At 69.4% G+C, this 96,020-nt stretch carries 72 protein-coding genes and 1 pseudogene (1 of these 73 running past the window's edge); 23 read left to right on the top strand and 50 right to left on the bottom strand.

Annotated elements, in window-relative coordinates; translation table 11 throughout:
* Positions 1-53: 53 nt before the first annotated feature.
* The 10 genes from mmsB to VF106_RS50705 all read right to left on the bottom strand — a co-directional run bounded on the left by mmsB (position 54) and on the right by VF106_RS50705 (position 14,169).
* Positions 54-1,256: a multiple monosaccharide ABC transporter permease gene (mmsB, locus tag VF106_RS50750; protein ID WP_330847363.1), complete on the bottom strand. Its 1,203-nt coding sequence runs from the start codon at positions 1,254-1,256 to the stop codon at positions 54-56.
* Positions 1,257-1,407: 151 nt separating this feature from the next.
* Complete coding sequence (gene mmsA / locus VF106_RS50745) at positions 1,408-2,913, bottom strand: multiple monosaccharide ABC transporter ATP-binding protein (RefSeq protein WP_330847362.1); 1,506 nt, start codon at positions 2,911-2,913, stop codon at positions 1,408-1,410.
* A gap of 25 nt (positions 2,914-2,938) precedes the next feature.
* Complete coding sequence (gene chvE, locus VF106_RS50740; protein ID WP_330847353.1) at positions 2,939-4,060, bottom strand: multiple monosaccharide ABC transporter substrate-binding protein; 1,122 nt, start codon at positions 4,058-4,060, stop codon at positions 2,939-2,941.
* 16 nt (positions 4,061-4,076) lie between these two features.
* Complete coding sequence (gene araA, locus VF106_RS50735) at positions 4,077-5,585, bottom strand: L-arabinose isomerase (protein WP_330847352.1); 1,509 nt, start codon at positions 5,583-5,585, stop codon at positions 4,077-4,079.
* Positions 5,586-5,594: 9 nt separating this feature from the next.
* Positions 5,595-6,248, bottom strand: a complete 654-nt coding sequence (locus VF106_RS50730) for an L-ribulose-5-phosphate 4-epimerase (RefSeq protein WP_330847351.1) — start codon at positions 6,246-6,248, stop codon at positions 5,595-5,597.
* On the bottom strand, positions 6,245-7,918 hold the full coding sequence (gene araB / locus VF106_RS50725) for a ribulokinase (protein WP_330847350.1): 1,674 nt from the start codon (positions 7,916-7,918) through the stop codon (positions 6,245-6,247). Before araB ends, VF106_RS50730 begins: the two co-directional genes overlap by 4 nt.
* Before the next feature lie 96 nt (positions 7,919-8,014).
* Complete coding sequence (locus VF106_RS50720; protein ID WP_330847349.1) at positions 8,015-9,103, bottom strand: LacI family DNA-binding transcriptional regulator; 1,089 nt, start codon at positions 9,101-9,103, stop codon at positions 8,015-8,017.
* A gap of 46 nt (positions 9,104-9,149) precedes the next feature.
* On the bottom strand, positions 9,150-10,607 hold the full coding sequence (locus VF106_RS50715) for a family 43 glycosylhydrolase (protein WP_330847348.1): 1,458 nt from the start codon (positions 10,605-10,607) through the stop codon (positions 9,150-9,152).
* Positions 10,604-13,093, bottom strand: coding sequence for an alpha-L-arabinofuranosidase family protein (locus VF106_RS50710; RefSeq protein ID WP_330847347.1), 2,490 nt, complete (start codon positions 13,091-13,093; stop codon positions 10,604-10,606). Before VF106_RS50710 ends, VF106_RS50715 begins: the two co-directional genes overlap by 4 nt.
* 35 nt (positions 13,094-13,128) lie before the next feature.
* The gene (locus tag VF106_RS50705) at positions 13,129-14,169 is read right to left on the bottom strand and encodes a glycoside hydrolase family 43 protein (protein ID WP_330847345.1); all 1,041 of its coding nucleotides are present in this window, start codon (positions 14,167-14,169) and stop codon (positions 13,129-13,131) included.
* Positions 14,170-14,345: 176 nt separating this feature from the next.
* Here VF106_RS50705 and VF106_RS50700 point away from each other — a divergent pair, with 176 nt between their 5' ends.
* The 4 genes from VF106_RS50700 (at position 14,346) to yjfF (ending at position 19,081) form a co-directional block, all read left to right on the top strand.
* Positions 14,346-15,302 (top strand): ABC transporter substrate-binding protein, encoded by a 957-nt coding sequence (locus tag VF106_RS50700; protein WP_330847344.1) that lies wholly within the window; start codon positions 14,346-14,348, stop codon positions 15,300-15,302.
* Between the two features lie 3 nt (positions 15,303-15,305).
* Positions 15,306-16,832: a sugar ABC transporter ATP-binding protein gene (locus VF106_RS50695; protein ID WP_330847343.1), complete on the top strand. Its 1,527-nt coding sequence runs from the start codon at positions 15,306-15,308 to the stop codon at positions 16,830-16,832.
* Between the two features lie 58 nt (positions 16,833-16,890).
* Positions 16,891-17,907, top strand: a complete 1,017-nt coding sequence (locus VF106_RS50690) for an ABC transporter permease (RefSeq protein ID WP_330847342.1) — start codon at positions 16,891-16,893, stop codon at positions 17,905-17,907.
* A gap of 175 nt (positions 17,908-18,082) precedes the next feature.
* Positions 18,083-19,081: a galactofuranose ABC transporter, permease protein YjfF gene (gene yjfF / locus VF106_RS50685; protein ID WP_330847341.1), complete on the top strand. Its 999-nt coding sequence runs from the start codon at positions 18,083-18,085 to the stop codon at positions 19,079-19,081.
* Here yjfF and VF106_RS50680 read toward each other — a convergent pair.
* The 7 genes from VF106_RS50680 to ilvA form a co-directional block, all read right to left on the bottom strand.
* A complete protein-coding gene (locus VF106_RS50680; protein ID WP_330847340.1) occupies positions 19,008-20,030 on the bottom strand; it encodes a branched-chain amino acid ABC transporter permease in 1,023 nt (340 codons plus the stop codon). The two genes, yjfF and VF106_RS50680, sit on opposite strands and share 74 nt — an antisense overlap.
* Positions 20,027-20,902: a branched-chain amino acid ABC transporter permease gene (locus VF106_RS50675; RefSeq protein ID WP_330847339.1), complete on the bottom strand. Its 876-nt coding sequence runs from the start codon at positions 20,900-20,902 to the stop codon at positions 20,027-20,029. The genes VF106_RS50680 and VF106_RS50675 overlap by 4 nt, the downstream gene beginning before the upstream one ends.
* Before the next feature lie 384 nt (positions 20,903-21,286).
* A complete protein-coding gene (locus VF106_RS50670; protein WP_330847338.1) occupies positions 21,287-22,540 on the bottom strand; it encodes an ABC transporter substrate-binding protein in 1,254 nt (417 codons plus the stop codon).
* Between the two features lie 15 nt (positions 22,541-22,555).
* Positions 22,556-23,254: an ABC transporter ATP-binding protein gene (locus VF106_RS50665; RefSeq protein WP_330847337.1), complete on the bottom strand. Its 699-nt coding sequence runs from the start codon at positions 23,252-23,254 to the stop codon at positions 22,556-22,558.
* Positions 23,251-24,006, bottom strand: a complete 756-nt coding sequence (locus VF106_RS50660; RefSeq protein ID WP_330847336.1) for an ATP-binding cassette domain-containing protein — start codon at positions 24,004-24,006, stop codon at positions 23,251-23,253. The genes VF106_RS50665 and VF106_RS50660 overlap by 4 nt, the downstream gene beginning before the upstream one ends.
* A gap of 90 nt (positions 24,007-24,096) precedes the next feature.
* The gene (locus tag VF106_RS50655) at positions 24,097-24,843 is read right to left on the bottom strand and encodes a 3-hydroxybutyrate dehydrogenase (RefSeq protein WP_330847335.1); all 747 of its coding nucleotides are present in this window, start codon (positions 24,841-24,843) and stop codon (positions 24,097-24,099) included.
* Between the two features lie 93 nt (positions 24,844-24,936).
* Entirely contained in the window at positions 24,937-26,166 is a 1,230-nt protein-coding gene (gene ilvA, locus VF106_RS50650) for a threonine ammonia-lyase IlvA (RefSeq protein WP_330847334.1), read from the bottom strand.
* A gap of 72 nt (positions 26,167-26,238) precedes the next feature.
* Between ilvA and hrpB the strand changes: the two genes are divergently transcribed.
* Positions 26,239-28,638, top strand: a complete 2,400-nt coding sequence (gene hrpB / locus VF106_RS50645; protein ID WP_330847333.1) for an ATP-dependent helicase HrpB — start codon at positions 26,239-26,241, stop codon at positions 28,636-28,638.
* A gap of 2 nt (positions 28,639-28,640) precedes the next feature.
* On the opposite strand, the gene VF106_RS50640 is transcribed toward hrpB, so the two are convergent.
* From VF106_RS50640 to VF106_RS50625, 4 genes are read right to left on the bottom strand one after another with little or no spacing between them, the layout of a single operon-like run.
* Positions 28,641-29,597: an asparaginase gene (locus VF106_RS50640; RefSeq protein ID WP_330847332.1), complete on the bottom strand. Its 957-nt coding sequence runs from the start codon at positions 29,595-29,597 to the stop codon at positions 28,641-28,643.
* On the bottom strand, positions 29,590-30,384 hold the full coding sequence (locus tag VF106_RS50635; protein ID WP_330847331.1) for an amino acid ABC transporter permease: 795 nt from the start codon (positions 30,382-30,384) through the stop codon (positions 29,590-29,592). The genes VF106_RS50640 and VF106_RS50635 overlap by 8 nt, the downstream gene beginning before the upstream one ends.
* The gene (locus tag VF106_RS50630; protein WP_330847330.1) at positions 30,381-31,025 is read right to left on the bottom strand and encodes an amino acid ABC transporter permease; all 645 of its coding nucleotides are present in this window, start codon (positions 31,023-31,025) and stop codon (positions 30,381-30,383) included. Before VF106_RS50630 ends, VF106_RS50635 begins: the two co-directional genes overlap by 4 nt.
* The gene (locus VF106_RS50625; protein WP_330847329.1) at positions 31,025-31,945 is read right to left on the bottom strand and encodes a glutamate ABC transporter substrate-binding protein; all 921 of its coding nucleotides are present in this window, start codon (positions 31,943-31,945) and stop codon (positions 31,025-31,027) included. Before VF106_RS50625 ends, VF106_RS50630 begins: the two co-directional genes overlap by 1 nt.
* Before the next feature lie 96 nt (positions 31,946-32,041).
* Here VF106_RS50625 and VF106_RS50620 point away from each other — a divergent pair, with 96 nt between their 5' ends.
* Positions 32,042-33,214, top strand: coding sequence for an ROK family transcriptional regulator (locus tag VF106_RS50620; protein WP_330847328.1), 1,173 nt, complete (start codon positions 32,042-32,044; stop codon positions 33,212-33,214).
* 179 nt (positions 33,215-33,393) lie between these two features.
* Positions 33,394-35,031, top strand: coding sequence for an ABC-F family ATP-binding cassette domain-containing protein (locus tag VF106_RS50615; protein ID WP_330847327.1), 1,638 nt, complete (start codon positions 33,394-33,396; stop codon positions 35,029-35,031).
* Here VF106_RS50615 and VF106_RS50610 read toward each other — a convergent pair.
* Both VF106_RS50610 and VF106_RS50605 read right to left on the bottom strand, forming a co-directional pair.
* On the bottom strand, positions 35,028-35,360 hold the full coding sequence (locus VF106_RS50610; protein ID WP_330847326.1) for an antibiotic biosynthesis monooxygenase: 333 nt from the start codon (positions 35,358-35,360) through the stop codon (positions 35,028-35,030). The genes VF106_RS50615 and VF106_RS50610 overlap by 4 nt on opposite strands.
* A gap of 76 nt (positions 35,361-35,436) precedes the next feature.
* The gene (locus VF106_RS50605; RefSeq protein ID WP_330847325.1) at positions 35,437-35,730 is read right to left on the bottom strand and encodes a hypothetical protein; all 294 of its coding nucleotides are present in this window, start codon (positions 35,728-35,730) and stop codon (positions 35,437-35,439) included.
* 57 nt (positions 35,731-35,787) lie between these two features.
* On the opposite strand from VF106_RS50605, the gene VF106_RS50600 reads away from it, so the two are divergent.
* Complete coding sequence (locus VF106_RS50600; RefSeq protein ID WP_330847324.1) at positions 35,788-36,333, top strand: TetR/AcrR family transcriptional regulator; 546 nt, start codon at positions 35,788-35,790, stop codon at positions 36,331-36,333.
* Positions 36,333-36,656, top strand: coding sequence for a hypothetical protein (locus VF106_RS50595; protein ID WP_330847323.1), 324 nt, complete (start codon positions 36,333-36,335; stop codon positions 36,654-36,656). Before VF106_RS50600 ends, VF106_RS50595 begins: the two co-directional genes overlap by 1 nt.
* Here VF106_RS50595 and VF106_RS50590 read toward each other — a convergent pair.
* The 8 genes from VF106_RS50590 to VF106_RS50555 form a co-directional block, all read right to left on the bottom strand.
* Positions 36,631-39,147, bottom strand: a complete 2,517-nt coding sequence (locus VF106_RS50590) for a PEP-utilizing enzyme (RefSeq protein ID WP_330847322.1) — start codon at positions 39,145-39,147, stop codon at positions 36,631-36,633. The genes VF106_RS50595 and VF106_RS50590 overlap by 26 nt on opposite strands.
* Before the next feature lie 83 nt (positions 39,148-39,230).
* Complete coding sequence (locus tag VF106_RS50585; RefSeq protein WP_330847321.1) at positions 39,231-40,379, bottom strand: alkaline phosphatase PhoX; 1,149 nt, start codon at positions 40,377-40,379, stop codon at positions 39,231-39,233.
* Entirely contained in the window at positions 40,376-41,281 is a 906-nt protein-coding gene (locus VF106_RS50580; protein WP_330847320.1) for an alpha/beta fold hydrolase, read from the bottom strand. Before VF106_RS50580 ends, VF106_RS50585 begins: the two co-directional genes overlap by 4 nt.
* Before the next feature lie 137 nt (positions 41,282-41,418).
* Positions 41,419-43,029 (bottom strand): LuxR C-terminal-related transcriptional regulator, encoded by a 1,611-nt coding sequence (locus tag VF106_RS50575; protein ID WP_330847319.1) that lies wholly within the window; start codon positions 43,027-43,029, stop codon positions 41,419-41,421.
* 128 nt (positions 43,030-43,157) lie between these two features.
* Positions 43,158-45,404: a SulP family inorganic anion transporter gene (locus VF106_RS50570; protein ID WP_330847318.1), complete on the bottom strand. Its 2,247-nt coding sequence runs from the start codon at positions 45,402-45,404 to the stop codon at positions 43,158-43,160.
* Positions 45,405-45,546: 142 nt separating this feature from the next.
* Positions 45,547-46,050: a hypothetical protein gene (locus tag VF106_RS50565; RefSeq protein ID WP_330847317.1), complete on the bottom strand. Its 504-nt coding sequence runs from the start codon at positions 46,048-46,050 to the stop codon at positions 45,547-45,549.
* A 91-nt stretch (positions 46,051-46,141) separates the two neighbouring features.
* Positions 46,142-47,653 carry a S8 family peptidase gene (locus VF106_RS50560; protein ID WP_330847316.1) on the bottom strand — a complete coding sequence of 504 codons (1,512 nt, stop codon included), beginning with the start codon at positions 47,651-47,653 and terminating at the stop codon, positions 46,142-46,144.
* A gap of 118 nt (positions 47,654-47,771) precedes the next feature.
* Positions 47,772-51,407, bottom strand: coding sequence for a S8 family serine peptidase (locus VF106_RS50555; protein WP_330847315.1), 3,636 nt, complete (start codon positions 51,405-51,407; stop codon positions 47,772-47,774).
* A gap of 87 nt (positions 51,408-51,494) precedes the next feature.
* Between VF106_RS50555 and VF106_RS50550 the strand changes: the two genes are divergently transcribed.
* The gene (locus tag VF106_RS50550) at positions 51,495-52,421 is read left to right on the top strand and encodes a YihY/virulence factor BrkB family protein (protein ID WP_330847314.1); all 927 of its coding nucleotides are present in this window, start codon (positions 51,495-51,497) and stop codon (positions 52,419-52,421) included.
* On the opposite strand, the gene VF106_RS50545 is transcribed toward VF106_RS50550, so the two are convergent.
* The 10 genes and pseudogenes from VF106_RS50545 to VF106_RS50500 form a co-directional block, all read right to left on the bottom strand.
* Positions 52,418-52,642, bottom strand: coding sequence for a hypothetical protein (locus VF106_RS50545; RefSeq protein WP_330847364.1), 225 nt, complete (start codon positions 52,640-52,642; stop codon positions 52,418-52,420). The genes VF106_RS50550 and VF106_RS50545 overlap by 4 nt on opposite strands.
* A 59-nt stretch (positions 52,643-52,701) precedes the next feature.
* A pseudogene (locus tag VF106_RS50540) lies at positions 52,702-53,454 on the bottom strand (VanZ family protein); the annotation flags it as partial.
* Positions 53,455-53,619: 165 nt separating this feature from the next.
* Complete coding sequence (locus VF106_RS50535; protein ID WP_414639255.1) at positions 53,620-55,206, bottom strand: alkaline phosphatase D family protein; 1,587 nt, start codon at positions 55,204-55,206, stop codon at positions 53,620-53,622.
* A 3-nt stretch (positions 55,207-55,209) separates the two neighbouring features.
* Positions 55,210-56,037 (bottom strand): carbohydrate ABC transporter permease, encoded by an 828-nt coding sequence (locus VF106_RS50530; protein WP_330847313.1) that lies wholly within the window; start codon positions 56,035-56,037, stop codon positions 55,210-55,212.
* The gene (locus VF106_RS50525; RefSeq protein WP_330847312.1) at positions 56,034-56,921 is read right to left on the bottom strand and encodes a carbohydrate ABC transporter permease; all 888 of its coding nucleotides are present in this window, start codon (positions 56,919-56,921) and stop codon (positions 56,034-56,036) included. Before VF106_RS50525 ends, VF106_RS50530 begins: the two co-directional genes overlap by 4 nt.
* A gap of 4 nt (positions 56,922-56,925) precedes the next feature.
* The gene (locus VF106_RS50520; protein ID WP_330847311.1) at positions 56,926-58,179 is read right to left on the bottom strand and encodes an ABC transporter substrate-binding protein; all 1,254 of its coding nucleotides are present in this window, start codon (positions 58,177-58,179) and stop codon (positions 56,926-56,928) included.
* Positions 58,176-60,848 (bottom strand): alpha-L-rhamnosidase, encoded by a 2,673-nt coding sequence (locus VF106_RS50515; protein ID WP_330847310.1) that lies wholly within the window; start codon positions 60,846-60,848, stop codon positions 58,176-58,178. Before VF106_RS50515 ends, VF106_RS50520 begins: the two co-directional genes overlap by 4 nt.
* A gap of 86 nt (positions 60,849-60,934) precedes the next feature.
* The gene (locus VF106_RS50510; RefSeq protein WP_330847309.1) at positions 60,935-61,726 is read right to left on the bottom strand and encodes a DeoR/GlpR family DNA-binding transcription regulator; all 792 of its coding nucleotides are present in this window, start codon (positions 61,724-61,726) and stop codon (positions 60,935-60,937) included.
* A gap of 55 nt (positions 61,727-61,781) precedes the next feature.
* Positions 61,782-66,212 (bottom strand): glycosyl hydrolase family 2 protein, encoded by a 4,431-nt coding sequence (locus VF106_RS50505; RefSeq protein WP_330847308.1) that lies wholly within the window; start codon positions 66,210-66,212, stop codon positions 61,782-61,784.
* 96 nt (positions 66,213-66,308) lie between these two features.
* Positions 66,309-66,884 (bottom strand): CGNR zinc finger domain-containing protein, encoded by a 576-nt coding sequence (locus tag VF106_RS50500; protein ID WP_330847307.1) that lies wholly within the window; start codon positions 66,882-66,884, stop codon positions 66,309-66,311.
* 82 nt (positions 66,885-66,966) lie between these two features.
* On the opposite strand from VF106_RS50500, the gene VF106_RS50495 reads away from it, so the two are divergent.
* On the top strand, positions 66,967-68,139 hold the full coding sequence (locus VF106_RS50495) for an epoxide hydrolase family protein (protein ID WP_330847306.1): 1,173 nt from the start codon (positions 66,967-66,969) through the stop codon (positions 68,137-68,139).
* 57 nt (positions 68,140-68,196) lie between these two features.
* On the opposite strand, the gene VF106_RS50490 is transcribed toward VF106_RS50495, so the two are convergent.
* From VF106_RS50490 to VF106_RS50475, 4 genes are all read right to left on the bottom strand, one after another.
* Complete coding sequence (locus VF106_RS50490; RefSeq protein ID WP_330847305.1) at positions 68,197-69,492, bottom strand: M28 family peptidase; 1,296 nt, start codon at positions 69,490-69,492, stop codon at positions 68,197-68,199.
* 116 nt (positions 69,493-69,608) lie between these two features.
* Positions 69,609-70,538: a methyltransferase domain-containing protein gene (locus tag VF106_RS50485; RefSeq protein WP_330847304.1), complete on the bottom strand. Its 930-nt coding sequence runs from the start codon at positions 70,536-70,538 to the stop codon at positions 69,609-69,611.
* A 220-nt stretch (positions 70,539-70,758) separates the two neighbouring features.
* On the bottom strand, positions 70,759-71,514 hold the full coding sequence (locus VF106_RS50480; protein WP_330847303.1) for a class I SAM-dependent methyltransferase: 756 nt from the start codon (positions 71,512-71,514) through the stop codon (positions 70,759-70,761).
* A 7-nt stretch (positions 71,515-71,521) separates the two neighbouring features.
* Entirely contained in the window at positions 71,522-73,087 is a 1,566-nt protein-coding gene (locus VF106_RS50475; protein ID WP_330847302.1) for an ATP-binding cassette domain-containing protein, read from the bottom strand.
* A 53-nt stretch (positions 73,088-73,140) separates the two neighbouring features.
* On the opposite strand from VF106_RS50475, the gene VF106_RS50470 reads away from it, so the two are divergent.
* On the top strand, positions 73,141-73,848 hold the full coding sequence (locus VF106_RS50470; RefSeq protein ID WP_330847301.1) for a TetR/AcrR family transcriptional regulator: 708 nt from the start codon (positions 73,141-73,143) through the stop codon (positions 73,846-73,848).
* 287 nt (positions 73,849-74,135) lie between these two features.
* Positions 74,136-76,262: a hypothetical protein gene (locus VF106_RS50465; protein WP_330847300.1), complete on the top strand. Its 2,127-nt coding sequence runs from the start codon at positions 74,136-74,138 to the stop codon at positions 76,260-76,262.
* 360 nt (positions 76,263-76,622) lie between these two features.
* Here VF106_RS50465 and VF106_RS50460 read toward each other — a convergent pair whose 3' ends face one another.
* A complete protein-coding gene (locus tag VF106_RS50460) occupies positions 76,623-77,030 on the bottom strand; it encodes a PGPGW domain-containing protein (RefSeq protein WP_330847299.1) in 408 nt (135 codons plus the stop codon).
* An 87-nt stretch (positions 77,031-77,117) separates the two neighbouring features.
* Here VF106_RS50460 and VF106_RS50455 point away from each other — a divergent pair, with 87 nt between their 5' ends.
* The 3 genes from VF106_RS50455 to VF106_RS50445 are packed head-to-tail and all read left to right on the top strand — an operon-like array spanning position 77,118 to position 84,378.
* Entirely contained in the window at positions 77,118-81,074 is a 3,957-nt protein-coding gene (locus VF106_RS50455; RefSeq protein WP_330847298.1) for a DUF4132 domain-containing protein, read from the top strand.
* Positions 81,071-82,150: an ATP-binding protein gene (locus VF106_RS50450; RefSeq protein WP_330847297.1), complete on the top strand. Its 1,080-nt coding sequence runs from the start codon at positions 81,071-81,073 to the stop codon at positions 82,148-82,150. Before VF106_RS50455 ends, VF106_RS50450 begins: the two co-directional genes overlap by 4 nt.
* A complete protein-coding gene (locus tag VF106_RS50445) occupies positions 82,150-84,378 on the top strand; it encodes a DUF5682 family protein (RefSeq protein WP_330847296.1) in 2,229 nt (742 codons plus the stop codon). Before VF106_RS50450 ends, VF106_RS50445 begins: the two co-directional genes overlap by 1 nt.
* Before the next feature lie 118 nt (positions 84,379-84,496).
* Here the strand turns inward: VF106_RS50445 and VF106_RS50435 are convergent, their stop codons facing one another.
* Positions 84,497-85,354 (bottom strand): helix-turn-helix domain-containing protein, encoded by an 858-nt coding sequence (locus tag VF106_RS50435; protein ID WP_330847294.1) that lies wholly within the window; start codon positions 85,352-85,354, stop codon positions 84,497-84,499.
* A 132-nt stretch (positions 85,355-85,486) separates the two neighbouring features.
* Positions 85,487-86,557: a vanadium-dependent haloperoxidase gene (locus tag VF106_RS50430; RefSeq protein WP_330847293.1), complete on the bottom strand. Its 1,071-nt coding sequence runs from the start codon at positions 86,555-86,557 to the stop codon at positions 85,487-85,489.
* Positions 86,558-86,877: 320 nt separating this feature from the next.
* On the opposite strand from VF106_RS50430, the gene VF106_RS50425 reads away from it, so the two are divergent.
* The 4 genes from VF106_RS50425 (at position 86,878) to VF106_RS50410 (ending at position 92,529) form a co-directional block, all read left to right on the top strand.
* A complete protein-coding gene (locus tag VF106_RS50425) occupies positions 86,878-88,014 on the top strand; it encodes a VWA domain-containing protein (protein ID WP_330847292.1) in 1,137 nt (378 codons plus the stop codon).
* On the top strand, positions 88,011-89,894 hold the full coding sequence (locus VF106_RS50420) for a YehQ family protein (protein WP_330847291.1): 1,884 nt from the start codon (positions 88,011-88,013) through the stop codon (positions 89,892-89,894). The genes VF106_RS50425 and VF106_RS50420 overlap by 4 nt, the downstream gene beginning before the upstream one ends.
* Before the next feature lie 47 nt (positions 89,895-89,941).
* Entirely contained in the window at positions 89,942-92,056 is a 2,115-nt protein-coding gene (locus tag VF106_RS50415) for a glycoside hydrolase family 15 protein (protein ID WP_330847290.1), read from the top strand.
* 62 nt (positions 92,057-92,118) lie between these two features.
* Positions 92,119-92,529 carry a cupin domain-containing protein gene (locus VF106_RS50410; RefSeq protein ID WP_330847289.1) on the top strand — a complete coding sequence of 137 codons (411 nt, stop codon included), beginning with the start codon at positions 92,119-92,121 and terminating at the stop codon, positions 92,527-92,529.
* Positions 92,530-92,566: 37 nt separating this feature from the next.
* On the opposite strand, the gene VF106_RS50405 is transcribed toward VF106_RS50410, so the two are convergent.
* Positions 92,567-93,799: an alpha/beta fold hydrolase gene (locus VF106_RS50405; RefSeq protein ID WP_330847288.1), complete on the bottom strand. Its 1,233-nt coding sequence runs from the start codon at positions 93,797-93,799 to the stop codon at positions 92,567-92,569.
* Positions 93,796-94,698 (bottom strand): LysR family transcriptional regulator ArgP, encoded by a 903-nt coding sequence (locus VF106_RS50400; protein WP_330847287.1) that lies wholly within the window; start codon positions 94,696-94,698, stop codon positions 93,796-93,798. The genes VF106_RS50405 and VF106_RS50400 overlap by 4 nt, the downstream gene beginning before the upstream one ends.
* A gap of 66 nt (positions 94,699-94,764) precedes the next feature.
* Between VF106_RS50400 and VF106_RS50395 the strand changes: the two genes are divergently transcribed.
* The 3 genes from VF106_RS50395 to crcB form a co-directional block, all read left to right on the top strand.
* On the top strand, positions 94,765-95,373 hold the full coding sequence (locus VF106_RS50395) for a LysE/ArgO family amino acid transporter (RefSeq protein ID WP_330847286.1): 609 nt from the start codon (positions 94,765-94,767) through the stop codon (positions 95,371-95,373).
* A gap of 61 nt (positions 95,374-95,434) precedes the next feature.
* The gene (locus VF106_RS50390; protein ID WP_330847285.1) at positions 95,435-95,899 is read left to right on the top strand and encodes a fluoride efflux transporter FluC; all 465 of its coding nucleotides are present in this window, start codon (positions 95,435-95,437) and stop codon (positions 95,897-95,899) included.
* Positions 95,896-96,020 carry the 5' portion of a fluoride efflux transporter CrcB gene (crcB, locus tag VF106_RS50385; RefSeq protein ID WP_330847284.1) on the top strand. It continues 232 nt past the right edge of the window, so only the first 125 of its 357 coding nucleotides appear in the window; the start codon lies at positions 95,896-95,898; its stop codon lies off the right edge, out of view. The genes VF106_RS50390 and crcB overlap by 4 nt, the downstream gene beginning before the upstream one ends.

Below are 96,020 nucleotides of genomic sequence, written 5' to 3'. Positions count from 1 at the left end.
CGCCTCCGGTGTTCGACCGGAGACGGCCCCACGGCCGTTGTCGTGCTGTGTTGTCAGCGAACCGTGCCCGCGCGGCGCTTGGTCCACACGTCGTAGGCCACCGCCGCCAGAAGGACGAAGCCCTTCACGAGCATCACACGTTCTGTCGGGGCGCCGAGCAGTGACATGCCGTTGTTGATGACACCCATGATCAGACCGCCGGTGATCGCCCCGATGACCTTGCCGACGCCGCCCTGGACGGCGGCGCCGCCGATGAACGCGGCCGCGATCGCGTCCAGTTCGAACGTGTCGCCAGCGGTGGGCCCGGCCTGGTTGAGGCGGCCCGCGAAGATCACGCCTGCCAACGCGGCCAGCACGCCCATGTTCACGAACACCCAGAACGTCACCGGCTTCACCCGCACGCCGGACAGCGTCGCTGCCTGGAGGTTGCCGCCGACGGCGTAGATGTGCCGGCCGAACACCGACCGGTTCGCCATCAGCGAGTAACCCAGCACCAGCACCGCGAGCAGCACCAGCACCCAGGGCAGGTTCTTGAACCGTGCGAGTTGCACCACGACGAACATGACCACGAGCGCCGCGAGCAGGATCTTCCCGACGAACAGCGGGAACGGGTCGACGACCTGGCCGTAGCCCAGCCGGGCACGTCGGGTACGCCACTGCACGAACGCGAAGCCGACCACCACGAGGATGCCGAGCAGCAGCGACACCAGGTCCGCGCCGCCGAGCGGGCCGAGACCCACGTTGCCGAGGTAGCCGTCGGTGAACCCGTTGGACAGCGTGCGGATCTCGTCAGGGAACGGCCCGATGCCCTGGTTGCCCAGCACCGTCAGCGTCAGCGCCCGGAACACCAGCATGCCGCCGAGCGTGACGATGAACGCCGGGATACCGAAGTACGCGATCCAGTAGCCCTGCGCGGCACCGATCAGCGCACCGGCCGCCAGGGTGACGATCACCGCGACCCACCACGGCCATCCCCATTGGACGGTCAGCACCGCGCAGACGGCACCCGTCACGGCGACGACCGAGCCGACCGACAGGTCGATGTGCCCACTGATGATCACCAGGATCATGCCGATCGCGAGGATCAGCACGTACGAGTTCTGCACGACGATGTTGGAGATGTTGCCCGGTTGCAGCAACGCGCCGTCGGTGAGCACGGCGAACAGCACCACGATCAACGCGAACGCGACGTAGATACCGCTCTGCCGCAGGTTCAGCCGGAACCGTCGCTGCGGCCCGCCGTCCGGTGCTGCCACCGGAGTCGACTCGACGTCGACGATCTGCGAACTCACGACGTCACCTCGCCCGCTCCGTGGCGCCGGAACGCTCCGCAGGCTCCGCTCCACCGGCGCCCTCCGCGTTCGAGGCGCCGTCCTGAACATCGATGGTTCGCTCCGCAAGCTCCGCTCACGGCCTGACCTCCTGCGTCATGTACTCCATCAAGCGCTCCTGCGTCGCGTCCTCGCGCGCCATCTCGCCGGTGATGCGACCGGCCGACAAGGTGTAGATCCGGTCGCACAGACCGAGCAGCTCAGGCAGCTCCGAAGAGATCACCAGCACCGCCTTTCCCTGCTCCGCCAGCGAGTTCACGATCGTGTAGATCTCGTACTTCGCGCCGACGTCGACCCCGCGGGTCGGTTCGTCGAGGATCAGCACGTCCGGCTCGGTGAACATCCACTTCGCCAGCACGACCTTCTGCTGGTTGCCACCGGAGAGCGTCTGCACACCGGCCTGCACGTTGGGTGTCTTGATCCGCAGCGCGGAACGGTACTTCTCCGCGACACGGTACTCCTCGTGCTCGTTGACCCAACCGCGCCGGGACAGCAGGCCGAGGCCGGCGGCCGAGACGTTGCGCTTCACGTCCTCGACGAGGTTCAGCCCGTACCGTTTGCGGTCCTCGCTCACGTACGCGATCCCGTTGCGGATGGCAGACTCTGGCGTCCGCACGTCGATCGGGCGACCGTCCTTGATCACCCGACCGGAGATGTCCACCCCGTAGGACCGGCCGAACACGCTCATCGCAAGCTCGGTGCGACCGGCGCCCATCAACCCGGCCAAGCCCACGATCTCCCCGCGCCGCAACGAGAGGTTCGCGTGGTCGACCACCACCCGGCCGGGGTTGTTGGGACTGTGGACGGTCCAGTCCACGATCGACAGCACCTCGTCGCCGATGTGCGGTGTGCGTGGCGGGAACCGGTGCTCCAGGTCCCGCCCCACCATGCCCGCGATGATCCGATCCTCGGTCACGTCCGACGTGTCGAGCGTCTCGATGGTCCGCCCGTCGCGCAGGATCGTGATGGTGTCGGCGATCGCGGTGACCTCGCCGAGCTTGTGCGAGATCACCACACACGTGATGCCGTCGTCACGAAGACCACGCAGCAGGTCCAGCAGATGCGCGGAGTCGTCGTCGTTCAACGCCGCGGTCGGTTCGTCCAGGATCAGCAGTTTGACCTTTTTGGACAGCGCCTTCGCGATCTCCACCAGCTGCTGCTTGCCGACGCCGAGCTCACCCGCGGCGGTCGTCGGGTTCTCCCGCAACCCGACGCGACGCAGGTGCTGCTCGGCCTCGTGGTTGGTCCGGTTCCAGTCGATCATCCCGCGATGGGCGATCTCGTTACCCAGGAACAGGTTCTCGGCGATCGACAGCTGCGGCACCAGGGCGAGCTCCTGGTGGATGATGACGATGCCGCGGGCCTCGCTGTCGCGGATGCCGGAGAACGAGCAGACATGCCCGTCGAAGACGACCTCTCCGGAGTACGTCCCGTGGGGGTGTACCCCGGAGAGGATCTTCATGAGCGTCGACTTGCCCGCTCCGTTCTCGCCACAGATCGCGTGGATCTCACCTCGCCGCACCGAGAACTCCACGTCCCGCAACGCGGTCACGCCGGGGAACGACTTGGTGATGCCGTGCATCGCCAGGATCTCGTCGAACACGAACTTACCTCAACTGGTCCTCGGTGTAGTAGCCGGAGTCGATCAAGACCTTCTTGTAGTTGGACTTGTCGACGATAACCGGCTCCAGCAGGTACGACGGCACGACCTTCTCGCCGTTGTCGTAATCCTTGGTGTTGTTGACCTCCGGCTTGTTGCCCTGCAGCACGGCGTCGGCCATGTCGACCGCGACCTTCGCGAGCTCGCGGGTGTCCTTCTGGATGGTCGAGTACTGCTCACCCGCGATGATGGACTTCACCGAGGCCACCTCGGCGTCCTGTCCGGTCACGATCGGGTACGGCTGGCCTGCGGTGCCGTAGCCACCGCTCTTCAGCGCGGAGAGGATGCCGATCGACAGACCGTCGTACGGGGACAGCACACCGTCCACCTTGGATCCGTCGTTGTAGGCCGAGGTGAGCAGGTCCTCCATGCGCCGCTGGGCCGTGGCGGGGTCCCAACGCAGGATCGCGATCGTCTTGAAGTCAGTCTGGCCGCTCTTGACCTTCAGCGTGCCGTCGTCGACGTAGGGCTTCAGCACGTCCATCGCGCCGTTGAAGAAGAAGGTGGCGTTGTTGTCGTCCGGCGAGCCGGCGAACAGCTCGATGTTGAACGGACCCTTCGCGGTGCCGGGCGTCCCGTCCGCGTTGAGGATCTTGAGACCGGTCAGCAGCGAGGTCGCCTGCTGCTGGCCGACCTTGAAGTTGTCGAACGAGGCGTAATAGTCCACGTTCGGGCTGTTGCGGATGAGCCGGTCGTAGGCGATCACCGGGATCTTGTTGTCGGCGGCCGTCTGCAGCTGCGAGGTGATCGCCGTGCCGTCGATGGACGCGATGATCAGCACTCGCGCGCCCTTGGTGATCTGGTTCTCGAGCTGGTTGGCCTGCGTCGGGATGTCGTTCTCCGCGTACTGCAGGTCGACCTTGTAACCCTTGGCCTCCAAGGCCTTCTTGATGTTGTCGCCGTCGTGGATCCAGCGTTCGGACGACCGCGTCGGCATCGTCACGCCGACGAGCGCGCCGTCGGAGGACTGGGGTTGCTGGTCGACGGTCTTCTCAGCCGAACCGCAGGCGGTCATCGCCAGGGCCAAGCCTGCGGCGGTGAGTCCCGCCGCGAGCCGTGGAAACCTCATCGTTTCTCCTTCTGTGTCAGCGCAGGCCGTATGCGAGGCGGTAGTAGGCCTGGTTCCAGCGCAGCCGGTCGGCGAACGCGTCGGTCGTGGTGTCGTCGTCGATGAGCACGAGCTCCGTGTCGGCCATGCGAGCGAAGTCTCGCAGCACGCCCGAACCGACTGACTGGGTGAGCACCGTGTGATGCGGGCCACCGGCGGTGAGCCAGCACTCGGCCGAGGTCTGCAACGACGGCGCGGGCTGCCACACCGCCCGCGCGACCGGCAGCCTGGGCAGCGGCTCGTCCGGTGGGACGACGTCGATCTCGTTGGCCACCAACCGGAAGCGGTCGCCCACATCGGCCAGACCGATGACGACGGCCGGCCCGGGCGCGGTGTCGAACACCAGTCGTACGGGATCCTCCCGGTCGCCGATCCCGAGCGGGTGGATCTCGCACGACGGTGTGCCGTCCGCAATGGACGGACACACCTCAAGCATATGCGCACCGAGAATCTTCGGCGTACCGGGTCCGAAGTGGTAGGTGTAGTCCTCCATGAAGGACGTGCCGCCGGACAGGCCCCCGCCCATCGCCTTCACGGCCGCCAGCAGCGCGGAGGTCTTCCAGTCACCCTCACCGCCGAAGCCGTAACCGTCGGCCATGAGTCGCTGCACGGCGAGACCCGGCAGCTGCCGCAACCCGCCCAGGTCCTGGAAGTTCGTGGTGAACGCGCCGAAGGAGCCCTCGGTGAGGAACCGGCGCAGGCCGGCCTCGATGCGTGCCGAGTACCGCAGCGACTCGTGCCGCTCTCCCCCGCGCGCGAGCTCCGGCGCGAGCTGGTAGGCACCGGCGTACTCGGCGACCAGCTCGTCGATCTCGTCGTCGGCGACCGCGTCGACCACCGCGACCAGGTCGTTGACACCGTAGGTGTTGACAGAGACACCGAACCGCAGCTCGGCCTCCACCTTGTCGCCCTCGGTCACGGCGACGTCACGCATGTTGTCGCCGAACCGCGCGAGCCGCAACGTCCTCAGGTGGGCGAGGCCGGTGGCGGCGCGGGCCCACTCGTCGATACGGCTGGTGACGGTGGGATCGGTCGCGTGGCCGGCGACGGTCTTGCGGGCCACGCCGAGCCGGCTCTGGATGTAGCCGAACTCGCGGTCACCGTGCGCGGCCTGGTTGAGGTTCATGAAGTCCATGTCGATGGACTCCCACGGCAGCGCCTCGTTGAGCTGGGTGTGCAGGTGCAGCAACGGTTTCCGCAGGATGTCCAGACCGCTGATCCACATCTTGGCCGGCGAGAACGTGTGCATCCACGCGATCACGCCGACACACGAGGGATCGCTGTTGGCGGCCAGCAGGATGTCGCGGATCGCGGCGGAGTCGGTGAGCACCGGCTGCCAGGCGATCTCCACGCTGACGGCACCGGAGTCGGTGAGCATCTGCTGAATCCGCTGGGACTGGCTCGCCACCTGGTCCAGGGTCTCCGGGCCGTACAGGTGCTGGCTGCCGGTCAGGAACCAGACCTGCGGCTTGGCGGCAGAGGACATGAAATCTCCTTATTGCCCGTACACGTTCTGGTACCGGGCGTAGAGCCGGTCGACATCCGAGGAGTCGATGACGTCCGGCTTACCGAGCTGATGTGCGAAGTGGACAGTGCGGGCGACGTCCTCGAGCATCACGGCCGCCTTGACCGCGGCACGCGCGTCCTTCCCGATGGTGAACGGGCCGTGGCCCTTCATCAGCACGGCGGGGGATCGACTGTCCCGCAAGGTTTCCACGATGCCACGGCCGATCGAGTCGTCACCGATCAGCGCGAAGGGACCGACCGGGACGTCACCACCGAACTCGTCGGCGATCATCGTGAGCACACACGGGATCGGTTCGCCGCGCGCGGCCCACGCGGTCGCGTACGGCGAGTGCGTGTGGACGACCCCGCCGACCTCGGGCATGTGCCGGTACACGTACGCGTGCGCCGCGGTGTCCGAGGACGGCGACAGGTCTCCCTCGACGAGGTTGCCGTGCAGGTCGGTCACGACCATCGTGTCCGCGCTGAGGTCGTCGTAGGACACCCCGGACGGCTTGATGACCATCAGGTCCTCGCCCGGCACCCGCGCCGAGATGTTGCCGGCGGTCCAGATGACCAGGTTGTAGCGGGTCAGTTCCGCGTGGAGCGCCGCGACCGTTTCGCGCAGCGCGGTGAGTGTCCTCATCGATCGACCACCGCCGCGCGCCGCAGTGCCTTCAGCTTGTGCATGACGTCGTTGCCGCCCCGTCCGAAGTGGTCGTGCAGGTCCGCGTACTCCATGAACAGCTGCTCGTAGATGGCCACGTTCTCCGGGATCGGTTGGTACACACCGCTGTTCACCGAACCCATCGCGACCGCGGCCGCGCGGATGTCGGCGTACGCGCCCGCGGCGACCGCGGCGTGCATGGCCGAGCCGAGCGCGGGTCCCTGCGCGGAACCGGTGGTCGACAGCGGCAGGTTGGTCACGTCCGCGTAGATCTGCATCAGCAACGAGTTCTTGACGAGCCCGCCCGCGACGATCAGCTCCGTCACGGGCACACCGGAGTCGGTGAACGCCTCGACGATCATGCGGGTGCCGAACGCGGTGGCCTCCATGAGCGCCCGGTAGATGTCCTCCGGCCGGGTGGCGAGGGTCTGGCCGAGCACCACACCGGACAGCTCGTGGTCGACGAGCACCGAACGGTTGCCGCTGTGCCAGTCGAGGGCCAGCAGGCCGTGCTCGCCGACCCGCTGCCGTGCGGCGAGGTCGGTGAGGTACTCGTGCAACGACTTTCCTTGCGCGCGAGCGGCCTCGTGGTACGCCGGGGGCACCTGGTTCTCGGTGAACCAGCCGAAGATGTCGCCGACGCCGCTCTGCCCAGCCTCGTAACCCCACAGCCCGGGGACGATGCCGCCCTGCACGACGCCGCACATGCCCGGCACCTCGTGCAGCTCCTCACCGTTGAGCACGTGGCAGGTGGACGTGCCCATGATCGCGACGAGCCGGCCCGGCTCGACCGCCTGCGCGGCCGGGGCGGTGACGTGAGCGTCGACATTGCCGACAGCGACGGCGATTCCGGCCGGCAGCCCGGTCCAGTACGCGGCGAGCTTGCTCAGGTCGCCGGCACGGTCACCGAGCTGACCGATCGGGTGGTCGAGCTTGTCCTTCACAAAACCGGCGAAGTCCGGGTGCAGCTCGCGGAGGAACTCCTCCGACGGGTAGGCGCCGTCCTGGTAGATGCCCTTGTAACCGGCCGTGCACGCGTTGCGGACGTAGTTCCCGGTGAGCTGCCAGATGATCCAGTCGGCCGCCTCGACCCAGTGCGCCATCGCGGCGTAGACGTCCGGCGCCTCCTCCAACAGCTGCAGACCCTTGGCGAACTCCCACTCCGAGGAGATGAGCCCGCCGTAACGGGGCAACCACTTCTCGTCCCGCGCGGCGGCCAGCGCGTTGATGCGGTCGGCCTGTGGCTGGGCGGCGTGGTGCTTCCACAACTTGACGTAGGCGTGCGGGTCGTCTGCGAACTCGTCCAGCTCGCACAGCGGGGTGCCGTCGGCGGTCACCGGGATCATCGTGCAGGCGGTGAAGTCGGTGCCGATGCCGATCACGTTCGCGGCGTCCACGCCCGCGTTCCTGATCGCCTCCGGCACCGCGGTACGGAGCACGTCCACGTAGTCCTTCGGGACCTGGAGCGCCCAGTCCGGCGGCAGCGGCTTGTCGCTACCCGGCAGCGCGTGGTCGACCACGCCGTGGCGGTACTCGTGCACCGCGGTACCGAGCTCCGCACCATCACTCACCCGCACGACCACTGCTCGCCCGGAGAGGGTGCCGAAGTCGACGCCCACCACCAGCGCGTCATCGCGATCGTTGGCCATGCGAGGAGTGTTATCGCTAACATTCACCTCGTCAAGAGGCAGTCCGGTTTGCGCAGCAGATCGTTAGTGAACGTGCACAATGGACGGTGAGCCCCGTTACCCCGCCAGCGGACCCTCCCCGGGCAGCGTCTCGAGGCGGTGCATGACGCTCTCCCGCCGCACGAGCTCAGGTGCGATCGTACGGTGTGGCTCCTCGACCTCCACCTCACTCACCTGTGCAAGCAACAGGCTGAGGGTCTCGCGTGCCACGGCGTGGAAGTCGGGACGCATGGTCGTGAGCGGCGGGATGAAGTACTCGGCCTCAGGCACGTCGTCGAAGCCAACCACGCTCACGTCGTTCGGGACGCGCCGGTCACGTTCGTACATGGCCCGCAGGATCCCCAGCGCCAGGTGGTCGTTCGCCGCGAAGACGGCCGTGCACTCCGGCATCCGGGCCAGCATCTGGCCCGCCTTGTAGCCGGACGCCGCGCTCCAGTCGGCCGCCACCAGTGGCGGCTCCTCCGCGGCCGCCTCCGCGAGCGCGTGCTGCCAGCCGCGGACCCGGCCGGCGCTGTCGAACCAGTCCGGCGGCCCGGACACGTGCCACACGGTCGGGTGTCCGGCGTCGAGGAGGTGCTTCGTCGCCTCGTAGGCGCCGGCGAACTGGTCGACCGTCACCAGCGGGGTCTCCCGGGCCGGGTCACCGTCCACGGTCACCAGCGGGAGACCGGCCGGCACCTCCGCGAGCGCCTCGGCGGCCGACGCCGTCGGCGCGATCGCCACGATGCCGGCCACCCGTGTGTCCCTGTGGTGCTCGACGGCCGACGCGATGGACTCGCGGTCCAACACCTTCACCCGCCGCAGGCTCACCGTGAAGCCCGCCTCCGCCGCGGCGGTCTCGAACGCGCCGAGCAACGACGCCGGACCGTACAGCGACGAGTTCTGGGCGATCACACCGATCAGCTGCGACTTGCCGGTCACCAGCGCCCGCGCGGCCTTGTTCGGCCGGTACCCCAACTGGTCGATGGCCGCCCGCACCCGCAGCCGCGTCTGCTCGCGGACGTTGGGGTGCCCGTTCAGCACGCGTGACACGGTCTGGTGGGACACCCCGGCCAGTCGGGCCACGTCCGTCATCGCGGGATCCCGCGAGACCCTGCTACCCACTACCGGGTTGTCCACTTCGTACCTCTCCTCAACCTCACGCACACCGCCCAGTTCACCGTGGACGGTGCATGGTCCCAGTCTTCCACCTTCAGCTGATCCGGAAGGTAGAACGTTCACAATCGGCGCGTCCCCCACCCGGTCGGGCGACGACGAGCCGCCCGTTGTCATGGGCGATGTACGCTCCGGAGTCGTCCAGCAACCGCAACGACACGTCCGAACGGTTCGCGAGCCCCGGCACCCGAACGAAGCTCGTCGCCCGCCCGTAGTCGTCAGCCTCGGCGAACGGCTCGATGCGGAGCACGCCGTCGGCGGCCCGCAGGTAGTGGTTGGGGAAGTTCACCGACTGCACCGACACGGTGCCGGCCCCCAGATGTCCTGGCACGAAACGGAACCAGGAGTCGGCCACCTCGCGCACATTGCCCTCGACCCGCAGCCGGAACTCGGCGTGCCGGACCACGAGGTTCCGCGCGTCAAGCGGCGACAGGCGGATCACCGTGCCGCCCTTTCCGACTGGCACGCCGAACGACGGTGTGCCGTCCTCGTTCCAGTACAGCTTCTGCACCCTGGTGTGCCGGTTCGGGTCGAACAGCGGGTCACCGGTGATGTCGCGGTAGTCGCGGGCGTGGTAGACGAGCACGTCGCCGCCGTCCTCGCCGACCGTGAACGAGTTGTGGCCCGGCCCGAACTGCCGGGTCTCGGTGTTGGTCGTGAAGATCGGGTTCGGCAACTTGGTCCACGACCTGGCGTCGAGGAGGTTGGCGTTCTCATCCGCGTAGAGCAGGCCCATGCAGTAGCGGGCGTCGGTGGCGCTCGCCGAGAACGTCACGAAGACGCGCCCGTTGCGGATGAGCACGGCGGGGCCCTCGTTCACCCGGAACCCCTGGACCTCCCAGCTCAGGGTCGGCACCGCGATCCGCACGACCGGGGTGACGAGCTCGAGCGGCGAGACCATCTCCGCGATGTAGAGGTTGCTGTTGGTGGCGATGCCGGGCTCGCTCTGGGCCCACAGGAAGTACCGCCGCCCACGGTGTTCGAACGTGGTGGCGTCCAGTGTGAACGAGTCCCAACCGGTGACCATCCGCTTCGGCGGCAACCACCCGGCGGTCCTCGGGTCGTCGTTGATCGACTCGAGCACGTAGGTGCGGATACGGAACGGGTCGTCGGAGTCCCCGGCCGCGAAGTAGACGTACCAGCGGTCGCCGACGCGGTGCAGCTCCGGCGCCCAGATGTAGCCGCCCATCGAGCCGGACGCGGGGCGGCGCCAGATGGTTCGCTCGCGGGCGGTCGCCAGGCCGTCGAGCGTGGCGGCGCCGCGGATCACGATCCGGTCGTACTCCGGCACCGACCCGGTCATGTAGTACATGCCGTCGACGGGTGTGGTGACGAACGGGTCGGCGCGCTGCTCGACGAGCGGGTTGCGGGTGGTGAGTGCTGGCGGCCTGCCGGGGGCGGCGGCCGCGGATGTGGTGGTCAGGCTCATGGGTATCGCGGTTGCCGCGGCCACTGCACCGCCGGCACGGAACAAGGCCCTGCGGTCGAGGCTCACGAGTTGCTCCTGGTCTTGATCCGGATGAAGGTCACCGAGTATGGCGGGAAGGTGTGTGTGAACGTGCTCGCGACATCCATTCGGGACTCCCGGGGCGCGATCGGGCTCGTGTACTGGCTGTTCACGTCGTCGGGGTCGCCCGTCAGCGTGGTCACCCGCGCGCCGCGCTCGACGCTCGCACCGGGTAGCTCGACCGTCGTGCTGGCCGCGGTGGCCTGTGCGTTGACGACCTTGAGGATCAGCTCACCGGTGCGGGTGTCGCGGGTGACGACCTGGCGGAACGGCTCGACCTTCTGGCTGTCGGTGAACTCGCCCCACTTCTGCCCGTCCAGGAACAGGCTGACGGTTCGGCCGCGGACCTGGACGTGGATGTCGTACTGGCGGCCGGTCTGCACGGCCGTGCCGTCGGCGACGAGGATGGACTTGCCGCCGTTCACGGCCTTCTCCACGGCTGACTGGGTGCTGTTCCAGCCGCCGAGGTTCCACCAGTAGTAGTTGCCGGAGTCCTTGACGCCGAACCCGACGAGGAAGCCCTCGCGGCCGGAAAGCTTGGTGGCCTTGACGTTCAGGTCGTAGTTCCGCCACGCGGGGTCGCCTGCCGTGACCATGGTGTTCTCGGCGGCGGTGTCGGACTGGACGAAGGCGCCGTCGGTGACCGACCAGGAGCCGCGCCCGGCGATGTTGGTCCAGCTCGCGTCGGTGCCGGAGAAGTCGTCGGCGAACAGCGTCGCGCCGTCCGCCGTGGACACCCGGACGTCGTCGTAGGACGCGGCCGTCCCCCACGTGGACAGTCCTATCGCGCCGGTGATCGGCTGGTCCTCCTGGGACGGGGTGCCGGTGGCGGTGCTCGGCACGACATGGTTGCCCACGTTGTTCATGAACAGCCGCTGTACTTCGTAGCTGGCCGAGCCCCACGACGCCCTGTTGTTGAACCAGATCATGTCCGGCCGCCACTGCACGTAGTCCTCGTTGGACAGCAGCGGCGCGTAGGAAGCCAGCCGCACGACGTCGGCGTTGCGTTCGAGACCCGTCAGGTAGGCGGCCTCGGTGAGCGCGTTGAAGAACCGGTTGTCCTGCGAGGCGTACTCGCCGAGGAACACCTTGGGGCCGTTGCGGTCGTAGCTGTCGTAGCGCTCGTTGTTCTGCAGGAACCAGGTCGGGTTGTTGTAGTAGTGCTCGTCCACCATGTCCACATCGGACTCACGGTTGAGTTGCCACAGGCGGTTGAAGGTGGCGCCGGTGTCGTCCGGGCCGGAGTTGCCGACCACGGTGAGGTTCGGGTACCGCGCCTCGATGGCCGCCCGGAACTGGGTGAACCGCTCGAAGTACGCGTCCGGCAGGTTCTCCTCGTTGCCGACGGCGATGTGTGTGAGCCCGAACGGCGCCGGGTGCCCCATCTCCGCGCGCTTGCGGCCCCACGCCGAGTCGGCCGGGCCGTTGGCGAACTCGATCAGGTCGAGCGTGTCCTGGATATGCCGCTGCAGCAGCGCGGGGTCGTCGGTGACCCGGTTCTGCCCACAGCCGGTGACGAGTGCGGGCACGACCGGCAGCGGCATCGCGCCGATGTCCTCCGCGAACTGGAAGTACTCGTAGTAGCCGATGCCGTAGGACTGGTTGTAGCCCCAGAAGTTCGCGTTTGTGGCGCGTTGCTCGACCGGGCCGATCGTGTCCTTCCACTGGTAGGACCGCCGGCGCTCCCAGTTCGGCGCCTCGTAACCGTAGTGGCTGTTGGTGTTGACGAGACAGCCGCCCGGGAAGCGCACGAAGCGCGGGTGCAGCGCGGCGATCTTCTCGGCCAGGTCGCGTCGCATGCCGTTCGGCCGGTTCTTGTAGGTGTCCCGAGGGAACAGCGAGACCATGTCGAGCGCGGCCGTGCCCGTGCCAGCGCCGCTGACGAGCAGGCGGCCGGTGATGCTGGTGGTCCGCGCGGTGAACGTGCCGGCGTAGCGGGCCCAGCCGGCGCCGCGGACGGTGAGCGACAACGGGTCGGCCAGCCGTGTGCCCGCCGGGTCGGTGATCTCGGCGGTGAGCGCAGTCCTGGCCTGATCGGTGCGCGCCCACACCGAGAAGTCGTATCTCTTGCCCTTCTCGATGTGCATGCCGGAGTTGTAGCCGGCGTTGATGACCGCGCCCGGCAGCGCCATGCGCAGGTACCGTCGATTGCGTTCGTTCAGCCGGCCGTCGTCGTCGACCACCTGCGGGTCGCCGGTCTTCGGCGCCCACGCGGTGAGTGGGGTGTAGGCGGCGTTGTCGGCGGGGTCGTACTCGAACGAGCGGTTCTGCACCAGCTCGGCGTACAGTCCGCCGTCGGCAGCGCGGTTGATGTCCTCGAAGAAGACGCCGTACATGGTGTCCGAGATGTCCGCTCCGTGAGCGTTCACATCGACAGTGACGGTGTAGGTCTGCTCGGCCGCTTGCCCGGTGCCGGGCGCGGCGACGAGCGCGCTCGCGACGAGAACCGCCACGGGCAGTCGGGATCGGGACATGTCGCTCCTCGATAGCAGGGTGAAGCGATTCGGACTCAGCGGAAGGCGGCCCGCACCCTGGCCAGCTCGGCCGCGGTGACCGGCAGGACGGTGCCGTGGCGCGGACTCGCCGGCAGCGCGTAGTTCGCGACCGGCTGCCACCGGCCGGAGGCGAGGTCGGTGGTCTGGAAGGGGACGTAGCCCCGCCCGCCGAACTCGTCGATGAACTGGTACCAGCGGTTCTCGGTGTTGGACTTGAACACCGTCGGGCCCTCACCCCGGCTGATGGCGCCGGAGCCGATGCAGTCCGCCACGAGGTCGTAGCTGGTGTCACGGAGACGCGTCGACCGCTCCTCGGTGATGAACTTGCCGCACGGCGCGTCCGGTCCGGCGCTGCGCTCGTCCTTGGTGAACCGGTAGTACCAGCCGTTGTGCTCGACCACCGTGGAGTCGATCACCGAGTAGCCGGGATCGATCCAGACCTTCGGCGGGGAGAAGGTGCGGAAGTCGGTCGTCGTGGCGTAGAGCATCCGGTTGTAGGTGTCGCCCGTGTGGCCGGGATCGTCCGCCGCGTACAGCTTCGACGCCCAGAACACGACGTAGGCGCCGATGGCGCGGTCCCAGTAGGCCTCCGGCGCCCAGGTGTTGCCGGCGGTGTCCGGCGCCACGCGCACGTGCCGCTGCGCGGACCAGTGCACCAGGTCGGTCGACTCCCAGACCTCGATGTGCTTGCTGCCGAAGCGTTGCGCGGCGTCCCAGTCACCGTTGCCGAAGATGCGCAGATCGGTGGCGAGCAGGTAGAACCGGTCGCCCCTCGGCGAGCGGATGATGAACGGGTCCCGTACCCCGCGGTCTCCCAGCGAGGACGTGAGCACCGGCTGGCGACCGTTCAGCTCGTCCCACCGCAACGGGTCGTTACCACGACTGGCCGCGAGATAGACCTGTTCGCCGGTCGCGGTGCCCTCGCCGGTGAAGTAGAAGAAGAGGTAGCCGCCGAACGCGGGGCCCGCGACCGCGGCCGGGGTGAGAAACGCGGCCATGACGGCGAGCGCGACGAGCAGTACGGGTGTCCGGCGACGAACGAGAGGTGCCCGCATGGGGGTTCCTTCTGAGTCGACGTTGACGCGCAAAGTGAGCGTTAACATAAGCCGCGTCCGCAGGGGTGTCAACTGAGGACAAGTTGTTATTACAGGGGGTTGACGCGCGGACTGTGAACGTTCACTCTAGTGGCCCAGTGACACCGGTCACGCACGGTCCAACGGAGGATATTGCAGTGCGGAAGACGATCACGACCGCTTTGGCTGCGGTCCTGTTCACAGCCTTGACCGCGTGCGGCAGCGGGGGCGACGCTGCGGACGATGGCAAGATCACCATGGGCTTCGCCCAGGTCGGCGCCGAGAGTGGTTGGCGGACGGCGAACACGAAGTCGATCCAGGACTCCGCGAAGGAGGCCGGTATCGAGCTGAAGTTCTCCGACGCGCAGCAGAAGCAGGAGAACCAGATCAAGGCCATTCGGTCCTACATCCAGCAGAGGGTGGACATCATCGCCTTCTCGCCGGTGGTGGAGACCGGATGGGACACCGTCCTGCAGGAGGCCAAGCGCGCCAACATCCCGGTGATCCTCACCGACCGCGCGATCGACTCCGACGACACGTCGCTGTACAAGACCTTCCTCGGCTCGGACTTCATCGACGAGGGCAAGAAGGCCGGCGAGTGGCTGGCGGAGAACAGCGACGGCCCGACCAACGTCGTGGAGCTGCAGGGCACCACGGGTGCTGCGCCGGCCATCGACCGCAAGGAGGGCTTCGAGGAAGCGATCAAGTCGAAGCCCGACATCAAGATCATCGCCTCGCAGACCGGTGACTTCACGCGGTCGGGCGGCAAGCAGGTGATGGAGGCGTTCCTCAAGTCGGAGCCGGACATCGATGTTGTTTACGCTCACAACGATGACATGGGGCTCGGCGCCATCGAGGCCATCAAGGCGGCCGGCAAGCAGCCCGGTGTCGACATCAAGATCATCACCGTGGACGCGGTGAAGGACGGCATGACCGCCCTCGCCGACGGTGAGATCAACTTCATCGTCGAGTGCAACCCGTTGCTCGGACCGCAGCTGATGGACCTGACCAAGAAGGTCATCGCCGGCGAGGAAGTGCCGAACCGCGTGGTCACCGAGGAGACCACGTTCGACCAGGAGCAGGCCAAGGCAGCTCTGCCGGACCGGAAGTACTGATCCGTGACCGAGCTTGCCCCAGTCGTCGACATCCAGGGCATCACCGTCACCTTTCCCGGTGTGAAGGCGTTGCAGGACGTTGACTTCAGGTTGTTCCCCGGTGAGGTGCACGCGTTGCTCGGCGAGAACGGTGCCGGCAAGTCGACGCTCATCAAGGCCCTCACCGGGGTCCACACCCCCGACGCCGGCGAGATCCGTCTCGCCGGCGCTCCGGTGTCGTTCCACAGTCCCGCGCAGGCGCAGGACGCCGGCATCAGCACCGTGTACCAGGAGGTGAACCTGTGCACGAACCTGTCGGTCGCGGAGAACATCCTCCTCGGGCGGGAGCCGCGCAGGTTCGGCTCGATCGACGGGCGGGCCATGCGGGCACGGGCGGCGCAGCTGCTTTCCCGTATCGGGCTGCACATCGACCCCGCGTCCGCGCTCGGCAGCCACCCGATCGCGGTGCAGCAGCTGGTGGCGATCGCCCGTGCGGTCGCGGTGGACGCACGTGTGCTGATCCTCGACGAGCCGACGTCCAGTTTGGACGCTGGCGAGGTCGCGGAGCTGTTCCGGATCATGCGGGTGCTGCGTGAGGACGGCGTCGCGATCCTGTTCGTGTCGCACTTCCTCGACCAGGTGTACGAGATCTCCGACCGGATGACCGTGCTGCGCAACGGCGCTCTGGTCGGCGAGTACGCGACGGCCTCGGCGAGCCGGCTCGAGATCGTCCGCGCTATGATCGGCCGTGACCTCGGTGTGCTGGACGAGGTGGAACGACGTACCGCCGAGCACGACGTGCCGTCCACCACTCCCCTGCTGCACGCGGAGAACCTCGGCCGGACGGGTGCGATCTCCCCGTTCGACCTGGAGCTGCGCTCCGGCGAGGTCGTCGGGGTGGCCGGTCTGCTCGGCTCTGGCCGGACGGAGCTGGCGCGCCTGCTGTTCGGCGCGGACCACGCCGACTCCGGCCGCGTGCTGATCGACGGCGAGCCCGTGAAGCTTCGCAACCCGCGCTCGGCGATCGCGAAAGGGATAGCGTTCACCTCCGAGGACCGCAAGGCCGAAGGTCTGGTCGCGGACCTCACCGTGCGGGACAACCTCATCCTCGCCATGCAGGCCGCGCGTGGGTGGGCCCGCCAGGTGCCCCGCCGCACGGCGGACGAGCTGGTCGAGAAGTATGTGAACGCTCTCGACATCCGCCCGGCGAACCCCGAAGCCGTCGTCGGCACGCTGTCCGGCGGCAACCAGCAGAAGGTGTTGCTGGCGCGCTGGCTGGTCACGCGGCCGCGGCTGCTGATCCTCGACGAGCCGACCCGCGGCATCGACGTCGGCGCCAAGGCACAGATACAGAAGGTCGTCGCCGACCTCGCGGCCGAGGGAATGGCGGTGTTGTTCATCTCCGCCGAACTGGAGGAGGTGATGCGCGTGTCCGACCGTGTGGTCGTCCTGCGCGACCGGCGGAAGATCGGTGAGCTGCCCGGCGACGCCGGCGTCGACGACGTCCTCGCGCTCATCGCGGGCGAGGCCGAGAAGGTAGCCACATCATGAGCGAGCTTGCGAGCGAATCATCGACACAGCGGCCGCTCGGAGCCTGCGAGGAGCAGCCATGAAGCGTTTGTTGTGGCCACTGCTCGCACTGGTGGCCCTGCTGCTGCTGAACTTCGTGTTCACACCGTCGTTCTTCTCGCTGCGCATCCAGGACGGCCACCTGTTCGGCAGCCTCGTGGACATCCTGCGCAACGGCGCGCCGACGCTGCTCATCGCGCTCGGCATGACGCTGGTGATCGCCACCCGCGGCATCGACCTGTCGGTGGGCGCGGTGGCGGCCATCGCTGGCGCCGTGGCGTGCACCCTCATCGCCTCGGGCCAGAACGCGTTCGTCGCGATGGCCGTGGCGCTGGTGCTGTGCCTGGTGCTCGGCGTGTGGAACGGCTTTCTGGTCTCGGTGCTGGGCATCCAGCCGATCATCGCGACGCTGGTGCTGATGACCGCAGGCCGCGGCGTGGCGATGCTCATCACCGAGGGCCAGATCGTGACCGTCACCAACAGTACGTTCTCGAAGGTCGGCGCCGGCTTCGTGGTACTGCCGATCGCGATCCTGATCAGCCTGGTCATGCTGGCCGCCGTCGCGCTGCTGACCCGGCGGACGGCACTGGGCATGCTCATCGAGGCGGTGGGCGTGAACCCGGAGGCCAGCCGCCTGGCGGGCGTGCGTTCCCGGACGATCATCTGGACCGTCTACGTGTTCTGCGCGCTGTGCGCCGGCGTCGCGGGCCTGATGATCGCGTCGAACGTGAACGCGGCGGACGCCAACGCCGCCGGTCTGTGGATCGAGATGGACGCCATCCTGGCGGTGGTCATCGGTGGCACGTCGCTGGCGGGCGGTCGCTACTCGCTGACCGGCACCCTGATCGGCGCCATGGTGATCCAGACCCTGACGACCACCGTATACACGATCGGCGTGCCGCCGGAGACGACGCTGGTCTTCAAGTCGGCCGTGGTGATCGCCGTGTGCCTGCTGCAGGCGCCGCGGCTCACCGGAGGGCTGCGCCGCCCGGTCGGCCCGACGACACCGCCGGTGGCGGCCATGCCCCAGAAGCCACAGGAAGCAGGAGCCCGATGAGCGCGTCCGTCACCCACGTCACGGGAAGCGGGCACCTTGTGAGCGTGCCAGCCGGGATCCCGCCCTGCTGCCTCCCCGGCAGCACGGCGCACCCGACTCCGGCGCCGAACCGCGATGCCCGCGGGTCCCTCGCGACTCCCCAGCCACAGGCCAACACCGAAGGAGCGGGTGCTCGGTGAAACCTCTCGCCAAAGTTCCTTCCCGCTTCCTGCCGGTGATCGCGACCTTCGTCGTGTTCGTGCTCACCTTCGGCGCGGGCGCCATCCGTTACGAGGGGTTCGGGACCCCGCAGATCTTCGCGAACCTCTTCATCGACAACTCGTTCCTCATCGTCCTCGCCGTCGGCATGACCTTCGTCATCCTCACCGGGGGGATCGACCTCTCGGTCGGGTCGGTGGTGGCGCTGTCGACGATGATCGCCGCCGCCACGCTGCGTGCCGGCTGGCCCGCGTGGCTGGTCGTCATCGCCGTCCTCGCGACCGGTTCGGTGCTCGGGCTCGGGATGGGCGTGATGATCCACCGGTTCGGGGTGCAGCCGTTCATCGCGACGCTGGCCGGCATGTTCCTCGCGCGTGGGCTCTGCTTCGTGATCAGTGTGGAGTCGGTGTCCATCAAGGACAGCACGTTCCGGGACATCGCGACGTCGTCCATCGAGCTGTTCGGCGGCGTGACCATCACCTACAGCGTTGTGATCGCTCTCGTCATCGTCGCGGCGGCGGCGTACGTCCTCCACCTGACCCGCTTCGGCCGCACCGTGTACGCCGTCGGCGGCAGCGAGTCGTCCGCGACGCTCATGGGGCTGCGCACCGGCCGGGTCAAGGTCGGCGTCTACGTGATCAGCGGCTTCTGCTCCGCGCTCGGCGGGCTGTTGTTCTCGTTCTACATGCTCTCCGGCTACGGCCTGCACGCCGTTGGCATGGAGTTGGACGCGATCGCCGCGGTCGTCGTGGGTGGCACGCTGCTCGCCGGTGGGGTCGGCTACGTGGTCGGCTCGCTGATGGGTGTGCTCGTGCTCGGCACGATCCAGACCCTGATCTCGTTCGACGGCACGCTCAGCGCGTGGTGGACGAAGATCGTGATCGGCGTGCTGCTACTCGTGTTCATCGCGCTGCAGCAGCTGATCGCTCGTCGGCGGCCTCTCGGCCCGGGTGGTCTGAGTCCGGCCCTGACTTAGCCCGGCGCCGTAGCAGGCGCCGGGCCGTGCCCCAGATGCCCCGGCGGAACACCAGGACGGTGACCACGAAGATCACGCCGGTCACGACACCGACCGCGTCGATGCCGGCCGTCGCCAGGTAGTCCTCGAGCACGACGATGATGCCGGCGCCGACGACCGGGCCCCACAGGGTGCCCATGCCACCGAGGATGTTCATGACGACGACCTTGCCGGACGTCGTCCAGTACACCTCCTGCAGCGACGCGAACCCGTGTCCGATCGCGTACACCCCACCCGCGATCCCGGCAAGGAAGGCGGAAAGCACGAACACAGCCACCTTGTAGCGGTCGACCGGGTACCCGAGCGCCCTGGCACGCGCCGGGTTCTCCCGGATCGCCACCATGACCCGGCCGAACGGCGAGTGCACCACCCGCCACGCCCCGAACAGTCCTAACAGGACCAACGGGATGGCCGCGTAGTAGAAGTAGAAGGAGTCCGACAGGTCCATCCCGAACGCTTCCCGGGGAATGCCCTGCAGCCCGTTCTCGCCGCCGGTCAACGACCGCCACTGGTTCGCCACGAAGTACACCAGCTGCGCGAACGCCAACGTCACCATGGCGAAGTAGATCCCGGTCCGCCGCACGGACAGCAACGCGATCGGCACCGCGATCACCGCCGCCAGCACCGCGCCCCCGAGCACTGCCACGTAGAACGGCAGCCCGGTCTCGACGGCGATGATGCCGGTGGCGTACGCGGACGAACCCCAGAACGCCGCGTGCCCGAACGAAAGCAGGCCGGTGAACCCGAGCAGCAGGTCCAGCGCGACCGCGAACAGGGCCCACGCCGCGATGTCCAACGCGACGGGCGGGTAGATCCACCACGGCAGTCCAAACGCGACGATCAACCCGATGGCGAGCATGAGAAGCCGAACGGCGGGTGACCGTCCGGCGACCAGCCTTGAAATGATCATGCCCGCACGCCTTCCTCGCGGCCGAACAGGCCCGCGGGCCGCAGCAACAACACCAGCGCCATGAGCACGAACACCAGGCTCTGCGAGAACGCCGACACATGGAGGTTCCCGACCGCGGTCAGCATGCCGACCAGGTACCCGGCGGTCACCGAGCCGAAGACGGAGCCAAGGCCGCCGATCACCACCACCGCGAAGATCACGATGATCAGATCGGCGCCCATGCTGGAGTTCACCGCCCGCATCGGCGCGGCCAGCACCCCGGCCAACCCGGCGAGGGCGATGCCGAACCCGAACACCGGCGTCACCCACCGCCGGACGTCGATGCCCAGCGCCTGCGTGAGCTCCGGCCGCTCGGTCGAGGCCCGCACGATCACGCCGACCCTGGTGCGCGTCAGCACGAGCCACACCAGCACCGACACCACGACTGAGAACGCGAACACGAAGACCTGGTACTTGGGGTAGTCGAAGAGACCGAAGTTCACCGTGCCGTCCAGCAACGCCGGCCGCTGGTACGGCTGCGACTGAACGCCGTACCGCAGCCGCACCAGGTCCTGCAGAATCAGCGCGACGCCGAACGTGAGCAGGAAGTTGTACAACGGATCGAGCCGGACCAGCCGCGCGACGAGCACCCGCTCCATCACCATGCCCAGCACCCCGAGCACCACCGGCACGACGAGCAGCGCGAGCCACCACGACAGCCCGACCGTGTCCAGCAGCACGAAAGCACCGAAGGCGCCGAGCATGTAGAACGCGCCGTGGGCGAAGTTGACCACCCCGAGCATGCCGAAGATCACCGAGAGACCGAGCGCCAGCAACGCGTAGAAGCTGCCACTCACCAACCCGTTGAACAGCTGCTGCACCAGTTCGGACATGACACCTCCTCACCCGTGACCATGCCCCACCCGTTCCCGACGAGCTGCGCGCTCGCCCACACACGTCCGGCGCCACCACCCACGGTCGCCGCGCCTTCGGTACGGTGGCGATGTCCTGAAGGTGCCCTTGAGGACGACGAGCCTCGATCCACCGATGATCGTGTCGGGTGTCGCACCTTGCGGGGAGGTGCGGGCCTGGTCAGGCCCGCTTCGCGGGCGCCGGGCGCGCAGCGCCCAGCGGGTGTCTTGAAAGACGCGATGGGGGCGTTCAACGACATGAGCGCGTCTTTCAGGACACTGCCCGCACCGCAAGCCACCAAGGCCCTCGGTGGATCCACGATGAGCGACTCGAGGGTGCCGCCGTTCCTCCCGTAGATCACGAGATCAGCCCATGTCGCAGCCGCTGTCGGCGGCGGCGCGGAAGGCCTCGTCGGCCGGGATCTCCTCGACCAGCTCGGTGAAGTCGAAGTCCTCCTTCACGTCGGCCGGCTCCTTCACCTTCACCAGGTAGGCGTCGTGGACGACCGAGTGGTCCTCCGCGCGGATCTTCGCGTTGCGGGCGAAGAAGTCGTCGAACTCGCGGCCGTCGAGCTGCTTGCGGACCTCGTCGGCGTCGTCGGTGCCCGCCCGCTGCACCGCCTCCAGGTACTGCGTGGTGGCGGAGTAGTTCGCGGCGTGGTCGAACGTCGGCCGTGTGCCGGTGCGTTCTTTGAAGCGGTCGGCCCACTCCCGGCTCTTGTCGTCCATGTTCCAGAACCAGGCCGTCGTGTAGAGCGTGCCGGCGAGCGACTCGGCGCCGATCGACGCGATGTCGGTGTCGAACATGAGGCCCACGGCGAGCCCGACGCCCTTGCTTTCGAGGCCGAACTCGTTGTACTGCTTGACGACGTTGACGAGGTCGCCACCGGCCTGCATGACGCCGAGCACGTCCGGCTTCGGACTCAGGTTGGGCGCCTTTGTCATGAACGTGGCGAAGTTGTCGTTGGGGAACGGTGTCGGGTCGGCCGCGCCGACCGCGCCGCCAGCGGCTTCGATCGCCTCGGTGAAGCTTTTGTTCATGTCCTGGCCGAAGGCGTAGTCCGGATAGATCAGGTACCAGTTCTTGGCGCCCTGTTCGGTCAGGGTTTTGCCGGTGCCGTGCGCGAGCATGTAGGTGTCGTAGGCGTAGTGGTAGGTGTAGGCGTTGCACTGGGCGCCGGTCAGCTCGGTGGTCGCCGCGCCGATGTTGAAGTAGAGCTTCTTGTTCTGGTTCGCCACTGTGGCGATGGCGAGGGCGGCCGACGACGTGGGCACGTCGAAGATCGCGTCGACGCCGTCGCGGTCGTACATCCCCCGGGCCGCGGTGTTCGCGATCTCCGGCTTGTTCTGGTGATCGGCCTGGCTGACCTCGATGTTCTGTGTCACGGCGTCGTCGGCGTGTGCCTTCTTGAAGTCGTCGACGGCCATCTTCACCGCCTCGACGGCGTTCTTGCCGGCCAGTTCGGAGTAGACGCCGGACAGGTCGGTGATGACGCCGAGCTTGATCGCGTCGCCGCTGATCGTGCCGCCACCGCTCTGCGGACCGCCTCCGCAGCCGGCGAGCACGACGCCCACCACGGTCGCGACGGCACGGAAGGCCGTCGTGCGCCTGCCAGCCATGTCGTGCTCCTCTCCTCAGATACCGAGGTACTCCAGCAGTTCGTGCTCGCGCCGCTCGACTTCGGCGTTGTCGAGCGACTCGACGACGCGGCCCTGGCTGATGAGGTAGTGCCGGTCGGCCACGGTGGACGCGAAATGGATGTTCTGCTCGATCAGCAACACCGTGACGCCGTGTTGCTTCGCCGTTCGGAGGATTTCGCCGATCTGCTGGACCAGGATGGGTGCGAGTCCTTCGGTCGGTTCGTCGGCGAGCAGCAACCGGGCGCCCATGCGCAGCACCCGGGCGACCGACAGCATCTGCTGCTCACCGCCGGAAAGGTGGGTGCCGGGCTGCCGCCTCCGTTGCGCCAGAACCGGGAACGCGTCGTACACCTGCTCCAGCGACCACGCGTCCGGACCGCTGACCGGCGGCAGCGTGAGGTTCTCCTCGACGGTGAGCGTCGAGTAGACACCGCGGTCATCGGGGACGTAGCCGAGTCCGAGCCGGCACCGCTTGTGCGGCGGCAGCCTCGTGATGTCCCGGCCGTCGAACGTGACGCGACCCGTCATGGACCGGTGCAGGCCCATGAGGCACCGCAACAACGTGGACTTCCCGGCGCCGTTGCGGCCGACGAGCGTCACCACCTCACCGGCGGCCACGTCGAGCGAAACCCCTTGCAGAACCTGGGCTTCGCCATAACCGGCGACCACGTCCCGAACGCTGAGCAAGCTCATACGGACTCCCCCAGATAGGCGGTGATCACTCGGGGGTCGTTGCGGACGTCCTCGTACGGCCCCTCGGCGAGTACCTTGCCGAACTGGAGCACGGTGACCCGGTCGGTGAGATCGCCGACGACCTTCATGTTGTGCTCCACCAACACGACGGTCCGACCGGCACGCACCCGCCGGATCAGCTCGACGGTGCGGGCGACGTCCTCGACCCCCATCCCGGCGGTCGGTTCGTCGAGCAGCAGCAGTCGCGGCGACAGTGCGAGGGCCAGCGCCAGCTCCAACGCCCGTTTCTGTCCGTACGCCAGACTTCCGGCTTGCTTCGCGGCGTGGTCCAACAGCCCGACCTGTTGGAGCAAGCCCTCCACTTCGTCCCGGTACCGGCGAAGTTGCTTGTCCGATCGCCAGAAGCGGTAACCGCGGCCGTCCCTTCCCTGCAGAGCGAGTTCGACGTGTTCGACCAGTGTCAGCTCGTCGAACAGGCTCGTGATCTGGAACGACCGAGCCACTCCGCGCTGTGCGATCCGCTCGGGACGCAGGCCGGTGACGTCCTGTCCGTCGAGTTCGATGGCGCCCGCTGACGGGGTGAGGAAGCCGGTGAGCAGGTTGAACAGCGTGGTCTTGCCCGCGCCGTTGGGCCCGACCAGGGCGTGCACGGTGTCGGCGCCCACGTCCAGGTCGACGCCGTTGACCGCGCGGAACCCGTTGAACTCCCGCACGAGTCCCCGTGTACGCAACATCGGTGTGGCGCCGGTCACTCAAACGACACTAGGAGCACACGGCGTGGCGCGACATGGCCGACGGATCCACAAGGCCCGCGCCTGTTGTGTTCATTTCCTACATAGCGGCTATCGTGCCGTCCAGCCACCGTCGATCTTCATCGACGCACCGGTGATCGCCGAGGCCCCGTCGCCGCACAGGTAGACCACGAGTTCGGCCACCTCCTCCGGTTCGATCAGCCGCTTCACGGCCGCCGGCCCGAGCATGACCTCGTCGACGACCTCGTCCACGCCGAGACCGAGATGCTTCGCCTGGGCGGCGACCTGGTCCGTCACGAGTGGGGTGCGAACGTAGGCCGGGCTGACGCAGTTCGAGGTGACCCCGTGTTCCGCGCCTTCCAGCGCGATGACCTTCGACAGGCCCTCGACGCCGTGCTTGGCCGCCACGTAGGCGGACTTGTACGGCGACGCGACAGAGCCGTGCACGCTCGAGATGGTGACGATCCGACCCCAGCCCCGCGCGTACATGTGCGGCAGCGCCTTGCGCACGAGCCGAAACGGCGCTTCGAGCATCACCCGCAGGATGTGGGAGAAACGCTCCGGCGGAAAGTCCTGGACGGGTGCGACGTGCTGCAACCCGGCGTTGTTGACGACGATGTCGACGGCGAGGTCGAGCCGGTCGACGGCGTCCAGGTCGGCGAGGTCCACCACCACGGGCTCGACGTCGAGTTCGGCGGCCAGGTCCTTGAGGGCCGCGGCGTCCCGGTCGGCAGCGACGACGGCGGCTCCCGCAGCGGCGAGCCGCACGGCGCAGGCTCTGCCGATCCCGCTGGCGGCGCCGGTGACGAAGGCACGCCGCCCTGCCAGTTCACTCATAGTCACCGAACCTACGCGGGGCACGGGACTTGCTCCACGTAGCAGACATCCATACCCGATCGGCGAACGATGTCGGTCGACTACATAGGCGCTTCAGACGAGGAACGTGAATAGCGGGCTGTCCGGTGGGACGCGTTCGATGCGGTGTGGCGCAGCCTCCATGCGTTTGAGCATCGCGGCCAGGTTCTCGGGCGCGCCGAGTTCGATGCCGACCAGCGCGGGCCCCGTCTCGCGGTTGTTGCGCTTCACGTACTCGAACAGGGTGATGTCGTCGTCCGGGCCGAGGACATCGTCCAGAAATCGGCGCAAGGCGCCCGGTTCCTGGGGGAACTCGACCAGGAAATAGTGTTTCCGGCCCTCGAACACCAGCGCCCGCTCGACGATCTCCGCGTACCGGCTCACGTCGTTGTTGCCGCCGGACAGCACGCACACGACGGTCGAGCCGGACGGCAGGTCGAGCGAGCCGAGCGACGCCGGCGCGAGAGCGCCCGCGGGTTCGCTGATGATCCCGTCGGACTGGTACAGGTCCAGCATCTCCACACAGATCTGGCCCTCGGGCACGGCGACGAGCCGCGGTCGGTGAGCCGCCGCCAGCGCGTAGGTGTGCGTGCCGACCTGGCGCACGGCCGCGCCGTCCACGAACGGGTCCAGCTCCGGTAGGGGCGCCGGGCCGCCCGACGCCAGCGCGAACGCCATGCTCGCCGCACCGGCGGGTTCCGCGCCGATCACCCGTGCCCCCGACTCCAGCCACGCGAGCGTCCCGGCCAGCAGGCCACCGCCGCCGACCGGCACCACCAGCGCGTCCGGCTCCCGCCCGAGCTGCGACACGATCTCCTGCGCGACCGTGCCCTGGCCGGCGATCGTGCGCGGATCGTCGAACGCCGGGATGAGCGTCCGCCCGGTCGCGGCCGCGTACGTGGCCGCCGCGTGGGAGGCGTCGTCGTACGTGTCGCCCTCGACCACGATCTCCACGTGCCGGCCGCCGAGCGCCGCGACCCGGTCACGCTTCTGCCTCGGCGTCGTCCGTGGCAGGTACACCCGCGCACGCACCCCGAGCGACGCGCACGCGAAGGCCACGCCCTGCCCGTGGTTGCCGGCGCTCGCACACACCACACCACGCTCGCGGGCCACTTGCTCCAGAACGCTCACGAAGTTGAACGCGCCCCGGCCTTTGTACGACCGGACCGTGTTGAGGTCCTCCCGCTTGAGCCACACGTCGAGGTCGTGTCGCGCGGAAAGCCGCTCGTTGCGCTGCAGCGGGCTCGGCGGGATCACCCCCGCGAACCGCTCCGCCGCCGCCGCGACGTCCACCTTGGATACCACCAACGAGACCTTACCGAGCGCGCCGGCAACCCATCGGCCGGCCAGTCACGGCGTGCCGGCACACTCGGGGTCGTGCTTCCCGCCGACCTCCCCGACCTGCCGGTACGCGCGGTGCTCGACGACGTGACCACCGCGCTCGACCGGCACGGCGCCGCGGTCCTGGTCGCGCCGCCCGGCACCGGCAAGACGACGATCGTGCCGCTCGCGCTGGCCGCGGCGGAGGGCAAGGTCGTGGTCGCCGAGCCGAGGCGGCTCGCGGCACGGGCCGCCGCCATGCGGATGGCGGCGCTGCTCGGTGAGCCGGTCGGCCGGACCGTCGGGTACGCGGTGCGTGGCGACCGCCGGATGTCCAAGGACACCCGGATCGAGGTCGTGACCACGGGTTTGCTGGTTCGGCGGCTCCAGCACGACCCGACCCTGCCGGGGGTCGGCGCCGTCGTGCTGGACGAGGTCCACGAACGCCACCTCGACGCGGACCTGCTGCTGGCCCTCCTGCTCGACGCCCGCGCCGGGCTGCGACCGGAGCTGCGGCTGCTCGCCACGTCGGCCACCGTCGCCACCGACCGGATCGCCGTCCTGCTCGGCGAGGGCACCCCGGTGATCGAGGCACACGCCAGGACCTACCCCGTCACGGTGACCTACCACCCATCCGCGCGTGGCGAGCGCGTCGAGTCGCACGTCGCCCGCACAGTCCACACCGCGCTGTCCGAATCGGACGGTGATGTGCTCGTTTTCCTGCCGGGCGCCGGTGAGATCGCCCGCGTCACCTCGCTGTTGCATGGCGTTCCCGTCGTGCCACTGCACGGCCGGTTGTCCACGGCACGACAGGACGCCGCGCTGCGACCCGGCGACGCCCGCCGGGTCGTGCTCGCCACCGCGGTCGCCGAGTCCAGCCTGACGGTGCCGGGAGTCCGTGCCGTGGTCGACTCGGGGCTCGCGCGCGTGCCGAGAATGGATCACCGGCGTGGCCTGTCGGGCCTGGTCACGACCCGCGTGTCGGCGTCGGTGGCCGAGCAGCGGGCCGGTCGCGCCGGCCGGGAGGCGCCGGGGCGCGTGTTCCGGTGCTGGCCGGAGCACGAGCACGCGACGCTGCCGGCACAGCCCGAACCGGAGATCCGCACGGCGGACCTGACCCGGCTGGCACTCGAGTTGGCCTGCTGGGGCACCCCGGACGGCACGAGCCTGGACTGGTGGGACCCGCCGCCACCCGGTGCGCTCGCGGCCGGTCGTGCGGTACTCACCGCGCTGGGCGCGCTCGACGACGGTGCGGTCACCGAGCGGGGCAGGCGTATCGCCGGTGTCGGCCTGCATCCACGGCTCGCGCGGGCGCTGCTCGACGGCACGGAGGTGGTGGGCGCGACCGCCGCGGCCGAGGTCGTGGCACTGCTCGACGACGACACCCTCGCCACGAGCACGTCGGTGGAGGACACGCTGCGCCGGCTGCGCGCGGACGGCTCACCACGATGGGAACGCGAGGTACGGCGACTGGCCACACTGGTGCCCGATCGTCCACAGGGGACACCGGACCCGGCGTTCGTCGTCGCGCTCGCCTACCCGGAGCGGCTCGCGCGACGGCGGTCACCGGGCTCACCCGTGTACCTGATGGCGGGAGGCACGGCCGCGGAACTGGCCGACAGCGGCGAGTGGCTCGCGGTCGCCAGCGCCGACCGGCAACCTGGCCGGGCACAGGGAAAGATCCGGCTGGCGGCTCGTGCGGACCAGCGGCTGGCGGAACGGGCCGCGCCGGCTCTGCTGTCCGAAGTAGACGAGATCGCCTGGGTCGACGGGGACGTCGTGGCACGGCACGTACGTCGCCTCGGCGCGATCATCCTGCGCGAACGCCCATTGGCGAAACCGGATCCCGCCCAGGTGCGGGCTGCGCTGGTCGAAGGCCTGCACGCCGACGGCCTCGCATTGCTGAACTGGACCGACAACGCCGTGCGGCTGCGACAGCGACTGTCGTTGCTGCACCGGGTGCTGGGTGCGCCGTGGCCGGACATGTCGGACGCGGCGCTGTTGGCGGCGATCCCGTCGTGGCTGTCCCCGTCGCTGAGGTCGGCCCGCCGCCGAGCCGACCTTGCGAAGATTGACCTGCACGGGGCGCTGTCACTGTTGCTGCCGTGGCCGGAGGCGAGCCGTCTGGACGAACTGGCGCCGGATCGGCTGACGGTCCCGTCCGGTGCCCGGATCCGGGTCGACTACTCGGGCGACGAGCCGGCGCTGCCGGTGAAGCTGCAGGAGACCTTCGGCTGGACGACGACACCGACGATCGCGGCCGGCCGGGTGCCGATCCAGCTGCACCTGCTGTCGCCCGCGGGTCGTCCTGTCGCGGTCACCCGTGACCTGGAAAGCTTCTGGCAAGGCGGTTATCACCAGGTCCGGGCGGAGCTACGAGGGCGTTATCCCAAGCATCCATGGCCGGAGGACCCGACGACGGCCACCCCGACAGCCCGGACCAACCGTCGCCGCTGAACTCACCCGACCAGCGCCGCGCGTACCTCGTCGCTCACCCCGACCTCCCCCACCGGCACGCCACCGCCAAGAACCGGCTCCGTCGCCAAGGCGCTGGCCGCCGACACGTCCACGCCCAGCGCGCCGAGCACCGCCAACGCGAGGATGGTCGTCGCGCGGGGGTTGCCGTCGATCACCTTCATCGCCACCGCCTGGCCCGTCGCGGCGGCCGCCATCAGCACGCCCTCCGCGCCGCCCTTGCACACCGTGCCCGGCACGAGTCGCATGACCTCGGTGTTCTGGTGGCCGGTGCCGCCGACGTACTCGGGTGCCGCCCGCATCGCGTCCGCCACGACCCGTTCCGGCGTGCCGTCCGGCGCCAGCACCAGGGCGCGGGCCGCCCGCGCCAGGCCAAGCACCGTCGTGGAGAACAGCGGCGCGCCACAACCGTCGACCGCGACATGCGTCACCGGACCCGCCGCTTCCTCCAACCGCGCACGAATGACCTTCTGGACGGGATGACCGGGTGACAGGTAGTCCTCTGTGGACCATCCGTTGACCACGCAGCACGCGAGCATGGCCGCGTGCTTGCCCGAGCAGTTCATCCGGACCTGGCTCGGCCCCTCCCCCGCCCGGATGAGCCGGTGTCGCGTCGCCTCGTCCTCCGGCCAGGTCGGCGGGCACTTGAGGTCCACTTCGGACAACCCGGCCGCGGCGAGGATCGAACGTACCTCGGCGACGTGCCGGTCCTCGCCGGTGTGGCTTCCCGCCGACAACGCGGTGCCGGCCGTCGACAGGGTCAGTCCGGCGGCTCGGCAACCCACGGCCTGCCACGGTTTCGTCGACGACCGCGGCAGCATCGTCGCGGTCGGCTCGCCCAGCGACACCGCGACCGAACCGTCCCCGGCAAGCCCCACGAGCGTGCCGAAGTGCCGGCTTTCCACGAAACCGGACCGTTCCACCACCGCCAGCTCAGCCATGTGCCTTCTCCGAACGGCGCAACCGGTGCGCCAAGAACGACAATGAACTGTTGCACACCAGGTAGACGAACGTCACCACGAGGAAGGTCTGCACCAGAAGATGGTTGTAGGCGGACAGCACCTGCGCCCGGTAGAGCAGCTCCGTGAACGCGACGACGTAGCCGAGCGACGTGTCCTTCAGCAGGCTCACGAGCTGGCTCACCAGGGCCGGCATCACGTGCCGGACCGCCTGCGGCAGCACCACGAACCGCATCGTCTGCGTGCCGCTCATGCCCAGCGAGAGCGCCGCCTCGGACTGCCCCCTCGGGAGGCTGAGCACGCCGGCACGGAAGATCTCCGCGAAGGCCGCCGCGTTCGCGACGGTCAACGGCAGCACCAGCTTCCACAACAGCGGCAGGTTGACGCCAACCCCCGGCAGCGCGAACAAAGTCACGTAGATCATGAGGAGCACGGGCAGGGTTCGTGCGATCTCGATGTAACCGGTGGCGAGCCAGCGCACCAACCTCACCCGGGACAGCCTGCCCAACGCGAGGAAGACACCGGCGACCGCGCTCAGCACCGCGACGTACGCGGCCGCCTCCAGTGTGCCGAGCAACCCGACCAGCAGGTACTCCCAGATCGGCCACTGGGTGAACGGCGCCCACCGCGCGGCGTCGAGCTGCCCGTGTTTCGCGAACTGCCACAGCCCGAGCGCGAGCAGGCCGGCGAGCACCACCGCGCTCACCACCGACCAGATCATGATCCGGCGGCGGGTTCGCGGGCCCGGCGCGTCGTAGAGAACGGTCACCGCAGGATCGCCACCCGTCGTTCGAGCCAGCCCGTGCCGAGACCGATCAGCAACGCCAGCGCCATGTACGTCAGACCGGCGCCGACGAAGATCGGGATCGGCTGGGCGTGCACGAGGTTCGTCTTGTTCGCGGCCGCGGTCAGCTCGACGATCCCGACCGCGGCGAACAGGGCCGTGTTCATGACCAGCGCGATCATCACGTTGCCGACCGGCTGGACCACCGCCCGCAGGGCCTGCGGCAGGATCACCGACCCCAACGTCTGGCGAAACGTCAACCCGAGCGCGCGGGCCGCTTCCGCCTGCCCCAACGCCACCGTGTTCACCCCGCTGCGCACGGCCTCCGCGACGTACGCGGCCTCGTAGACCACCAACACGACGACGGCGGTGACGGGCAGCGGCATCAGCAGGCCGGCGTCGGGCAGCGCGAACACGAACAGCACCAGCAACGCGAGAAGCGGCACGTTCAGGAACAGTTGCACGTACGCGAAGGCGACACCACGCAGCACGGGGATCGGGCTGACCCGCATGGCCGTCACGATCACGCCGAGCGCCAGTGCGCCCACCGCTGACAGGGCCGCCATCCACAGCGTGGTGAGCAGGCCCCGCAGCAGCGGTTCGAGATTGTCGAGCAGTGCCGCCATCAGGAGCCGGGCACCGAGCCGATGGCGGGCGGGGTCGGCGGGTCGGACTCGACGACCGTGCCGAGCGAACTCTTCCACGCGGCCGCCCACTGGCCGCCGTCCTGGATCTTCTTCAGCCAGTCGTTGACGAAGTCCTTGAACTCGGTGTCGCCGTGCTTGAGCCCGATGCCGTACGGCTCCGTCGTGAAGGGATTGCCGACCACGGTGAGTTGCGGATTGGACTTGGCGTCACTCGCCAGAAGAGTGAGGTCCTGGACGTACGCGTCACCGCGGCCCTGCAGCAGCGCGGTCACGGCCTGCGGATCGGTGCCAAACGCGACGACGTTCGCCGTCGGCTGACGTTGTGGCACCTCCGTGACAGCCGGGGTGTTCGCGCCGACGATCACGGTTTTACCAGCGAGATCGTCGATGCCCTTGATCTCGGTGTTGCCGGTCTTGACCGCGACGGCCAGGCCGGACTCGAAGTACGGGCCGGCGAAACTCACCTGCTCAGCGCGCTCTTCGGTGATCGTGTAGGTGTTGAAGACGACGTCGACCGTGCCGTTGGCGAGCAGTGCCTCTCGGGTCTCCGTGGCCGGCGGTATGATTTCGACCTCCGGCTTGCCCAGGATGTACACCGCGAGCAGCTTCGCAAGATCTGCGTCGAAACCAGTTACCTCATCCGGGTTCGTCGGGTTCTGTTGCGAGAGCAGCGGCGCGTCGAGTGCCTCGGCGACGATCAGCTTGCCACGCTTCTTGATCCGCTCCATGGTCGAGCCGGACAGGATCGCGGCGGCGTCGGCGACCGGAGCATTTTTCAGCAAGTCCGGACTACTCGTGGCACCGGTGGCCGGCGGCACGGCGGACTCCTCACCGCCGCCGCATCCGGCGAGCGCCATGGCAAGTGTGCCGATCAGGGCAAGCAACACGCGACGGTTCATTCGGGAACCCTCCATCTTGATCCGAACGTCGGAACACTAAGTCCAAAAATCGAACCAAGTCAAGACAGATTTGTAACAAGTGGTAGAAAGGTCCGCATGAACAGTCCCCGCGTCGCACCCGACTCGCCGGGTGCGGTGCTGCAGCTCATCCGGTCCGGAGCGGTCTCGTCCCGCTCCGAGCTGGCGAAGTACCTCGGCGTGTCGGCGTCGACGGCGAGCAGCCGCGTCCAGACGCTGATCGACCACGGCTATGTGGAGGAAGCCGGTGAGGGCAGGTCGCTTGGCGGCCGACGCCCCCGGCGTCTCGCCTTACGACCCGACTTCGGGTACGTCGCGGCGGCCGACCTCGGCAGCCGCCACGCGACGATGGCCGTGTTCGACATGTGCGGCACGCTGGTACACGAGCGCACGGACAAGGTGCGGATCGCGGCGGGACCCTTTCAGGTGCTGTCGTGGGTCGGGGACGAGATCTCGCGCGCGGTGAACGTCGAGCGTGGACTACTCGGCGTCACCGTCGGCGTACCCGGACCGGTGAACATCCGAACCGGACAGGTGGTCACGCCGTCGCGGATGCCTGGCTGGCACGGTGTGCTCGTCGGGTCCGAGCTCGTCGACTTCCTCGGCGACACCCCCGTGCTCGTCGACAACGACGCGAACCTGATGGCAGTTGGCGAGCACAGCGCCGACGCGATCGACCACATGGTGTTCCTCAAGGCGGGCACCGGTATCGGTTGCGGCGTCATCGCGTCCGGCCGCCTGCACAGGGGCGGGATGGGCGCGGCGGGCGACATCGGCCACCTGCCGGTGCCGGGACGAGAGGACGTCGAGTGCGCATGCGGTCGCAACGGCTGCCTCGACGCCGTGGCGAGCGGCGCCGCACTGGTCCGCGACCTCCAGGCGGCGGGCGTCGCGGTCGCCTCGCCGCTCGACGTGGTGATCCTGGCCAGAGACGCCGAACCGACCGTCACGCGTCTGCTGCGGGAGGCGGGCCGCGCCACTGGCGAGATCCTCGCGACGGTCGTGAACTTCTTCAACCCGGACGCGGTGGTGATCGGCGGGCAGCTCAGCCTGGCGGAGCCGTTCGTGTCCAGTGTTCGCGCCGTCGTGTACGAGCGGTGCCTGTCCATGGCCACCGACGACCTACACATCCGCACCAGCAAGGTGGGCCACCTGGCGGGCGTGATCGGTGGCGCTCAACTCGCGCTCGAACACGTGCTGGATCCCCAGCGCGTGAACGAACAGATCGAGAAGAAGGACCAGGGCTTGTGATCAACCGTGGCGCAGGCCACACCCGCAGTCGCCATTGTCGGTAACACATCGGCGGGCAAGTGCGATGACACAGGTGACCTCGCGGTGCTGGCGGACCCCCGACCTGGCAGCACCGCGGGGTTTTCTTCGTTACCGGCCCCGCCTGTCCGCGCCGCGCCGGTCATCTACGCTCCTGGCCAGTGAGCGCAACATTGGTCGCCAAAGGGCTGGCGGCGGGCTTCGGGGAGCGGATCCTGTTCTCCGGGTTGGATCTCGTCGTGGCACCAGGAGACGTGGTGGGCCTCGTCGGGGTCAACGGGGCCGGGAAGTCGACGCTGCTTCGAATTCTCGGCGGGGTTGTTCCGCCGGACGAAGGAAGTGTGCGGCTGAGTCCGCCGAACGCCAACGTCGGTTATCTCCCGCAGGAGCCGGACCGCAGGCCTGGCGAGACGGTTCGTGAGTTCCTCGGCCGCCGCACCGGGGTCGCGGCGGCACAGACCGCCCTCGACGACGCCACTACCGCGCTCGCCGAGAGCAAGCCGGGCGCCGACGAGGAGTACGCGAACGCGTTGGAGCGGTGGTTGGCCCTGGGCGGCGCCGACTTGGACGAACGTTTGGAGGAAGTGGTCGCGGATCTGGGGTTGACGGTCGACCTTGGTGCGCACATGACGTCGCTTTCCGGCGGACAGGCGGCCAGGGCGGGGATGGCGTCGCTCCTTCTCAGCCGCTACGACGTCTTCCTGCTGGACGAACCGACGAACGACCTGGATCTGGACGGGCTGGCGAGGCTCGAGGAGTTCGTGACGGGTCTGCGTGCGGGCACCGTGCTCGTGAGCCACGACCGGGAGTTCCTCGCGAGGACCGTGACCGGGGTGGTCGAACTGGACCTCGCGCAACGACAGGTCAACACCTACGGCGGCGGCTACGAGTCCTACCTCGCGGAGCGGGAGGTGGCCCGCCGGCACGCCAGGGAACGGTTCGAGGAGTACGCCGACACGAAGGCCGCACTCGAGCTGCGTGCGCGGACACAACGCGCCTGGATGGACAAAGGTGTCCGCAACGCGCGCCGCAAGGCCACCGACAACGACAAGATCGGCCGGAACAAGCGCGTCGAGGCAACGGAGAAGCAGGCCGCGAAAGCCCGCCAGACGGACAGGTTGATCCAGCGGCTCGACGCGGTGGAAGAGCCGCGCAAGGAATGGGAGCTGCGGATGGAGATCGCCGCCGCACCCAGGGCCGGCGCGGTGGTGGCGGTGCTGCGAGGCGCGGTCGTGCGACGGGGTTCGTTCACGCTCGGCCCGGTGGACCTGCAGATCGACTGGGGCGACAAGGTCGCCATCACCGGCGCGAACGGCGCCGGCAAGTCCACCCTGCTCGCCGCGCTGCTGGGCAGGGCCGACCTGGCGGACGGGACGTCCTCGCTGGGGCCGGGAGTCCGGGTGGGCGAGGTGGACCAGGCCCGCGCGTTGTTCACGGGAGACGACACACTGCTCGCCGCGTTCGAGCACCAGCTACCCGACATGCCGCCGACGGACATCCGCACGTTGCTGGCGAAGTTCGGCCTCACCGCGGCGCACGTACGTCGGACGGCCGGCAGTCTTTCCCCGGGCGAACGCACCCGCGCGGCACTCGCGTTACTCCAGGCCCGCGGCGTGAACCTGCTCGTTCTGGACGAACCAACGAACCATTTGGACCTACCGGCCATCGAACAGCTGGAGTCCGCGCTGGCGAACTACCCGGGCACCCTGCTTCTGGTGACCCACGACCGCCGCATGCTGGCTGCCGTACACACGAACCGCCACCTGAACGTGGTGGACGGCGAGGTGACGGACCGCTAGGGAGCGGTTGTCGTGCCTGGTAGGACGTCCGCGACCCAGGAGTCCATGACTTCCACGTGCCGTAGGCCGCCGGACTCCGCGATGTGTCGGAACCACTCGCGGCACTCGGGGACGGTGTCCACCAGCCGCGCGGCTTCCTCCGCCTGCTCACGGTCGCGCCACACCAGTACGTCCAGCCAGCCGCCGTCGTCCTCTTTGGTCAGGAAGGCGGCCAGGCAGGCGGGGAAACGGCGCCTCAACGCGTCGATCATCGCTGGGCGTTCGGCCAAGAGCTTGTCCTCTGCGCCTTCGTGGATCGTGAAGCGGGCAAGTTCGATCGCCATCGTCATGGGCGCACGATAGTAAGACCCACCGACAGGCCTCTTGCTTCGCGGTTTGGAGCAAGTCGGTGTGGCGCTGGAGTTTTCAGGCGCCGCCGCGCATCGAGCGGCGGATTTCCTCCAGTTTGTCGAGGCCTGCCTTCTTCCTTGCCTCGAACTGGTCCTCGACGGCCTTCCCTTCTTGGGTCGCGTCTGCCAGTTCGGCGGAACCGATGCCGGTCGCCACCCGGTTCTCGATCCGGTCCCGCACGTAGTCGAAGGTCGGCACCCCGGCCTCCGTGTAGTCACCGGCGGGCACCACGGGTGGCGCGGCGGCGGTGAGGTCCTTGTTCTCCTCGACGAGCTCGGCGTCGAGCACCGGCTCCTCTTTCGCGTTCATATCCCGACCATAGCCCTGTCTTGCCAACCGGTATTTCGAAACGATACCGTTTCGTTCATGGCGGCTCGGGCACGCAGTGACGTTCGTGAGGAGGCGATCCTCCGCGCGGCGATGGCACTGCTCGGCGAGGTGGGCTACGACCGGATGACCATCGACGCCGTCGCCGAGCGCGCGAAGGCCAGCAAGGCCACGGTCTACCGCCGGTGGTCGGGCAAAGCCGAGCTCGTGGCGACGGCCGTACGCCGGTACGCGGGCACAGCCCTGCCACCGCCCGAACCAACGGGCCAACCACGCGCCGACCTGCTCGCACTCCTCACCGCCATGCGTGCCAGCCTGCTCGGACAGGACGCCGCGCTGCTCCTCGGACTGCTCACCGCCATGCGACACGACGCCGAGCTGGCGCGAACCGTGCGGCAGGTCGTCCTGGCACACAAGCACGACGCGTTCGCCGCCCTGTTCCCCGACGCCGACCACGCGTGGCTGGCGGAGATCACCTCAGCCGCGCTGCTCTCCCGGCTGCTCGTCACGGGCGAGCCGCTCGACGAGGAGTTCCTCGCCAAGCTCGTCGACACCGTCCTGCTCCCCCAACTCGAGGAACCGTGATGTGGCACGTGATCCTGCTCGGTCTTCTCGGCGGGCTGCTCGCCGGCAACGCTCTGCCGCACTTCGTCCGCGGCATCACCAGACGGCCCTACCCGTGCGCGTTCGGCAACGGCCCCGTCCCGAACCTGCTCGCGGGGTGGTCCGGGTTCGTGCTCGCCGGGCTGTGTCTCTGGTGGGCGGACCTACCGCGCCATCCGCTCGCGGCGTTCGTCTCGATCAGCGTCGGCGTGCTGTTGATCGGACTGTTCCACGCCGGGCCGGGCGCCTTCGGCCGGCCAGAGCCAGACGGCCAGGATCCTAGGCACGCACCGACGCGGGCGTGAGGACCGTGACGTCGCCGGTGACGCCGTCCACCTGCACCAGCGTGCCCGGCGCGAGCCTGGCCGACGCGTCCCGCGTGCCCGTCACACACGGCACACCCAACTCCCGCGCCACGATCGCGGCCCTGGACAGCGGGCCACCCAGGTCGGTGACGATCGCCGCGGCGGGGCCCAGCAGCGCGGCGTGCCCGACGTCCACGACACGCACGACGACGACCTCGCCTGGCTCGACGTTCGCCCGAGCGTCGGTCAGGAGCCGGACCGGACCCGACACGACACCGGCCGACACGCCAACCCCGTGCAGCTGCTTGCCTTCCGGTGTCGGGTAGTCGACGACCTCCGGCCGCCACGAGCCGCCGATCACCGCCGGCATCCGCACCTCCGACAGCCGCGACCAGTCCGCACGACGGCGCTCAACCCGCTTGAGCGCGTCCGCCGGCTGACCGAGCAACTCGTCGAGCGTCAGGAAGAACGCGTCGTCGACGTCCACCAACCGCCCCGCGTGCACCTGCCGGCGACCCCACTCCCGGACCAGCCGACGTAGCTCGCCGGTGTACCGGATGGTCGCGTCGATGGCCAGTTCCCGTTGCCGCTGCCCGGCGATCGCCAGCTTCTCCACGAACTTCCGCTTCCCCTTGACCGGTGCCGCGGCGTCCACAACGGACTCATCCGAAATGGACTCCGCAGAAGCGTCGTCGGCCTCCGGGGACGGGTCTTCGACGGCCGGGGCGGGAACAGCTTCCGGTCGCGCGCGAGAAGCGCAGAGCGCGGCCATGAACACCAGATCCGACCGTTCAGCGAACGGAGAACCGGCCAGCTCCGCCTCGTTGGGTCCACGGTGGCCGATGCGCGTCAGCGCCTCGTCGAACGCCGCGCGGAACTCCGGGGACTTCTGCCGCACGGCGTCGGGATCACCCCACTCGGCGAGCACCCGCAGCTCCTCGTCGGCACGCAACATCTCCGCCAACCCGAGAACAGCGGGAAAAGTCGGCTCGTGGGCGATGTCAGCGCCCCGGCCGAGCGCGGCCACGTCCGCCTTGGCACGCCTGCGCAACGGCCCACCCGCGACATGCGCCACCAGCACGCCGAGTTGCGTCAGCGTCCAGCCCTCGGCCAGCCGGTCGTACAGCAACCGGGCCCGCACGGCCAGTTCGGCGTCCGGCCGCGTCACGAAGTCGTCCTCGAGGCGCTCCGCCACAGCGGCGTCGGCGAAGTCCTTGACAGCGGCCCGGTAACGGCGTGCCATGCCCACGAAACGCTTCCACGCCGACAATCGAGCCGCGAGCCCGCGCAACCCCGACGGCACCGTGGGCCGGCCCAACGGGAACAGGTCGAGATCCTCACGCGGGTCGACGTGCGCCCTGACCAATGTCTCCTCGGTCCAGCCAGGCAGCGGCGCCGCGGCGGCCGCCGACACCCCGGCGTACAGGCGGTGGCCGAACACCGCGTAGCCCCGGCTCTCCCACTCGTCCGCCACCGGACCGGTGAGTCCGGCCACCCCGGCCATCGTCCGGCCGGCGGCACGCAGACCCGCGGTGTGCACGTCGATCGACAGCGGTGTCAGCGGCGCGGGAAACAGCTCCGCCGTCTGGTGGGCGCTGAACACCGGGTAGCGAGGGTCGATGCGGTCGTCGCATTCCGCCGCCATGCTCGGCAACGCGACCGACGCGAGCGGTGTGCCGTCCTCGGGCGGCCGTCGGCGCGGCAGCGGCTCCACCGGGATCGGCAGTCGGGTCAGGTCGTCGACCGCGCCGTCCTTGGTGAGCCGCCGACCTCGGCCACCGCGGGCCAGGTCCTCGACCACCTCCTCGGAGGTCCAGCCGCACTCGAAACCCCAGTCCCGCGCGGTGCCCTTACGGTCCGAAGTGGACATCGCGGGCCAGTTCGGGATGCCGCGGACCGACAGGCCGCGCAACACCTCCCGCACCGCGCCCGCGACGATGACGTCCGACGCGAACAGCGCGACCACACCGGTGCGGTCGGATGTGACGGCGTACAAGAGAAAGCGCACCAGATCGTCGGTGTGCAGCAGGCGCCACTGGGTGTCGCGTGGCGCGGCGAGCAGCGTCGCGACCGTCCGGCACGACTGCCAGTCCAGGAGCCGGCCGCCGAGCGGCGCGGTCCGGACCACCACGTGCCGGCCGCCGCTGTCCCGCACGACCTTGTCCGCGTCGGCGGCGTCCGGGCCGTGCTCGATGGGCACGACGAAGCGGATCCCGTGCCGCGCGGCGGCGGTCGCCATCCGGCGCAACGCCGGGATGCCGCCGGACTCGGGCACCTCACGCTCCACCGGCGACAGGTGCACCACGACGTCGGTGCCGGCCACGAGGGACTCGGCCGTCGCCGCGTCGCCCTGGGTGAACGACACGTCCGGCGGCAGGTCCCGATGCTCCGCCGTGCCGACACCGATGATCTCGTGCCCGGCACCCGACAATGCCCTGGCGAACGCGCGTCCGAGGTCCGATGTGACTCCGTTGACGAGAACGCGCATCATGGCCCCTTCCCGCTTTGTGCCGACTACCCCGGGTGGTCTTCGCGGCACGCTACACGCGGGATGACCAAGCCTTTACGCCGACCTCACCTCCGAAACGGTCCCGTGACCTCGTAGGTGATGCCGCCGCTCGACAGGCCGGACGTGCCGCGCTGGGACGAGAAATAGAGCCGGTTCCCCGCCGGGGTGAACGCCGGTCCGGTGATCTCCGAGGAGCCCTGGCCGCTGATCCGCAGGAAGGGCGCCACGATGTCGTCCGGCGTGATGATGCAGATCTCCATGTTGCCGCCGTCCTCGGCCACGAACAGGTCACCCGACGCCGTCCCGGTGACGTTGTCGACGCCGGTCAGCGGGGCCGTGCCGTTCGTGACGAGCGAGTCGTCGTAGGCCAGCTCGTAGGTGCTGCTCGCCAGGTTCACCTGCCAGAGGCGATTGTCACCCTTTGTGGTGAACCAGGCGGTGTCGTTGGCGTAGTGGAGGCCCTCGCCGCCGTTGAACCGCTTGGCGCCCGACACCTGGTTGCGGGTGGCGGTCGGCGAACCGTCCGGATCCGGCACGGTGGCCCACGTGAACGAACCGCTCGTGGCGCTGCCGGCGACGAGCACCTGCAGGGTGCCGGCCGACAGGTCGCCCCACGTGGTGGGCACGAACCGGTAGAAGCAGCCGTTCGAGACGTCCTCGGTCATGTAGATCGCGCGGCGGACGGGGTCGGCCGCGGCGGCCTCGTGGGTGAACCGTCCCATCGCCGGCCGCTGCGTCGACGCGCCGCCCCACGGGTCGGTCTCGTAGACGAAGCCCCGGTCGACCTCCTCACACGACAGCCACTTGTTCCACGGCATCGCGCCGCCCGCGCAGTTCGTGCGGGTGTTGGACAGGATGCGGTAGGCGTCGGTGACGTTCGCGTTCCCGTCGAACCGCAGGGCGCTCGCGCCACCGCCGGGGTTGATCTCGGAGTTGGACACGTAGATCCAGCCGCTGCCGTCGGCGAACACGGCGCCGCCGTCCGGCGCGCTGTGCCAGGTGTAGCCGGCGACCTGCTGCCCGGACCGTGCGACGACGCGGCTGGTGAACCCGGCCGGCAACTGGATCCCGTTGGCGTCGGCGGCCTGCAGCGGTCCGTAGGGACTTGGCCCGACCTGGGCCGGCGCGGCCATCGCGCCGGGGGTGAGGGTGTTGCCGAACGTCGTGACACCCGCACCGATGACCGCGGCGCGCAGGAAGTTCCGTCTCTTCACGTATGCCTCCGAGGAGTGGTCGCCCGCTTACCTACCGCAGCGTAGGCGGGCGACGCCGCCGAGGAAAATGAACTTCGGATCGATTCGAAGTAGCGGTCCAGTTCCTCGGCGAGGGACGTGGGGGCCAGTACTGGGGCGAAGTGGCCGACGCCCGACAGGACACGGACATGCGCGTCGGTGACGTGCTGGGCGATGTGTCGTGCCGAATCGGCGAACCACGCGCCGAGCAGTGTCTGCCGGCCGTACATGAGCAGGACCGGCGCGGCGACCGTCCCGAGTGTCTCGGGGTCAGTGGATCGGGGCCCCTCGTAGGCGGCGTCCTGCTGGACGAACTGGAGCATCGCGGGGACGCGGCCTGCCCATCGCTGGTAGAAGTCCGTCTCCTCCAGGGCGGCGATCTCGTTGTCGGTGCAGATCCACGGGACGAACGCGCGTACGGCATCGACGAGCCTGCCGTCGGCGGCGGCCATGCCCATCTGCTCGAGGGTGGCGAACGTACGGGCGAAGTCGTCCGCTCGCATCACCGACACCACACCGGGTTCGTAGACGGCCACGGCTGCCACGGATCGGCTGTGCGCGGCCGCACCGAGCACCCATGCGCCGCTGCCTGACCAACCGACCAGGCAGACCGGCTCGCCAATGCTGTCGACGAACGCGGTGACGTCCTCCTGGAGCCGCGGGGGCGAGTGGTCCGGGTTGTCGGCGGACAGGCCGCGGCCGCGGGTGCTCGGCAGGTAGCAGGTGAACCGGTCGGTGAGGTGAGGCAGCAGCGCCTCCCAGGCGATCTCGCCGTCCCCCATCCCGCCGTGGACCAGGACCAGCGCCGGCCCTTGTCCTCGTACTCGGCCGACGATCTCGGTCCCGTCGGCGGAGACAGTTCGGTGGAGTTGGTGCTCAGTCATGGTGGTCACTCCCTGAACGATCGTTGCGCCGGTGTTCGGTGCGCCTACCTGGACGCTAGGCAGCGCGCCGCCACCGCGGCATCGGCGCGATTGACCATCCCGGCGGCGCTCGATCTACGCGGTTGTGCGTAGCCGCGTCACCGGCTGACCGTCAGTCCGTGGTCGATGGCGTAGCGCGCGGCCTGGGTCCGGGAGGTGACCCCGATCTTGTGGAAGATGTTCGTCAGGTGCCGGGCGACCGTGCGGTCGCTGATGTAGAGCCGCTCGCCGATCTCCCGGTTGGAGCGGCCGTCGGCGACCAGTGACAGCACCTCGCACTCGCGCCGGGTCAGCCCGGCGGGCGCGTCCTGCGCCCGCCGGTGTGCTCCCAGCCGCTCGTAGGCCGTCTCCGCCCGCGCGATCTCCGCGGCGGCGGACGTCTCGTCGCCGAGCGCCCGGTAGGCCTGCGCGAGCCGGACACAGGATCCGGCGGCGTCGTAGGCCGCGCCGAGCTCGTGCCAGCGCCGACAGGCGTCACGGAGCACCGGGAGCGCCTCCTCCGCGCGGTCCTGCGCCAGCAGCACCGCGCCGCGCGCGGCGGCGGCCATCGCCTCCAGCCCCGACGTCGCGTACGTCGATGCCGTCGACGCGAGCTCGGAGGCCGCGGCCGCCGCGTCATCCAGCCGTCCCGCGGCGACGGCGATCTCGACCGCCGCCGCACAGATCGGGGCCCGGCGCAAAGGGTCGGTGCCGGCCGCCGCCAGGGCCGAGCGCACCGACGTCGCGGCACCCTCGGGGTCACCCTGCTGGAGCCGCAGCAGCGCCCGTCCCGGTTGCGGGTCACGCCCGCGGGCGTGTGCCTCGTCGTAGGCGTCGGCGGCGCTCGGGTCGGCGCGCAACCGGCGCGCCTCGGCCACGACGTACCAGGCTTCCGCGGCGTAGTCGACCCGGTTGGCGTCGAGGTTCGCCACGACCCGCAGCGCGCTCCGCTCGGCCTCGTCCCACTCGCCGAGGAGCAACTGGAGCTGAGCCCGGTGCACCCGGCATATGCCCCCGAACGCCACCGCCGCCGGGAAGGTGGCCAGCCACCGCTCGGCCAGGTCGGTCCAGCGGGTCATCCGGCGGACGTCGGCGATCTCGTGACAGGCCGCGATGGTGTGACAGTAGAGGGTGCCTGAGATGAAGGGGGCGAGCCGGCCGTCCAGGACGGTGACCATCGCCTCGTCCAGCAGCGCCAGTCCGTCGACCACGTGGCCGGACCTGATCAGGGCGCGGCCTTCGGCCTGCACACCGGCGGCCACCAGGTCGGGCCGGTCGAGCCGGTGGCCGAGGTCCCGCAACCGGCGGGCCGCGTCCACCGCATCCGCCGAGCGGCCGGCCAGCAGACTCATCTCCACCCCGGTGACGAGCAGCAGGTATCCGTGCACCGGGCACTCCGGGATGCCCTCCGCCAGACGTCCGGCGCGGCCGATCCAGCCGATGCTCTGCGGCTCGTCGCCTCGCCCCATGTGAAAGATCCCGAGCAGCATGGCGGCCCACGCGGCCTCAGCCGGCCGGGAGTCCGCGAAGTAGGCATCGCACGCGGCAGCGCCGAGCCGCAGGTTGTCCTCGACACGGCCGAGCCACCACACGGCGTCGGCGTACGCGGCGAGGTCATCCGCGGTGAGTCGCTCGGTCGCGACCGCGTCGAAGTGCGCCGCGGCCAGGGCCCAGTCGTGTGCCGCGCAGGCCCGCCGCGCCAGGATCAGTCTGTCCGTGTGCTCGTCCACGCGCCGTACCCCGCCGAGTCGCAGCTCACGGACAGCAGTCTCCCACCGGAGGCCGCCACCGGCAGACTGTGGCGGGGCACCCGCACGCCGCTTGTCGACAGGGCCGACGGCGGTCGGCACGACTCGGCCTATTCGACCAAACGTCCACTATGGACAGAGGCGGGGAGGAACTCGCCCGCGACCGGATCGTGCAGGTAGACACGGGCGGCGGCCACGTCGAAGTACATGCCGATCAGCCGGAGTTCACCGCGCGTCAACGCCGTCGCCACCGCCGGGTGCGCGCGGAGCCGGTCCAGCTGTGCCAGCACGTTGTGCAGCGCCAGCCGGTCCCACTCGGCGGCCGGCACCTGTCCGCCGACGGTCAGCTGCGGACGCGTGCGAGAACGCTCCAGGCTCGGCGACGCGTGCCGCAACCACGAACGCAGCGCCGGCGCCCCGGCCGGCGGACCGCTGACGAGCGCCTTCATCGCGCCGCAGGACGAATGGCCGCACACCGCGATCTCCCGCACGCCGAGGGTGCCGACGGCGAACTCGACGGCCGCGGCCACCGAACCGTCCGCGTCGGCCGGCACGAGGTTGCCGATGTTGCGCACCGTGAACAGCTCGCCGGGGCCGCTCGTGGTGATCACGTTCGGCACGATGCGCGCGTCCCCGCAGGTGAGGAACAGGGTCGACGGCGCGTGCACGTCGGCTAGCTGACTCAGCGTCGGCAGCAGCAGCCGGGCGACGTGCCGCTCGTACTCCGCGGTGCCGAGCACGACCGACGGTGGCGCGGACCGTTGCGCCGGCACGACGGCAGGCCCGCGCTGCCACGCCCACGGCGCGTACCACCGCGGCATGGCCCGGCGCGCGGCACCCTTGTCCACGGTCGGGGTGCCGGCCTTGCCACGCGCGAACCACGGGTGGCCGAACTCCTCGACGACCACGGTGCCGCCACCCGACTCGTGGGCCTGCTGCCAGGTCGACAGGGTGTCGAAGGCGGCGTGGTCGAGGTAGTCGACGGCCAACTCGAGCGTCACCGTGGCGCCACGCGGGATCGTGCCAAGCACGGCCACGAGCCGCGGGATCGACAGCGCGGCGAGCGCGCCCTCGACGAGGATCCGCCAGCCCTCACCGTCGCGCTCCACACGGATGCCCGCCCACAGCAGGCGTCGCAGCGTCAACAGCGCGGCCACCCCGACGCCCAGCAGCACACCGCTCATGAGGTCGAGTCCGAGCACGCCGAGCAGCGTCACCAAGTACACGAGCAGGTCGCCGTGCCGCCGCACGGTCCGCAGGTGGTTGAGGTCGACGAGTTTCGCGCCGACGTACACCAGCAGCCCGGCCAGCACGGCGAGCGGGATCGCCCGCAGCACACCGGCGAGCAGGACCACGAACAGCATGATCCAGATGCCGTGGAGCACGGCGGAAACCCGTGTCCTGGCACCGGACGCGACGTTGGTGGAGCTGCGGACGATCACCCCGGTCACGGGCAGGCCGCCGAGCGCTCCGGAGGCGATGTTCGCCGCGCCCTGCCCGACCAGCTCGCGGTTGAGGTTGGCCCGTGGCCCGTTGTGCAGCTTGTCGACCGCGACCGAGGACAGCAGGCTCTCCACGCTCGCCACCAGTGCGATCGTGACGACGGCGACGGTGAACGCGGCCCAGTCGCCGTCCGGCATGGCCGGCACGAACCCGATGTGCAGCAGGTTGTCCGGCAGGTCGACCCGCTCGAGCGACATGCCGGTCACGACCGTCAGCACGGTCACGCCGAGCACGGCGGCGAGCGGTCCCGGCACCAGCCGTGCGGCGGCGGGCAGGCGTCCCCACAGGATCAGCAGGGCGATGGTGAGCAGACCGACCGCGGTCGCGCCGCCCTGCGCGTGGATCACCTGCCACGGGAGTTCGAGCAGGTTGTCGACCGGGCTGGTCTGCGTTGCGCCACCGAGCACGACGTGCAGCTGTGCCAACACGATCGTGAGGCCGATGCCGGCGAGCATGCCGTGCACGATCGCGGGCGAGATGGCGAGCGCGGCCCGGGCGATGCGGCTCAGGCCGAGCAGGACCTGGAGGAGGCCGGCGAGCACCGTGATCGCACACGTTGTGGTCCAGCCGAAGCGGTCGATGGACTCGGCGACGATCACCGTCAGCCCGGCCGCCGGACCGCTGACCTGCAGTGGTGAGCCGCCGAGAAGACCGGCGACCACGCCGCCCACGACGGCGGCGACCAGGCCGGCGGCGATCGGGGCCCCGGACGCGAACGCGATGCCGATCGAGAGCGGGACGGCGACGAGGAAAACAACGAGAGAGGCAGGGAGGTCGTGCTTGAGATTCTTCCGAAAAGCGGTGAGGCGCTCGCGGGTCGGCGGCGGCAGGTCCTGGTTCGTTGGCTCGATCATGCCCACAGGAAACCGGACGACCGGGTGTGTTGTCCGCTACACGAAGGATTCTCGAAGCCACGCTGGTACGCGTTGACCTGCGGGTTCACACAGTTCCGTCACCGAATGGGTGAGCGAAATTCCACCCGGACCAGTGACTGTGTCACGACCGATTCCGAAATCTTCTGTCGTTCTCCCGCTGTTTGAGTGCCGCCCAGTCGAGCCGTCCGTCCGCCTCGATCCGGTCCAGGTCCTCGACGACGACCGCGTTCTCCGGAGCCGCCCGGTCGTAGGCGATCGTGGCCTCGGTGCCGAGCGGGAGGTGCGCGAACGCCTTCGTCTCGGCGCGGATCACCCGACCCGCCTCGCGGGACTCGAAGGTGTGCGCCAACACGACCCGCTCGTTGATGTGGGTACGGGTGGGGCGGGTGGACACCAGCAGGGCGGGGGTCCGTCTCCCCGTGGCCAACAGGGCGTCGCGGCGGGCGTCCGTGCGCTGCCACACGAGCATGAAACCCAGCAGCACCGCGAGCTCCACCAGTGCCGCCCCGCCGAAGCCGTACAGGAAAGCCGGGTCCAGGAGGATGCCGAGCACCAGTCCGAGCGGAAGCGCGCACGCCACCTGGACGAGGAACACGATGCGGACGATCCTGCGGGCCGCGGGCATGGCCCGACAGTCGCCGGGAACTGGCGCGATGTCAACGAGTTGCCCGAAAGGACGTTCCGGTGGCCGCCCGAGAAGACGGCCACCGGAAACCTCAGCGGGTCACCGCGTCCAGCGCGTCGACGAGGCCGGCGCCGTAGAAGCCCTTACCGGACCGGCCGCCCTGGCAGGTCGCCGGGGACGGGACCGGAGCGGGCGGGTCGTACGTCCCGCCTGGCGGGCACGGAATGCGGTCCGCCTTCGCCTCCAGCGACGCCGCCACCCTGTTGGCCGACCAGCCGGGGTGCCTGCTGCGGATCAGCGCCAGCACGCCCGCGGCGGCCGGGGACGCCATCGACGTGCCCTGCAGGTAGCCGTAGCCACCGCCGACGACCGTCGACAGGACACGGCCGTTGGCGTCCGGCGTCGGGGCGGCCACCATCCGGTCACCACCCGGTGCGGTCACGTCGGTCTCGATGATCCCGTAGTTCGAGTAGTACGCCTTGCGGCCCTCTGGACCGACCGAGGACACGCTGACCACACCGGGCAGCTCGTCCGGCAGGTCCATGCACTCGTTGCCGACCGTCCGGGTGATCGGGTTGCCGTTGTTGTTGGGGCTGCCGGTGTCGGTGATCGGGTGCGACAGGTCCCAGTTGCTGTTGCCCATCGCGGCCACGTTGACCACGTCGCGGCGCGCCGAGTAGTCCACGGCACGCTTGACGGCCTGGATCACCGCGGCCTGGTCGACATCCGTGCGGCACCACAGGAAGTACGGGTCGATGAAGTACGAGTTGTTCGTGAGGTCCATGCGGTGCTCGGCGGCCCAGATGAATCCGCAGATCGCGTATTCCGGGTAAATGAATCCGTCGTCGTCGACCACCTTCACCGAGGCGAGCCGCACGTTCGGGGCAACGCCAGCCACGCCGATCCCGTTGCGGGGGGCGGCGATGATGCCGGCGACATGCGTGCCGTGCGTGCTGGTGGTCGGCACCCACGCGGCCTGGGACGTGTCCGGCACGCCCTCGTTGGTGCAGCCGACCGACTTCGACGGATCCAGGTTCGGCGCGAGGTCGGGGTGCGCGGCGTCGATGCCGGAGTCCAGCACGCCGACGAGCACGTCGCGGCTACCGCCGGAGATCGCGTTGGCCTGGTCAGCCTTGATCTGCCGCAGGCTCCACTGGTTGGCCTCCAGCGGCTCGGGCGTCACCGCGCCCGGCGACTTGGCCATCGCCGCGGTCTGCTCGGCCGCCGGTTCGGCCTGTTCGAGCATCTCCTGCTTCTGCGCCGCGCCGGCCGCCCGCGCGGCGGGCAGTCCGAGCTCGACCAGGTTCCGCGAGGCGCCTGCCGCCGCGACACCGGGCTTGCGGCGCACGGTCGCCGCGAAGTCCGCACTGGTCGACGTCGCGATCACGACGTTGATCTGCGGCCAGCTCTGCAGCACCTCGCCGCCCGCGGCGCGGATCGACGCCTCGGTCTTCTTCAGCGAGCCGTGCTGTGGTCCGAGGACCACGAAGTGCGCCTCGGACGCGTCCTGCGCGGCGGCCGGTGCGGCGGTCGCCGCACACAGGCTCGCGACGCAGGCGCCCACCGCGGCCGCGACGAACGCTCGGAAGGGGGTTTTTCGCACTGGTTTCCTCCATCGACAGGGCCCCGACCCGGTGGCACCGAACCATCCCGATCCCGGCGGAACAAGAGCCGTTCGGAGGGTATCTGCCGGGGGAGGCACGCCTCCCCCGGCAAACGGGTTATCGGAGTGCGTACGCGCGGGTGACGGTCTCGGTCACCTTGTTGCCCGCGGTGTCCGTCGCGGTCGCGCGCAGTGAGGCGTAGCCGCCGTTGGCGCCACCCGCCGGGATGCCGACCTCGAAGCGGTCACCGGCGGTCCGGACCGTGGCCTTGCGCCACGTCGCGCCATCGTCGTAGGACACCTCCACGGTCACCGAGCGGATCTTCGCGGCCGTCGCGCCCGGCTGGGTCGCGACGGTCAGCCCGGCACGCAGCGCGCCGGTGGCCGCCCGGTTGTGGTCGTCGAGCGGCAGCGCCCACCGGACGTCGAGGAACGGCAACGCGACCCGTGCCGTCGTGCCCGCACCGGCGCGGAAGGTCCACTCGGCTCTGGTGCGTGTGGACAGCGGCGGCACGAGCGTCTCCGACGCCGGCCGGTTCGCGTCCGCGACCACCGTGTACGTGCCGGGCCCGGCGGGCAGTGTGAAGGTGCCCAGCCCGGCGATGTCGTCCCGGCTGCCGACCTCGACGCCGTCCTTGCGCACGACGGTCGAGCCGTGGTTGGTGGGGTCGTAGAAGCTGGCGTCGCCAGGGTCGTTGTCGGCGAACATCGGCACCGCCAGCACCAGCTTGTCGCCCTGCCGGTACGCGACCGGGACCGGTTCACCGTCCTGGCGACTGGTCGGGCCCGTGGTCAGCTCGGGCCCGAACGGCGCGCCGAACATGCGCACGTGCTTCTTCTCGCCCCGCTTCACGGTCGTCGGGAGCGCCACCTCGCTGCCGAACCCGAAGCCGTCCTCGGTGAAGCCCGCGTCGCCGAACATGGTGAGCGCCGCGCCGGGCGTCACGTAGTCGGTGCGGCGGTGCGGCCAGTCGATCTCCACGTCGCCGCCGGCCGTGAACCCGCCGAACGACCAGCCGGCGATCTGGTACCGGTACTTCTTGTCCGGCTGCGTGTCGACGAGTTCCCGGTCGATCGCGCCCATGCTCCGGCGGGTGAACGCGAACGTGTGCCCGGCCGGCACGCGGCCCACCACCTCGCCTGCGACGAAGTAGGCGACCGGGCTGTTGAGACGCCCCACCGCCGTGACCGTGACCGGACCGTTCGCCAGGCGGGCCGCGATCTCCTGGAGGTCGGTGATGTTGAAGACCATCACCACTGGCAGGGGCAGGTCCGGCGGGTTGGGGTCGCTGTACTGAGGGTTGAAGTTCGACAGCACGAGCTTCGCGCCCCGCTCGGCCAGCAGCGCGATGCCTTCCTGCAGTTGCTGTTCGGACGGGTACACCGGGTCGTCCGGGCCGGTCGCGGCGATCACCGCGATCTTGCCGCGCACGTCGCCCGCCGCGTCGATGGCCGCGCGGTCACCGTGTCCGACGTACGCGACCTCGCCGGTCACCGTGCCGTCGAGGCGCGGATAGGTCGACACGTAGATGTCCTCGGCCTCGAAGCCGTCCGTGCCGTCGACGGTGATCGTGGCGAACGGGTGGGTCCAGTACCCGAAGTGGGCGAGCTCGACCCCGGCCATGGGTGGGGTGCCGATCGTGTACAGCTTCTCGGTGCGCCCGACGTCGCCGGCCCGCGCGATGCTCGCGCTGCCGCCACCCGCTTCGGACGCCACGGCGGTGCCGCCCGCGAGCTGTGCCCGCGCGTCCGGGTCGTCGACGCGGGACGTGATCTCCTTGCCCTGCCTGGTGTCCACGACCAGCTCATGGTCACCGTCCACTGTGGCCGGAAGCACGAACAGCGTGTCGGTCCCGCTGGTGAAGTCGGCGACGCGGCCGATCAGACGGTATTTCCCGGCCGGCACGGTGAACGTCGCGGTGTCGCCGTCGACGATCGCGTCCAACGCGTTACCGGTCCGCTCGTCCTGCAGGACGAGCAGCGAGCGGTTCGGGGTCTCGTCGCGGTCGACGATCGTGACGGTGAGCGTGTGCCTGGCGCCGGGCAGGCTCGCCGTGAGCGGGGTGGTGAGCGTCAACTCTCCAGCCGTGGCAACGAGTGCGCCACTGATCTCGCCTGCCCGCTTCGCCGGGACGCGTGCCGTGACCGTGGCCGCGGCGCTGCCGTGCGCCGGGACCGTCAGCCGTGGACTGTCCACGGAGAACAGCTTGCTGTTCACCGCGAGCCTGACGTCGAGCGTCACGGCGGTGTCGCCGTCGTTGACGTAGTTCACCTTCCTGGACACGGTGTCCGCGTCGCCTGCCCACGTCTCGCCGAACCCGAGCACGCCCTCGGCACGCACCTGCGCCCGGGTGGCGCGGGCGACGTCGAGACGGCCGGCCCCCTGCGCGATGGTGTCGATGCCGGGGAGCCGCTTCGCGCTGCCGACGAGCGCGTCCTTGATCTGTGTGCCGGTCCAGTCCGGGTGCTGCCCGGCCAGGATCGCCGCGGCACCGGCCACGTGCGGAGTGGCCATCGAGGTGCCGGACAGCGTCGTGTAGTGCTCGTCGACCGAGGCGTCCGGCAGGGTGCCGGCGGCGCGGGCGGCGATGATGTCCGAGCCGGGCGCGACGATCTCCGGCTTCAGTCCGTGGTCGCCGACGCGCGGGCCCTGGCTGGAGAACACCGAGAGCACGTCGGCCTTGGTCACACTGCCAACGGTGAGCGCACGGTCGGCGGCGCCGGGTGAGCCCACGGTCTGGCGGGCGCCCGAGTTGCCGGCGGCCACGACGAACAGCGTGCCGCTCGAGTCGGAGAGTTCGTTGAGCGTCTGGGACACGAGGTCGGTGCCGTCGGTCGGCCCGCTGCCGAGGCTCATGTTGACGACGTCCGCGCCCTGGTCGACCGCCCACTGCATGCCGGCGATGACACCGGCCTCCGTGCCGCCCAAGTCACCGAGGACCTTGCCGACGAGCAGTTGCGCGCCGGGCGCGACCCCCTTGCGCCGCCCCTTCGACGCGGCGCCGCTGCCGGCGATCGTGCTCGCGACGTGCGTGCCGTGGCCGTGGGTGTCGGCGATGCCCTCGCCGGTGAAGTCCTGCGCGGCGACCACGGTGTTCGCGAGGTCGGGGTGGTTGGCGTCGTAGCCGGTGTCGAGCACGGCGACCTTCACGCCGGTGCCGGTGTGGCCCGCGGCCCACGCCTCGGGCGCGCCGACCTGGGGCACGCTGTCCTCCAGCGTCGGCTGGACGCGGCCGTTGAGCCAGATCTTGCTCGTGCCGGACGCGCGGGCGGCGCTCGTCCGCACCTCCCGCCAGACCGCGCCGTCCTTGGGCGCCTCGACGGCGGTCAGCCCCCGGGCGGGGACGGCCAGGGTGCGTTCGGCGGCCGGCACCGCGCCCTGGATGATCAGCGGCACGGTTCGGGTTGCGGCGTCGTCCAGGCCTTGCGTCAGCAGTTCGGTGACGTCGAACAGCCGGGCGTCCAGCCGGTCCTCCCGCAGGAGTGGCACGGCGTCGTCGGGCACCACGTACTGGTGAGCGTTCACCTCGTACTGCCAGACGGGCCGGTTCTCGCGGCCGGTGGCCATCCGCACGCCGGCGACCTTGCCGTCGACGACCCGGACCTGGTCGCCGGTGAGCAGTGTGAGCGTGCTCAGCTGCCCGGTGACGGCGTCCCTCGCGGCCGGGTCCTGGGCGCCGGCCGGACTCGCGACGGCCAACGAGGCCGCGACGACGAGCCCGGCGACGGCGCCGGTGGTTCTGCGCAGGTTCATGATCTCTACCCACGCGCGCGGACGCTCGCGGGTTGCATGCCCCCGGACCGGGTAAACCAGCTTCACGAACGGCGCGAAGGAGGCGTCATGACTGTTGCCGACACCCCGACGGCCCTACCGAAACACTCATGGTGGGTCGCGCTGAAGCGCACGTTCCGCGAGTTCATGGACGACAAGCTGCTCGACTGGGCCGCCGCGCTGACCTACTACAGCATCCTGTCGCTGTTCCCCGCGGTCGTCGTGCTGATGAGCATCGTCGGTCTCGTCGGCGAGTCCGTGACGAAGCCACTGATCGACAATCTCCAGCAGCTCGCTCCGGGGCAGGCGCGGGACATGCTCGTCGACGTGGTGCGTGAGCTGGAGGGTTCGGCGGCGGTCGCCGGGCCCGTGGCCCTGATCGGGTTGCTGGGCGCGGTGTGGGCGTCGTCCGGCTACATAGGAGGCTTCATCCGCGCCTCCAACGCGATCTACGAGATCGAGGAGGGTCGGCCCATCTGGAAGACCATCCCGCTGCGCATCGCGTTGACCCTCGCCATGGTGGTACTGCTCGCGCTCACCATCCTCGGCGTGGTGCTGACAGGCGGCATCGCCGACCGGATCGGCAGCATGCTGGGCCTCGGCGAGCAGTTCGTCACGGTGTGGGACATCGCGAAGTGGCCGGTGCTGGCCGCGCTCGTCAGCCTGGCGATCGCGATCCTGTACTGGGCGTCACCGAACGTCCGGCATCCCGGCTTCCGGTGGCTCACACCGGGCAGCGTGCTCGCGGTGCTGGTGTGGGTGGTCGGTTCGTTCGGCTTCGCCGTGTACGTGGCGAACTTCGCTTCGTACAACAAGGTCTACGGTTCGCTGGCCGGCGTGGTGGTGTTCCTCGTCTGGCTGTGGCTGTCGAATCTCGCGGTCCTGTTCGGCGCGGAGTTCGACTCGGAGCTGACCCGTGAGCGACAGATCGAGGAGGGTCATCCGGAGAACGTGGAGCCGTTCCTGGAACCACGCGACACCCGCGCGATCGACTAGGTGGCGGGCTCCTGGCTGATCGCGACGTTGCGGGTGCGCGACAGGCGTTCGTACGGCGCCGCCTCGTCGCCGAAGAACACGGCCAGCGGGGTCCAGATGCCGACCACGAACCCCGACAGCAGCAGGCCGACCGGGAGCAGCAACTGTTGCGGCGCACCGAAGACGTCCCAGTGCTCCACTCGCAACGCCAGCCACAGGAGCCACAGCGGCGAGAGCAGCACCCGTTGCGCACGAGTAGCGACACCGGACCCGCCGGGCGGCCGTCCGTGCGCTCGATCCTGAGCAGCATCGCCCGCTTGCCGAGCGTCGAGCCGGTCTGAACCGGGACCAGCAGGAAGTAGATGACGGCCAGCGTGGCGGTGACCGCACCCCGCAGGTCCGCCGGCCCACCGAACAACTGGATCAGCCCGAGCACCACCACGGTGCTCACGCCGAACACCACCGCGTCGGCGGTGAGCGCCAACGCCCGGCGGCTGGCCGTCACCCTCGTCGCGTAGCGGCGGCGGTCGCGTTCCGGGTCGAGGTCGGGCAGCAGGCGGATCAGCGGTCCGGCCACCAGCCAGCCGATGACGGCGCCCGTCGTGTTGAGGATGAGATCGTCCACACTGAACAGCCGGTACGCGCACGGGTAGATGAACCACAGTCCGGTCAGCTGAGTCAGTTCGAAGAACAGCGAGACGCCGAACCCCACCGCGGTCGCGGCCAGGAACCGGGTGCCCGCGAGGTAGCGCAGGAAGAACGACAGCGGCGCCAGCAGCGCCACGTTCAGCGCCGTGCTCCCCAGCGTCGGGTTGATCCAGGTGCCCGAGACGCGTGCACGCGTGGTCATCATGTCGACGAAGGTGAACGGTCGCAGTTGCGGTGTGCTCGCGTACGACTGTGCCGCGCAGTACCCCGCCGGGTCGGCCGGCAGCGGGACGACGGTCTGCAGGAACGCGGCCAGCAGGTAGAAGAGAAACCCGTAGAAGACGAGCGCGGTCCACCCTCCCGCGCGGCCCCGTCGCCGATAGCTCACCACCGCGGCCGGCAGCATGACCAGCAACGCGATCAGTGGAAAGACCACTATCGCGGTCCGGACCGGTAGCAGGTAGGTCTGGAGCACGCGCGAAGTTCTACAGCGTCCGGTCGCGGACTCCGCTCACGGGTCCCCGCTTTGCGACTGCTCGGCGGACGTGCCGCCGAGCAGTCGCCCCGGGTCCTATGCGTCCTGCACGCCAGGCACGCGGTCCTCGACCACGAAGCTCGCCCGCGTCGAGACGGGCGCGCCGGGGCGGGTCACGTAGGGCAGGACGCGGTAGTCGCTCTGCCACCGCTCCCTGTTCACGTTCACCCGGACATAGCCGCGCTGGGAGTTGAAGAACTTCATGTGGGGGTTGGCGGCCAGTAAGAACTGGCCGTCGGGGGTCATGTCGGCGCCGTCCGCGCCGCTCGTGACGGACGTGCCCACGAACTCCGTGCCGACGGTCGCCGACGACGGGTCGGTGTAGTCACGCTTCAGGTCCCACGCGTAGTTCTGGTGCCGGTCGCCGGTGATGACCACGAGGTTCCGCACGCCGCGGTCCAGGGCCTCGGCGAGCACCCGGTCCCGCTCGGCCACGTACCCGTCCCACGGGTCATACCAGACGTTGACGGCTTCGCCGGGGTCGCGGTCGGTCTGGCCCATCGGGGCCTGGTTGCCGATGACCTGCCAGCGTGCGCGCGAGCGGGAGAACCCGTCGAGCAGCCAGTCCCGTTGCGGCCCGCCGAGGATCGTGCGGTTCGGGTTGAACCGGTCGGCGCAGGTCGTGCCGCCGCCGTCGCCGCACGGCTGGTCGTCGCGGTACTGCCGGGTGTCGATCATCGTGAGGTCGGCCAGCCGGCCGTAGTACACGCGCCGGTGCATGCGGATGTTCGGCCCGTCGGGCATCTGCGCCCGCCGCAGCGGCAGGTTCTCGTACATGGCCTGGAACGCGTCCGCCCGCCGCTTGCGGAACACGGCGCGGTCCTGGTCGGTTTCCTTGTCGATCTCGGAGATGTCGCCTGCCCAGTTGTTCTCCACCTCGTGGTCGTCGAAGGTGGTGATGAACGGGTGCCGTGCGTGCGCGTTCCGCAGCGGCTCCTCGACCTTGTACAGCGAGTACTGCAACCGGTAGCGCGCCAGGTCGAAGGTCTCGGTGTGGAAGCGGGGATCGACGGTGACACCGCGCTTGTTCGCGCCGACCCCGTACTCATACAGGTAGTCGCCGAGGTGCACGACGAAGTCCAGGTCGTCCGCGGCGATGTGGTCGAACGCGGTGAAGTAGCCGTCCTGCCACGCCTGGCACGACGCGAACGCGAAGTTCAGCTCCCGGGGGTTCGAGAACCGCGAAGGCATGGTCCGGGTGCGGCCGACCGGCGAGAGCTCACCGCCGGCGCGGAACCGGTAGAAGTACTCGCGGTCGGGTGCGAGGCCGTTGATCTCCGGGTGCACCGAGTGCCCGAGCTCCGGGGTGGCGATGGCACTGCCGCGCCGGACGACGGCCCTGAACCGCTCGTCCAGTGCGACCTCGTACCCGACGCGTACCGGTGTGGCCGGCATGCCGCCCTTTCCGTCGACCGCGAACGGGTCGGGCGCGAGCCTCGTCCACAGCACGACCCCGCCCGGCGCCGGGTCGCCGGACGCGACGCCGAGCGTGAACGGGTTGCCGGCCTTCGGCGCCGCGTAGGCGGCCGCCGCGTTCCACGCACCCGTGCCGAGCAGGACGGCGGCCGCGCCGGCGCCGCCCAGGCCCAACGCCCGTCGACGAGAGATACGGGTCGACAACACACATCACCCTTTCAAGCCGCTGGAGAAGCCCTTGATCACGTACTTCTGTAGTACGAGAAAAATCGCGAGAATCGGCAGCGCCGCCAGCACGAGTCCGGCGAACACCAGACCGTAGTCGGAGACGTACTGGCCGACGAAGGAGAAGATGCGCACCGGAATGGTCTCGTGGTCAGACCCCCCGAGGTAGAGCAGCGGGGTGAGGAAGTCGTTCCAGACGAACACCGCGTTCAGGATCAGCACCGTGCCCGTGATGGGTCGTAGCAGGGGAAACACGACCTTGGTGAACGCTCGCAGGTGCCCGGCGCCGTCGATCAGCGCGGCGTCGGCGTAGTCGCTCGGCAGCGCCCGGATGAACCCGGTGTAGAGGAAGACGGTGAACGGCAGCTGGATGCCGGTGTAGAACAGGATCATCCCCTGGTAGGTGCCGAGCAGGCCGAGGTCGTCGACCATCGTGAACAGCGGGATCATGCCGAGCTGGAACGGCAGCACGATGCCGAGCAGGAACAGCACGTACAGCCCGTAGCCGAGCCTGGTCTGCCAGCGAGCGAGGAAGTACGCGGCGAACGAGCCGACCGCGACGAGGACGGCGACGCTCACCACCGTGATGATCGTGCTGTTGAGCAGGGCCGAGCCGAACGACGCGCGCTCCCACGCGTTGCCGAAGTTCGCGAACGTCGGCGCGGTCGGCGGGGACAGCGGTGACGCCGCGATCTGCCTCGGGTCCTTGAGGGACAGCGTCACGAGCGCGTACACGGGGAACAGGAAACCGACCGCGATCCCGATCATCAACAACTCGAGTGAGAACGTCCGGAGTCCATACCGGAAACTCATGTGATCGTCACCTCCCTTCCTCTCAGGAAGTGGATCTGCACCAGGGAGACGGCGGCCACGAAGAGCGCGAGCACGAGCGCGATCGCCGTCGAGTAGCCGTAGTTGCCGAACACGAAGGCCTGCTTGTACAGCACCGTCGACAGTGTCTCGCTCGCGTAGCCGGGGCCGCCGTTCGTCGCCGCGTACACCTGGTCGAACAGCTTCAGCCCGCCGATGGTCGACAGCATGACGTTGACGGTCACCGCCGGGGCGAGCAGCGGCCACGTCACGTGCCGGAACCGCTGCCACCGGCCGGCACCGTCGATCATCGCGGCCTCGTGCAGGTTGTCCGGCACGGACTCCAGCCCGGCGAGGAAGATCACCATCGAGTAGCCGGCGAACTGCCACACCACCATGCCGGCGACGGACCAGAGCGCGAGGTCGGGGTCGCCGAGCCAGTCCTGCCGCCAGCCGCCGAGCCCGACCGCGGCCAGCAACCCGTTGAGCCCCTCGTCGGGTTTCGGGTTGTACACGTACTTCCACAGGAACGCGATCATCACCGGACTGACCACCGCGGGCGCGAAGAAGATCACCCGCAGCAGGGACCTTGACTTGATGCGAGCGTGCACACCGAGCGCGAGCAGCAGCCCGATCCCGTTCTGCACCACCACGATCGCGATCGTGAGCAGTAGTGTGTTGACGAGCGAGCCGCGGGCGGCCTCGTCCGTCCACAGTGCCGTGAAGTTGTCGAACCCGACGAAGGACCAGTCGCCGATGCCGGTCCAGTCGGTGAAGGCGTAGACGATGCCGGCACCGCTCGGGTAGAGCACCACCACCGCGTAGACGAGCAGCGCGGGTGCCGCGAACCACCACGGCGGCAGCAGGAACCGGCGTGTCCTTCGCACCTGTTCAGCTCTTCCGGTAGGTCTGGTCGAGCTTCGCGAGCGCCTCGGGGATCGTGGTCTCGCCGCCGAGGAGCTCCTGCACGACGGCGAAGTGCGCCGGCTGCACCTCGGCGTTGGGCCACGCCTGGTCCATGAACGGCACCGCCCGGTTCTCCTCCAGGAACGGCAGGAACGGGTCGAGCACCGGGTCGATCGTGGAGCTCGCGTCCCGCACCAGCGGCACACAGGCGATGGTCTCCGCCCACGCGTTGATGTTCTTCTGCTCGCCGAGGAACTCGATGAAAGCCTTCGCCTCGGCCAGTTTCTTGCTGCGAGCGCTGACACCCACGCCGACAACGATGCCAGCGGGGATCCACACCCCGTCCGCGGTGTCCGCGCCGGGCACCGGGAACATCGACAGGTCGTCGGCGTTGTCGGCGGCCTCGCGGAAGTCGGGCAGCACGGCGGTCACCTGGATCGCCATGGCGGCCTCACCGGTGGCGACCATCGACGTCTGCTGCTCGAACGTGGTGCCGTTCGGGTTGTCGTTGAAGTAGCCCCGCTTCTGCAGGTCCAGGTACATCTCGAGGGCGTCGACCCAGCCGGAGTCGGCGAAGCTCGCCTTCCCCGAGGCCATCTGCTGGTCGAAGTCGGGGGTCTTCGCGTACACAGTGGACGGTACGAGCGCGTAGGTGATGAGCTGGGTGATCCACGGCGTCTGCGCGCCGAGCGCGATCGGGATCTTCCCGGCCTGCTTGATCTTCTCGCACACCTGGAGAAACTCGGGCCAGGTCGTGGGCGGCTGGACGCCGGCCTCCGCGAACACCTTCTTGTTGTAGATCGCGCCGATCACGCTCGCACCGGCCGAGTATATGTAGGTCTTGCCCTGGTTCTGGAACGCCGGCTTGAAGTTCTCCGGGATCTTCTGCGTCCACTCCTGGTCGGACAGGTCGGCGAGCAGGTTGGCGTCGGAGATCTGCACCATGCTCATCGCGCTGCCGTTGCCGGGGTAGACGACGTGGATGTCGGGTGCGTTGCCGGCGCCGAGCTGGGTTCGCACCGACGTCTGCACCTGGTCGGTCGGCGCGTACGACGTGCTGAACTGGGTCTTGCCGTAGGCCTTGGTGAGTTTGTCGAGCGGCTTCTGCTGATCGGCAACACCGACGAGGCGTAACCCGTCGCCGCTGCCGGAGCCACCACACGCGGTCAGGGCCGCCGTCGCGGCGACACCGCCGGTGAGGGCGAGGAAGCCGCGCCTGCTCAACTTTTCGATGGTCATGATCTCTCCTGGGGTTGCGGCGCCGCCGCCGTGAAATGGAAGTCCCCCGAGGTGAGCCGGCAGACGAGTGTGCCGGGCTCGACGCGGACGATCCGAACGCCGGCGGCCTCCCGCGCCGGCAGGCCTCGCTCCCGCACGCTGTCGGGTTCGGGTGTCGGCACGTGCAGGGTGGCATTCGCGCCAGGTGGCACGGTGACGTCCAGTTTCAGTACACCGTCCACTCTGGACCATGTGGTGGCGACCGTGCCGCGCACCGACTCGTACCGCGCGCCGGCGTGGTTCAGCCGGCCGAGCCGGGGGCGGATGACCAACTCGCGGAAGCCGACGGAGCCGGGTGCCTGGTCGATGCCGGCGACGCCGCGGTACAGCCACTCGCCGACCGAGCCGAGCGCGTAGTGGTTGAACGAGTTCATGGCGCAGGCTTGGAACCCGCGTTCGGCGGTGTAGCCGTCCCAGCGTTCCCAGATGGTCGTCGCGCCGTGTCGCAGCGAGTACAGCCAGGACGGTGGTTCGGTCCTGCGTAGCAAGGCGTGCGCGAGGTCGGGGTGGCCGTGGTGGTCGAGCACCGGGGCGACGAGTGACACCCCGAGGAAGCCAGTGGTGACGGCCGGGCCCGCTTCGTTCACCAGCTCGACCAGCCGGCGAACGGCGTGCGGTACCAGTTCGTCCGGGAGCAACTCGAAGGCGAGTGCCACCAGGTACGCGGTTTGGGTGTCGCCCGCGACAGCGAACCCCGGTTGGTCCATCGTGGTGAACCGTTCGACGAAGACTTTGCGGATGTGTGCCGCGAGCGTGCGGTACCGCTGCGCGGTGTGGAGTTGTCCGAGAACTTCGGCCGCGAGACCGGTCAGTTGGGCGCTGCGGGCGAAGTAAGCGGTGGCGACGACGTCCCGTGGGGTCGGTGTCGGGGCGAGCCAGTCCGCGAAATGTGGACCAACGCGGTTGCGCCACACCAGGTCGGGGTTGTTGTGGTGGACGAAGTCGACCCAGCGGCACATGGCGTCGAGGTTGTCGGCGAGGACTCGTTCGTCGCCGTAGACGCGGTACAGATGCCACGGGATCAGCACCCCGGCGTCGGCCCAGCCGGGGGCGCCCTCGTCCGCGACCCCGGCGATTCTCGGTGCCACGTTCGGGAAGCCGCCCTCTTCCGACTGGGCGCCGCGTACTTCGCGCAGCCAGCTCGTGAAGAACGCGGCCACGTCGGCGTTGTAGCACGCGGTCGGCAGGAACACCTGTGCGTCCGCGAGCCAACCGAGCCGTTCGTCGCGTTGTGGACAGTCGGTGGGGACGGAGACGAAGTTGCCGCGCTGTCCCCACCGGATGTTGCTGTCGAGCCGTTGGATGTCGGGGTCGTCGCAGGTGAACTCGCCGGCCGGCGGGGTGTCGCTGTGCAGCACGACCGCGGTGATGTCGGCGGGCGACAACGTGGTGAGGCCCGTGACCTCGGCGTACCGGAAACCGTGGTAGGTGAACCGCGGTTCGAAGACGACAGTTGGTTCGGCGCCCGCGACGAGAATGTCGGTGGCCCTCGCGGTTCTGAGGTTGTCGGTGTGGAGTGTGCCGTCGGTGTCGAGTGCCTCGCCGTGCCGGATGACCACGCGCGCCCCGGGAGCGAGGTCGCGGGCCGTGAGGCGGACACGGCCCGCGATGTTCTGGCCGAAGTCGACGAGATGACGGTCGCCGGTGGCGGTCACCGTTCTCGCCGGCAGTTCCTCGGTTGCGCGGATCGGCGGCGCTACGGCGGCGACCAGACGCGAATGGTCGCCGTCCACGGTTGTGGCGGGCCGCCACGGCGAAAGCTCGCGGTTGAGGTCGTGGCGCTCCCCCATCAGCAGGTCCGCGTACCGGATCGGGCCGCGGCGGGTCTCCCACGTTCCGTCGGTGGCGACGACCTCGTGCGCGCCGTCGGTGTGGTCGAGGTGCAACTCGGCGATCAACTGCGGGAAAGTGCCGTAGTGGGCACCGGCTTGCCGCGGATCGAAGCCGACATAGCCGCTCCACCACCCGTCCGCGATCGTGAACTGGAGCAGGTTCTCGCCGGATTGGAGCAAGTCCGTGACTTCGTACGTCCAGTAGTCGATCCGGTCGCGGTAGTCGGTCCAACCCGGTGCCAGTTCGTGGTCACCGACGCGTTTTCCGTTGATATGGGCCTCGAACAGGCCGCGTGCGGTCACGTACAGGCGGGCCGTGGTCGGCGCGGCGTGGACGGTCAGTGTGCGCCGGAGTTGGACGGCCGGACGGAGGCCGTGGTCCGGCAGCGCCAGGTCGCCTTCGTCGGGGGCGTCCACCACCTCCACGTCGGCGGGATCATGGGCGATCCATTGGGCGGTCCAGGCGTCGTGGCCGGTCTCGAAACAGGATCCGGACGTGTTCGTGGCACCGTCCGCCGCGGTGACGGTGACCTGCCAGTGGTAACGAGTGCGTGGTTGTAACACCGGACCGCGGTAGATGATGGAGATCGCCTCCGGGTCGGCGATCTCACCGGAGTCCCAGACGGTTTCGTCGTTGGCGGACACCACGACCCGGTGGCTCGCGGGAGCGTCGCCGCGACGCGTCGAAGCAAGACGCCAGGACAGCAGCGGGGCGCGGGTGCCGATGCCGAGCGGCTCGACCACATGCTCGCAACGAAGACCGTAAGGGGCCAGCGTTGCGATGAGCTGGTCGGTCATGCCGCTCCGATCACATGTCAACGATGAGATGTGAAGTTAACACCAGGAAGTGTGATGTGGAGCGTAGAGAGCGATATTGAAACGTGTCAAGAAGTGGCGGCGACCTCGTAGCCGACCTTGTGCTCGTCCAGCTCACGCAGTGCGTCGACGCTGGCGCCGTCGTCGACGATCACGCGCTCGAACACCGACAGCGGCGCGACCCGGTGGAGCGCGACGCGGCCGAGCTTGGTGTGGTCGATGAGCAGGACGTTGCGGCTGGCGGCGTCGAGCATGGCGCGCTTGACCGAGACGATGTGCTGTTCCTGGTGGTAGGCGAACCCGGCGGAGACAGCGGAGGTCGAGACGAAGCACAGGTCGACGCGCAGGGACTCGATGGCGTCGACGCAGGACATGCCGAGGAAGGAGTCGTGGAGGGGGTCGTAGTCGCCGCCGAGCGCCATCAGGCGGATGTCGCGCTCGCGGGCGAGGAGGTTCATGGCCTCGAGGAAGTTGGTGACCACGGTCAGCGGCGTGATCCCGACCAGGCGGCGGGCGAGGGCGAGTGCCGTGGTGGAGTCGTCGAGCATGACCGCCATCCCCGGCTCGACGAGCTCGACCGCCCGCGCGGCGATGGTGTCCTTGGCCTGCCGCATGGACTTCATCCGGTACGCGACGTTGCTCTCGAACACCCCGGACGGCTGCGCGGTGACCCCGCCGCGGTACTTGCGGACGATGCCCTGACGTTCGAGCTCGTCGAGGTCGCGGTGGATGGTCATGAGGCTGACGCCGAACAGCTCCGCCAGCTCGGCGGCACTGACCGAGCCGGCGGACAGCACGTGGTCGGCGAGTGCCTTCCGCCGCCAGTCCGGCCCACGGCGGGCGCTGGTGTCCTCGGTCATGCTCCTCTTAACATTTTTCCCGTCAACATCACACAGCCTGTAACAGCCCACCTGCTCAGGTCAAGAGCCGAACGGGCCCGAGCAACCCGGAAACCCGCTGCCCGGCGTAGACCCCGGCGGTCGGGGAGGTGTCGTCGAGCAAGGCCCCGAGCGTATTGCGCACGGTGACCGTCAGGTGATTGACCCCATCGCGCACCAACCCGGTGAGATCGAACCGGTAGGGCGACCAGATCCGCACCCCGGCGACCACCCCGTTGACACGAACCTCGGCCGTCCCCCGCACCAACCCGAGATCGAGCACCACGGTCCCAGGCCGACCGAGATGAAGCTCGCGGTGGTAACTGACGCCGCCGGCATAGGACCCAAGCCCGAACAGCTCCCAAGGCCCCACCCCAACAAACCGGTTGTCCACAGGCAACCCCTGAACACCCCATCCCTGTCGGTCCTCGCCGGTAGCGTGGAAATCGGGGGCCCCCTGAGACGCACCAATGGGACTTTCGCTCGGACTCACACCAGGAATCCCACCGCCAACGCCCTCAACGGCCCAGATTTGTCGGCCCTCACCGGTAACGTTGAAACCGGGGGCCCCCTGAGCCGCACCAATGGGACTTTCGTTCGCCCTCACACCAGATGTTCGCTCAGGACCGGCCGCAACAGTCGGGCTTTGTCGGTCCTCGCCGGTAGCGTGGAAACCGGGGGCCCCCTTGGCAGCACCAATGGGACTTTCGCTCGGACTCACCCCAGGTGCTTCACCAAGACCGGGTTGTTGGCCCTCGCCCTCAGCGTTGAAACCGGAGAGCCCTTCGGCCGCACCAGTGGGATTTTCGCTCGGACTCACCCCAGGAGTTTCACCACCGGCCGCCTCAGCAGCCGCGAATTGTCGCTCCTCACCCGTAGTGTTGAAACCGGGGGCTCCCTGAGACGCACCAATGGGACTTTCGCTCGGACTCACCCCAGGAATCCCACCGCCAGCACCCTCAACGGCCCAGATTTGTCGGCCCTCACCGGTAACGTTGAAACCGGGGGCCCCCTGAGCCGCACCAATGGGACTTTCGTTCGGGTTGGGGTTGGGGAGTTCGTCGGCGGGCGGTTCTGTGGGGCTGTTCTGTCGGTCGTCGCCGGTAGGCTGGTTGTCGGGGGCCGGAGGCCATTCCAGGTTTTCGGCGCAGTCGAACTCCGCAGGGCCGTCCCACAGTGCGCCGCCTGTGCGGCCGTCTGTCGGGCGCACTCTGATCAGGAGTTCTCGCCCGTTCGGCAGTTCCTCGTGTGTCAACTCCACGCCGTCGACCCATGTCGTCGTCTCGCCCACGATCGGCAGCCGCACCCTGCGCGCGCCCGGTGGCACGTCGAGGCGGAACCATTCCTCCCGCCGCTCGTGGCCGGAGTCCGGCACCACGTCCAGCACGCCCGTCGTCGGTGCGTCGTCCAGCCACGCCGCGCGTGGGAGCGGGTGGGGGCGTGCTCGCAGCAGCGCCCACCTCGAGTCATACGACTGGCGTCGACGCAGCGCCGCCGGCACCGGCACACCGTCCCTCGTCCACGTCCACTGGCACAACGGCCCGTCGAAGATCAGTGACACCGGTGCGCCCATATCGCGGAACACGACCTCCAGGCGGTTCTCCCCCGCGCGCAGCGTGATCTCGTGCGGCAGGATCCTTGGGTTCGGGCGCGTCGCGTACGGGTCGAACGCGCCCTGCACCGCGATCTCCACCCCGTTGACCAGGAACGTCGCCGCGCCTTCCGTGCCAAGTTGGACCGTGAGCCGACCCGGCTCTGGCACGGTGAGCGTGGCAGTGGCGCGGACCGTGCTCCCAGGTGAGGCCGGCGCCGCGGGGGTGAGCCATTCCGGGCGGCTGAACGACTCCCGATCGTCGGTCAGTGCCCAGTAGCCTCGCAGCGGACCATCCTCTTCGGACCGGACCAGGATCTCCAGTTCGTTTGACGAACCACACGTCACGTCGAACAAACGCAGGTAGCCGCCCGGGTCGTCGGGCAGGCGTACGCCGTTCCACCAGACCTCGACCGCGCCGTTCGCCGCGATCGCCAGTGTGCGCGGCCCCGACGGGGTGGGCAACGTCGTCCGGAGTCGAACGGTCTCAGCGTCGTCGACGTGCCAGAACTCCTCCGGCACCCGGCCCTTCGGGCCGAGGGCGGGGATGTGCACCGGGTCCTTCTCGATGCCACGGGACAGCGAGTACTCGACAGGCCGCCAGTCGCCGTCGTCGACCCGCATTCGTGCGAACTCGCCGTGCGTGACGAGCACCTGCCGCCACTCGCCGTCGCCGACGCGGTGCCACGGTCGCCACTGCCGCACGGGGGAGTCCACAGTGGCCAGCCAGGGTCCGTCCAGGTCGACCGCGGTGAGCGTCTCCCGTTGCGCGGCCGGCACGACGGTGCCCGCGTGGTCCGACCACACCAGCACCGCGGCGGGCGCCGACTCGAACGTCACCGTCACCTCGGTGCCGCCGTCCACCGCGCGGCAGGGCGCCGGTGTCGCGGTGCCGGTCAGCGGATCCCACTGCTCGGCGTCGGTCACCGTGCCGGCCAGCAACACCGTGGTCGTCGCGGGCGGCCGTGACGGGTCGAAGTCGTAGCCCCGCGCACGCAACTCCTGGTTGTAGTGGCCCATGTCCAGATCCTCGACGGCGTCGGACCACGCCGTACCGGGCAGGATCGGGTTCGCGGTCGCCGAGCCGGCCGTCACCAGCAGCACGTCGCGATCGCCGACTCGGCGCCGCAACACCGGCGTGTGAGCGCTCACTTTCGGTTCGAGGGCCGGCAGTTCGGTCACGCCGACCTCGCGCAGGCGGGCGACGAACGCGTCCCCGTCCGGAGTGTCGGCGTGCTCCGGTAGCGCACCGAGCAGCACCACCTGTCCACCGGACTCGGCCAGTTCGACGAGGCGGCGCGCGGTCGCCGCCTCCAGGACCGTGCACGCCGGCACGATGACGACCCGGTATCGCTCGCCGCGGGTGTGCAGGGCACCGGCATCGACTTTCGCGGTGGCGATCGTGTGGTCGTCGAGGACGTCGAAGTCGAGGTTGGCCTCCCGAAGCATGCCCGGGGCGGCGTTGAACCAGAGCATCCGTCCGACGACGTCGAGGTAGATGCGGTGCGCGAGCGTCGCGTCGGCACGGACGTCGTCGAGCATCGTGCCGGCGGCGACCGTCGTGGCAGGGAAGAGGACGCCGACGTCGCACACGTGCTCGCCACGCGTCAACAACCAGCACAGACGGCTGATGGTGTCGGCGAAATGGCGATAGTGCGGCCAGTAGGGCTGACGCCAGCAGGTGCTTGGCGGCGCCCACTCCCACCAACCCTCGCGGATGTCGTAGTAAACGGCGTGCGGGTTGTACAAAGTCGCGCCCGACAGGAGCCAGGGCTGGAGCCAGTCGAATGTTTCCTCGAGGGTGCCGCCCCAACCCGTGGAGTGAAACGCCTCGATCCAGGTTCGGGGTCGGCCGTAGTGGTGGGCCAGGGAGCTGTGGAGTTTGGCGTCACCCCAGTGGTCGCTGCCGGGCGCGGTGTACCAGCGGTGGGTGCGTGGATAGTCGGCGTACTGGCGGGTGCAACCGAGTGGTTCGCCAGCTCGCGACGGGCTTTGCTGGTCGACACCGACGGTCATACCGTGTTTTTCGTGCCAACGGTGCAGCGGTTCGAAGAAAGCCTCCTCGCTGAGTGCGGCGCGCACCCGCTGGTAGTCCACGCGGACGCGGGCGGACTCCGGTCCCCAGTCGTGCCACAGCGCGCCGATCAACGGTTCGATGCGGTACCCGCACCGCTTGGCGAACTCGTCGGCGAAACGCGGCGACCAGGTCGGCATCGACGGCAGTTCGTCCTGGAACGAGCCGACGAGCACGTCACCGAGGTAGTCGCCGAGGCGGCGCTCGAACTCGCCGTGTACCTGGTCGAACAGCACGGCGCAGGCGTTGGGCGAGGTGTAGTCGAACCCGCGGCGCAGGCTGTAGGCGAGCAGCGCCGGCCCGCTGTGCGTGACGCGCCCGTCGTGCACGGCGAGCGGTCGCCGCTCGTCGACGGCCCACGCGCCGACGACCTCCCCGCCGTCCGGCACGGACAGTTCGCCCTCACCGGTGACGCATTCGAGGGAGGCGCCGGCGAACTCGGGGGTCGCGGCCACGACGCGCCCCTGCAGGTTGGCCCCGGAGAACCCGATCTGGTCGTAGAACCAGAGCCGCGCCTTGCGGTTCCGGGCGTGGGCGCAGAGCCCGGCCCACAGGTCCCACCAGTCCTCGCTGAGCAGGGCCGGTTCGTCGGCCAGTGCCCCGTAACTGGGCCCGGAAGGCGCGAGGTTGATGACGACGACGTTGTGGACGCCCTGGTCGAGTAGCTGATCAAGCTGGTCGCGGAGCACGGGGAGCTCGACCCGGCCACCGCTCCACCACCAGATGGGGGCGGGTGAGAACTCGGGGTCAGGTGTGCCGAAGCCGGCATGCAACTCCGAGTGCCGAGACGTGTACTCCACCATGAGCGCCCTCCACCGATCCGACCGGCACGAACGCGCGTACCTTAGATCGGTCCGATCGGAGACGCGATCACCACGTTGCTGGAGCCGAGGTGACGATCACTCCGCTGGTCTGGGGTTTTTGCGCTGCTTGGCGTTGAAGCGCGCCTTCTTCTGACGGTTCCCGCATGTGTTCATGTCGCACCATCTGCGGGTGCGGCTTTGGCTGGTGTCGAAGAAGGCGGCCTGGCAGGTCGGCGATGCGCACAGGGCCAGTTTTCCGTCTCGTTCGCCTGCGATGATGCTGATCGCGTCGGCGGCGATCACGCTGAGGGCGTCTTCCACGCGGGAAGTCGAGCTGAGCCGCCATAGCCGCTGACCCTCGGACGTCAGGATCGCCGCGGCCCGACCCTGCATGCTGCGGTCGTTGATGACGTGGACAGCGGATGCGGGGAGAGCGTCCTGGGTCGCGGCCGCTGTCGCGGCGGCGTGGATCGACTCCCTCAGTTCCCAGGCGAGGTCGAGTTGGGCGGTGGTGCAGGAGTCCACGGCGAGGCCGTTCACTGCCAGCCAGTCGACGAGTCGCTGCGGTGTGGGAATGCGCTCCACAGCGTCGCCGTGACGCTCCGACAGGGTCCCCGTGAAGCTGGTGGCCAGCACGGTACCGAGGCGGAAGTCAGGAAACCCAGCACGCATGGAACCACCTTAGCCGGTTGCGCGTCGCCGCGGGGACATGTCAGAACCGTCTTAGCCGGTTCCGCGATGGCAAGGAGGTCTCATGTCCCGCCCAACAAGCGACGTACAAGCATTTGAAGCCCACGCGACCGACGCTGACCTCGACGATCTGCGGGTGCGACTGGCCGAGGCGCGGCTACCGGAGGCTGAGACGGTCTACCGCGCCGGGCCCGACCCTCGCCGGTGGGAACAGGGCGTTCCTCTCGCCGACCTCGTCGATGTCGTGAACTACTGGCGCACCGGGTACGACTGGCGGTCGTTCGAGGAGCGTCTCAACCGGATCGGCCAGTACCGCACGACCATCGATGATCTGGGAATCCACTTCCTGCACCGCCGGTCCACGCGGGCGGATGCCACCCCCCTGATCTTGACGCACGGCTGGCCAGGCAGCATCGCCGAGTTCGTCGATGTCGTCGACGAGCTGGCAGAGCCGAAAGACGCGGACGCGCCGGCGTTCCACGTCGTGGTTCCATCGCTACCCGGCTTTGGTTACAGCGACAAGCCGGCCACCACCGGGTGGGGAACCGAGAAGATCGCGGCCGCATGGGTGGAACTGATGGGACGGCTCGGCTACACCACGTTCGTAGCCCACGGCGGCGACTGGGGCGGCAATATCACCACGGTTCTCGGCGGCAGGTTCCCGGCGCACGTTCTCGGCATCCACACGACGTTCGCGCAGGGACCGCCCGGGTTGACAACGGACGGGCTGACCGCCCTCGAGCGCACGTGGACCGAGCAAACCCACGATTTCTGGCACCACCGCGCGGCGTACGCGAAGCAGCAGGCGACCCGACCGCAGACCATCGGCTACTCACTCGTCGACTCACCGGTCGGGCTTCTTGCCTGGATCCTCGACAAGTTCGCCGAATGGTCAGACACCGAAGACAGCCCGTTCGAGACGATTTCAAAGGACCGCGTTCTCGACGACGTCACCCTGTACTGGCTGACACGGACCGGTGCGTCGGCAGCCCGCATCTACTACGAAAGCCACAACTCGCTCGACCCCGAACTCCGCGTCGACGTCCCGTCAGCGATCAGCATGTATCCCCGCGACATCGAGAAATGCCCACGCCCCTGGGCACAGGAGCGGTACCGACAGATCGTCCGGTGGAGGTCACCCGAATCCGGGGGACACTTCCCGTCGCTGGAGGTTCCCCAGTATTTCGTCAAAGATCTACAAGAGGGCCTCGCGGCAGTGCTGGCCGCCAACCGGTGACTGACCATTCAGGCCCGGGAGAGGCGCGGACCTCTCCCGGGCCTGCGGTGCGTCCGGTCAGAACTGCATGCTCCACGCGGTGATCGAGCCGGTGTCCTGCGGTCCGGCGTCGCGCACGCGCAGCCGCCAGGTGCCGTTCGCGACCTCGCTCGACGCGTTGACCGTGACCGTCGTCGAGAGGTTGTCGGCGCTGCCGCCGGTGCGGTTGTGAACGTTGTACACGCTGCCGTCCGGCGCGAGGACGTCCACGACCAGGTCACCGATGTAGGTGTGCGTGATGTCCACGCCGACCTGCAGCGTGTCCGGCGCGTTGCCCGAGACACCCGTCACCGCGATCGGGCTTTCCACAGTGGACTGGTCGGGGATCGCGACGTCCGCGGTGTTCTCGAAGCGCGGACCCGCCGGCGTCGGCGCGGCGGCGGACAACGTCCAGATCGCTGAGGCGATGGCATCTGCGTTGCGGTTCAGTGCCGTCACGTTGATGTTGCTCGTCGTGTCACAGGAGGAGTGGTAGCAGCGGTCGAACGCCTGCCCGGCCGTGCCGCCCCACTTCTGGGCCTGTGCCGACGTTTTCGCGACCTCCGCGCCCGTGAACAGCCCACCGACCGGGATGCCGGCCCTCGCGAACGCCGCGTGGTCGGACCGGCCGCCCACCGACGTCAGCTCCGTCGGCACGCCCATCGTCGCGAACGGCGCCTCCAGAACCCGTTGCAACGCAAGGGATCCGGACGGCTGACCGCTGGCCGAGTACACGAAGTAGCCCGCGTTAGGCGAGCCGATCATGTCGAAGTTGACGTAGGCGTCGATCTTCGCCCGCTCGGCGCTCGGCAGGTTGTTGACGTAGAACGTCGAGCCGACCAGCCCGCGCTCCTCCGCACCCCACCAGCCGAACCTGATCCGCTTCGCCGGCGTGTAGTTCTGGCTGGCGACGGTGAGCGCGATCTCGAGCAGAGCCGCCGAGCCCGACCCGTTGTCGTTGATGCCCGGTCCGGAGGTGACACCGTCCAGGTGGCCGCCGGCCATGATCACGTTGTTGGCGTCGCCGCGTGGCCACTCCGCGATCAGGTTCCAGCCCGTCGCGCCGCCGGAGGTGAACGCCTGCAGTGTGGTCGTGTAGCCGGCGGCGTTGAGCCGCCCCTGCACGTAGTCGATGGACGCGCGATAGCCGGTTCTACCGTGCGCCCGGTTACCACCGTTGTTGTTCGCGATGGTCTGGAACTGGTTGAGGTGCGCCTGCACGTTGGCGACGGGGATGTCGGGCGCGGCGAGCACGCCCGGCGGTGCCGCCGACGCTTGGGGAACCGCCACCGCTGCGAGTGCCAACGTGGCGAGTGGCACGAGAAACTTACGCATGGTCGCTGCCTCCAGCAGGGGTGAGAAGGACGACCTTCCGAGCGTGCTTGATGAATCCCGCCGGCACCACGCCCGAAGGAGGCCGGTATTTCCCGTACTTCCCATTAGCGAGGCGGTCATCGCTGGCACACCGTGATCACCGGGTGCTGGCCGAACAGGCTGATCGGGTACCGCGCGAGTGTGTGGAAACCGGTCAGCGACGGCCATGGGGAAAGGCAGGTCAGCCGGCCTCCTGGGCGCAGCACGCGACGCCACTCCCGCAGGAACTCGGCGACGGTGCCCCGAGCGGTGACCTGCCTGTTCCACGGCGGGTTGGTGATGATGTGGTCGACCGAGGCGTCCGGGTACGGCAGGCGGCGGGCGTCCGCGGTCAGCCAGGCGATGTCCGGACGGTGGTGAGCGTTCACCCGCGCGGCGGCGACTCCGGCGAGGTCGCTGCCAACGCCGGGCACGGGCGCCTCGACGAGCAGTGTGCCCGCGCCGCAACACGGATCGACGACGACCTCACCGGTGCGAACACCCGCGAGGCGGACCATCGCGGCGGCCACGGGTGGATGCAGCGTGCCCGGCACGGACGCGACCTTCCACGGCCTTCTGTGCAGCGGCGGCCGGTTGCCGCGAAGTCCGATGTGGACACCGCGCTGGTCGATCGTCACCCGCCAGTCCACCGCACCGGCCGGTGGGACGCGACCGTTCCGCCGCGACACGTACACCGCGCCGAACCGGGACGCGAGCACGGTGCCGACCGCGTCCTCGACGTCGTACCGGCTGTAGGTGCGACGCCCCGCCATGGAAGCCGACACACTGAGGAACGTCGCCTCGACCACGTCGAACGGTGTCGACGCGACAAGCCGGGACAGCGCACCGAGAGCGGAGCGGGTGGGGCCGGGATCCGGCGCGGACAGCGCGAGCAGGAACACGTCGTCGACGGTGCGGGGCGGCTGTTCGAGCACCGATGGCGGACCGGAGAAGACGAGCTGGCGTGGGGACACGGTGATCACCGTGCAGCCCCGTTCGCGGAGTTCCTCGGCGGCGACGTGCTCCAAGCCGTGGACTGTGCGCGCGAACAGGTGAGTACCCACCGCCGATTGGCGGCGCGAAGGCATGACGACACTCCCGAAGTACGACCTGGGTCGGCGAACAGCCGTCCCACATCGCTAGCCGCGGGATTTCCTCGATCTGGCTAGCGGCCTGCTAGCCCAGTCGAAAGAAGAACGTCATCATGCGAACCAGCTTAGTGGCAGCAGGTCCACGGTCTCGGGCTGCCTAGCATCGGAAGACGAGCAGCCTGCTTGTCTCGTACTGGGGCCCGTCGCCGAGTGAGGGCAGCGCTGCCTCGATTCTGGCGAAGCCCGCTTCGACGACCTCCGCGCTCATGTGCTCGAAGACCGAGACCGAACGCAGCTTCAACCTCTCGAAGTCCTCGGCCAGGTTCGCCGAGCGAAGCCAGGTGATCTCGTCACGAGAGACGAACGTCCACCCGGCGCCGGCGAAGTCACTCCTCACCTCGTTCTCGGACCGGAACTGGGCCGCGTCGACCTTCTTCCATTCGGGCATGACGCGGAACCACCAGACGTCAGGCATGTTGTCGGAGAAGTTCACCTGCACGAAGAGCTTCCCGCCTGGTTTGACGACCCGGCGCAGCTCCCGAGCAGCGGCCTCGCGATCGACGACGTGGTGCCAGACGAAGAACAGCAAGGCCGCGTCACACGAGGCGTCGGGCAACGGGATGTGCTCGGCAGCCCCGGCCGTGTACGTGACGGCGGGATGGCCGGCGTGGGCGATGGCTCGCGCACGCATCCTGTCCGATGGCTCGACTCCGTGGACGGGTCCGCCGAAGGCATGCGCCAACGAGGGGGTCATGCGGCCGGTACCCGCGCCAAGGTCGAGCCAGACCAGTGGCCGTGTCTGCGGCAGGTGGCGTGCGAACGCCGTCATCCAGGTTCGCAGGGCATCAGGTGACATCTGCCGGCCGGCGGCGTAGACGGCGTGCAGGCGTGCGTCGTAGTCGACCTTCTTCATGCGGCTATTAATCCCACAGCGGACTGTCGAGTTCGCGCACCCGGCCGTCCCGGCCGAAGTACACGTAGCGGTCGAACTCGGCGGCGAACCAGCGGTCGTGGGTGATGGCGAGCACCGTGCCGGTGAACTCACGCAGCCCGACCTGCAGTGCCTCCGCGCTCGCGAGGTCGAGGTTGTCCGTCGGCTCGTCGAGGAGCAGCAACGTCGCGCCGGCCAACTCGAGCAGCAGGATCTGCAACCGAGCCTGCTGCCCACCGGAAAGGGTGTCGAACGTCTGCTGGCCCGCCGGCGCGATCTCGTACCTGGCCAGCGCGGCCATCGCGTCGTTGCGTGGCAGCGCCGCGGCCGCCATCACGATGTCCGCCACCCGCCGTCCCGCCAGGTCGGGTCGGACATGTGTCTGTGCGAAGTGGCCGGGCACGACACGCGCGCCGAGGGTGACCGTGCCGCCATGGTCGACGGCGTGACCCGCCAGCAGGTGCAGGAACCTGGACTTGCCCGAACCGTTGCCGCCGAGCACGGCGACCCGTTCGCCGAACCAGACCTCCAGGTCGAACGGCGCGGTGAGCCCGGTCAGCGCCACGCGCTCGCAGGTCAACGCCCGCTTGCCGGTGCGACCGCCGGAGAGTCGCATTCGGATGTTCTGCTCACGCGGTGGTCGTTTCGGCCCGCCGGACTCCTCGAACCGGGCGAGCCGGCCACGTGCCGACTTGTACGCCGACGACACCGCGTCGTTCTTCGCGGCGGCCTGGCGCAGTGCGTGCGTCATGCCCCGCAGCCGGCGACGCTCTTCCTCCCACCGGCGACGCTTCTCGTCGAGTTCGGCGATCCTGCGCAGCCGGGCCGAGGAGAAAGTGGCGAAACTTCCGCCGTGGACCCACACGTCCCGGTTCTCGACCGACAGAATCCGGTCCGTCGCGTTCGCGAGGAGTTGGCGGTCGTGCGACACGAGCAGGATTGTCTTCGTGCTGGCGAGGAGTTGCTCCTCCAACCACTGTTTCCCCGGCACGTCGAGGAAGTTGTCCGGCTCGTCGAGCAGTAACAGCGAATCCGGACCACGCAGCAGCGCTTCGAGAACCAACCTCTTCTGCTCTCCACCGGACAGTGTGTCGAGCGGCCGGTCGGCGGCGGCGGCGAACGACAGTCCCAGCGCGGCCGTCGTGCACGTGTCCCAGACGACCTCGATGTCGTACCCGCCCGCGTCGACGTGCTCCGCGAGTGCGTTGGCATAGCGGAGCTGCGTCGCCTCGTCGCCGGTCAACGCGGCCTCGGCCGCGGCCAGTTCGGCCACGCTGGCGCGAATCCGGTCCGGCGCGACACCCAGCAGCAGGTCGCGGACGCGGCCCAAGCCGGTGAACTGCCGCATCACCCCGGTTCCGCCGGTGACCGCGATCCGTCCCCCTGACGGTCGCAGTTCGCCGGCGACCAGTCGCAACAACGTGGTCTTGCCAGCGCCGTTGGGTCCGACGAGGCCGGCGGTGACTCCCTCCCCGACCCGGAAGGACACGTCCTCGAACAGGAGCCGGCTGTCGTCGAGCCGGTAGGTGAGATCGGTGACCTCGACGTGCGCCACAACGCCTCCCGAACGTTGGTCGAGACTTCGCCCAACGTACTAGAGTTCCCGATGTGGAGGCGAAGGGTTTACGCGCGGGTGGACGAGGCGGCCGATCTGGCGGAGTCGCCGGCGAGGTGTGGCTTCGCGAGCACAAGCCCAACCGCGACCCGCTGAGCCGCGAACGCATCACGGCCGCGGCTGTCGAACTGCTCGACGCGAACGGGTCGGCGGCGCTGACGATGCGGCGACTGGCCGAACGTCTCGACGTGGCACCGCCGACGTTGTACTGGCACGTGAAGACGAAGGACGACGTCCTGGACCTGGCGCTGGACGCGATCTTCGCCGAGGTGGCCATCCCCGAGCGAACCGCCGACTGGGCCGTGGACGCCAAGACGCTGGTCATCCGTTGGCACGCCACGATGGTGCGTCATCCGTGGGCACCAGGGCTGCTCGGCCGGCCGATGTTGGGCCCGAACGTCCTGGCCCGCACCGAGTTCCTCCAGTCGGCGTTGGAACGTGCCGGCCTCGCGAAACAAGTCCTTTCGATGGCGACACATGGTCTCGCCAACCTGACCATCGGCTCGGCACTGACCGAGTCCGCCTGGCACACCGGGCCGCGGATTTCTCAGGAGTCGGCCAGCGAGCACGTGCGCGACAAAGCCGCGACCTATCCCACGCTCGCGGCGAACAATCACCTGGCCGTCATGGACCGGGCCGCGCTGTTCGAGGAAGCCGTGGACTGCTTCCTCGCCGGCCTGCGTACTCGGCAGCACCGCTGAGCGGCTCAGTTCCATTGTTGGACTAATCCATTCTCGCGGCGAGCACAAGACGCCGGTCGACGCCAAAATTTCCCATCCGCAATGCGGCCCAACCGGGAAAAACCGCTCGATCAACACTGATAACGACCTGCTCCCCCAAACCGAGAAAGTCTGGTACGGGGGCACGTCACAACCGTGCCCGCACAGTGGGCCACCCCGCGGCGGGCACGCAAATCGAAAGGGTTTCGATGCGACGACGCCGATTAGTCTCGGTTGCGGCCGCTCTACTCGTGGTTCCCATCCTGCAGGTGCTCCCCGCTTCGGCGGCGGCCGGGGCACCGACCACAGCCCCACCCGCCGACGACACCAGGGAGTTGACCAGGAAGGACTTCACCTTCGACGGCAAGCCTGTGGTCGTGCCGAACAGCTACCAGCCGAGCGCGAACCGGGCGGCTGTCGCCGGGGTGACACCGCCGGTCGGCACTGTGCGGCCGTGGCTGGCGCTGGACGACGCGATGGGCGAGCTGTACCTGAAGGAGTACACACTCCGCGGTGTCGGCGACAAGATCGAGGTCTGGGTCGCGAACGACACCGCCTTCCCCGCCGGTGACTGCCGGGCGGCGATCCCGAACTCGACCACCGTCACCGACGCGCAGGTCGCCTCGCTCGTCAGCGAGTTCGACACGAACATGTTCCCGAAGGAGACGGTGACCTTCTCGACGCCACCCGACCGGGACGGTTCGAACCCGAGCCCGATCCTCGACGGCTTCGACTTCACCGGGGACGGCGACAACACGGTCGCACTGATCGACAACGTGCGGGACGACAACTTCTACACGTTCCCCGCGGCGCCGACCTACATCGCCGGCTTCTTCTCGTCGCAGTTCAACGAGCTGGTCGACCGCAACGTGATGACGGTCGACGCCTTCGACTGGGCACACCGGACGGGCGCGAACCCGGCGGACGAGCCGACGAGCGACCTGTGCACCAGCCGGCCGGCACGCCCGAGGGCCTACGAGGGCGTGTTCGCGCACGAGTGGCAGCACCTGCTGATGTACTACACCGATCCGTTCGAAGGGAGCTGGATCAACGAAGGTCTGTCGGACTTCGCACAGACCATCACCGGCTACGTCGACCCTCGCCTCACCGTGTTCGATCGCGGCGGCGACGGTCATCTGTACTGCTACCAGGGTTTCGGCATCGTGCAGACGCCTTTCAACACCAACCCGCGGGACTGCGGTGGTGCGGAGAACTCGCTGAACCTGTGGGGTGAGGGCAACCCGAACGCGGTCCTCGCCGACTACGGGCACGCGTACTCGCTGATGCAGTTCCTGTTCGACCGGTACGGTCCCGACTTCATGTCGCGGCTGCACAACGACGGCGAACGCCAGGGGCTGGCCAGCCTCCAGGCGGCGCTCGCGGACGAGGGCGCGGACCTGTACAAGGTGCTGCACGACCACCAGTCGATGACGCTGCTCGACAAGATCGTCGGCGACTCGCGGCGGGGCATCACGATCGGTGTGCCGAAGCAGCGGGTGACGTCGCCGAGCCTGCGTTCGACGGTCAACCTGGCGAACCCGCAGTCCTACGACGACCCGGGCGCGGCGCCCAACGGCGCGGACTTCGTCCCGCTCCAGAGGGCGAACGGCACGGTGCTCAAGGGCAAGGACCTGAGGTCGCTGAAGTTCGATGGCGCGACGTCGCTGCCGCCGATCCCGCTGCAGTGGACCGTGGTGTCCGACGATCCGGACAGCCCGGGTGACCCGGTGCTGTGGTCGGGCAACGTCAACAACCTCAACGCCACGGCGGTGACGCAGGTGACGGTGCCCGCCGCCGACCCGACGCTCCGCATGAACGCGAAGTACGGCGCCGAGCCCGGTTTCGACTACGGCTACGTCGTCGTCTCGACCGACGGTGGCGCGACGTACACGCCGGTCGCCGGAGACCGGACGATCCCGGGCCCGCTCGGCCCGGCACTCAACGGCGAGACCACCGGGTTCGAACCGCACTCGTTCGACCTGTCCGCGTACGCGGGTCAGACGGTGCTCGTCGGCGTCCAGTACACCTCCGACGGCGGGGTCAACATGGGCGGCCTGCTCGTGGACGACCTCACGGTCGGCGGCACGGTCGTCAGCGACGGCGCATCGCTCGCGCCGTTCGACTCGCCGACCGAGATCCGCCCGGTGTCGGTGCACAACTGGAACCTGAGGCTGATCGCGTACGACGAACGCAACCAGGTCGCGCTGCAGGTCGAGTTCAACGGCAGGAACACGCTCAAGCTGGGCTGGGCGCAGCTGCTGTGCCTGACCGTGTTCCCGAAGGTGGTGGCGGTGGTGGCCTACGACGAGCCGACCGAGCTCGTGCAGCAGTACGCCCCGTACACGCTGACGGTGAACGGCGTGGTTCAGCCGGGAGGCGGTGCTTCGGTCAGCTGACATTGGACGAAGTCGGCTGAGAGTTGGACCAAGTGGCCTCTGGCACGATGTGTCGGAGGCCACTTCGTTCGCAAGTGTTCTCGGCCGAGTACGTCGAGGACCAGCGTCGGTCACCGGCCTGGGCGGCGTTCGTCCCGCTGGCCGCACCACTCGCGGAGAGTTGGCCGCGATCAACGCGCACAGCCCGGCACTCGACCGCTACCCGAGCCTCGCCGGGCCGGTGACGCTGCTGGTCGGCGAGCAGTCGGAGGGGTGGCGTCCGCCCTGTTCGCGAGCGCACTTCCGCAGGCGAAGACGCTCCGGCTTGCCGGGCAGGTCCACCTCGCGCACGTGCGGCCCCCGACCTGCTGGGCGAGCACATCACCGACGCCGTGCGCTGACCTTCCGGTAGCTCCAGCCGAGCAGGGCGAGCAGCACGATCCCGGACAGGATCAGGCTGGACCCGGTGCTCCACCCCGCCAGCGGCAGCCAGGGGAAGACCCGCAGCCCCCAGATGACGCCGGCCGCGAGCAGCCCGAGCCCGCACAGCACCGACCCGGTGATCCGCAGTGGCGAGGACACGCTGTCCTCCGCGGCCTTCATGGCCCGGTCCCGCACGGGGTCGACGTAGCGTTCGAGCCACGGAAACTCTGAGGCGAGAATCAGCAGTCCGGCGAGCACGAGCAGCAGGCCCGGTCCGGGCAACACGAGCAGGGCGACCCCGACGAGGAGGACGACACCTCCGACGACGCCGATCGTCACCCGCTTGACGTGCTTCCCTGCGGCCATGGTCCTGTCATCGTGCCCTGTCCGCGCGGATTTCGCTGGGTTTAGGATCTCCGCCGGGTCGGGACCCAGGGATCAATGGGGGGCAGCGTGCGGCGCTTCACCTTCGAGAGCGGTACGTCACACAAGTTCTGGTCGATCGACCGTGACGGCTCGACGGTGACCATCAACTTCGGCCGCGTCGGGACCGCCGGCCAGACGCAGGTGAAGGACCTGGTGTCGGCGACCGAGGCGGAAGCCCACGTCGCGAAGCTCGTCACCCAGAAACTGAAGAAAGGCTACGAGGAAGATCCATCCGACGCCGCCTCGGTCGCGCCCGTCGCAGCAAGTGCGGTGAGTGCTGGAGCAAGTCCGGCACCGATCACCCCAAGTCCGGCGGCGGTCGGGCCAAGTCCGGCGGCAGTCGCCGACACGGCAATCGCCGACGGGGCAACGGCCGGCGCGACAACCGCCGCCGACGCGGCATCGGCCACGGAGGCGACCGCTGCCACGGGGGCGACGACCAGCGCAACCACCACCGACACCGAGGCGACGACCACCGCAGCCCCCACCGACACCGGGGCGGACAGCGAGGCGACCGCCGGCAAGGCGACCGCCGGCGAAGCGGCGGTTGGTGCGACGACCGGCAGTGTCGCGGCGGCGGCCGGCGTGGCGGCGGGCAGCGTGGCGGCGGGCAGCGTGGCAACCGGCAGCGGGCCGGCGGCCGGTGTGCCGGCGGCCGGTGTGCCGGCGGTCGGGGTGGCGGCGGTCGGGGTGGCGGCGGTCGGGGTGGCCGTCCCCGACGAGGATGTCTTCGTCTATCCCGACGCCTGGCGTGCTCTGATCCACCCGCGCCGCGGTGGGCGGTTCGTCCCCTCGCTCGACGCCGACCCTGACCGCGCGTGGCGGCTGGTCGACGAGTTCCGGAGCAAGGTCGTGGAGGTCATCGAGCGCCGTGGCGGCAACGGCGACGTCGGCGAGGCACGCACCTACCTCGACGAACGGACCGGCAGCCCGAGGGACGCCGCCGTGGTGGCCACCATCGTCGACTGGGCCGTCACGAACCAGAAGGACACGGGCAGGCCCGGCGAGACCGCTGCCTTCGTCGACGCCTGGGTCGCCGAGCACGGGCTCGCCTGGGCGACACGGGCCGTCATGGAACGCCAGCCGATGTTCGTGAACTACTCGGCCTTCCAACGGCACAAGAGCGGGGTTCAGGCACTCAGCAACGTGCCCTGTGTGGAGACCCTGGCCGGCCGGCTCCGCTGGCACCTCGCCGTCGCGAGCGAGGAAGACCACTCCGACGCCGTCGACGCGTTGGAGGAGTACCGGCGGACCAAGCACGACCTGCTGGTCACCGCGTTCCTCGTGCCGGAGCGCAAGGACTGGGTCGACGCCGTCGTCGGGATCAGGAGGCACGCCACGCCGCTGCTGGCCGAGGCGGTCGACGACCTCGAACAGCTGGCGGGCATGGAGATCGACCCGTACTACCTGCTCAACTCGCCCACCGTGGCACCGACGATGGTCGACGGGATCGGCCCGGCCGTCGCGCCGTTCTTCGCCAGGCTGTACGACCAGCATGCCGGCAACTACACCGACGAGATCAAGCAGGTGTTGGCCGCGCTGGCCCTCATTCCCACCGACGAGGCGTTCGAGCTGCTGGTGCGCCGTGCGACGAAACGGTGGGTGCGGCCCTTCCTCCAGGAGGCGATGGACCGCTTCCCCGTGCGCGCGGCGCGCAAGCTGGCCGCGGCACACTCGAACCCCGCCGCGACCGACCTCCTGCGCGCCCATGTGCGCACACACGCCGACCTCCTCGCGAAGGCCGAACTGCCCGCCGCCACGCGGGCCAGGCTCGCGCAGCTGCCGCGGCCGGTGGCCGAGGCCGACCCCGCCAGCCTCCCGCCGCTGTTCGTCGCCCCGCCGTGGACCAGGAAGAAGCGCGCGGCGGCGAAACCCGTCGTCGTCACCGATCTCGTCCCGGACGTCACACCGGCGGTCGTCTGGCTGCCGGGCGAACGGGACGAGTGGACGTCGACGGATCGTTGGGACCGCTACTGGGTGGCGTCCAGGCACCCGAACGACATCCGTGGCATGTTCCGCGCGGGCACACTCGGCTACCAGGAAGGCCTGGTCATCGCCCTCGGGCCGGACGAGGTCACGCGTCCGCTGCTGGCCGAGTGGCGACCGGCGGAATCGTGGTTCGCCGGGGATTGGCTGCGCCACCTCGCGGCCCGCTACGAGCTCGACGTCCTCCCCGTGCTGCTGCACATCGCGCGACGCGGTGGTGCGGCCATGACCGCCGGGGCGTTCCTCCCGCTCGCCGACGCCGAGGTCGCCACGCTGATGGCCGACGCGTTGGCCCGGCTCAAGTCGGTGCGCAATATCGCCCGTGCCTGGTTCGGGCGGCACCCGGAGGCCGCCGCACGCGCTCTCGTTCCCGCCGCGCTCGGCAAACCGGGCAAGGAGCGCAAGGCCGCCGAGGCCGCGTTGCGGCTGCTGGACCCGGCCGTCGTCACCGAGGCCGCCGCCCGGTACGGCGAACAGGCGGCCGCCGGGATCGCGACGCTGCTCGCCACCGATCCGTTCGACGTGCTGCCGGCCCGCATCCCGCCGGTGCCCGCCTGGCTGGACGTCGCCACCCTCCCGCAACTGATCACGCGTGAGCACGGCACGGCGCTTCCCCGCACCGCGACCACGCACGTGGTCACCATGCTCGCGATGTCCAAACCGGACGAAATCTATCCCGGGGTCGACGTCGTCAGACAGCTGTGCACGCCGGACTCCCTCGCCGACTTCGCCTGGGCACTGTTCGCCGCGTGGCAGACCGCGGACATGCCGGCCAAGGACGGCTGGGCGCTCACCGCGCTCGGCTGGTGGGGCGACGACGAGACCGTCCGCCGACTCACCCCGCTCGTCCGTGCCTGGCCGGGCGAGGGCGGGCACAGCCGCGCCGTCAACGCGCTCGACGTCCTCGCCGCCATCGGCACGGACGTCGCGCTCATGCACCTGCACGGCATCGCGCAGAAGGTCAAGTTCACCGGCCTGCGCACCAAGGCGCAGGAGAAGATCGCAGAGGTGGCGGCCGAACTCGAGCTCACCGCCGACCAACTCGCCGACCGACTGGTGCCCGATCTCGGTCTCGACGACGACGGCAGCCTGGTCCTCGACTACGGGCCGCGCACGTTCGTCGTCGGCTTCGACGAGCGCCTCGTGCCGTACGTCGTCGACGAAACCGGTGCCCGCCGCAAGGACCTGCCGAAGCCCGGCGTCCGGGACGACGACAACCTGGCACCAGCGTCGTACAAACGGTTCGCCGCATTGAAGAAAGATGTCCGAACTCTGGCCGCGGACCAGGTCCGCCGGCTGCAACAAGCCATGGTCGAAGGTCGGCGGTGGACGACGACCGAGTTCCGCGACCTGTTCGTCGCGCACCCGGTGCTGCGGCACGTCGTGCGCCGGCTGGTGTGGGCGACCTACCGCGGCGACGAGCCGGGTGATGCCGTCACGCTGACCTTCCGGGTCGCGGAGGACCGCACGTTCGCGGGCGTCACGGACGACACGGTGACGCTGCCGGACGAGGCGAGCATCGGCATCGTCCACCCGCTGCATCTGGCCGACGACCTGGCCGCGTGGGCGGAGATCTTCGCCGACTACGAGATCCTCCAGCCGTTCCCGCAGCTCGGCAGGCCCGTGTACGCGCTGACCGCCGAGGAGCGGACGGCGACCGAGCTGACGATGTTCGCCAACGTGGTGCTGCCGACGGTCAAGGTGCTCGGGATGACCAACAAAGGGTGGCGCCGCGCCGCCCCGGAGGACGGCGGCGTCGAGGGCTGGATCCTGCGGCCCGTGCCGGGCGGTCGCACCGTCATCGTGGAGATCGAGCCGGGCATCGTGGTCGCCATGGTCGACGAGTTCCCGGAGCAGAAGATCACGAAGGTGTGGCTGAACCCGGACGACGACGGTTACTTCTCCCCCGAGGGTGCCCGGCCCCTCGGTGAGCTGGACGCGGTGACCGCGTCCGAGGTGCTCGCCGATCTCACCGAACTGACAGGAACGACACGGTGACCGACAACCTCCAGCGCCCGCCCGCGGAAGTGCGGTACGCGGATGAACTGGCCCGACTTCGCGCGGAGGACGGGCCGCGTCCGCCGGGATGGGCGCTGTCGCTCGACGCGGCTCGCCGGTTCGTCGTCGGCGACGAGTCCCGCGGCATCTCCCGCAAGTTCGTCGGTGACCCGTCGCTCGTCGACCGCGCGCTGGTGACGCTGGCGACGAGCCGCGGGCTCATGCTGGTCGGCGAGCCGGGCACGGCGAAGTCGCTGCTGTCGGAGCTGCTCGCGGCGGCCGTCAGCGGCGACTCGACGCTCACCATCCAGGGTGGGGCCGCGACCACAGAGGACCAGATCAAGTACTCGTGGAACTACGCGCTGCTGGTCGCGGAGGGGCCGACACCGCGGTCGCTGGTGGCGGCGCCGATGGTGCGGGGCATGGCCGAGGGCAAGGTGGTGCGGTTCGAGGAGATCACGCGCTGCCCGCTCGAGGTGCAGGACTCGCTGTTGTCGCTGCTGTCCGAGCGGGTCGTCGCGATCCCGGAGCTGACGGGCCCGGACGCGATGGTCTTCGCCCGCGACGGCTTCAACGTGATCGCCACCGCGAACACCCGTGACCGTGGCGTCAACGAGATGAGCGCCGCGCTCAAGCGGCGCTTCAACTTCGAGACCGTGTTCCCCATCGCCGACTTTTCGACCGAACTCGCTCTCGTGGAGGCCGAAGCCACGAACTTGCTTCGACGGTCGGGCGTGACCGTCGCACCGAGCAAGGAAGTGCTCGAAGTTCTGGTGACGACGTTCCGGGAGCTGCGCACCGGGGTGACCGACCGCAACGAGCCGATGGACCGGCTGACGACCGTGATGAGCACGGCCGAGGCGGTGTCGGTCGCCCACGCGGTTGGCCTGCGTGGCTGGTACCTGCGTGGCGAGGCGGGCACGGCGGCGGACATCGTCGAGTGCCTGGCCGGCGCCGCGGCGAAGGACAACGCGGACGACCTGGCGAGGTTGCGCCGATATCTGGAGCAACAGGTGCCGCGCAAGAAAGGCGTTCACTGGCAGGAGCTCCACGCGAGCCGGTTCGCGCTGCCCTGATGCCCGCCACGTTCATCGGCGTCCGGCACTTCAGCCCAGCCTGCGCACACTTGGTCCAATCCACGATCGACTTGCTTCGACCCGCGTACGTTCTGGTCGAAGGTCCGGCGGACCTGAACGACCGGATGAACGAACTCCTGCTCGCACACACGCTGCCGATCGCGGTTTTCACGCATTTTCGTTCGGCGGAGCGTGAGCACATGTCGTGGATGCCGTTCTGCGAGTACTCACCGGAGTGGGTTGCGCTGGCGGAAGCCACGCGGGTTGGCGCGCAAATCCGGTTCATCGACCTGCCGGCGTGGCATCCGGCGTTCGAGGATCGGGTGAACGTCTACGCGGACGCGGAGGCCAGGTACGCCGACGCGATGGAACGGCTGTGCCAGGTGTACGCGGTGGACAACGTGGACACGTTGTGGGACCACCTGTTCGAGGTCACGGGTGACACGTCCGGGTTGGCCGCGTACTTCGACGTGTTGCGCGGCGCGGCCGCGGCCGGACCGTCGGACACCGAGCGGGAAGCGTTCATGGCCGCCTGGGTGCGGGCGGCCGTGGCCGACGCCGGTGACCGGCCGGTGGTCGTGGTGACGGGTGGCTTCCACCGGCCGGCCCTGGTGACGCTGGCGCAGTCGGGTGACACGGCGTGGCCGGAGCTGCCGGCGCCGCCGGACGGCGCGACGCAGGGCAGCTATCTGGTGCCGTACTCGTTCCGGCGGCTCGACGCGTTCACCGGCTACCAGTCGGGCATGCCGTCGCCTGCCTACTACCAGCGACTGTGGGAGGACGGCCCGGCCCGGGCGGCGACGGCGTTGATGGAGACGGTCGTCCGGCGCCTGCGGAAGCGGAAGCAGCGGGTGTCGACGGCGGACCTGATCGCGGCCCGCACACAGGCCGAGGGGTTGGCGCGGCTGCGTGGACATCCGCACCCGGCGCGGACGGACATGCTCGACGGCCTGGCATCGGCGCTGGTGGGCAACGCGCTGGAGGAGCCGCTGCCGTGGACCCGCCGCGGTGAGCTGGTGGCGGGCACGGACCCGGTCGTGGTCGAGATGGTGGCGGCGCTGAGCGGTGACCGGGTGGGGAAGCTGCACCGGCACACCCCGTTGCCGCCGTTGGTGCACGACGTCGACGCGCAGCTCGACCGGCACGACCTGTCCGGCAGCGGTCCGGTGCGGTTGGACCTGACCGTGGAGGTCGAGCGCAGCCGGGTGCTGCACCGGCTGCGGGTGCTGCGCATCCCCGGCTACAAAAGACTTTCCGGACCGGCGAGCGGTGTCGACCCGGTGCTGCACGAGGAGTGGGAGCGGGCGAGGACGGACCTCCAACTCCCGGCACTCATCGAGGCGGGAGCCCACGGCCCCACCCTGGCGGACGCGGCACAGGCCGTGCTCCTGGGTCGGCTGGCGTCCACGGATCTGGCGACCACGCTGTTCGACGCCACGTTCTGCGGTCTGGCCGACCTGTCGATGACGGTGCTCGACCGGCTCCGCCCGAAGGTGGCGGAGGCGTCGGACCTGGCGGAGTTCGCCGGGGTGCTGGCGATCGTGCTCGGGCTGTGGCGCCATGACCGCCTGCTCGGCACCGCGGGCAGCCCGCTGCTGGGTTCGGTGCTGGAGGTGTCGGTGAGCCGGATCCTGTGGCTGGCCGAAGGGATCCACACCGGCCCCGCCCCGGCGAACCCCGCGCGCCTGCAGACGATCACCGCGTTGCGGGACACGCTCGTCCACTACTCGTCGGCCACCGACCGCGAGGCCGCCGTTGCGGTGATGCGCAGGATCGCCAACGACCAGACCGCGCCGCCGGACCTCAGGGGCGCGGCGTTTGGACTGACCTGGTCACTCGGCGATGCGGTGGAGCCGCGACCGGCGATCCGTGGCGCGACAACGACGACCACTTTGGGTGACTGGCTGGCCGGTTTGTTCGCCCTGGCACGGGACGAGGTCCTCGCGTCGGACGATACGGTGCTGTCCACACTGGACGAGGTGGTGGCTTCCTTCAGCGATCACGACTTTCTCGTGGCGGTGCCGGCCCTACGAGGCGCGTTCTCGTACTTCCCACCGAAGGATCGGGAGGCGATCGCGGAGCGGTTGCTGGCCCGGCGGGGGTTGCGCGGGTCGGCGCGGAGCTTGCTCAGGCTTCGGCTGGAGCCGTCGGAGCTGACGGAGCTCGCAAGGCTCGAAGCACACGTGGACGAGTTGCTGGCGAGAGAAGGTCTAGTCGAGGGAACGTGAGCATCGGGCCATCCGGATCCTTCGAGTCCCGGACGGCGATTCCGGCCGGCACACAGGCCACCTCGACGCACAAGTCGCCACTGCCACTGAAGGAACTTTTGCGCCAGCTGGTCAAGGCTCACTCCAATTCCGCGGCAATACCCGAAACCAATGCTACCGACTCCTGGGGACTGAGGGCGACCCCGAGCAACGCCGCGGTCACGACCTTGTAGTACTCAATGTCCTCGGGTTCCTCGAAGATCAGGCTTGAGCCGTCACCGCAGCCGAGAAAAACCACTCCCGGGCGGTCGGCGAACCGGAGCCGGAGGAATGGCCCCTCGAGCCCCGGATGCATGCCGACCGAGTTCGGCACGACCTGGAATGTCACGTTCGGCCGGGCAGCGGCTTCGACAACGTGCTTGAGCTGATCGCGCATGATCGCCGTGCCACCGATCTGCGTTCGCAGGGCCGCCTCGCACACGACCGCGGTCACCGCCACGCTGCGGTGGCGAACCCCGGACTGTCGTTGGATTCGAGCAACCACTCGCCGATCGATCTCCTCCTCATCGTTGATCATCCCGCCGCGCATGACGGCACGCATGTAGGGCACTGTCTGCAGGTAGCCGGGGACGAACATCGTTTCGAAGTTGAACAGCGCGGTCGCCCGGGATTCCAGCACCCGAAGTGTGCCCACCTTCGACGCGAAGGACAGGCTGCGTTTCTGCCAGTAGCCCAGCTCGGAGGAATTCCTCGCGAATTCGAGAAGATCTCGGCGTTCCTGGCCGAAGACCCGGTACACCGTGCAGAGGGAGGCCACGTCCTCGATGCGGTGCGCCCGTTTGCCAGTCTCCAGTTTGGACAGATGACTCGGGCTGATGCCGACCGATTCGGAAGCTTCCAACAAGGTCAAGCCAGCGGTCTCCCTGATGCGGCGCAGTTCGGCGCCCAGCACCTCACCTCGGACCGTCGACTCCGGTCGTCGCGTCATCATGGTCATGCCGATCCCCTCGGGTCGTGTCGATCAGCACATCATTCCTTGCTGAGCAGGGAAAACAGGTCTGGGCGCGGCAAGTCCACCCGACCGGTGGTGGACTTGCCACGTTGTCCAACCAGACGCCGAGCCGATGTTCTACCGACGCGGAAGAAAATGGTTCTCTGTGGTGTAGGCGGCCACGGCCTCGCCGAGTCCGACGCCGTTGACGTCCGCTGTGTGGAAGTGGATGCCGCCCCAGATGCGGGCACCGATCACCTCGGTGGTCGCCGCGGAGAAGCTGTCGAAGTGGCGGGTGGTGCCGCTGTCGACGCTGAACGCGCTGAAGGCGACCTCGTCCGTGCCGAAGATACGCTCGTACGCCGCCATTCGGGCGCCGGTGCCGCAGGAGTGGCCGGACGGGTAGTCCGGGAAGGGCGGCGTCACGAGCAGCGGCGTCCAGTTCGGGTCGGCCGTGGTGCGGGGGTTGCCGTCGGTGTCGGCGAGCCGGATGGCCGTGACCGGACGCCAGAAACTCCAGAACTCCTTGTCGTTCTGGCACGCGATCGAACCATCTTCCCCGGTCATGTCCACCAGTGCGAACAGTCGCGCGGTTGCCAGCGCGCTCAACCGTTGGGTGACCGCGAGCTGGCGTTTGATCTCCCAGTGGACGGAACGGCGGTCGTGCCACCAGCGGGCCGCCTCGGTCTGGTCGGCGGTGCGGGCCGTGCTGGTCGCCGAGCCGAGCCGCTTGACCTCGTTGAGGTCGCGGGCGTACTGGCGGCTGGTGAGTGCGGGCGGGCCCGCGGTGCGGAACATCGCCGCGTTCGGGATGAGGAACGGCCGCAGATCCATCACCCACGCACCGCTGTTCTCGAAGCCCGGCGGCGTCGGGCGCCACTCGCCGGGGCCGGTGCCTTCCGTCCAGAGCCGGTTCCCGAACGCGCCGTCGTCCTCGCGGGCGGCGATCATCGCGGCGGCGGTCCGCTCGCCCACCCTGATCCCGCCGAGTTTCGCCCGGCCGTCCGGTATGGCGTCGAGCCAGTCCGCGTACTGGGCGGACAGCCGCTCTTCCTGGTCAGGGAACAGCGACTCGAGGACTCGGTAGGCGGCGGTGCCGACGGCGGCGTCGGTCGACTCGGTGCCGTTCGTGCGCGGCGCCACCAGGTACGGGTCGTACGGTCTGCCCTCGATCGCGTTCACCGCGTCGTAGACGGCGCCGCTGACCATCGCGAAGCTGCGCCCCGCGACCTGCGGCGGTTGCTGTCCGGCGATGTCCCAGATGGCGGTCTGGGCGTTGGCGTCCCAGGCGACGACGGCGTTGACGGCGTTCTCGGCGTCGGCCGCGCGACGGACGCGGGCGCGGCGGGCGACACCAGCGCGACCGGCAACACGAGTGTGAGAGCAGCGGCGGCAGGTCGCATGATTTGTTCCCCTCAGTCGTCGGGCGAAGAAATTCGCCCTTCGAGGACCGACCTACCACGGACCAATATCACCCACAACGAAAAGACCTGATTCGCCTCGCGGGTGGTGCACTACGCTCACCGGCGATGACCACACCCGATCCCACGCTCGAACGCTGGCGGCTCATTCTTGGCCGCGCGGCCAGCCAGTCCCTGGGCGCGGACGGCGAGGGCGAGGTCGTCGCTCGGGACGCGGCGCTCGACTGGCTGTACGGGCGGGACGAGGAGCTGCGGAACCGCGGGATCCGCCGTGGCGGTGCGCGACAGGGCGGGTCCGAGGAGTCCACTCTCACCACGGTCGACTGGCTCGACGACATCCACCGCCTCTTCCCGAAGGAAACCATCGAGCGGCTCGAACGTGACGCCGTCGAGCGCTACGAGATCACCGACATCGTCACCGACCCGACCGTCCTCGAACGGATCAAGCCCAACCAGACGCTCCTCCGCGCGGTGCTGCGCACCAAGCACCTCATGAACCCCGCCGTGCTCGAGCTCGCCAAGCGGATCGTCGAGGCGGTGGTGCGGGACCTGATGGAGAAACTGGCCCACGATGTCCGTCGAGCGTTCAGCGGTACGCGCAGCCGGCGACGGAGTTTGTCCAAACAGCGAAACAACTTCGACGCGAAACGAACCATCCGCGCCAACTTGCGGCACTACCGGGCGGACGAGGGTCGGCTCTACCTCGAGAAGGCGTACTTCGTCAGCCGGGTGCGGCGGTATGTGGACCAGTGGCAGGTCATCCTGGTCGTCGACCAGTCCGGGTCCATGGTCGACTCGGTCATCCACTCGGCGGTGACCGCCGCGTGCCTGTGGAGTCTGCCGGGCGTCAAGTCCCACCTCGTCGCGTTCGACACCAACGTCCTCGACCTCACCCGCGAGGTCGAGGACCCCGTCGAGCTGTTGATGAAGGTCCAGCTCGGCGGCGGCACCGACATCGCGCGTGCCGTGGCCTACGCGACCACCCTCGTCGAGAACCCGCGCCGCACGATCATGGCCGTCATCTCCGACTTCTTCGAGGGCGGCGACCCGCACCGGCTCGTGCGACTCGTCCGTGACCTGGTCGAGGAGGGCACGTATGTCCTCGGTCTCGCCGCGCTCGACGAGTCGGCCAACCCGACGTACGACCGCGAGCTGGCCGGTCGTCTCGTCTCGGTGGGTGCGCACGTCGGCGCCATGACGCCCGGCCAGCTCGCCGAGTTCGTCGCGGAGCACGTGGCACGGTGAGGACCGATCTCCTCGCGCTCACCGAACAGGCGCTCGTCACGCTCGCCAACCGCGGGCTGTTGAAACGCGCGACCCGCGACCTCGACGCCGGCGCAGGCCCGACCGTCACCACCGACGACGACGGCACGGTCCGCGGTCACTTCCCCGACGGCACCGAAACCGTGCTGCCCCAAGGGAAGGACGGCACGTGCAGCTGCGCGGCGGTGGGTTTCTGCCGCCACCAGCTCGCACTCGTCCTCGCCTACCAGCGCGCGCACGCCGCCCCGTCCGAGCTGGTTCGCTGGTCCCCCGGCGAACTGGCGGACGCACTGGAGCAGCACGTCCCGGCCGGTGTGCTCACCAAGGCACGCCGAGCTTTGGCCGCCGGTTTCCCCGCCCGGTTGCACCGGCCCACGCCCGAGCAGCCGGAGCCCTCGGCCGACCTCGGCACGTGCACGGTCCGCTTTCTCGTGCCGCACGACCTGAGCTACGTCCACGTCGACGGCACCCGGCAGGACGCGGTCGCGCTGGCCGTGTTGGCGTTTCGCGAGGCGGACGAAAAGGGGCTGACCAGCGACGATGTCGAACTCGACGTCGGTGGGCAACCCACCAGGGAAGTCCGCGGCCAGGGCGGCGTGGCCGCCGCGGTCGACCTCGCCACCGGTGTGCTCCTCGACGGCGCCATGCACACCGGAACCTCGCTCGCCCCGGCGTTCGCCCGCGCCGAACGCGAACTCGCCGACCTGCGGTACCCGCTGGCCGCGCTCGCGGACCTCGCCGACCAGCTCGCCGCGTACCGGGAACGGGCCGCGCACTACCGGCCGGAACGCGTCGCGGACGTGGTGGCCGAGCTCCACGCGCGGCACCGAGCGAGCAGCAACGGCGGCGCGACGCCGGCGTCCCGTGTGCTCGGCAGCGACGAACCCGAGGAGACACCGCTCAACCGCGTCCGCCTCACCGGCCTGGGCTGCCGGGTGACCACAGGCGCCGCCGAGGTGTACCTGGCCGACCCAGCAGGCACGGTGCTCGTGCTCAGAAAACGGTGGGACACCGACGAAACGGGCGCGGCACTGGCCAGACGGCGGCTCGGCGGCACGACACTTGCCGCGCTCGCGGCGGGCAACCTGGTGTCGGAGTCCGCGGCACGCAGTGCGAGCCGGGTGGTTCGGCTCGTGTCCAGCCGGGTGGGGAAGACGAGCGTCACCCCGTCGAACGGCACCTGGGACACGCTGCCCAGTCCGGTGCTGGTGCGGGATCTCGCCATGCTCGACAAGGCGCTCGCGAACCTCGCGCCGCGGCTGGTGCGTCCCCGGGTCGAGGCGGAACATCTCCGCGTGCTGGTCGTGTCCGAGGTGCTCGACATCGGCTACCACCCGGGCGACCAGCGCCTTGACGCGGTGATCACGGACGAGGCCGGCACGAGCGCGGTGCTCTCGGCGAGTTACCGGCCAACCGCCCCGGCCGCGCTCGACACCATCGACGCCGCGCTGCGGGCGGGTCCGCGGTTCGTGGCCGGAGCCGTTCGACGCACCAGAGGTGCGCTTGTCCTCGACCCGACCGCCCTCGTCGTGGACACCTCCGTGGTGGTGCCGGATCTCGCACCAGGCGACGGCAGCGCGGCACTCCACGGTGCGACGAGTACGCCGTCCGATCCGGTGACCATCGCCTTGGACGCCGCGCTCGGTGTGTGCGCGGAGGCCGCACATCGAGGACTACGCCACCTTCCTCCAGATTTCGAACAAAGAGTGGCGGAGGCCGTAGCAACGTTGCGTGAAACTGGACTTTCGAAGGCGTCCGCCGCACTTCACCGGTTCGCCATCGCACTAGGTCGGCCGGAAGCCGCGGTGAATGCCTGGCTCGACGCGCAGATTCGGCTCAGCACCACGGCAGACGCACGCTAAGTCCGCTCGTTATGCACACCATCGGCGGGTGAGGCACCGTATTCGGTGTGCGAACAACGGTGTTGTTGTCAGTCCTGGCGGTAGTCGCGGCGACAGGAGCGGCCCCGGTCGACGGAAGTGACGCCCCTGGCGCACCAGGCGCCGAAGCGGTGTACCAGCCCGCGGACAAACAGGGCTTCGGCACGGCACGTGGTGGTCCGGAGAGCCCGGTGTGGTTCACCGTGGGCGGCGGGCGGATGACCGAGGTGTTCTATCCCGACCTGAGCACGCCGGCGACGCGGGAGTTGGTTCTCGTGGTGACGGATGGCCGTTCGTTCACGGAACAAGTCCGCGGACGAACGGAGCAGGTCGGCGACCTTTCTTTCCGCCAGACCGCCAAGGGCACCGGTTGGAGCGCGGAAACCACGTACGTGACGGACCCGGCACGCGCGACGGTGCTGGTGGACGTCTCGTTCCGGGCACGTACGGCGCTGCGGGTGTACGCGCTCTACGACCCCGCACTGTCCCGCGAAGGCAACGACGACACCGCGCGGAGCGGCGACGCGCTGATCGCCTCGGACGCCGCGGCGTCGAGCGCGCTGGTCGCCGGTCACGGCTTCGGCGCGACGTCGAGTGGTTACCTCGGCACGAGCGACGGCTGGACCGACCTCGCGGACCACCGCATGGACTGGCGGTACCCGAAGGCGGGGCCGGGCAACGTCGTGCAGACGGGCGAGCTGCGCCTGGACGGCGTGCGGCACAAGAAAGAGACGCTCGCGCTGGGCTTCGGCCAATCCTCGAACCAAGCACTGCGAACGGCGAGGCAATCACTGTCGACGGGCTTCGCCCGGGCGGCCAAGCAGTACGCGAAAGGCTGGCGGGACTACGTTTCCGGCCTGCGTCGGCCGCCGTCCTCGGTGACGAGCGCCCATGAGCGGGCGGTGTACCGGAGCTCGCTGCTGGTGCTGGCGGCGTCGGAGGACAAGCGCAACCCCGGCGCCTACATCGCCGCACCGGGCTTCCCGTGGGCGTTCGGGTTCGACCGCCAGATCGCGCCGGAGTTCGGCTCGTACGCGCTGGTGTGGCCGAGGGACCTGTACCAGATCGCGACCGGTCTCCTGGCGGCCGGCGACAGCGCGGGCGCGAACCGGGCGCTGGACTACATGCTGGGCGTGCAGCAGCAGCCGGACGGTCATCTGGCGCAGAACACGCGCGTGACCGGCGAGCCCTACTGGACGAGCGTGCAGCTCGACGAGACCGCGGCGCCCATGTTGCTGGCCTGGCTACTGAACCGCACCGATCCGTCCACAATGGACGGACTGCGGAGGGCGGCGGAGTTCATGGTGAACTACCCGAACGCGCCGTTCACCGAGCAGGAGCGGTGGGAGAATCAGAGCGGCTACTCCCCCGCGACGATCGCGTCGGAGATCGCGGGCCTGGTGTGCCTCGCCGACCTGCTGAGCCGATCCGGCGACACGGCGGGCGCGGCCCGGTACCTGGCCATCGCGGACCGCTGGGCGTCCACTGTGGAGGATTGGACGGTCACGAGCACCGGTCCGCTGTCCGGTGATCCCTACTATCTGCGCCTGACGAAGGACGGCAACCCGAACGCGGGCACCACGTACAACCTGGGCGACAACAACGTTGGCGAGGTCGACCAGCGCGCGGTGGTCGACCCGAGCTTCCTCGAACTGGTCCGCCTCGGCGTCCGCCCTGCCGACGATCCCGTGGTGCGCAACACGATCGCGGTCGTGGACCGCGAGTTGGGCGAACGGACGCCGGCAGGGCAGCTGTGGCACCGCTTCACCGACGACGGCTACGGCGAGCAGGCGAACGGCGGGCCGTGGAACGTGATCTGGCCGGCGCCGACGCGTACGTTCGGCCGCCTGTGGCCGATCTTCGCCGGCGAGCGCGGCGAGTACGAACTGCTGGCGGGCGCCCCGGCCAGCGCTCGCGACCGACTGCGGACCATCGCGGCGACCGCGAACAGTGGCCTCATGCTGCCCGAACAGGTGTGGGACAACCAGGCGCCACCAGGTGTCCACCCGGGCACGGGCACCACGTCGGCGACACCGCTGGCGTGGACACACGCCCAGTACGTCCGGCTGGCGTGGTCGATCACAGCGGGCCACCCGGTCGAACAACCAACTGTGGTGGCGTGCCGCTACACGAACCGGTGCTGATGTGTCACAAACGGGGAAGCGGGCTTGTCCTTGGTGCGGACAGTCTCTGTTTGGAGGAATACATGAGCGCTGGGCCCGCACACCTGCCCCCAGGCGTCGAGGTGATCGAGACCCTGCCGGAGGCGACGGCCCGGATCCCGGCTGGCGCCGAGGCCAGGACCATCCGGGTCACCCTGTCGCCCGGTGACCCCGGCGCGCCGCCGCACCGGCACCCCGGGCCACTCTTCGGCTACGTGACACAGGGCGAGATCCTCTTCGAGTTGGAGGGGCAGCCGCCCCGGGTGCTCAAGGCCGGTGACGCCCTGTTCGAGCCCGGGGGCGACGTGATCCATTACCAGGGCGCCAACAACCTTTCGGACGCGCAGTCGCAGCTGGTGGTGACCATGTTCGCGCCGCCGGGCACCCCGGTGCTGACCGTGGTCAGCGCGGAGGAACTGGCCGAACGACGACACCTACGGGTTTCCCGGCCATGACGAGCACCCGCCGCCTTGGGTGGCCGAGCACGGCGGGTCAGGAAAGCATCGCCAGCAGCCGTGACATGACCTCACCGTCGCTGACGCGCAGACCGTCGTGCTGGTGGTCGGCCGTGTGCCACAGGCGCAGGTCGCCGATCCGCGCGGCGGTCTGCAGCGACAGCTCCCGGCTCACGTACATGTCCGTGTCGTACACGGCGGCCACCACCGGGACCTGGTTGCTCCGCAACCGTTCCACGTCGTAGAGGTCGGACCACTGTGGACGATCGGCCAGCTCGTCGGCCAGCGGGCGCAGCGGGGCCATCAGCGGGTCGTCGTCGAACATCCACGGGTAGATCATCTCGCCCGTGAAGTACACCGGCGCGTCGCCGGACAGCGCGGCGCGGGCGTCGAACGCCGGGAACTCCCCACGCACCCGCTGCGCCGCCCAGCCCGTCGCGCCGGCGCCCTGCGCGTATGTCGCCTCGTGCAGCAGGTAGTACAGCGGGTTCGCGGCCGTCGCCCACGACAGCGCGTCCTGTGCCGACAGCAGGAAGGCGTCCGAAAGCGACCCACCGGTGAACGGATCCTCCAGCAGGTAGTGGAGGCGCGCGCTGCCGTTCCGCGCTCCCAACATGTTGCCGACGGCCTGGAACGCCTCCACGGTGAGCCGGCGACCCGTCGGCAGCCGGACGTCCTCCGACAGCAGGTGCGCCGCGACCCGCCGTGCCTGCTCGACATCCGACGGGTAGGTCCGGTAGTGCGCCCGGTTCTTGGCCGTCACCACGGGATACAGCGTCCGGTACGCCCCGACCGCGTCCACGTGGAGCCCCGGAAGCCCGCCGGTCACCAGCGCCGCACGCAACCCCTGCCACGCGAACGACAGGTACGTCACCGTGCAGAATCCGCCGAAGCTCTGCCCCAGCACGGTCCACGGCTCGTCCCCGACGAGTGTCCACCGGATCTCCTCGGCGTCCCGCACGATCGCGTCGGCTCGGAAGTGGGTGAGGTAGTCGGCACCCCGCGACAGGGCGACCGCGCGGGTCACGGGTGTCGACCGGCCCGTGCCGCGCTGGTCAAGCAGCAGCACCCGGTAGTCCTTCAGCGCACGCGTCAACCAGCCCTCGTCGCCGATCGGGCGCGGCGCAGCGAAACCCGGTCCGCCGCCGAGGAACAGCAGCCACGGCAGGTGCGGATCGGCCGTGACCTCCCGTGCGTACACGGTGATCCGCTCGCCGTCCGGCCGGTCGTGATCCAGTGGGAGTTCGAAGGTGTGGTCGACGAACCTCATGAGGCGGCGCTCCGCAAGGACGTCGCCGCCGTCGCCGCGATCGCTTCGGCCACTGTGGACAGCGCGGGTGAGTCGAGCTTCCACTGCTGCCAGTACAGCGGCACGTCCACCGGCCGGTCGGGCGCGAACGACACCAGTTCCCCGGCGCGCAACCGCGGCAGCGCCTGTTCTTCCGGCACCATCCCCCATCCCAGGCCCGCCGCGACCGACTCCGCGAACGCCTCCGACGCCGGAACGTAGTGCCGCAGCTCGCTCGCGCGGTGCCCGCCGAGCGAGCGGACGAACGCGTCCTGCAGGTCGTCGCGGCGGTCGAACACCACGACCGGCGCTCGGGTCAGGTCGTCGAGCAACGTCCCGGTCAGCCATCGCGCGACGAACGCGGGCATCGCCGCGGCCAGGTACCGCAGGTTGCCGAGCCTGCGCACCGAGCACCCCTGCACGGGCGTGGCCGACGACGTCACCGCCGCCATCACGGTGCCTTCCCGGAGCAACGCCGTCGTGTGTTCCTGGTCCTCGCGGTGCAGTTCGAAGCAGACCGGCGGATCGGCGGGCACCCGCGCGAGCGCCGGCAGCAGCCACGTGGCCAGCGAGTCGGCGTTGACCGCGATCGACACCCGGACGGGCTCGCCGGCTCCCGCCATGCCCAGCTCGGCCCGCGCGTCCCGCTCCAGGGCGGTGATCCGCCGCGCGAACCGCACCACCACCTGCCCTGACTCGGTCAGCCGCACCGGTTTCGTACGCGTGACCAGCACGCTGCCGGTGCGCTGCTCCAGCGCCTTCACGCGCTGGCTCACGGCGGAGGGCGTCACGTGCAGAAGGCCGGCAGCCGCGTCGAACGTTCCCTCGTCGGCGACCGCGAGCAGCGTGCGGACCTGGTCGAGCGGGAGATTGGCCATCATGATCGCTAATGTTACCTAAGAATCCTTAGCTGTACTGATGGCACGAGTGTCCATAGCCTCGGGTTCATGACAGAGATCCTGCTCGCGGCGGCGGCTGGTTTCGGCACCGGCCTGTCGCTGATCGTCGCCATCGGAGCGCAGAACGCGTTCGTGTTGCGGCAGGGGATCCGCCGGCACGCCGTACTCGCCGTGGTGGCCATCTGCGCCGTGTCCGACGCCGTCCTGATCACGCTCGGCGTCGGCGGGGTGGGCGCCCTGGTGGTCGCGTTCCCCACCATGCTCACCGTCGTCGGCCTGGCCGGCGGCGGCTTCCTGCTGTGCTACGGGTTTCTGGCCGCGCGCCGCGCGCTGCGACCGTCCGCGATGGACCTCACCGCGGCGCCGGCCACGAACCGGGTCGTGCTCACCTGCCTCGCGCTGACCTGGCTGAACCCGCACGTGTACCTGGACACGCTGCTGCTGCTCGGCACGGTGGCCGCGCACCGCGGCGACCTGCGGTGGGCGTTCGGCGCTGGCGCGGTGCTGGCCAGCCTGTGCTGGTTCGCGGCGCTCGGCTTCGGTGCTCGCCTGCTGACCGGGTTCTTCGCCAGGCCGTCGTCGTGGCGGGTGCTGGACGGGCTGGTCGCGGCCACGATGGTCACGCTCGGGGTGGCTCTCGTGGCGGGCGCCGGCTGACCCGCGTGCGCTTGCCCACACCGGTCACGCGGGTGCACGGGCGCTGGGGTAGGAAACGAACATGCTGGTGCCCACCGACCCGGACGTGGACCTCCACGATCCGAAGCAACGAGGTGAGCTGTCGGCGGCACTTCTCGCCGTGATCGCGGCAGGAGGGGTGGTGGGTGCTCTCGCGCGCTACGGCCTGGCACATCTGCTGCCGCACGCTCCGGGCACCTGGCCGTTCGCGACCTGGCTCACCAACGTCAGCGGCTGCTTCCTGATCGGCGTGCTGATGGTGCTGGTCACCGAGGTTTGGCCGAACCAGCGATACCTTCGTCCATTCTTTGGAGTAGGGGTGCTGGGTGGCTACACGACTTTCTCCACGGCGATGGTGGACGTGCGGGACATGGTGACAGAAGGCGCGCCGGGGCTCGCGTTGCTGTACCTGGGCGGGACAGCGGTGACGGCCCTGATCGCGACCGCGGCCGGTTGGTTCGGCACCCGCGCGGTGGTGGTCCGGCGGCGTTCGGCGGTCAGCCCGTGAACGTGGTCCTGGTGGCCGCCGGCGCGGCGGTCGGCGCGCCGCTGCGCTACCTGCTCGACCGGTTCGTCCAGGCCCGGCACGACTCGGTGTTCCCATGGGGCACGCTCGCGGTCAACGTGGT

Source organism: Actinophytocola sp. (assembly GCF_036378875.1).
GTDB lineage: Bacteria > Actinomycetota > Actinomycetes > Mycobacteriales > Pseudonocardiaceae > Actinophytocola.
This window is presented reverse-complemented; position numbering and strand designations above follow the sequence as displayed.

What these genes read in the sequence shown, in the direction of transcription:
- mmsA (WP_330847362.1), bottom strand. Translation starts at nt 2,913, where the DNA reads ATGCACGGCATCACCAAGTCGTTCCCCGGCGTGACCGCGTTGCGGGAC.
- chvE (WP_330847353.1), bottom strand. Translation starts at nt 4,060, where the DNA reads ATGAGGTTTCCACGGCTCGCGGCGGGACTCACCGCCGCAGGCTTGGCC.
- araA (WP_330847352.1), bottom strand. Translation starts at nt 5,585, where the DNA reads ATGTCCTCTGCCGCCAAGCCGCAGGTCTGGTTCCTGACCGGCAGCCAG.
- VF106_RS50730 (WP_330847351.1), bottom strand. Translation starts at nt 6,248, where the DNA reads ATGAGGACACTCACCGCGCTGCGCGAAACGGTCGCGGCGCTCCACGCG.
- araB (WP_330847350.1), bottom strand. Translation starts at nt 7,918, where the DNA reads ATGGCCAACGATCGCGATGACGCGCTGGTGGTGGGCGTCGACTTCGGC.
- VF106_RS50710 (WP_330847347.1), bottom strand. Translation starts at nt 13,093, where the DNA reads ATGTCCCGATCCCGACTGCCCGTGGCGGTTCTCGTCGCGAGCGCGCTC.
- VF106_RS50705 (WP_330847345.1), bottom strand. Translation starts at nt 14,169, where the DNA reads ATGCGGGCACCTCTCGTTCGTCGCCGGACACCCGTACTGCTCGTCGCG.
- VF106_RS50690 (WP_330847342.1), top strand. Translation starts at nt 16,891, where the DNA reads ATGAAGCGTTTGTTGTGGCCACTGCTCGCACTGGTGGCCCTGCTGCTG.
- VF106_RS50680 (WP_330847340.1), bottom strand. Translation starts at nt 20,030, where the DNA reads ATGATCATTTCAAGGCTGGTCGCCGGACGGTCACCCGCCGTTCGGCTT.
- VF106_RS50675 (WP_330847339.1), bottom strand. Translation starts at nt 20,902, where the DNA reads ATGTCCGAACTGGTGCAGCAGCTGTTCAACGGGTTGGTGAGTGGCAGC.
- VF106_RS50670 (WP_330847338.1), bottom strand. Translation starts at nt 22,540, where the DNA reads ATGGCTGGCAGGCGCACGACGGCCTTCCGTGCCGTCGCGACCGTGGTG.
- VF106_RS50665 (WP_330847337.1), bottom strand. Translation starts at nt 23,254, where the DNA reads ATGAGCTTGCTCAGCGTTCGGGACGTGGTCGCCGGTTATGGCGAAGCC.
- VF106_RS50655 (WP_330847335.1), bottom strand. Translation starts at nt 24,843, where the DNA reads ATGAGTGAACTGGCAGGGCGGCGTGCCTTCGTCACCGGCGCCGCCAGC.
- VF106_RS50640 (WP_330847332.1), bottom strand. Translation starts at nt 29,597, where the DNA reads ATGGCTGAGCTGGCGGTGGTGGAACGGTCCGGTTTCGTGGAAAGCCGG.
- VF106_RS50630 (WP_330847330.1), bottom strand. Translation starts at nt 31,025, where the DNA reads ATGGCGGCACTGCTCGACAATCTCGAACCGCTGCTGCGGGGCCTGCTC.
- VF106_RS50625 (WP_330847329.1), bottom strand. Translation starts at nt 31,945, where the DNA reads ATGAACCGTCGCGTGTTGCTTGCCCTGATCGGCACACTTGCCATGGCG.
- VF106_RS50620 (WP_330847328.1), top strand. Translation starts at nt 32,042, where the DNA reads ATGAACAGTCCCCGCGTCGCACCCGACTCGCCGGGTGCGGTGCTGCAG.
- VF106_RS50610 (WP_330847326.1), bottom strand. Translation starts at nt 35,360, where the DNA reads ATGACGATGGCGATCGAACTTGCCCGCTTCACGATCCACGAAGGCGCA.
- VF106_RS50605 (WP_330847325.1), bottom strand. Translation starts at nt 35,730, where the DNA reads ATGAACGCGAAAGAGGAGCCGGTGCTCGACGCCGAGCTCGTCGAGGAG.
- VF106_RS50600 (WP_330847324.1), top strand. Translation starts at nt 35,788, where the DNA reads ATGGCGGCTCGGGCACGCAGTGACGTTCGTGAGGAGGCGATCCTCCGC.
- VF106_RS50595 (WP_330847323.1), top strand. Translation starts at nt 36,333, where the DNA reads ATGTGGCACGTGATCCTGCTCGGTCTTCTCGGCGGGCTGCTCGCCGGC.
- VF106_RS50590 (WP_330847322.1), bottom strand. Translation starts at nt 39,147, where the DNA reads ATGATGCGCGTTCTCGTCAACGGAGTCACATCGGACCTCGGACGCGCG.
- VF106_RS50580 (WP_330847320.1), bottom strand. Translation starts at nt 41,281, where the DNA reads ATGACTGAGCACCAACTCCACCGAACTGTCTCCGCCGACGGGACCGAG.
- VF106_RS50570 (WP_330847318.1), bottom strand. Translation starts at nt 45,404, where the DNA reads ATGATCGAGCCAACGAACCAGGACCTGCCGCCGCCGACCCGCGAGCGC.
- VF106_RS50565 (WP_330847317.1), bottom strand. Translation starts at nt 46,050, where the DNA reads ATGCCCGCGGCCCGCAGGATCGTCCGCATCGTGTTCCTCGTCCAGGTG.
- VF106_RS50555 (WP_330847315.1), bottom strand. Translation starts at nt 51,407, where the DNA reads ATGAACCTGCGCAGAACCACCGGCGCCGTCGCCGGGCTCGTCGTCGCG.
- VF106_RS50550 (WP_330847314.1), top strand. Translation starts at nt 51,495, where the DNA reads ATGACTGTTGCCGACACCCCGACGGCCCTACCGAAACACTCATGGTGG.
- VF106_RS50530 (WP_330847313.1), bottom strand. Translation starts at nt 56,037, where the DNA reads ATGAGTTTCCGGTATGGACTCCGGACGTTCTCACTCGAGTTGTTGATG.
- VF106_RS50520 (WP_330847311.1), bottom strand. Translation starts at nt 58,179, where the DNA reads ATGACCATCGAAAAGTTGAGCAGGCGCGGCTTCCTCGCCCTCACCGGC.
- VF106_RS50515 (WP_330847310.1), bottom strand. Translation starts at nt 60,848, where the DNA reads ATGACCGACCAGCTCATCGCAACGCTGGCCCCTTACGGTCTTCGTTGC.
- VF106_RS50510 (WP_330847309.1), bottom strand. Translation starts at nt 61,726, where the DNA reads ATGACCGAGGACACCAGCGCCCGCCGTGGGCCGGACTGGCGGCGGAAG.
- VF106_RS50505 (WP_330847308.1), bottom strand. Translation starts at nt 66,212, where the DNA reads ATGGTGGAGTACACGTCTCGGCACTCGGAGTTGCATGCCGGCTTCGGC.
- VF106_RS50500 (WP_330847307.1), bottom strand. Translation starts at nt 66,884, where the DNA reads ATGCGTGCTGGGTTTCCTGACTTCCGCCTCGGTACCGTGCTGGCCACC.
- VF106_RS50495 (WP_330847306.1), top strand. Translation starts at nt 66,967, where the DNA reads ATGTCCCGCCCAACAAGCGACGTACAAGCATTTGAAGCCCACGCGACC.
- VF106_RS50490 (WP_330847305.1), bottom strand. Translation starts at nt 69,492, where the DNA reads ATGCGTAAGTTTCTCGTGCCACTCGCCACGTTGGCACTCGCAGCGGTG.
- VF106_RS50480 (WP_330847303.1), bottom strand. Translation starts at nt 71,514, where the DNA reads ATGAAGAAGGTCGACTACGACGCACGCCTGCACGCCGTCTACGCCGCC.
- VF106_RS50460 (WP_330847299.1), bottom strand. Translation starts at nt 77,030, where the DNA reads ATGGCCGCAGGGAAGCACGTCAAGCGGGTGACGATCGGCGTCGTCGGA.
- VF106_RS50445 (WP_330847296.1), top strand. Translation starts at nt 82,150, where the DNA reads ATGCCCGCCACGTTCATCGGCGTCCGGCACTTCAGCCCAGCCTGCGCA.
- VF106_RS50435 (WP_330847294.1), bottom strand. Translation starts at nt 85,354, where the DNA reads ATGACCATGATGACGCGACGACCGGAGTCGACGGTCCGAGGTGAGGTG.
- VF106_RS50430 (WP_330847293.1), bottom strand. Translation starts at nt 86,557, where the DNA reads ATGGTCAGCGGCGCCGTCTACGACGCGGTGAACGCGATCGAGGGCAGA.
- VF106_RS50425 (WP_330847292.1), top strand. Translation starts at nt 86,878, where the DNA reads ATGACCACACCCGATCCCACGCTCGAACGCTGGCGGCTCATTCTTGGC.
- VF106_RS50410 (WP_330847289.1), top strand. Translation starts at nt 92,119, where the DNA reads ATGAGCGCTGGGCCCGCACACCTGCCCCCAGGCGTCGAGGTGATCGAG.
- VF106_RS50405 (WP_330847288.1), bottom strand. Translation starts at nt 93,799, where the DNA reads ATGAGGTTCGTCGACCACACCTTCGAACTCCCACTGGATCACGACCGG.
- VF106_RS50400 (WP_330847287.1), bottom strand. Translation starts at nt 94,698, where the DNA reads ATGATGGCCAATCTCCCGCTCGACCAGGTCCGCACGCTGCTCGCGGTC.
- VF106_RS50395 (WP_330847286.1), top strand. Translation starts at nt 94,765, where the DNA reads ATGACAGAGATCCTGCTCGCGGCGGCGGCTGGTTTCGGCACCGGCCTG.
- VF106_RS50390 (WP_330847285.1), top strand. Translation starts at nt 95,435, where the DNA reads ATGCTGGTGCCCACCGACCCGGACGTGGACCTCCACGATCCGAAGCAA.